The following is a 112,789-nucleotide window of genomic DNA, read 5'->3' on the forward strand; positions in this document are numbered from 1 at the left end:
CGATCTGGGCCAGTCGGGAGTGGTGGGCGCCGGGCCAGTACACCCGTTCGCACCCGGAGCAGCGGGCGAACACGTCGTAGGTGGCGCGGGTGCCCGCCTCCAGGTCCTCGCCTACCTCCTCCTTGGCGGCGCGCACCAGTTCGCCGTTGCACGCCGGGCAGCGGGTCCAGGGTCGCAGGGGCGGGGCGAAGCGCTCCAGTACCTCGCGCAGCTGCCCGGCGGGCCGCTGCTCGCGCACGTAGCCGCCCGCCCGCAGGCCGCTGCGGCTCAGCAGTCCTCGGTCGCGGGTGAGCAGCACCCTGTCCTCGGCGTTGGCCTGGCGGAACAGGGAGGGGTCGTCGCGGTCGTTGTCGTAGGCGGTGTCCAGACCCAGCAGGCGCAGGCGCCGGGCCAGGGTGCCCAGGTGCACGTCGAGCAGGAACCGCGGCTCGGCGAAGGGCAGGCGCTGCGGGTACTCCACGGGCATGACCTCCACGGCCTCGCCAGGGGCGGGGATGTGGGAGGCGGGGGTGACGCGGCCGTCGACGCGCAGCGCGCCGACCTCGGTCAGGGGTACGCCCAACGACTGGACGAGGTGTCCGAGGGTGGAGGTGGAGTCGACCTCCAGGCGCACGGTTCCGCTCCGGTGCCGTGACGGCAGGAAGAACCGCAGTTCGGGCGCGAAGCTCAGGTCCAGCATCGGTTCTCTTCCTTCCGGCGGGCCGTTCCCGCCCGCGGACCATGGGGTCGATCAGTCGCGGCGGGTACCCGGCGCGGCAGGTGCGCGGTTCAGCGCAGGAGCGGGCGGACCCGTTCGGCGGTGAAGCGCACGAAGCCCTCGGGGTCGGGCTCGTCGGCCGTGGGCTGCAACACCACGGTGTCGGCTCCGGCCTCGGCCATGTGCCGCACCGCCTCGGCGACGCGGTCGGCGTCTCCGGCCACGCCGGTCTGCGGCGTCAGGCCCTCGGCGCGCAGTTCGGCGGCCATGCGCCGGTCGGCGTCGGGGCCGGTGGCGGTGAGCAGGTAGACGGTCACGGGGTGGTGGCCGGGACGCCCCGCGGCCTCGCGCCCCTGGTCGACCAGCTGCCGTGCCCGTCGCACGCCGTCCACTCCCGCCGCGGCGTCCAGGATGGTGCCGTCGGCGGCCTGTCCGCTCAGGTGCAGGGTCCGCGGTCCGCGGGCACCGGCCAGTACGGGGGCGGGGGTGGTGGGCGGGTAGTCCAGGGCGACGTCGTCCAGGGTGACGTAGCGGCCCCGGGAGGTGACCCGCTCCCCGGCCAGCAGGGCGCGCAGGGCGTCCAGGTGTTCGCGCAGGAGGGTGAGCGGGGAGTCGGGGCGCGCGCCGACCTGGGCCATCCAGTCCTGCACGCCGTGGCCCACGCCGATGCGCACGCGGCCGGGGAAGAGCCGGTGCAGGGTGGCGGTCTCCATCGCGGTCAGGGCGACGTTGCGCAGGGGGACGGGGAGCAGGCCCACGCCCACGGTGAGGTTCTCGGTCCAGGCCAGGGCGGCGGAGGCGGCGGCCACGCCGCTCTCCAGGAAGCAGTCCTCCCACAGCCAGAGCTGGTCGAGTCCGGCCTCGTCGGCCGCGCGGGCCACGGAGCGCAGGCGCTCGGGGGGCAGTTGGGGGCGGAAGACGGCTCCGAGTTCGGTCATGGTGCCGTTCTACCGGGCGGGGTGGGCGGGGACAACGACTTTTGCCCCGCCCGGCCCGAGAGGCGGCGTGGTTGTGCCGCTCCCCTCGCGGAAGCGGGGTCGGCCCCGGGAAGGGTGGTCCTCATGCGCGCGGCAGCGCCATGGCGTTGGGGAAGGGGATCGCGCCCGAGGCCACGATGCGTTCGGCCAGCGGCTCCAGCCGCTCGGCCAGGTCCGCCACCCCCTGGGTCCCCAGAGCGGTCAGGGCGGGCTCGGCCAGGCGGTCGGTGTCGGCCTCGATCCGCTCGCGCTGCTCGCGGCCGGAGTCGGTCAGGGCGCCCCCGCCGGTGAGCCAGCCGCGGTCGCGCAGGCGCTGCGAGGCCTGGTCCCACTCCTGTTCGCTCCAGCCGCGGAACTCGCGCTGGCGTTCGGGGGAGCGGCCCAGGGCGACCGAGACGACGTTGGCCTCGCAGCCGTCGAGCCCGCTGCTCATCAGCGCGGCGATGTGCCCGTCGCCGCGGAACTCGCGCAGGGCGGTGGCGGCCCACCACAGCGCCAGGTGCGGCTGCTCGGGTACGGGCAGGGCGGCGTGGGCGGCGAAGAGGGTGCGGCCCGCCCGGGGGCAGGCGGAGACGGCCGCGACCGCGGCGTGCGCGGCCTCGGCGGTCTCGGGTGCCCCGGCCAGGTCGCCGAGGACGCGGCGCAGGGCCTGGTCGGCCCCCGCGGTGCGGGCGGCCAGGGCCTTCTGGGGGGAGGAGAGGGACCAGGCGTCGGGGATGGCGCGGGCGACCAGGCGCGGGGCGAAGTTGTGGAAGGCGGCGGTGACCACGTCCGCGGAGGCGGGGCCGAGCGCGGCGGAGCGGGAGGCGAAGTAGCCCATCCAGTAGCCCTTGAACCCGGCGTCGCGGTAGGCGGCCTCGGTTTCGGGGGCGAAGTAGACCAGGGCGTGGCAGGTCTCGATCAGTGGCCAGATCCGGTTCACGCCACGAATATACGCCTGCGCGGTCCGGGTGCTCCGCACGGCGGTGGGGATTTCGCCGCCGCGCCCCGTCGTCTCGGGGGGGCGGGTCCCCGCACCGGTGCGGTCCGGGGCGCGGCGCCGGTGCGAGGAGGCCCCGCAGGCGCCGCTCAGGACGAGAGGCGCAACAGGGCGCTGGAGCCCTCGCACCTCTCGAACGGACCTGAGGGCCGCCCCCGTCACACCAGCGAGGCCAGCAGCCCGGGCTCGGCGTGCGCCCGGATACCGACGATGCGGTCGTCCTCGACGGTGAACGCCAGTGCCGCGTAGGGGTGTCCCCCGCTCAGGCCCACGAGCCAGGCAAGGCCGTCCACGGACACCACGCGCGCGTCCTGGGCCAGGCGCGAGAAGGTGATGGCCTGCCCCGCCACCGCCTCGGCTCCGCTGGTGGCCGCGGGCACGCCCTTCAGCACGGCGAACTCGTCGGCGCTGACGACCACGTCGGGGGCCAGTACCGCCATGAGGCCCTCGAAGTCGCCGCCGCGCGCCGCGGCCAGGAACGCCTCCACCAGCCGGTGCCGACGGACCGGATCGGGCACGCCGTCCGCGTTCGCGCCGCGCACTCGGCGCCGTGCGCGGCTGGCCAGCTGCCGGGTGGCCGCCGGGGTGCGCTCCAGGATGGGCGCGATCTGGTCGAAGGGCATCGCGAACAGGTCGTGCAGCACGAACGCCAGCCGTTCGGCCGGGGTGAGCGTGTCCAGGACCACAAGCAGCGCCATCCCCACCGAGTCGGTCAGGAGCGCCTGCTGCTCGGGGCCGGCCTGCGGGAGGTCGTGGGAGGGCTCGGGCACGTCCTCGCCCACCGGGTCCTCGCGGCGCGAGGCGCGCGAACGCAGCATGTCCAGGCACACCCGGCCCACCACGGTGGTCAGCCATCCGGCCAGGTTGTCGATGTTGTGGGCGTCGGACCGGTTCAGCCGCAGCCACGTCTCCTGCACCGCGTCCTCGGCCTCGCCCGCCGATCCGAGCATCCGGTGGGCGATCGAGCGCAGCAGCGCGCGGTGCTCCTCGAAACGCGCGGCCCAGATTTCGTCCGTGTTCATCGGTCACATTCTCTCGTCGGTATCCGTCGTGGTTTGGACGCGTCGGGTTGGCGTCTAGGTGCGGCCCGCTGCAACTGATTTCGACGAGGAGATCCATGAACACCTGGAACGAACTGCGTTCACTGCTGCGCGGCCGTGTGCTGACCGACGGCGAGGAGGGCTTCGAGCTGGCCAGACGTCCCTGGAGCCTGTCCGTGGACCAGCCCGTGGCGGCGGTGGTGGAGGCCGCCGACGCCGACGACGTGGCCGCCCTGGTCCGCCACGCCCACCGGGAGGGCCTGGCGGTGGCCGCGCAACCCACCGGGCACGGCGCCTCCGGGGACGTCAAGGGCGCGGTGCTGCTGCGCACCGGCGCGCTGGACGAGGTGCGCGTGGACGCCGACCGCCGGGTGGCCCGCGTGGGCGCGGGCGTGCCCTGGGGGCGTGTGCAGGAGGCGGCGGCCGCGCACGGTCTGACCGGACTGCCGGGCAGTTCCCCGGTGGTCGGCGTGACCGGGTACACCCTGGGCGGGGGCCTGAGCTGGTTCGGCCGCCGCCACGGGTGGGCGGCCGACAGTGTCACCGCCCTGGAGGTGGTCGGCGCCCGTGGGGAGCGGGCACGGGTGACCGCGGAGTCCGACCCCGACCTGTTCTGGGCTCTGCGCGGCGGTGGGGGCGACTTCGCGGTGGTCACCGCCCTGGAGTTCGCCCTGTATCCCGCGCCGCGGCTGTACGGCGGGCGTATGGTGTGGTCCGCCGACCGGGCGGAGCGGGTGATGGAGGCCTACACCGAGGTCACCGCGCACGCGCCGCGTGAGCTGACGGTCTGGCTGAACCTGCACCACGTTCCGGGTCAGGAGCCGACGGTGTCGGTGGACGCGACCTTCCTGGGCGGGCCGGAGCGGGCCCGTGAGCTGCTGCGTCCGCTGGAGGCGGCCGGGAGGCCGCTGCGCGACGCCCGCGGGGTGCTGCCGCTGACCGAACTGGGGTCGGTCACCGCCGAGCCCACCGATCCCTCGCCGGGGCTGTCGCGCGCCGCGCTGCTGGCGGACCTGGGCCCGGAGGCGGTCGGGGCGCTGCTGGCCGAGCCGATCGCCCCGCTGCTGGGGGTGCAGGTCCGCCACCTGGGAGGCGCGTTCGCCGATGCCTCCGACACCCCCTTCGGGCCGGTGGACGAGCCTTACTACCTGTACGCGCTGGGGGTGCCGTTCACCCCGGAGATGGCCCCGGGGATCCGGGCGCGTCTGGAGGGTCTGGTGGCGTCGCTGGGTTCGGGCGTCAGCGGGCGCAAGCCGCTGACCTCGCTGGTGCCGGGGGAGTCGGTCTCCGACGTGTTCTCCCCGCGGGCGCTGGAGCGGCTGCGGAGGATCAAGGACGAGCGCGACCCGCTGGGTGTGGTGCGGTCCAACTACCCGGTGGCGGGCTGAGGCGGGCACGGTCCGGGCGGCACACGCGCGGACCGTGCCCGGTGCCTCAGCTCTCGCCGCGCCGCAGGAGGCGCTCGTGGCGCTGGCGGGCGGCCTGGGCCGAGCCCAGTCCGAGGCCGAAGGCGATCTCCTGCCAGGTCATGCCGCGTCCCTTGGACATCTGCAGCAGTCCGGCCTCCAGCTGGTCGAACTCGGCGCGCGCCCAGGGCACCAGGGTCAGGGCGGCGGTGAGGTCTTCCTGGTCCACGGCCGGAGCGTCGGGGTCGGGCTGGGCGCCGCCCGCGGCCAGGTCGGCGACGCGCCGCAGGGCGTCCAGGGGCGCCATGGGCATGCGCGTCTCGTCCCAGCGCGTGCGGTGCTCGCCGGTGGCGTGGCGTTCGGTGATGCGCAGCAGCGCCTCGTGGGTGCGCATGCGGCGGGCGCTTCGCGGGTCGGGTCGGGTGAAGGCGCTCTCGTGCTGTTCCTCGCTCATGCCTCCAGGATGGAGGCGCAAACCCTCCGTTGTCAACGGAGGGTTTTCAACAAATTGTTCACTCCGGGTTCTGGCCGTCCAGGAACTCCGCGAAGGTCACCTTGCCCACCGCCCGGTCGGGGGCCAGGTGGCCTCCCGCGCGGTAGGCGGCGAAGACGGCGCCCGGCAGGCGTACGGGCACCGTCCGCAGGTCCGTCCCCGCCCAGCGCTGGTAGGCCGCGGCCAGGTCGCGGAAGGACTCCACGCGCGGGCCGCCCATGTCCGCCACGCGCCCGGCCGGAGGGTGGTCGGCCAGGTGGGCCAGGCGGGAGGCGACCTCCTCGACCGCCACGGGCTGCACGTCCACGTCGGGGACGGGCATGAAGGGCAGGCGGGCCGCGCCCGCGCACAGCCTGCGCACCAGGTCGTGGAACTGGGTGGCGCGCAGCACCGTCCACCCCAGACCGGAGGCCGCCAGCGCGCTCTCCACGGTGTGCTTGGTCCTGTAGTAGCCCAGCGGAACCCGGTCCACGCCGACGATGGAGACGTAGACCAGGTGCGCCACGCCCGCCTCGCGGACCGCGCGGATCAGGTGGGTGGCCGCCTCGATGTCGCCGCCCGCGGGCGTGCTGGCGCAGTGCACGACGGTGTCCACGCCCTGGACCGCGTCGGCCAGCCCGGTGCCCCGGCGCAGGTCCACGGCGAAGGACGCGGGGTCCTCGGGGTCGGGGTGGCGGCTCAGGCTGCGCACCTGGTGCCCGGCCCGGCGCAGGCGTTCCACGACGGGCCGTCCCAGGGTGCCGGTGCCGCCGGTGACGAGGACTGTCTTCATGGGCGCTCCTTCGCTTCCGGGAGGACCCATGCTAGGTCTCGGGGGACCGGGCGCGCCGGTCCCCGGTGGGACGCCCCCGGGCGTGTCCGCGGCGGGGTGCGCCGCCGACCGCCCTGACCAGGGGGGCGGTGGTGTCTTCGGCGCCCGGTGTCCGGTTAGAGTGCTGGCGGCGTCGGCACAGCGGAGCGGCCGAGTGAGCGGTGAGGGAGTGGGCCCATGTCCGGGATCGCCGGGAGACTGACGGCAGCGGTCGGCGCGGAGCAGGTGGTCACCGACCCCGCTGTCCTTGAGGGCTACTCCCACGACGAGGCCGAGTGGGCTCCCCACGGCAGCCCGGCCGCCCTCGTGCGCCCCCGCCACACCCAGGACGTGGCGGCCGCGGTCGCCGTGTGCGCGGAACTGGGCGTCCCGGTGGTCGGGCGCGGAGCCGGGACGGGGCTGTCGGGGGCGGCCAACGCCGTGGACGGCTGGGTCGTGGTCTCCTTCGAGCGGATGAACCGTGTCCTGGAGGTCGACCCCGTACAGCAGACCGCCACCGTGCAACCGGGCGTGGTCAACAACGACCTGCGCGAGCGGGTGGCCCGGGACGGCCTGTGGTACCCGCCGGACCCGGCCTCCGCGCCCTGGTCGACCATCGGCGGCAACGTGGCCACCAACGCGGGCGGCCTGTGCTGCGTCAAGTACGGGGTCACCCGCGACTACGTGCTGGGCATGGAGGCGGTCGTGGGCTCGGGCGAGGTGGTGCGGCTGGGCCGGACCACCGCCAAGGGCGTGACCGGCTACGACCTGTGCGGGCTCATGGTGGGCTCGGAGGGGACGCTGGGCCTGGTCACCGAGGTGACCCTGCGGATGCGGCCGCTGCGCACCGGCACCGAGCACACCGTGGTGGGCTACTTCGACTCCCTGGTGGAGGCCGGCAGGGCCGTCGCGGCGGTCTCGGCGGCCGGGGTGGTGCCCTCGGCGATGGAGCTGATCGACCGGTTCTGCCTCCAGGCGGTGGACGAGTGGAAGAACATGGGCCTGTCCGCCGAGGGCGAGGTGCTGCTGCTGGCGCGCAGCGACCAGCCCGGGGCGGCGGGCGAAGAGGAGGCCGACCGCATCCTGGCGTGCTTCGAGGCCGAGGGCGCGGTCTACGCGGTGCGCTCCACCGACGAGGAGGAGGCCGAGGCCCTGTTCGAGGCCCGTCGCCTGGCCTACCCGGCGCTGGAGCGGCTCGGCCCGCTGCTGACCGAGGACATGTGCCTGCCCAAGGCGAAGGTGCCGCTGATGCTGGAGCGCATCGAGGCGATCGGCAGGCGCTTCGACACCCGCATCGGCAACATCGCGCACGCCGGTGACGGCAACCTGCACCCGCTGTTCATCGTCCCGGCCGGTGACGAGGACGCCAAGAAGCGCGCGCAGGAGGCCTTCGAGGTGATCGTGGACGAGGCGATCGCCCTGGGCGGCACGGTCACCGGCGAGCACGGCGTGGGCCTGCTGAAGATGCGCGGCGCCGCCCGGGAGATGGGCCCGCACGTGCTCGCCATGCACCGGGCCGTCAAGGACGCCCTGGACCCGCGGGGCATCTTCAACCCGGGCAAGGTCTTCGCCGCGTCCTAGCCCACGGGGGACCGACCGCGTGGGGCCGGGCGGGCTCCGGACGGCCGGGTGCGGGGGCGTGAGAAGGGTGGAACCGGTCGGGGAGCGGACGGCGTCTCAGTGGGCAGGAACCGCACCGCGCACGAGGAGACCCCCATGGAGACCACCACCGTCCTGGTTCTGGTGATCGCGGCCCTGGTGGTCGTCGGCGTGGTCGGAGCGGCGGTCGCGGGCTCGGCCGCCGAACGCCGCCGCTCCCGCGGCCTGGCCCTGTGGGCCTCGCGTGAGGGGTGGCGCTACGACCGCGAGCGGCCCGAGCTGGTCGACCGGTTCGAGGGCGTCCCCTTCCTGGAACGGCGGTCCAACGCCCGGGCCAGGCACGTGCTGTGCGCCGAACTGCGCGGCCGCCGGGTCCTGGCCTACGAGTACGGCTACGCCGCGCCCCATCCCCAGCAGCGCCACCGCACCGTCGCGCACGTGTACACCGTGGTGGCGGTGGCCCTGCCCGCCGGAGTGCCGCTGCTGCAGGTGGAGGAGGCGGGCGCCGGGTCCGGTGCGCCCCGGTCCCGTGTCGGCGGCGTCCGCGCATGGAGCGCGGGCGAGGCCGCCTTCGACGAGCGGTTCGCCGTGGTGACCGGTGACGGGGCCTTCGCCGCGACCGTTCTGGGGGATCCGGTGCGGGAGTGGCTGCTGTCGCGGGAGGGCGTGTGCCCGTTCCGCTTCGGCGGCCGGTACCTGGTGGCCTGGGAGCGCGGACCGCTGGAGACCGGCCGTGTCCGGGAGCGCGCCGACGCGGCGATCGGCCTGTTGGAGCGGGTTCCGGCCGGTGTCTGGGAGGGTGCACAGGACACCCTGGGGTAGGCGTCCCTCACTCCCCGGGAACGGTACCGGCGAACGCGGTGCGCAGGCGGCGCACCCCCTCGGTGATCTCGGCGGTCCCGGCCGCTCCGCCGTAACTGAGCCGCAGGTGCGGGGCGGTCGGCTCCGCCGGGAAGTAGGCCTGGCCCGCGGCCACCGCCACCCCGGCGCGCAGCGCCGCCGACACGAGCGCGGTCTCGTCGGTCTCACCGGGCAGCCGCAGCCACAGGTGGTGTCCGCCCGCGGGCAGGTGCGGCGCCGCCAGTTCCGGCAGTTCACGCGCCAGGGCCGCGGCCATGGCCGTGCGGCGCTCGCGCAGGCCCGCCGCCACCGCGCGCAGGTGGCGGCCCCACGCGGGCGAGCCGACCAGCTCCAGCACGGCCTCCTGCAGGGGGCGCGCCACGAAGAAGCTGTCCACCAGCTGGATCGCGCGCAGGCGCCGCGTCACCGGTCCCCGCGCGGCGATCGCACCCACGCGCAGGCTGGGCGAGGTCGCCTTGGTCAGCGACCGCACGTGCACCACGGTGCCGTCGGGGTCCTCGGCCGCCAGCGGGGGCGGCGGGGCGGCGGCGTCTGCGTGCGCCAGATGGCGGGCGAAGTCGTCCTCCACCACGAAAGCGCCCGCGGCGCGCGCGATCCGCACCACCTCGCCCCGCCGGGCGGGGGCCAGGACCGTTCCGGTGGGGTTGTGGAAGAGCGGCTGGCACACCAGCACCCGGGCGCCCGTGGCCGCGAACGCCTGCTCCAGCAGGTCGGTGCGGATCCCCTCGGCGTCGACCGGGACGGGGACGGGCCGCAGGCCCGCGGCACGCGCGATGGCCAGCAGACCGGGGTAGGTGGGCGACTCCACCAGAACGGGCGCCCCCGGGTGGGCCAGGGCGCGCAGCGCGGTGGTCAGCGCGCTCTGCCCGCCCGCGGTGACCAGCACGTCGGCCGCGCCGACGGAACCGCCGATCTGACGGGCGAACCAGCCGCGCAGCTCCTCCACTCCTTCCGCGGGCGGCCGCGCCCAGGCGCCCGGCCGCCGTCCCGCGCGGGCCAGTGCGGCGCCCATCGCCTGCTCGGGCTGGAGATCGGGGTGCAGGTAGCCGCCGTTGAACACGACGACTCCCAGGTCGGGCGGGGTCAGGGTGGCCAGCACCCCGGAGGCGTCCACGGTGCGCGGGACCGGTTCGCCGGAGGCCGCCGCCGTCTCGGCGCTCAGCGCGACCTCCTGCCAGGAGGTGTCGCCGACCGGGCGGGCGGGGGCGACCCTGCCCGCCCGGAAAGCCCCAGCGCCGGGGCGGGTGACCACCACGCCTTCGGCGACCAGCGCCGCGATGGCCCGCGACACGGTCACCGGGCTCACGCCGTAGCGCTCCACCAGTGCCCGGCTCGACGGCAGCTTTTCTCCGGGTGAGTAGCGGTGGACCTCCCTGCGCAGGAAAACGGTCAGTTCCCGCACACTGCTACGCTGTTTCATGAAGGTTAAAGATAGCGCTATCGCGCCTCGCGGAGTAGCGGTGCTCGGCGCGACACTGTGCGCCGCGCTCGGCGTCCTCGGATTCTCGTTCACCCTTCCGGCCACCGCGTGGGCACTGGAGGGCTTCGGGCCCTGGAGCGTGGCGGTGGTCCGGTGCGCGCTGGCCGCCGCGCTGGCGGGCTGCTGCCTCGCGGCGGTCCGCGCCCCGTTGCCCGACCGCGCCCACTGGCCGGGGATCGCCGTGGTCGCCCTGGGCTGCGTGGCGGCGTTCCCGCTGTTCAGCACGCTCGCACTCCAGGCATCCTCCACCTCCCACGCCGCGGTCGTGATCGGGCTGCTGCCGCTCACCACCGCCGTGTTCGCCCTGCGCCGCAGCCCGGTGCGCCCCTCGCGCCGGTTCTGGGCGGCCGCCGTGTGCGGCGCCGCGGCCGTCGTCGCGTTCGCGCTGGTGCGCGGCGGCGGAACACCCGGCCCGGCCGACCTGTACCTGCTGGCGGCCCTGGTGCTGTGCGCCGCCGGGTACGCCGAGGGCGGTCGGCTGGCCGCGGGCATGCCGGGCTGGCAGGTGATCGCCTGGGCGCTGGTCGCCGCCGCGCCGCTGACCGTGCCCGCCGCTCTGTGGGCGCTGGCCGCCGAGCCGGCGGACGCCGCGCCGCGCGCGCTCGCGGGCATGGCCTACCTCGCCGCGGTGTCGCAGTTCGGCGCGTTCGTGGTCTGGTACCGGGGGATGGGTGCGATGGGGGTCGCCCGGGCCAGCCAACTCCAGCTCGCCCAACCGCTGTTGACCCTGGTGTGGGCGGTGCTGCTGTTGGGAGAGCCCCTGGCTCCGGCCGCGCCCGCCACGGCCGTCGTCGTCCTCGTGTGCATCGCCGTCACCCAGAGATCGCGCGGCTGAGCACGCGGACGGGTGCCAGCCCGGCACGGCGTACGACCTGTGGGGGGCTTCGCCGGTTCGACTCCGCGCGGCCGGGTCCGGTTCGCGCGGCCGGTCCCCCGGACGTGGCGCGCGCCTCCCCGGCGGGCCGTGTGAGAGGACGGTCTGCGCGGGTAGGGGCGCCAACGCGGCACGCAGAGTGCCGGAAGAGTCCAGCTGAGGGGGTAGCCATGGCCGACACGCTCAACGGCCGTCGGGTCGCGATTCTGGCCGCGGACGGGGTCGAGCAGGTCGAACTCGTCACACCGCGCAAGGCGCTGAGCGAGGAGGGCGCCACCGTCGACCTGGTCTCGCTCAAGTCCGGGCGGATCCAGGCGATGAACGGCGACATCGAACCGGCGGACACCTTCGACGTGGACCGGGTGGTGTCCGAGGTGGGGGTGGACGACTACGACGCCCTGGTGGTCCCCGGCGGGACCGTCAACCCGGACAACCTGCGCTCGGACGAGAACGCGGTGGGGTTCGTGCGCGACTTCGTGGCCGCGGGCAAGCCCGTGGCCGCCATCTGCCACGGGCCGTGGATCCTGGTGGAGGCCGACGTGGTGCGGGGGCGCACGGTGACCTCCTACCCCAGCCTGCGCACCGACATCCGCAACGCGGGCGGGACCGTGGTGGAGGAGGAGGTGGTCACCGACCAGGGGATCACCACCAGCCGCAACCCCGACGACCTGCCCGCCTTCTGCGAGCGCATCGTCCGCGAGTTCGCGGCCACGTAGGCGGCCTCCCGCGAAGGCGGGAGAACGACGACGGGGCGGTGGGCGCCCGACCGGCGCCCACCGCCCCGTCGTCGTTCGGGCGCGGCTATCCCTCTTCGGGCTTCTCGGGGTGGCGGCGCAGGTGGACGATGGCCGCGATGAGCCCGCCCCACACCAGGATCATGGAAACGGCCATCATGACGATCGCGCTGGTGGTCATCAGCGGTCCCCTTCCTTGGTCGCGGCGTCCTCGGTGACGGCGTCCTCACGGGCCAGGGCGTCGGCGCGCTTCCAGGGGAAGAGCGAGACGACGATCCCGAAGACGATCGCCCCGATGGCCAGGCCCCATCCGGCGGCCAGCAGGAACCCGGTCGGGTAGCCCGCGTAGTTCTCGGTCAGCTCCGTGCGCAGGCTGTCCCACATCATGAAGCCGAGCAGGATCGGGGTGACCACGCCCAGGACGACCTTCCACCACAGGCCGAGCCTGATCGAGGAGATCGCGTTGGTGTGCTCCTGGAACATCGGCAGCCTGCGCGCGATCCAGCCGAAGACCACGATCATGACGAGCCCGGCCAGTGCGATGCCGTACTGGTTGATGAAGTGGTCGAACACGTCGAGGAAGTGCAGTCCCTCGGGTGTGGGGAAGAGCAGGATCGAGGCCAGCGCGGTGGCGCCGCCCACCAGCAGCACGGTCTGGACGCGGCCCAGGCCGGTGCGGTCCTGCACGGCGGAGATGATCACCTGGACGATGCTGATCAGCGAGGTCAGGCCCGCGATCACCAGGGAGCCGAAGAAGAGCACCCCGAACAGCGCGCCGCCGATGGGCAGGGTCGAGATGATCTGCGGGAAGGCGACGAAGGCCAGGCCGATGCCGTTGGCGGCGACGTCCTCGACCCCGGTGCCCGCGGCGGTGGCCATGAAGCCCAGGGCGGCGAACACGCCGATGCCCGCGAGCAGCTCGAAGGAGCTGTTGGCGAAGCCCGCCACCATCGCCGAGCCGGTCAGGTCGGCCTTGCGGCGCAGGTAGGAGGCGTAGGTGACCATGATGGCGAAGCCCACGGACAGGGAGAAGAAGATCTGCCCGTAGGCGGCGATCCAGACGCTGCCGTCGAGCATGGCGCCCCAGTCCGGCGTGAACAGGGCGTTCAGACCGGTCGCGGCCCCGTCCAGGGTGAGCGCCTGCACGACCAGGACCAGGAACAGCACCACCAGCAGCGGGATGAAGACCTTGTTGGCCTTCTCGATGCCGTTGCGCACGCCCATCGCCAGGATGAGCAGGACCACGGCCCACACGCCCACGAGCGGCCAGGCCACGCCCGCCACGTAGCCCGAGACCATGCCGGGCCCCTCGCTCATCTGGAGGAAGTCCTCGAAGAAGAACGCGTTGGGGTCGTCACCCCACTGCTGTCCGATGGAGAACCACGCGAACCGGGCGGCCCAGGCCACGATCACGGCGTAGTAGACCGCGATGACGAAGCAGATGGCCACCTGCCACCAGCCGATGGCCTCGGCGGGCCGGGTGATGCGCCGGTAGGACAGCGGCGCGGAGGAGCGGTAGCGGTGCCCGATGCTGTACTCCAGGATCAGCAGCGGGATACCGGCGGTGAGCAGGGCGATGAGGTAGGGCAGCATGAAGGCGCCGCCGCCGTTCTCGTAGGCGATGTAGGGGAATCGCCAGATGTTGCCCAGACCGATGGCGGAGCCGATCGCCGCCATCAGGAAGCCCGCGCGCGATCCCCACTGCTCGCGAGTCTGTTGGACCATGTTCAGGTCTCCTAAATCATCCCGTAGTTCGCGATCCGCACGGTAGCAGGAGTTGGCCTGGTCAGCATTGTGGGGCGGGGGGCCTGGCCGGGGTGTCGCCTCACGATGCTCCTTTCGTTTCCTTTTGTCCAGACTCGCACGATGGACGGAAAGGACAAGGGGCGCTTACCGGAAACCTTCAGCCGCCCTTGCCCGCGCGCGTGGCGGCCACCGCCGGGCGGGGCGCCCGTGCCGGGGGCCGACCGGTTTCCGGTGGTCGGGGGTCCGGGACCGCGAAGGCGCGGCCGGGGACCGCGAGTCGTGGCACGCGGACGCGCCCCGTTCCGGCGGACCCCGGCCGACCGTCCCGGGGTTCTACGCGCCGCGGTGGCGCGGGCGTGGGCGCAGGCGCGCGTTGGGCAGCTCCGGAGCGGGGAGGGGTGCTCCGTCGTCGGCCGCGACCGCGGCGAAGCGCCGCCCGCCCGCGTCGTCGGCGCCCTCCCGGTCGTCCTCCCAGGCGCGGCGGGCCCGCACGATCTCGTCGTGGTCGCGGCCGACGAAGTTCCACCACATGACCAGGTCCTCGGTGAAGGGCTCGCCGCCGATCACCAGCACGTGCGCGGTCTCCTCGGCCCGCAGTTCCACCTCCGTGCGCCCCTCGCCCGCGTAGAGCAGCGCACCGGCCTCGACGGTGTGGCCCAGGACCCGCACGGGCGCGTCCAGGGGCAGGACGCCGTGTTCGAAGGACGCCTCCAGGGGCAGTCGCACCCGGGCCCCGGGTTCCAGCACGACCTCGGCTCCCATGAGAGGGGTGTGCACGCGGGCGGGGGAGCGGCGGCCGTCCACCTCTCCGGCGATCACCGTGACCCTGGCCCCCGGCGCGTCGGTGCCGGGCAGGTCGAAGGAGGGCAGGTCGGCGTGGTGTTCGAAGCGGGCCGGTCCCCCGCGGTCGTCCTCGGGCAGGGCGATCCACAGCTGGGCGCCGTGCAGCAGCGGCGGAGCGTCGGCGGGGGAGCGCTCGGAGTGGGCGATGCCGTGTCCGGCGGTCATGAGGTTGAGCTGGCCGGGGCGGACCAGCTGGTCCGAGCCGAGGCCGTCCAGGTGGTGGACCGAGCCCCGGACCAGCCAGCTCACGGTCTGGAGGCCGATGTGGGGGTGCGGCGGCACCTGCATGCCGGGGCCGTCGGCGACGCCGGTGGGGCCGTAGACATCGGCGAAGCACCACGCGCCGACCATGCGGCGGTTCTTGCCGGGCAGGGCGCGGCGGACCAGCATGGCGCGCGGGCCGCCGAGCGGGACCTCGCGCGGTTCGAGGAGTTCGGTGTCGCCGGAGGCGGCGGTGTCGGCGGTGTCGGCGGTGTCGGCCTCCCCGCCGCAGACGCGCTCCTCGGCGGGGTGGGTGTCCAGGTTGCTCACCCTGCCGAAGGTAGCCGAGACGGGCCGGTCCCGGCGTATCCGTGGAGGTCGCAGGCCGCGACCGCGCGGCCCGGTGTTGGCGGACACCGCGTCGGGGTAGAAACAGAGGAGTGCGCAGGCAGTGGACCGCTGCCGGCGGGAGAAGCGCCCGCGGAAGCGTACACCAGCTATCGGGAGGCACCCCGTGGCCGTCGCCGAACGCTACGACCAGATCGCGGAGAACCACGGAGAAGTGGACCGCGTGGTCAGCACGTACCGCAGCCTCGTCGAGACCCCGTCGTTCCTGAGGGCGATCGGCCCCGTCCAGGGGAGCTCCGTCCTGGACTTCGGGTGCGGGACAGGCTCCTACACGCGGCTCCTGAGACGCCGGGGCGCGCACCCCGTGGTGGGCGTGGACATCTCCCCCGGCATGGTCGAGGCCGCGCGGCGGATCGAGGAACGACAGCCCCTGGGCCTGAGGTACGAGGTCCACGACATAGCCGACATGCCCAGCCTGGGCGCCTTCGACACGGTGGTGGCGGTCGCTGTCCTGCACTACGCGCGCGACCGGCGCATGCTCGACCGCATGGTGCTGCGGGCGAAGGAGAACCTGGCCCCGGGTGGGCGGATGCTGGCCTATGTCGGCAACCCCCGGCTCCCCTCCGGAACGGCGCAGATGAACGGGTTCATCATCGACATGCCCGAGCAGCCCGTCGACGGGGACCCCTGTCCGGTCACCATCCCCACGGTCCCGCCCACGGTCCTGCCGGCCCGCTACTGGAGCTGCGAGGCCATGGAGGACTCGCTGCGCGGCGCGGGGTTCGACCAGGTGCGCTGGGAGCCCGTCGCGGGCATCCCCCCGGGGGCGGGGGAACCGCTCAACCTCCTGCTCAGCGCGCGCGTCCCCGCCTAGGGCGACCGGCGGCCCGGGCACGGGCGGAGGCGGAGCCCGGGCGCGCCCGGGCTCTTCCGGGCGGTCTGCCAGGGACGGGTGCCGAAACGCTTCGCGTCGTGGCAGGTCCGGGGCCCCTCTGGTGCGCGGGGGTGTTTTTGCCGTAGGCTGGAAAGCGCTTTCACACGGAAAGGTGGTATCAATCCATGGGTGATCACGTGCTGGGTGTCGCCATGAACGGCGTCACCGGACGCATGGGGTACAGGCAGCACCTGACCCGCTCTGTCCTGGCCATCCGGGAGGCGGGCGGCGTACGCCTGCCCGACGGCTCCCGGATCATTCCCGAGCCCGTCCTGGTCGGACGCTCCGAGCACAAGCTGCGCGAGATCGCCGAACGCCACGGAATCGAGCGCTGGTCCACCGACCTGGACGGTGTGCTCTCCGACGACGACATCACGGTCTACTTCGACTCGCAGATCACACACGCCCGCGAGGCAGCCGTGCGCGCGGCCATCGCCGCGGGCAAGCACGTCTACGTCGAGAAGCCCACCGCCAGCACGCTCAGCGCCGCCCTGGAGCTGGCCAAACTGGCCCGCGACGCGGGCGTGCGCAACGGCGTGGTCCAGGACAAGCTCTTCCTGCCCGGCCTGCTCAAACTGCGCAGACTGGTCGAGAGCGGCTTCTTCGGCCGGATCCTGTCGGTGCGCGGCGAGTTCGGCTACTGGGTCTTCGAGGGCGACTGGCAGCCCGCCCAGCGCCCCAGCTGGAACTACCGCGCCGAGGAGGGCGGCGGCATGGTGCTGGACATGTTCCCGCACTGGCACTACATCCTGGAGCACCTGTTCGGCCCGGTGCGCGCGGTCACCGCCAAGGTGGCCACCCACATCCCGCGCCGCTGGGACGAGGAGGGGCAGCCCTACGAGGCCACGGCCGACGACTCCGCCTACGGCATCTTCGAGCTGGACGGCGGCGTCATCGCCCAGATCAACTCCTCCTGGAACGTGCGCGTGGCCCGCGACGAACTCGTGGAGTTCCAGGTCGACGGCACCCACGGCAGCGCCGTGGCGGGACTGCGCTCCTGCCGCGCCCAGCACCGCTCGGCCACGCCCAAGGCGGTCTGGAACCCCGACCTGGAGGACCTGGGGCGCTACCGCGAGCAGTGGGAGCCGGTGCCCGACAACACCGAGTTCCCCAACGGGTTCCGCGCCCAGTGGGAGGACTTCCTGCGCCACGTGGTCCTGGACACCCCCTTCCCGCACGACCTGCTCTCGGGCGCGCGCGGCCTCCAGATGGCCGAGGCCGGACTCCAGTCGGCGCGCACCGGCCGCACGATCGAACTGGACGAGGTCACCCTCGCATGAGCACACTCCTGCTACCCGCCGCCGACGGCACCGCCGCCCCCTACACCCTGAGCGGCACCCCCGTCGACGCCTCCCCCCTTCCCCCGCCCGCTCGCGCCGGGCCTACGCCGCGGCCCACGTGGTCGCCGACCCCCTGGCGGCCAACGCCCCCGGCGCCCCGGCCCGCCTGGACTGGGAGGCCACCCTGGCCTTCCGCCACCACCTGTGGGACCAGGGCCTGGGCGTGGCCGACGCCATGGACACCGCCCAGCGCGGCATGGGCCTGGACTGGGCGGCCACCGCCGAGCTGATCCGCAGGTCGGGTGCGGAGGCCGCCGCGCGCGGCGCCGCCCTGGCCTGCGGGGTGGGCACCGACCAGCTCGACCTTGCGCAGGCCGATCTGGAAAGCGTTATCACCGCGTACGGTGAACAGCTCGACGTCGTCCAGGGCGCCGGAGCCACCCCCATCCTCATGGCCTCGCGCGCCCTGGCCGCGGTCGCCTCGGGCCCCGAGGACTACGCCAAGGTCTACGCCGACCTGCTGGGCCGGGCCGACCAGCCCGTCATCCTGCACTGGCTGGGCACCGCCTTCGACCCGGCCCTGGCCGGGTACTGGGGCTTCGCCGACCCGGCCGAGGCGATCGAGCCGGTGGCGGCCCTGATCGCCGAGCACGCGGCGAAGGTGGACGGCATCAAGGTCTCCCTGCTCGACGCCTCGCTGGAGGTGCGGCTGCGGCGGCTGCTGCCCGAGGGCGTGCGCCTGTACACCGGCGACGACTTCAACTACCCCGACCTCGTCCTGGGCGACGAGCAGGGCCACTCCGACGCCCTGCTGGGCGTCTTCGCCGCCATCGCCCCGGCCGCCGCACGCGCGCTGGCCGCCCTGGACGAGGGCGACACCGCCCGGTACCGGGCCCTGATGGACCCCACGGTCCCCCTGGCCCGGCACCTGTTCGCCGAGCCCACCTTCTACTACAAGACCGGCGTGGCCTTCCTGGCCTGGCTCAACGGCCACCAGAAGGGCTTCCACATGGTGGGCGGGCTGCACAGCGCCCGCGACCTGCCCCACCTGGCCCAGGCGGTGCGCCTGGCCGACGCCGCCGGGGCCCTGACCGACCCCGACCTGGCCGCGGCACGCATGCGGGCGCTCCTCCAGGTGTCAGGAGTCGACCAGTGAGCACCATCCCCGAGGGCGCCGCGGCGCCCCTCACGCCGACGGCCGCGCCCGCGGCCACCGTCGCGGCGGTCGTACCCGGCGCGGTGGACGTGCCCTCCGGGCGGCCCGCCGCGGTGCCCACCCCCGAACCGGGCGACCCGCGCCTGGCGCGGCTCTCGCTCAACCAGGCCACCGTCAAGTACTGGAACCTGACCCAGGCCGTGGACGGCTGCCTGCGCGCCGGACTGCCCGCCATCGGGACCTGGCGCGAGCCGGTCGCCGAGATGGGCCTGGCCAAGGCCGCCGCCCTGCTGCGCCGGGCCGGGCTGCGCGTGTCCTCGCACTGCCGCGGCGGTTTCCTCACCGGCCCGGACCGGGCCGCGGCGCTGGAGGACAACCGGCACGCCGTCGACGAGGCCGCCGAACTCGGCGCGCCCTGCCTGGTCATGGTCGTGGGCGGGATGCCCGACGGCGAGCGCGACCTGGTCGGCGTCCGCGAACGGGTGGCGGACGGCATCGCCGAGCTGGCGCCCTACGCCCTGGAGCGGGGGGTACGGCTCGCGCTGGAGCCCCTGCACCCGATGTTCTGCGCCGACCGCGCCGTGCTCTCCACCCTGGGCCAGGCCCTGGACCTGGCCGAACGCTTCGACGCGGCCGCCGTCGGCGTGGTGGTGGACGCCTACCACGTGTGGTGGGACCCCCAGGTGTGGGAGCAGATCGCCCGCGCCGGGGCGGGCGGGCGCATCGCCTCCTTCCAGGCCTGCGACTGGGAGCTGCCCATCCCCGCCGACGCCCTGCTGGGGCGCGGCATGGTCGGCGACGGCCACGCCGACGTGCGCGCCCTGCGCCGCGCGGTGGACGCGGCCGGTTACGACGGCGACATCGAGGTGGAGATCTTCAACGAGCGGATCTGGTCGGCCGACGGCGACGACGTCATCGCCACCCTGGCCCGACGCCACGTCCAGCACGTCCTGTGAGGCCCCGGGGGCGCGCGTGCGCCCCCGGTCCCCCGAGCTCAAGGAGCGAACATGAACTTCGACGGAATCCTCTTCTTCCCCCTGACCCCCTTCGACGCCGAAGGAGGAGTGAACGAGGACGTGCTGGCCGAGCACGTCGCCTCGGGCGTGGAGCACGGCGCGGGCGGGGTGTTCGCGGCCTGCGGCACCGGTGAGGTGCACGCCCTGTCGGCCGCCGAGCACGCCGCGGTGGTGCGGCGGTCGGTGGAGGTCACCGCGGGCCGCGTGCCGGTGGTGGCCGGTGCGGGCGGCAGCGTGGGCACCGCCATCGAGCAGGCCCGCGCGGCCCGCGAACTGGGCGCGGACGCGATCCTGCTGCTGCCGCCCTACCTGGTGGGCGCGCCGCAGTCGGGGCTGGTGGACTACGTGCGCACCGTGGTCGCGGCCTCCGACGTCCCGGTCGTGGTCTACCAGCGCGGGTCGATGGTGTTCACCCCCCAGAGCGCGGCGGAGCTGGCCGCGATCCCGCAGGTGGTGGGGATCAAGGACGGGGTGGGCGACCTGGGCCGGATGCACCAGATCGTGATGGCGGTGCGCGACCTGCGCGGCGAGGAGTTCACCTTCTTCAACGGCCTGCCCACGGCGGAGCTGACCGTGGCGGCCTACCGGTCGGTGGGCGTGCCGCTGTACTCCTCGGCGGCGTTCGCGTTCGTGCCCGAGGTGGCCGACGCCTTCTACCGCGCCTTCCACTCCGGCGACGCGCTGGCCGACACCCTGATGCGCGAGTTCTTCGAGCCGCTGGTGCGGCTGCGCGACCGGACGCCGGGGTACGCGGTGTCGCTGGTCAAGGCGGGCGCGCGGCTGCGCGGGGTGGACATGGGCGGGGTGCGCGCGCCGTTCAGCGACCCCACCGCCGCGGAGGAGGCCGAGCTGGCCGAGCTGATCGAGACCGGCCTGTCCCTGGTCAAGGAGGGCTGAACGTGCGCGTCACCGAGGTCGGCGCCCGGGCCTTCCGGCTGCCGCTGCACCGGTCCTGGGACGGGGGCGTGGACCGCAACGACGTCGTGGTGGTGCGGGTGGCCACCGACTCCGGGCTGGTCGGCACGGGGTTCGCGTGGACCCCGCTGATCGGGGCCCGGGCGGTGGCCGCGCTGGTCAACGACGACCTGCGGCCCGCGCTGGTGGGCGCCGAGGCCCATCCGGCCCGGTGGGACGAGCTGCGCTGGCACCTGCGCGAGGCGGGCACCAGCGGGCTCTCCCTGATGGCATTGGCGGGGGTGGACATCGCCCTGTGGGACCTGCGCGCCCGCGCGGCGGAGTCGAGCCTGGTGGACCTGGTCGGTCGGCGCCGTGAGTCGGCACCGGCCTACGGCAGCGGGGTGAACCTGGACTACTCCCTGCCCGACCTGGTGGAACAGGTGCGCGGCTGGGTGGAGGCCGGGCACGTCGCCGCCAAGGTCAAGGTCGGCTCGCCCGATCCGGCCCGGGACGCCGAACGGGTGGGCGCGGTGCGCGAGGTGCTGGGCCCGGACCGGCTGCTGATGGTGGACGCCAACCAGCGCTGGGACGTGCCCGGGGCGGTCCGGGCGCTGGACGCGCTGGAGGAGTTCGGCCCCCACTTCGTGGAGGAGCCCCTCCCGGCCGAGGACCTGGAGGCGCACGCCCGTCTGCGCGAGCGCACGCGGGTGCCCTTCGCCGTGGGTGAGAACCTGCGCACGGCCGCCGAGTTCGAGCGGGCGGTGGAGCTGGGGGTGTGCGACGTCGCCCAGCCCAACGTGGTGCGGGTGGGCGGCATCACCCCGTTCCTGCGGATCGCGGAGTCGATGGCGCGCCGCGGCGTGCCGGTGGCTCCGCACCTGTTGCCCGAGCTGTCGGGACAGCTCGCGCTGTGCCTGCCCCGGGTGGCCATGGTCGAGGACATCGACCGGGCCTCCTTCGCCGCGCTGGGAGCGTTGGCCCGCCCCAGCGGGGTGGAGTTCGACCGGGGCCGGGTGCGCGCCGACACCGGCCACGGCCACGGCCTGGTGTTCGCCGACACGCTCACACCGGTCGCGGACGCTTCCCCCTAGCACCGGGTCGCGACCGGAAGAGGGCCGGGACGCCCCGTGGCGGTGGCGTCCCGGCCCTTCCGCGTCCTCCCCGGCGGGGCGGAGCGACGGGAAGGCCGCGGGGCGGGCCCGTGACGGGGCTCCGGCCTCGCGACCACCGGCGGGCGGTTGCGCGGCCTCCCGCTGTCGGGCGGCAGGGAAGGCACCAGAGTAGGAGTACTCAGGGGGACCGGGTGCGCGTACCGATGCAGGCGGGGCGGCCCGGTCCTAGGTTCGGGGCATGACCTCCCTCCTGGTGGGCCACGCCGCGGCGGCCCTGCACTTCGGTTTCCTCTCCTTCGTCGTGTTCGGCGGCGCGCTGGCCTGGCGCTGGCCCCGCATGTTCTGGGTGCACCTGGCGGTGGCCGCCTACGCGCTGGGCATCGTCATCGTCGACTGGCCGTGCTTCCTGACCGAGATCGAGAACTGGTCGCGGGCGCGCACCGGGCGGGCGGTGATGGAGAACGGCTTCATCGACTTCTACCTGACCGGGAACCTCTATCCGCCCGAGCACCTGCTCACCTCGCGCCTGGTCATGGGCGGTGTCGTGGCGCTCACCTGGGCGGTCGCGGGGTGGCTGGTCCTGCGCCGCCGCGCCCGGTCGCGGGGGCTGACCGCCGGGTCGCGGGTCCGGTCGGCGCGCCCGCGGCCCTCGCGGTAGGTTCTGGTGCGTCGGGCGCTCGCCGGGCCCGTCGCCCCCGGACGGGCCGGACGGTCGGAAGAACCCCCCTCGGAAGGCCGCCGCGGTCCGCCGTCCGGCAGGCCGACGGCACACCCAGCAAGGAGCCACGCGTTGAGCACCCCGCACGCCTTCCCCCTGGAGCCCGTTCCGATCCACGTGCCCGACGAGGTCCTGGAGGACCTGCGCGCCCGCCTCGCGGCGACCCGTGCGCCGCTGGACGAGGGAAACGAGGACTGGTCCTACGGCGTCCCCGACGACTACCTGCGTGAGCTGGTCGCCCACTGGCGGGACGGCTACGACTGGCGCCGGGCCGAGGCCGCCATCAACGCCCACGAGCACTACCGGGTGAGCGTCGCCGGTGTCCCGGTGCACTTCATGCGCGAGCCCGGCCGCGGCCCCCGGCCGGTTCCGCTGATCCTCACCCACGGCTGGCCGTGGACGTTCTGGCACTGGTCGAAGGTGGTCGGCCCGCTCGCGGACCCGGCCGCCTTCGGCGGCGACCCCGCCGACGCCTTCGACGTCATCGTGCCGTCCCTGCCCGGCTTCGGTTTCCCCGGCCCGCTCACCGGCTTTCCCGACGTCAACTTCTGGAAGGTCTCCGACCTCTGGCACACCCTGATGACCCGGACCCTGGGATACGAGAAGTACGCCGCCGGGGGCTGCGACATCGGCGGGATCGTCTCCAGCCAGCTCGGCCACAAGTACGCCGACGAGCTGTACGGCATCCACATCGGCTCCGGGCTGCCGCTCGACTTCTTCAACGGCCCCCGGGCCTGGGACTTCGCCCGGAACCGGCCCCTCACCGACGACCAGCCCGCCGACGTGCGCGCCCGGATCGTGGAGATGGACCACCGCTCGGCCTCCCACCTGGCCGTGCACATGCTCGACGGGGCCACCCTGGCCCACGGGCTGAGCGACTCGCCCGCCGGGCTGCTCGCCTGGCTGCTGGAGCGCTGGAGGTCCTGGAGCGACAACGGCGGCGACGTCGAGTCGGTCTTCACCAAGGACGACCTGCTCACCCACGCCACGATCTACTGGGCGAACAACTCCATCGCCACGTCGATGCGCTACTACGCCAACGCCAACCGCTACCCCTGGGCGCCCGCCCACGACCGCACCCCGGTCGTGCAGGCCCCGGTCGGCCTCACCCTGGTCACCCACGAGAACCCGCCCGGCGTCCACACCGCCGACGAGCGCGTCCGGGCGTTCAGGGAGGGCCCGCAGGGCGCCTGGTTCAACCACGTCAACGTCACCGCCCACGAGCGCGGCGGCCACTTCATCCCCTGGGAGAACCCCGACGCCTGGGTGGACGACCTGCGCCGCACCTTCCGCGGCCGCAGGCCCTGAACGACCCGGGCACGGCCGGGCCCGCCCGCGCCTCCCGGTGCCGCTGGCGGGGGACACCGCGGACACGGGGGCGGAGCCCTCGGCGTCGGGGAGGGCCCGCCGCCGGAGCGGCGGCCGGGGTCAGGCGAGTCCGGCGTCGTGGGCCAGCAGCGCGATCTGGGTGCGGTTGTCCATGCCGAGCTTGGCCAGGACGTTGGAGACGTGGGCCTTGACCGTGGCCACGCTCATGTACAGCTGCGCGGCGATCTCGGCGTTGGTGCGGCCCCGGGCCACGGCCAGGGCCACCTCGTGCTCGCGCGGGCTGAGCCGGGCCAGCGCCGTGCGGGCCCGCTCATGGGACCCGGCCTGGACGGCGGTGCGGTCCATCAGGCGCCGGGTGACGCTCGCGGACAGGATCGGCTCGCCCTCGGCCACCCGCAGGACCGCGTCCACGATCCGCGCGGGCGGGGTGTCCTTGAGCAGGAAGCCGCTGGCCCCGGCGCGCAGCGCGTAGAGGATGTTCTCGTCGGTGTCGAAGGTGGTCAGCACCACGACCTCGGGCGGGGGCGTGCGCGCCCGCAGCCTGCGGGTGGCGGTGATGCCGTCCACCCGGGGCATGCGCAGGTCCATCAGGACCACGTCGGGCCGGTGGGCGTCGGCCGCGGCCAGCACCTCGTCCCCGTCGCGGGCCTCGCCGACCACGGCGATGCCGTGTACCCCGTCGAGCATCATGGTCAGCCCGCCGCGGACGAGGGCGTCGTCGTCGACGATCAGGACGCGCGGCGCACGGTTCATGCCGGCCATGGTAGCCAGGCGTGCAGGTGGAAGCCCTCGGGTGTGCGCTCGTGGTCCAGCCGCCCCCCGGCCAGGCGCACCCGCTCGGTCAGTCCGACCAGCCCGGTTCCGCTGCCCGGCACCAGAAGGGGCCCCTCCCCGGACGGTGCGGCCCCGGCGGGCCCGGCCACGGGGTTGCGCAGGTCGATCACCAGGCCCTCGCCGGGTCCGCCCTCCACGCGCACCCGCACCGGCTGGCCGGACGCGTGCTTGCGGGCGTTGGTCAGGCCCTCCTGGACCAGGCGGTAGGCGGTGCGGCCGGTGGAGGCGGGCAGGAGACCGGGGTCGGCCACCGCGTCGCGCAGCTCCACGCGCTCCCCGGCCCCGCGCGCCTCCTCCACCAGGCGGGGGACGTCGGACAGGACCGGCTGCGGGCCCCCGCCCGCCTCGGGCTCCTCCTCGCGCAGCACGCCGATCACCTCGCGCAGCTCCTCCAGGGCCTGGTGGACCCCGGTGCGCACCACTCCGGCGGCGCGGGCGAGCTGCTCGGGCGGGGCGTCGGGCCGGTACTCCAGCGCCCCGGCGTAGGTGGCCAGCAGGGACAGCCGGTGGGCGAGCACGTCGTGCATCTCGCGGGCGATGCGGGTGCGCTCCAGCATGCGCGCCTCGGCCACCCGGCGGCCCTGCTCGGCCTCGGCCCGGCGGGCGCGCTCGCGCAGCGACATCACCAGCGCGCGGCGGGCCCGGGCCAGGGCGCCCCAGCCCACCAGAGCACCGGTGGCGACGGTGATCAGGGCCAGCCACCAGGCGTAGGAGATCTGGGTGCTGGGCTGGAACAGCCCCTGGACCGCGTGCGCGGCGACCGCGGCCGCGGCGACCGCGACGGCCAGCGGCAGGGGACGCCGGTGGGCGACCTGGAGCACGCCCAGCGCCGCCGCGGGGGTGGCGGCGGGGGAGAGGACGGCCAGGACGGCCGCGCCCAGCGCGCCGGTGACCGGCCACCGCAGCAGGACGGGGGAGAGCACGCAGACCACGAAGCCGACGCCCAGGTCCAGCTCCCGCGTCCAGGGGTCGGTGTGGCCCTCCCAGCGGGTCCAGACCGACGCCGCGACCTGGAGGCAGACCAGGACGACCACGGCGGCCAGGGCCCGCGGCGAGCTGCGGCGCGCGGGCCGGTTTTCGTCGTCGATCGGGCTCGGCACCAGGTCAGCGTAGCTCCGGGTGTCCCCGCCCCGACACCGACCAAAGTCGGATACGGCCTCGTCCGCGGTCGGCCCCGTTCGCGCCCCGGGACCGATGCGGCGGCGGTGCCGGGGAGGGGAGCGTGGGGCGTGGGACGTTCGGGGGCCGGCACCGCACCGGTGCGGCCCCGGCGTCCCGGCGGCGCGCTCCGGGGCCGGGACACCGGACCGGCTGGGAGCTCGCTTCCGAGGGGGCGCGGACGGACCTTCCGTCCCGCGGCCCGGGGCGAGGCCCGGCCCGCGCCGCACCACACGACGACGACGTTGGGAAAGACCATGGCCACCACAGAACCCGCCGCCCGCACCGCCTCAGCCGTCCCCCGGCGGCTGCTCACCGCGGCCGCCGCGGTGCTCGCTCCGCTGGCCCTGTGGGTCCTGGCCGTGCCGCTGACGGGCGTGGACCTGACCGCCTTCCCGGGCGGGCGGGCCCGGCCGGTGGGGCCGGGGGCCGTGGCCTTCGCGGGTCTGCTCAGCGCCGCGGCGGCCTGGGGGCTGCTCGCGGTGCTGGAGCGCACGGCGCGGCGGCCCCGGCGGGCGTGGACGGTCACCGCCTGCGTGGTGCTCGCGTTCTCCCTGGCCGGACCCCTCGCCAGCGGCGCCGCGCCGGTGGTCGTGCTGGTGCTGGAGGGGATGCACGTCCTGGTCGGGGCGGTGCTGATCCTGGGGCTGGGCCGCTCGGCCCGCGTCTGAGCCCGCGAAACCCCCGCACAGGGGAGGCGTTCGCGGAGCGTCCCCGCCCGGGCCGGGCCCGTCGCCGAAACGGCACGGGGCCCCGGACGGGGTGCGGCGTCATCCCGCGCGGCGGGCCCGCAGGACGGTGTCGCGGGTGTGGCGGGCGCCCTCGGGCGCGGGGGCGGGCCGTGCGCGGGTCTCGTCCACCAGCACGGTCCAGTCGTCGCCGAGGAGCCCGGCGACCTCGGCGGGCTGGTAGAAGTCGCGCGGGTCGGGTCCGTCGTGGTGCGGCGGCAGGTCGGCGAGGTCGTGGCCGACGAAGAGCAGGGTCCCGCCGGGGGCCACGGCGGCCAGCAGGCCGCGCAGCGCGGCGTGGTCCGCCCGGCGGGGCACCGGGAAGTAGTGGACGGACACCAGGTCGAACGAACCTCTGGGCGGCGGCACGGCGGTCAGGTCGGCGTGCGTCCACGCCACGCGGTCGGTGCCGGTGCCCGTGCGGGCGGCACGGCGCAGGGCGGTCCAGGAGATGTCGACGGCGGTGACCAGCCATCCCCGCCGGGCCAGCCAGAGCGCGTCGGCGCCCTCGCCGCTGATGCCCACGTCGAGGGCCTGCCCCGGCGGCAGGTCGGCGGCCTCGGCGACGAGCACCCCGTTGGGCTGGCCGCTGAACACCTGTTCGCGGCTGCCGTACATCTCTTCCCAGAACCGTGCGTCCATCGTCTTCTCCTCACTGGCGGGGCCGGGTGCGCCGAACGCGGCCGTCTCGGGCACCACACTGTTCCTCCAGGAGGAGAGATGACGAACTCCTTTGCGGAAACCGCAAGGAAGCAGACACGGTCAGACCGTGAACGACGGGTTCGACGCGGTCCTCAGCGCGGTCGGCCCCCGGCTGCGCGCGCTGAGGACCGCGCGGGCCCGGGGAAGCGCACCGCACACGCGGGGCGTACCGGAGCCGCCCGCGGGGCTCAGCGGGTGGGCGGCGCGGTGCTCTCGCGCTCGACGACCTCGCCGCGCACGGTGACCACGCGGGGCTGGTCGCTGGGATCGCCGTCCAGGGCGAGCACCGCGGCGCGTTCGCCCATCTCCTCCAGCGGCAGGCGCACCGTGGTCAGGGCGGGGGTGAGGTCGCGCAGGGTGGGGATGTCGTCGAACCCGGCCACGGACAGGTCGGTGGGCACCCGCAGGCCCAGGTCGCGCAGCGCGGCCATCGCCCCCGTGGCCATGACGTCGTTGACGGCGAACAGGCAGGTGGCGTCGGTGCCCACCGCCATCAGGCGGCGGGTGGACTCGTAGCCGCCGTCGCGGGTGAAGGCGCCGTGCACCACGTTGTGGTGGGCCAGTTCCAGCCCCGCGCCCGAGAGCGCGGAGTGGAACCCGTCCAGGCGTTCGCGGGCGGTCTGGAGGTCGGTGGGCCCGGCCAGGATGGCGAACTCCCGGTGCCCCTGGGCGATGAGGCGGCGGGCCAGGTCGGAGGCCCCCGTGTGGTTGTCGGGGGTGACCGTGTCCGCGGGCAGGCCCTCCTGGGACACGCACGCCACCCGCCCGCCCTGGCGGCGGAACATGCGGATCTCCTCGGACAGGCGCCGGTTGCTCTCCTCATCGGTGGAGCGCGAGCCGACCAGCACCACCGCGCGGGCCCGGTGCGCGCGCAGCGTGGCCAGGATGCGGCCCTCCTTCTGCGCGGAGCGGTTGGTGGTGCCCAGCACCAGGACCAGCCCCTGCTCCTCGGTGTGGCGGGTGACCCCGGCGGCGATCGAGGAGAAGTAGGGGTCGGAGATGTCGTGGACGAGCAGGCCGACCAGGGCGCTGCTGTTGCGGGCCAGGGTCTGGGCCGAGGCGTTGGCCAGGTAGCCGAGTTCGCGCGCGCTGGCGGTCACCTTGTCGCGCAGGCGCTGACTGACCTGGCGTGTGCTGCCGTTGATCACCCTGGACGCCGTGGCCAGGGATACCCCGGCGTGCTCGGCGACCTGTTCCAGCGTCACATAACCGGACTCCACGCCGCTCCCTCTCCTGCCTCGGCCCATGGGAAAACTCTTTCCTACCCTAGCGGAGCCCTCGACGAGCTCACGGACGCTCTGATGTCCCACGGGCCCCGTCTGCCACGGAACCGGACTCGGAGGCGGCCGACCGGCTCGCCCCGGTGCGCAGTTGCGTGCGCCAGGTCCGGGAGGGGGCCCAGCCCAGCGCAGTACGGGCCGCCTGGGAGGAGAAGACCGCGCGGCCGTCGGCCAGGGCGGCGGCCACCGGGGCGGTGCCGGGGTGGTGCAGGGGGAGCAGGGCGTCGACGGGCACCTCGGACAGCGGGTCGGGGGCCATGGCGTTGAACACCTGGCCGCCGCTGACCTTGGCGGGGTTCTCGATGACCAGCGCGAACAGCTCGGCGGCGTCGCGGGCGTCGACGTAGTTGAACAGGGAGGTGGCGGCCAGGGCGGGGTCGGCCAGCCGCTCGGCCATGGTGTGCCCGAGCTGGGTGGGCGCGCCCTCCCACTCCTCGGGGGCCACGACGTAGCCCGGGCGCACGCACGACAGGACGCAAGTGGCGGAGGTGCGGGCCAGGGCCCGCACGGTGTCCTCGATGATCGCCTTGCTCAGCCCGTAGGCGTGCCAGGGCGTGACCGGGTGGGCCTCGTCCAGCGGCAGGTAGCGGGGCGCCCAGGAGGGGGTGTTGTACCCGTAGACGGTGGGGCTGGAGGCGGCCACCGCCGAGTGGGCGCCGTGGGCGACGGCGGCGGAGAGCACCGCCCAGGCCAGGCCGGTGTTGACCTGGAGGGTCTCCACGTCGGGTCGGGCGAAGGGTACGGCGATCCCGGCCAGGTGGACGACGGCCTCGGGGCGGGCCCGGGTGAAGGCCGCCTCCAGCGCGGCCGGGTCCAGCAGGTCGGCGGTGACCGCGTCGACGCCCTCGGGCAGGTCGGCCGCGGCGGTGTCCACGGAGGTCACCTGGTGTCCGCGTGCGGCCAGGGCGGCCACGACGCTGCGGCCGAGCCGTCCGGAGCCGCCGGTGACGAGAACGCGCATGGGTGTTGTCTTCCTTCCCTCGCCCCCGGGTCCGGGGGGTTGTCCACAGGTCGTGCGGGGCACTGGTGCCGCCCCGCGCGGTGGGCCTAACGTTGATATCGGGGGGTCCCCGGGCCCGCCCGCTTTCGTGCTGCGCTCCCCGTGTCCGGGCCGCCCGGTCCCTCCGGGGCGGGCCCCGTTCAGGACCGACCGGACCCCGTCGGCTCGGCCCGCGGCCCCGCCTCGGTTGGGCCCTCCGCTCCGCCCCGTCGCGGAAACCCTTTCCCCGTCACCTTCCGGGCACCGGCCCCGGGGCGGCCGGCTCGCCAGCTGCCCCGGGGCCGGTGCGGCGTGAGGGGACAGCCCCCGAACGGGGCATAAGAGCAAGAAGCGGTCCGGTGGCCCTTCACGGTCACCGCACCGGGACGGATGCCGGGCTAGGGCAGGTCCCGGGCGGCCTCGGCCAGGGCCGCCAGCTCCCCGGCCCCGTCGGCGCGCCCGTCGCGCACCGCCACGCGCAGCCGCCGCTCCAGGCGCCCGCCCTCGGGCAGGGACAGCCGCGTGTCCCACGCCAGCGCGGGCCCCACCCCCGGGTAGTCCTCGGCCCGCAGGAACCACGGGTCGGTGTGCTCCCCGGGCTGGAGGAAGACCAGGGTCCACCCTCCGTCCGCACCCGCGTCTCCGCCCACGGTCGCGCCGCCGTCCCCGGCGCCACGGCCTCCGGCGCCCTCACCGCCGACCAGGGCCAGCCACTCCGCCCGCGAACCGTGCAGGGCCCCCTCTCCCTCCAGCCCGCCCGCGCCGACGACGGCGGGCGGGGCCGCGGCCACGGGCGCGCGCCAGAACAGACCCCCGTACCCGGCGCCGGGCCTGCCGTTGGTGGCAGGGCTGCCGATGCTCAGGTCGCGCCCCGAGGTGTTACGCAGCTGCGTGCGCACGTCCAGTACCCAGGTGCGCCCGTCCAGGCCCGCGGCCCGCACGGTGCGCTCCTCGCTCAGCATCTCGGCCCCGTCCGGGCCGGTCCACGACAGCGCCTCCACACGGCGGTCCTCGGCCAGCTCCAGCCAGGACACGTGCCGCTGACGGCCGTGGTTGTCCAGCAGCACCGACCCCCGGTCGCGGGTGAAGGTGCGTCCGCCCCAGAAGCTCACCCCCGACACGTCGGGCACGGCCACGCCCACCCCGAAGTGGTGCAGGTGGTCGGCGGGCCGCTCCTCGGTGACCGGCACCCCGGCGAGGGTGCGCACCGGGTGCAGGTAGGGGCGCGGCGACAGGGTCGGCTCGATGTCGGTCCCGTCCCTGAGGACGGCCAGGACGCGACCGTCCAGGGTCAACGTGTTCACGGCGTGGCCTTCGTGTCGGTCGCTCCCGCCCGGGCCGCGGGGGACCAGGCGGGGTCGAGTTCGGAGAACAGCGCCAGGTGCTCGGCGCTGCGGTGGATGAGGGCATCGATGCCGGGGACGATCCGGCGCACCCCCTCCTCGGTGCGGTACACGTGCTGCATGCCCGCGGGCAGCGCCACCGGGTCGGGCGCGGTGCGCACCGCTTCGAGCACGTGCATGAACGCCCGGGTGGCCTGGGGCGGCACCAGCAGCGGCTCTCCCCCGCGCACGTGCTCGACCAGGTTGGACAACAGGTGGGTGCGCGGGTGCGTGGTGGTGGCCGGGGGCCGGCCCGGCCGGTGCACGGTGACGCGGTCCAGCGTGTACTCGAACTCGATGCGCCCCAGGTCGCCGTGGACCACCAGGCGCGGCGGCAGGTGCTCGGGCGCGCACAGGGTCACCGCCAGGGTGATGGGCAGCCCGTCCGCGGTGCGCACGCGCACGCACGAGGTGTCGTCGGCCTCGATGGGGTGGGCGTGGAACATCTCCAGCTCCACCTCCCGCGGCGCCTCGGTCGCGGCTCCGGCCACGGCCAGCGCGGTGGCCAGGGCGTGGGCGAAGGGGTTGGTCAGCGCCCCGTCCACGACGTCGCGCCCCTGGAGGCGGCGGCGCCCCGCCCAGGGGGCGCGGTCGTAGTAGGCCGAGGTGCGCACCCACGTGCCCGCACCGCCGATGCCGCGCACGCGCCCCACCGCGCCCTCGCGCACCAGGGTGCGCACGGCCTCCACCGCGGCCGACCCCAGGCTCTGGAAGCCCACCTGACAGGCCAGCCCGGAGGCGTCCACGGCCGCGGTGAGCTCCTCGAACTCGGCCAGGGTCGCGGTGGTGGGCTTCTCCAGCAGCAGGTGGGAGCCGTGTTCCAGCGCGGTGCGGGCCAGGGGCAGGTGGGTGTGGATGGGCGTGGCCAGGACGGTGATCCGCGCGCCGGTGCTCTCGATCGCCTCACCCAGGTCGGCGTGGCAGGGCAGCGCGCCGTGCCCCTCCAGGTCGTCGTCCTCGGCGACGGGGCGCTGGTCGCACACGCCCACGAGCCGGACCAGGCCGCTCAGCGCCAGCTCGCGCAGGGAGCGCAGGTGGGCGCGGCCGTGGCCGTGGACCCCGGCCAGCAGCACGGGCACGGGTTCGCCCATCAGCTGCCCCCGAGCAGGTCGGCGACGCGGACCGGCGCCCCCGAGGCGATGGAGGCGTTGGCCGCCAGCCCGGTGAGCAGGGCGTTGCCGCCGTCGGAGTGGTCGGGGCGGATGCCGTCGTCCTCGCCGCCGAACAGCGAGTCGAGCATGAGCTGGTCGCCGCCGCCGTGGGTGCCCTCGCCCACCGCCACGGGGATCTCCTCGGGGGGCTGCCAGTGGCGGCGCAGCCACAGCCGGGCGCTGGTGTGCTCCTTGGGGGCGGGCATGCCGCGCACGGGCGTGGTCTCGTCCTGCTCGGGCGAGGTGTACTCGAACTCGGTCATGTCCAGCTCCAGGCGACCCCGGCTGCCGGTGATCGCGATCCGGTAGCCCTCCCAGGGCGCGTAGGCGACCAGGTGGTAGGTCAGGCGCGCACCGGTGTCGTAGCCGACCAGCACGGACATGTCGTCCTCGATGGTGATGCCGGGTCCGAAGACGTTGAGGTCGCGCCGGTAGCCGTCCTCGTGCTCGGCGTCCAGGTAGAGGGCCCTGAGGTCGGCGCTGTCGTCCATGTGCAGGGCGAAGGGGTCGCTCTGGGCGGCGTCCTCGCCGTGGCCGCGCTCGTAGTCGGCGGCCAGGCCGTGGCGGCGGCCGTTGTCGTCGCCGTAGAAGAACAGCCTCCCCGACGCGAACACGTCGGTGGGGCGGGCGCCGATCCACCAGTTGACCAGGTCGAAGTGGTGGCTGGCCTTGTGCACGAGCAGGCCGCCGGACTGGGTCTTGTCGCGGTGCCAGCGGCGGAAGTAGTCGGCGCCGTGGCGCAGGTCCAGCAGCCACTCGAAGTGCACCGACCCGACCTCGCCGATCACCCCGGAGGCGATGAGGTCGCGCAGCTGGCGGTGGACGGGGTTGTAGCGGTAGTTGAAGCCGACGGTCACCCGCCCCCCGGTGCGCGCCTGGGCCTCGTTGATACGCCGCAGCCCCACCAGGTCGGCGGTCATGGGCTTCTCGGTGATGGCGTCGAGCCCGGCGTCCAGGGCCGCGACGATGTAGTCGGCGTGGGTGCGGTCGACGGTGCAGACGATGACCTCGTCGACCCTCTCCTCCTTGAGCATGCGGACGAAGTCGTCGGGGGAGTAGGTCGGCACGGCGTCGAGCCCGGCGTCGGTGACGATGCGGTTGTGCACGGCCATGCGGGTGCTGTTGGTGTCGCAGAGGGCGACCAGACGTCCCCGGTCCCGGTGGGTTCCGGTCAGGGCCCGGGTGTACATCCGGGCGCGGGATCCGGTGCCGACGATCGCGTACCTGCGTGGGGTGGTGTGGTTCACACAGGGCATGGTAAACGCTTTCCCATCCAGTCGACAAGGGTGTCGACCAAGACGTGTCCGAGCGTCCGCACTCCCGTGACGCACGACGGAGAGTGGCGCATCCACTTCGAAGGGTGGGATTTTCCGGGCGAACGAGCGCGGAGGAGGAAAGCGCACGGCAAAATCCGCGCCCCCGGAGCCGCCGGAAGCGTAACGATATGGGGCTTGGATCACAGTTTTCGGGAAACCTGCCGTTGACACCCATGTAACCCGGTGCTAGAAACTGAACATCTTAGTACGTGGATAGCGCTTACCAGAACATGTTTTGGCAGTTCATCACGTGTTCTCGCCCACAGCGTACGCGTCTCCGAACGAGATTGGCAGTTTCCATGAATCCAGGACCGCACGCGCCCGCCAGCGCTCCGGCGGTGGCCCCACAGGAGGGTGGATCCCCGTGAGCGCCCTCCTGCAACGGCGGCCCGCCAAGGCCCCCGACGCCCCGGCCGGCGCCAAGCCGCGCCGCAAGGTCGGCAAGAGCCCGGCCCCTGGCAAGCGGCGGAACGAGAACCTCGCCGCCTACGGCTTCCTGGCCCCGTGGTTCGTCGGCCTGGTGCTCATCACCGCGGGCCCCCTCCTGGCCTCCCTGTACTTCTCCTTCACCGACTACAACCTCATCGGCGACTACGAGTGGGTCGGCCTGGAGAACTACCAGCGGATGTTCGACGACGAGCGCCTGCACAGCGCGCTCAGGGTCACGTTCGTCTACGTCTTCGTGTCGGTGCCGCTCCAGCTCGCCCTGGCCCTGGCCCTGGCGATGATCCTGGACCGCGGCGTACGGGGGCTTCCCCTGTACCGGTCGGTGTACTACCTGCCCTCCCTGCTCGGCGGCAGCGTGGCCATCGCCATCCTGTGGCGCCAGGTCTTCGGCGCGGAGGGCCTGATCAACCAGGTGCTCGCCTTCTTCGGCATCCAGGGCGAGGGCTGGGTCTCCCACCCCGACTACGCGCTGGGCACCCTGATCGTGCTCAACGTGTGGACCTTCGGCGCACCCATGGTGATCTTCCTGGCGGGTCTGCGCCAGATCCCCGCCATGTACTACGAGGCCGCCGCGGTGGACGGGGCGGGCCCCTTCCGCCGCTTCTGGAACATCACCGTGCCGATGCTCACCCCGATCATCTTCTTCAACATGGTGCTGCAGTTCATCAACGCCTTCCAGACCTTCACCCAGGCGTTCGTGGTCAGCGGCGGCACCGGCGGCCCCTCGGACTCCACGCTCTTCTACACGCTCTACCTCTACCTGCGCGGTTTCGGCTCCTTCGACATGGGCTACGCCTCGGCGATGGCCTGGCTGCTGCTGCTGATCATCGGCGGGTTCACCGCGGTGAACTTCATCGCCTCCAAGTACTGGGTCTTCTATGGCGACTAAGACGACGGCTCCCGTGACCTCGCAGAAGCGCACGCGGGCCGAACACACACGACGGCTGATCACGCACATCGGGCTCATCGCCTTCGGGCTGGTCATGCTCTACCCGCTGCTGTGGATGCTCTCCAGCTCGTTCAAGCCCACCGAGGAGATCTTCCGCGCCCCGGGCCTGATCCCCGAGACCTTCACTCCGGGCAACTACATCGAGGGGTGGAACGCCCTCCAGTTCCCCTTCCACCACTACCTGCTCAACTCGGCGATCGTGGTGGCCGGGGCGATCGTGGGCAACCTCATCGGCTGCTCGATGGCGGCCTACGCCTTCGCCCGGCTGGAGTTCCGCGGCAAGCGGCTGTTCTTCGCCGTCATGATGGCCACGATCATGCTGCCGATCCACGTCGTGATCGTGCCGCAGTACATCCTCTTCGCCGAGCTGGACTGGATCAACACCTTCCTGCCGCTGATCGTGCCCAAGCTGCTGGCCACGGACGGGTTCTTCATCTTCCTCATGGTGCAGTTCATCCGCGGACTGCCCCGCGACCTGGACGAGGCGGCGCGCATCGACGGCTGCGGCCACGTGCGCATCTTCTTCCAGATCATCATGCCGCTGTCCCTGCCGGCCCTGGCCACCAGCGCGATCTTCACCTTCATCTGGACCTGGAACGACTTCTTCAGCCAGCTGATCTTCCTCACCGACCCGTCGATGTACACCGTTCCCGTCGCCCTGCGCACCTTCGTCGACTCGACCTCGCAGACCTCCTGGGGTCCGTTGTTCGCCATGTCGATCGTCGCCCTGGGCCCCGTCTTCGGTTTCTTCCTCGCGGGTCAGCGATACCTCGTCAAGGGCATCGCCACCACCGGAATCAAGTAGCAAGGGAACCGAACACATGCACGCACACCCTGGCAACGGGCGCCCCCAGGCCCGTCGCCGCAGCCCTTTCCTCTCCGTGGCCGCGGGAGTGGGCGCCATCGTCATGGCGGCCACCGCCTGTGGCGGCTCCGAGCCCGACGACGGCACGGTCGAGCTGCGCTTCTCCTGGTGGGGCGCTGACGACCGCCACTCCACGACCCAGCAGGTCATCGACCTGTTCGAGGCCGAGAACCCGGGCATCACCATCGTCCCCGAGTACACCGACTGGGCCGGGTACTGGGACCGCCTGGCCACCAGCACCGCGGCCAACGACGCCCCCGACATCATCACGCAGGAGGAGCGCTACCTGCGCGAGTACGGCGACCGCGGCGCCCTGCTCGACCTCAACGAGGTCGATCTGGACCTGTCGGGGATCGACCCCCTGGTCGCCGAGAGCGGCGACCTGGACGGGCAGACCTTCGGTGTGGCCACCGGCGTGAACGCCTACGCGATCCTGGCCGACCCCCAGGCCTTCGAGGACGCGGGCGTGGAGATGCCCGACGACGAGACGTGGACCTGGGACGACTACATCGAGATCTCGGCCCAGATCAGCGAGGCCACCGACGGCGAGGTCGTGGGCACGCAGAGCATGTCCTACAACGAGACGGGCTTCCAGATCTTCGCCCGCCAGCGCGGGGAGAACCTCTACGCCGAGGACGGCTCCCTCGGCTTCTCCCAGGAGACGCTGGAGGAGTGGTTCTCCGTCACCGAGCAGCTGGTGGAGAACGGCGGCCAGCCCGGCGCTGCCGAGAGCGTGGAGATCGAGGCGGGCGGCCCCGACCAGTCGGTGCTCTCCACCAACAAGGGCGCGATGGCCCACTTCTGGACCAACCAGCTGGGCGGCATCTCGGCCTCCTCCGGCCGCGACATCGAACTGCTGCGCTACCCGGGTGAGAGCACCGAGGACCGTACCGGAATGTTCTTCAAGCCGGCCATGTTCTACTCCATCTCCGCGGGCACCGAGCACCCGGAGGAGGCGGCGCTGTTCGTGGACTTCCTGCTCAACAGCGAGGAGGCGGCCGAGCTGATCCTGGCCGACCGCGGTCTGCCCGCCAACGTGGACGTGCGGTCCCACATCATCGACTCGCTGCCCGAGGCCGACGCGCGCAGCGCGGTGTTCCTGTCCGAGATCGAGGGCACGATCGTGGACGGCAACCCGCCGCCGCCGATCGGCGCGGGGCAGGTCGTGGACATCACCAAGCGCGTCACCGAGGACCTGACCTTCGGCAACCTGACCCCGGCCGAGGCCGCGGAGCAGTTCATGTCGGAGGTCGAGGCGGCCACCGGCGAGGCCTGATCCGGGCCGCGTAACCGGCACCACCGCACGGGCGGGCCCGGCGGGAGGAGACCCTCCCGCCGGGCCCGCCCGCGTGTGCGGCCCGCCCGGTGGGGCGTTCCGGTGGCGTCCGTGCGCGGTCGCCCGCTCCTCAGGGTGAGGCGGTGACCGTCGGTTGCTCGGGGTCGGACTCCGGCGGCGCGGGGGCCGGGGGCACGGCGGTCTGGGCGACGAGGGCGCCCGCGACGATGACGGCGGCGCCGACGGCCTGCACGGGGGTGAGCGCCTCGCCCAGCAGCATCCAGGCCAGCACGATCGCGGTGACCACCTCCAGGTAGGCGACCGCTCCGGCGACCTGCGGGGACAGGCGCCGGACCGCCGAGATGCCGAGGAAGTAGGCGAGCGCGGTGCACACCAGGCCCAGCCACAGGGCGGCCGCCCAGCCGGGGAAGGAGAACCCGCCGAGCGCGACCGTGTCGGCGAGCATGTGCCAGGGCAGCGTCCAGGGCCGGGCCAGGACGCCCAGCAGTACCGCGGCGACCAGGGAGCCGAAGGCCACCACGGCCAGCGGGTGGGTGTCCTCGCCCATGCTGTCCGAGAGCAGGAAGAAGACGGCCTGCGCCGCGGCGGCGCCCAGCGCCAGCCCCACGCCGACCGCGTCCAGGCGCACGCCCGCCCACACCTCCAGCAGCAGACCGAGCCCGGCCACGGCCAGGACCACACCGACCACGGCGGCGGGGGAGACCCGGGTCCGGCGCACCACGCGCAGCCACAGCAGGACCAGGACCGGGCCGAGGAACTCGATGAGCAGGGCGATGCCCACGGGGATGCGCGCGATGGAGGCGAAGTACAGGGCCTGGACCCCGGCCATCGGGAAGACGCCGTAGGCCAGGACCAGCAGCGGGCGGCGGCGGGCGGTGCGCCAGTGGGCCAGGGCCACGGGCAACAGCAGCAGCGCCGCACCGGCCACGCGCAGCCAGGTGACGTGGAGGGAGTCCATCCCCGCGTCCAGCAGGGGGCGGGCGAAGACGCCCGATCCGCCGAAGGCGAGTGCCGAGGCGAGCGCGAAGGCCAGCCCCGAGCTCCGGTGGCGCGCGGGTGGGACGGACACGGCGGTGCTCCCGGGGGATGGTGGGGACATGGGACCGTTGACGAGCATACGGCCGGGGCCTGACGGAGGCTTCGGGCGGCGGGGTACCCCTGGTGGCGAACGCCGTGCGGGGGCGCGACCGGCAGCGGACACGGGAGGCGCTTCGGCCCGGGCTCCTTCGACTGTCGGCCGGCGCCGGGAGCGAACACGCGATCGCGCCTCCCGGCGCGGGCACGCACCGCGTGGGGATCGCGGCCCGCGCCGACCGCGTCCTCAGCTCCCGGTGCGCGGCCACGAACCGGGCGGGGACCGCGTTCCCTTGCGGGGCGGGGTAGCTGCGGGGCGTGCCGCCTCAGCCCTGGGCGGGGGTGAGGTCGATCTGGGCCCAGGCGACGTCGTGCCAGGCGTCGAACTTGCGGCCCACCCGGCGCATGACGCCCACGTCCTCGAAGCCCAGGGAGCGGTGCAGGCCCAGGCTGGCCTCGTTGGGCAGGGTCATGCACGCGACGGCGGTGCGCATGCCGCGTTCCGCCAGGCGGGGCAGCAGTTCCCGGTACAGGGCGCGGCCCGCGCCGGTGCGCCTGCGGCCCATGGCCAGGTAGACGCTGACCTCGCACGACCACCGGTAGGCGTCGCGGGCGCGGAAGGGCCCGCCGTAGGCGTAGCCGACGACCCCGTCGGCGTCCTCCAGCACGATCCAGGCGTGCCGCCGCTGGGCCGCGGCGATCCGCTCGGCCATCCGCTCGGCGGTGGGCGGCTCGTACTCGAAGGTGATCGCCGTGTCGGTGACATAGGGGGAGTAGATCGCCGCGCACGCCGGGGCGTCCGCGGGGGTCGCGTCGCGGACGGTGAGGGTCGGCATCGAAGTCATGTCGACCATGGTATTCAGTCGTGCTCCCTATAGTGAACGTCATGAGTGACACACTGGGAACGGCCCTGGCCTCGACCCTGCGTGAGCTGCGCCGGGCCCGCGGGCTGAGCGGAGGGGCGCTGGCCGAGCTGTCCGGTGTCTCCCGGGGCATGATCAGCCGGATCGAGAACGGCGAGGCCCAGCCCACCGCCTCCCTGCTGGGGCGGCTCGCCGCCGCGCTCGGCATCACCCTGTCGGAGCTGATCGCCCGGGCCGAGCGGGGCGACCGCCGCCTGGTCCGCGCGCGCGAGCAGCCCGTGTGGACCGACCCCGGGACGGGCTACCGGCGGCGCGCGGTCTCGCCCGCGTCCGGCGGCCCGATCGAACTGGTGGAGGTGGAGCTGCCGCCGGGGGCGCGGGTGGGCTTCCCCGCGCGGGCCTACGCCCTCACCCACCACCAGATCTGGGTGCTGGAGGGCACGCTCGCCTTCCGTGAGGGCGGTGTGGAGCACGTGCTGGAGCGGGGCGACTGCCTGCACCTGGGCCCGCCCGAGCCGTGCGAGTTCCACAACCCGACCGGTGCGGACTGCCGGTACCTGGTGGTCGTCTCCCGTCGCGGAACCTGAGGCCGCGGACGGACCCGGGCGGGCCTCGGGACCGGTGTCGCTGTCCGCCGGGGGAGGCCGTGCCGCGTTCGGGGTCGTCCCGGAGGAGGCGAAAGCCCGATCGGAGCAGGGGGTCGGGGTGCCGGGGGGGCACGGGCGCCCCCCGGCACCCCGACCCCGGGGCTCAGCCGTCCGCCCCGCCCTCGGAACCCGGGATGCGTCAGGCCCCCGGCTCAGGACACCAGCGCCCCGACGAACACCGCGCGCTGGTCGGCCAGCCAGGCCTGGCGGCGGTCCCAGCGCTCCCACCCGCCCGTCCGCTCCAGGTCGCGGGCGAACAGGCCGTCGCCGTTCTCGACCCGTTCGGCCACGAAGACGCGGGCGACGGCCGTGTACTCCTCGACCGTCCCCGGCAGGGCGCGGCGGTCCTCGGGGGAGAGCCCGTAGGCGTCGGCGAGGAGGCGCAGCCGGTGCGCGAGGTCGCTCCCCTCGTGCGGGGTCCCGGCGGCCGAGACCGGGTCGAGCGCGGGCACCAGGTAGTAGGCCAGTGCCGCCACGTCCCAGACGGGGCGGCCCGGCGCGGCCAGGTCGAAGTCGATCAGGGCCGTGGCCCGGCCGCGGCGGAAGACGATGTTCTCCAGACAGGGGTCGTTGTGGCACAGGATGGGACCGCCCTCGGGGTCGGCCATCCCGGTGGAGCCGGTGTTCCAGGCGGCCGAGGCGTCCACGGGCACGCGTGCGGCGGCGTCGTGGTAGCGGCGCAGCAGTTCGGCGCACGAGCGCAGGGTGTGCTCGGTGAACGCCCAGTCGGGGAACGGCGGGAGGGCGACGTCCCCCTCCACGAAGGTCAGCTCCTCCCGGCCGTCGTCGCGCAGCCGCAGCGGCACCGGAGCGCCCCTGAATCCGCTCTCGCCCAGGGCGCGCAGATGGGCGTGGATGGCGGGCGCGGCGGGTGTCGCGGTGCGCACGACGTGGCCGCCGTACCGGAACACCGTGGTCATCATGCCGCCGGCCAGCCGCTTCCCCCTGTTGTCGGTGCCGCTGTCGGTGTCGGTCGGATGGGTCATCGCTCTCCTCGGCGTCGAGGACCTGCGGCGGCGGGTCCACTTCGAAACTAGTGCCAGCGACCGTCCGAGGGGAGGCCGCGCCGCGTCACAGGTCGTCCCGGAGCAGGAAAGAGTCCGATCACAGCGGCGGAACCGGGACCGGACACGACCCCCGGGCCAGCGACTCGGCCCCGGCCACTCCGACCAGGGAGGCCGCCACGGCCGCGCGTACCGGCACCAGCGGCTCGGCGCCGTGCTCGACGGTGTCGCGAAAGCCCCGCAGCAGGCGCACCGTGCCCTCGGCCCCGCGTTCCACGGGCTCGCCGTCCAGCACCAGCGCGGGCGGGACGCGTTCCTCCTCGTGGGCGTCGCCGTCGGGGCGGGTCCACCCCTCGTGACGCACGCGCACCGACCAGGCGCGCTCCCCCCGCGCCCGCACCGATTCGGCCAGCCCGCGGGTGCCGCGCGCCGACACCCAGCTCCAGTGGCTGTCGGGTTCGCCCTGGAGGAAGCCGTTGCGGGTGACGGCCAGGGCGCCCGTGGACAGGCGCACCACCATGGTGGTGGCCTGGCGCGGCGCGGCCTCGTCCACGGTGAACGCGCTGACCTCCACCGGGTGCGCACCGGTGATCGCCAGGATCGGCGACAGGGAGTGGGTGCAGTAGGCGGTGGGGGCGATGCGCCCGCGCCAGTGGGCGGGGTCGCCGGTCAGCCCGGCGACGCCCTCGGGGGACATGCCGTGCAGGTAGTCGGCCTCGATGAGGCTGATCCGGCCCAGCTCACCCGCCCGGACTGCCTCGCGGACGAGCAGCACGTGCGGGTGGAGGGTGTAGTTCTCGGCCAGGGAGTAGGTCGCCGACGAGCGGTCGGCCGCCGCGACCAGCGCCCTCGCCTCGGCCTCGTCGGCGCACGCGGCGGTCTCGGAGAGCACGTGGACGCCGCGGTCCAGGAAGGCCAGGGCCAGGGGCGCGTGGGCGTCGAAGTCGTTGGCCAGGACCACCCCGTCCAGGTCCTGGTCGAGCAGGTCCCGCCAGCGGTCGGTGAGGGTCGCGCCGGGCAGCCGCTCGCGGGCGGCGGCGTGCGGGGCGGGGTCGCGGTCGCAGGCCGCCACCACGTCCATGCCCAGTCTGGCGGCCCACACCGCCAGGTGCAGGCCCATCCCCAGTCCCACCACTCCCACGCGCATAGGGAAATCATCGTCCCCCGGGCGGTCGCGGGGCAAAGGGATTACGCCGCACCCGCGGTCCGGGACGGGGGCCGCCGCATCGTGTGGCCCGCCGCCACCGGACGGGGGCCACACGGTGCGGGGCCGGAGCCCTGGTCAGCCGGTCAGGGCGTCGACGGTGGGGACGACCGTGCCGAACAGGTCGGCGATGGTGGTCAGGGCGGCGGCCTGGAGGGTGGCGGCGGGCAGGATGGTGCCGTCCGGAGCGGTGAGGGCGCGGGTGGCGGTGGTCTCGGCGACGACGCTGGGGCGGTAGCCGAGGTTGAAGGCGCCCTGTGCCGTGTAGTTGACGCACATGTGCGTCATGAAACCGGCCAGCACGTCGCGGCGGGCGGAGGCTGGCCGGCTGAGCGGCACGGAGAACTGGCTCTCCGGGCCACGGGGCCGTCGTCGCCCGTGTCGACCGCGCCGGGTACCAGCAGCGTGTCCACCTGTCCGCCGACGTCGTCGAAGGACACGTCGGTGAGCAGCCGCACGCCCGCCGACGTCCGCACCTCGCCGCGTGTGGGCCCGGCGAGGCGGACCCGGTAGTCGGCACGGCCCGGGGCCTCCCGGTTGGCCAGCGCGAAGACCTCGGCCGGGCCGGTCACGTCGAGGAGGTCGACGTCGGGGAAGGCCCCGATGACGACACGGTGCGGAAGGGACACGGGTCCATCCCCACCGCCGCCGACCATGACCGCGATGACGACCGGCTGTCACATCCGGACACCGGTGCGGTCCTGCGGCCGGGCCCGGCAGCGGCTCCCGCGGCCCGGCGCCGGGGCCCGCGAGGCGGGGCCCGCCCCGGGCGGCGTCACGTACGCGCAACGCGACGGAAACACGCGCCGCGCGGCGGCCGGGGACCCCTCCCGGTGACGACTCCGTGCGAGCACGCGCTGACCTGTGGCGACACCGGTCCCCCGGAGGGGGCGGCCGACCGTGGCCACGGAGGATTTATGTTTACATCGAGGTAATACACTCCTCACACAGCCACGATCCGCAGGCGTGAGGACCTCAGGGCCTCGGATCACCACCATGTGTTGCGCCAGCGTGCGCTTGTTCGAGGTTCCCGACACAACGGCGTGTGGGGTGCCCGTTCCACCCGTGCTGAAAGGAACGTTCACCCATGCCCTTCGCCGACGAGGCAGGCCGTGACCACCACCCCGGAGTCCGATCCGCCTACGAGCACGTCGTGCGCCGCAACCCCGACGAGCCGGAGTTCCAGCAGGCGGTGCTGGAGGTCCTGGACGACCTCTCCCCGGCCCTGACCCGGCACCCCGAGTACGCCGAACAGCGCATCCTGGAGCGCCTGTGCGAGCCCGAGCGCCAGGTGGTCTTCCGGGTGCCCTGGCGCGACGACCAGGGACGGGTGCACGTCAACCGGGGCTTCCGGGTGGAGTTCAACAGCGCGCTGGGCCCCTACAAGGGCGGGCTGCGCTTCCACCCCAGCGTCAACCTCGGCGTGATCAAGTTCCTGGGCTTCGAGCAGATCTTCAAGAACGCCCTGACCGGCATGAACATCGGCGGCGGCAAGGGCGGCAGCGACTTCGACCCCAAGGGCCGCTCCGAGGCGGAGATCGAGCGGTTCTGCCAGTCGTTCATGACCGAGCTGCACCGCCACCTGGGTGAGCACACCGACGTCCCGGCCGGGGACATCGGCGTGGGCGGCCGTGAGATCGGCTACCTGTTCGGCCAGTACCGGCGCCTGGCCAACCGCTGGGAGGCCGGGGTGATCACCGGCAAGGGCCTGGAGTGGGGCGGCTCGCGGGTGCGCACCGAGGCCACCGGGTACGGCAGCGTGCTCTTCACCCAGCGGATGCTGGAGCGCTCGGGCCGCGCCCTGGACGGCCAGCGCGTGGTGGTCTCCGGGTCGGGCAACGTGGCGATCTACTCGGTGGAGAAGGCCCAGCAGCTGGGCGCGAACGTGGTGGCCGTCTCCGACTCCGGCGGCTACGTGGTGGACGACAAGGGCCTGGACCTGGACCTGCTCAAGCAGGTCAAGGAGGTCGAGCGCGCCCGGATCAGCGTCTACGCCGAGCGTCGCGGCGGGGGCGCCCACTACGTCGAGGGCGGCAGCATCTGGGACGTGCCGTGCGACGTGGCGCTGCCCTCGGCCACCCAGAACGAGCTGGACGCCGACGCGGCGCGCACGCTGGTGCGCAACGGCGTCGTGGCGGTGGCGGAGGGCGCGAACATGCCCACCACGCCCGAGGCGGTCAAGGTGCTGCGCGAGGCCGGTGTGCTGTTCGCGCCGGGCAAGGCGGCCAACGCCGGCGGTGTGGCCACCAGCGTGCTGGAGATGCGCCAGAACGCGCGGCGCACGTCGTGGTCCTTCGAGCACGCCGAGGCCGAGCTGGCCGAGACGATGGCGGGCATCCACGACCGCTGCGAGGAGGCGGCCGAGCGCTACGGGGCGCCGGGCGACTACGTGCTGGGCGCCAACGTGGCCGGGTTCGAGCGGGTGGCGGGCGCGATGCTGGCCCAGGGCCTGATCTGACGGTGGGGCGGGGCCTCCCCGGAGGCCCCGCCCCGTCCGGTCCAGGGTGTCATCGACGATGGGGAGGAAACGGGCGTGTACGTCCATGAGACCGGCGACGCACACGCTCCTCCCGTCCTGCTGCTGCACGGCGGCGGCGTCGCGGGATGGATGTGGCGTCCGGTGCTGGAGCGGCTCGGGGGCGCGGCCCGCGCGATCGTCCCCGACCTTCCCGGCCACGGACGCAGCGCGGACGAGGCGTACCGCTCACACGAGGAGACCGCCCGGGCCGTGGCGGAGGTCCTGGAGGAACGCGCACCGCGCGGCGCGCTGGTCGCGGGGTTCTCCCTGGGGGCGCAGCTCACGACACTCCTGGCCGCCACACGGCCCGACCTCGTCACCGGAGCCGTCGTCGTCAGCGCCCAGGCCAAGCCCTTACGGTTCCCGGGTGCGACCCTGGGCCTGCTCGCCGCGACCGCGCCGCTCGCGCGACAGCGGTGGTTCGCCAGGCTCCAGGCGAAGGAGCTGTTCGTCCCGGGAGAACTCCTGGACGACTACCTCCGCGACAGCGCCCGCATGAGCCGTGCGACCCTTCTCGCCAGCGTCGGCGAGAACATCCGCTTCACCCTTCCCTCCGGCTGGTCGGGTTTCGAGGGCCCGGCGCTGGTGATGGTCGGGGAACGGGAGCGCGGACTGATGCGCGATTCCGCGCGCGGCATCCGTGACGCCCTCCCGGGCTGCCAGCTGGCCTCCGTGCCGGGATGCGGTCACGGCATACCCCTCCAGCGCCCGGACCTGTTCGCCCGTGTCCTGGCCGCCAGGGTGTGAGCGGCCCGTCCGGACGCGGCTCCGGGGCCGGGGCGCGCCCCGGCCCCGGAGCCGTCAGGCGGGGATACCCGGGCGCCGGGGCCCGGAGCCGGTCACGCGTTCGTCACCACAGGTGGTGGACCTGGGGCCGGACGAGCTCGTCGTAGACCTCGGCCACCCGGGCGCGGACCTCGGGGGCGAGCGGGGCCAGCTCGGCGGCGGAGGCGTTGCCGCGCGCCTGGTCGGCGTTGCGGGCGCCGGGGATGACCACGCTGACCCCCTCCTGGTCCAGGATCCAGCGCAGCGCGAACTGGGCCATCGTCACGCCCTCGGGCACCAGCGGGCGCAGGCGCTCCACCGCCTCCAGCCCGGTCGCGTAGTCGATGCCGGAGAAGGTCTCGCCCTTGTCGAAGGCCTGGCCCTCGCGGTTGAAGTTGCGGTGGTCGTCCTCGCCGAAGGCGGTGTCGGCGGTGAACCTGCCCGACAGCAGACCGCTGGCCAGGGGCACGCGGGCGATGATGCCGACCCCCGCCTCGCGGGCGGCGGGCAGCACCCTCTCCAGCGGCTTGTGGCGAAAGGCGTTGAGGATGATCTGCACCGTGGCCACATTGGGCCGGGCGATCGCGGTCAGGGCCTCGTCCACGGTCTCCACCGACACGCCGTAGGCGCGCATGCGGCCCTCGGCGACCATGGCGTCCAGGTCGTCGAAGACGGCGTCGGTGGCGATGACCCGCGAGGGCGGGCAGTGCAGCTGGACGAGGTCGATCGTGTCCACGCCCAGGTTCTGGCGGGAGCGATCGTTCCAGGCGCGGAAGTTGTCGGGGTTGTAGTTGTCGGGGGTCTGGTCGGCGCGGCGGCCCATCTTGGTGGCCACGGTGATGCCGGGGCGCTCCTTGAGCAGCTGGCCGACGAGCCGCTCGCTGCGGCCGTCGCCGTAGACGTCGGCGGTGTCGAAGAAGGTGACACCGGCGTCGGCGGCCGCGTGCAGGGCGGCCAGGGCGTCGGCCTCGCTGACCTCGCCCCAGGAGGCTCCGATCTGCCAGGCGCCGAAACCGATGACGCCCACGTTGTTGCCGGTGCGGCCGAGTACGCGTGTTTCCATGGGTGCGATCCTAGGCCCTTGGGAGTGTTCCCATCTGGGCGGACTCCCGCGATCCCGTTCCGCCCCCCCGGCGGTGGTTGACCCTGACCCGGGGTCAACCCCGCACCATGGCGGCATGACCACCAGGAGCGGTACGACCAAGGCAGCCGGATCCCACGAGCCGCACGGCGGACGGGGCGACGGTGAAGAGCGGGACAGGCGGGGTGAGGGGACGGTGCGGCGCCTCACGGTCCACCACGACGGTGTCACCATCCCGGTGACCCGGGGCGGCCGGGGACGGCCGCTGGTCCTGTGCCCCGGGCTGCACACGACACAGGCCGACCTGCGCGAGCTGACCGGGCTGCTGCGGCGCGACCACGACGTGGTGACCTTCGACCTCAGGGGCCACGGCCTCGCGTCCGCCGCCGACCGGTACTCCTTCGAGGCCTTCCTCGGTGATCTCGGCGCCGTGCTGGCGGAGCTGGAACGGCTCGACCTGCCCGAGGCGCCCCTGCTCGTGGGCTACTCCCTGGGCGCGGACCTGGCCGTGCACCACGCCTCCGAGCACCCCGGCGGCGTCGCCGGGCTCGTGCTCGTGGACGGGGCGGTCCCGGTGCCCGAACCGTTCGTCACCGAGGCGGACCTGCCGCTCTTCCGCGCGATGTGGCAGGAACAGGCGGCACGGCACGAGGCCGAGCGGGGAACCGCGCGTCAGGTGCTGCTCACCGCCCGGGAGGTCCTGGACCTGAACGTGGAGATCGACGCGGTCCGGTCCACGATCCTCGACCGCTACGACACGATCGACCTGCCCGTCAGCATGGTCGCGTCGACCGCGATGGCCGGTGACGGCGGCGGGGGGCACGCATCGCGGTTCAACCGGAACTGGCGTGCAGGCGTCGCCCGGCTCGCCCGCGAACAGCCGCGCATCGCCGTGCACCGGCTCGACGCCGACCACCAGCTCGTCTTCACCCACGCCCCGGAGATCGCCCGTGTCATCCGGGACACGCGGGGCCCGGCCGAGCGGATCGAACCCTCGCGCACACCCCGGCCAGGAGGATCGGTGCCATGTTGACCATCGGCGAACTGGCGTCGTACGCCGGGGTGACGGTGCGCGCGGTACGGCACTACCACGCCAAGGGGTTGCTGCCCGAGCCCGAGCGCGACCGCTCCGGCTACCGCAGGTACGGCGCCGACGCCGTGGTCGAGCTGATCAGGATCAGGACCCTCGCCGGGGCCGGAGTCCCGCTGGCGCGCGTGCGGGAGCTGCTACGGGCCGACGAGGAGGAGTTCGCCTCTGCGGTCGCCGACATCGACGCGCGGCTGCGCGCGGAGATCCGGCAGCGGCAGCGGCACCGCGAGCAGGTCGCCCGGCTCAGAGCGGGGGACGGCCTGGCGCTGCCGCCGGAGGTGGTCGACCACCTCGCCCGGCTGCGGGCGCTCGGGGTCCACGAGCGCATCGTCCGGGCCGAGCGCGAGGGCTGGATCCTGCTGGCCGCGCACTCATCCGAGCGGGTCGCGGAGTGGATGACGCGCAAGCGGGAGCAGATCGCCGACCCGCGGTTCGTCGACTTCTACCTCGCCCTAGGCCGGGCGCTCGGCCGGAGCGGCGACGACCCGCAGTTGGCCGGGCTGGCCGACGAACTGGCCGACTACCTCACGCAAATGGCGGAGGAACGGGGCGAGGGCTACATGGACGACACCGACGTCGAACCAGCGCTCGCCGAGCTGATGGACCGGCTGGCCTTCGACACCGTGCCCCCGGCCCGACGGCTCATCGAGCTGCTGCGGGAGCGGGGCTGGTCCGGCTGGACCAGGCTCGAACGCGTGGACCCCGCGCCGGACGCGGCGCACCGGAGGAGATGACACGGCAGGAGGGCACCGCGGTCACGGAGCTTCGGGACCGCCGGGGCCGGAGGCCAGCGGGTTCGACGGTGCCTGGTCCAGGGCCCACCGGGTTCGGGACCCCTCGGCTTCAAAAACCGCCGATCCGGAGCGCCCGGTAAGACCACGGTCGCGGGGCCGACGATCCGGAGTCCACCGTCCGAGGCCATCGGGCACGGGAGCCGTCGGTGACGGCGGCGACCCGGTGTCCTGCGCCTGTAACAGCGGTCACGCCCGGCGTTCACCGTGCCGCGACGGATCGTCCCCGGGCGTTCACACCGCGTTGCGCGCGGGCGGCTACCTTCGCTGCGTCAGCGTTCCCCCGGCAGAAAGGCACCCCCCGTGTCCCGCTTCGCCGCCCGACCCGTCCTCGCCCTGCTCGGCACGACCCTGCTGGCCCTGACCCCCGTCGTCGCCAACGCACCCGCAGCGTCCGCGGCCACCGCGCCCGAACGGGTGATCCTCTCGCCCACGGCCGATCCCGCCACCTCCCAGACCCTCGCCTGGCGCTCGGACGGATCGGGGTCGCCGGTCATGCAGATCGCCCCCGCCGCCGACCCCGGCCGGGTCACCACGGTCGAGGGCGCCGACACCGGTTCGGCCAGCGGCACCTTCCACGCCGCCACCGCCACCGGCCTGACCCCCGACACCGCCTACCGCTACCGCGTGGGCGACGGCACCGCCTTCAGCCCCTGGCGGACCTTCACCACCGCGGCCTCCGGCGCCGAACCCTTCACCTTCCTGTACTTCGGCGACGTCCAGAACGGCATCTCCACCGGCGGCGCCGCGGTGGTGCGGGCCGCCCTGGCCGCCGAACCCGACGCCGAGCTGGTCGTGCACTCCGGCGACCTGGTCGACTCGCCCAACAGCGAGTCACAGTGGACCGAGTGGTTCGACGCCTTCGGCCCCGAGGCCACCGGCACCGTCAACCACCTCGCCGCCCCCGGCAACCACGAGTACTCGCTGCTCTCCCTGAGCCGGTACTGGAACCCGCAGTTCCCGGGCGCGGGCAACGGGCCCACCAGTGGCCGCCACCTGCCCCAGACCGTCTACCACACCGACTACCAGGGCGTGCGCTTCGTCGTCCTCAACTCCAACTACCGCAACGCGGCGCCGCTGAGCGCCGACTCCTGGCTGGACACCCAGCAGCGCTGGCTGGAGGAGGCCCTGGCCACCAACCCCCACCCCTGGACGGTGGTCACCTTCCACCACCCGGTCTTCTCCAACAGCCCCAGCCGCGACAACGGCCCCCTGCGCGACTCCTGGCTCGACACCCTGGAGGAGCACGACGTGGACCTGGTCCTCCAGGGCCACGACCACTCCTACGGCCGTGGAAACCTGACCGCGAACCGCACCGACGACCCCGACGTGCAGACCGGCCCGGTCTACACCGTCGCGGTGACCGGCACCAAGATGTACGACGCCTCCGCCTCCAACTGGACCGGCAACGGCGCCGAGGTGCGCGTGCGGCTGACCGACACCTCCACCTTCCAGGCCGTGGAGGTGGACGGCGCCCGCCTGCGCTACACCGCCCGCACCGCCGACGGCGCGGTCGTGGACTCCTTCACCATCGACAAGAGCGACGGCAAGCGCGTGACCGACACGCTCTGAGCCGCGCCGTGGCGCCCCCGGCCCCTCTCCGGGGGCGCCGCGCGCCGGTGCGGCCGGGCACTGGGGTGAGGACCCGTCGTGGCGGGGAACGGCGTCGGTACGGCGGGCACCCGGAACGCCCTCGGAGCGGCCCTCAGCCGTCGAAGCCGGTCAGCGCGCCCCGGCCGTCGAACCTGGCCACCGACGCCCAGGCGATCTCCCAGCGGTTGCCCTCGGGGTCCGCGACGTACGCCGACCGTCCTCCCCAGGGACGCTCCACCGGTTCGGCCACGACCGTGGCACCGGCCCGCACCGCGGCCGCGAAGGCGCTGTCCACCTGCTCGGGGCCGTCCACGTTGCAGGCGAGTGTGATCCCCGACCAGCCGACGGGGCCGGGGGCGCCGTCCGCCGCCTCGGCGGCCAGCTCCTCTACGGGGTACAAGGCCAACAGGACGCCGCCCAGGAGGAAGGCCGACCAGCCGTCACCGCTGGCCGGGACCTCCTCCCAGCCCAGAGCCCTGTAGAACCGGCGGAGCCCGGGCAGGTCCCGGGCTCCCAGCGTCACGACGGACAAACGCGCGGGCAGGTCAGACATGCCCGGAGGCTACGCGTTCGGCGCCGGGGAGGGAAGGACCGGGCGGGCGGAGGTTCCGACCAGCCGCCTCGGCCCGAAGCGCTCCCGGTAGGCGGAGGGGCTGACCCCGGTGTGGGCGCGCACGCTCGCACGCAGGTTGGCGGTGCTGCCCAGGCCGCTGGCGCGGGCGACCGTCTCCAGTCCCATCCCGCCCGCCTCGATCAGGCGGCAGGCCAGCAGCACCCGCTCGGCGCGCAGCCAGGCCAGCGGGGTCGTGCCCAGCTCGGCCCGGAATCGGCGGTGCAGGGTCGCGGGGCCCGCGCTCCGGGGCGGAACGCGGAGCCCGTCAGGAAGGGGCTCGTACCGCGGTCGCTCCGCGCCTCAGGAGCCGTCCCGCAGCTCGGCCAGGCGCTCGCCGGTGAAGCGGATGTGGTCGAAGGTGACGGCGCATCCGTCGCCGGTGGGCGACTGGGCCTCGAACCCGATCCGGGCGGACGCGGCGTCGTCGACGGCGAAGAACCGGATCATCCGCCAGGCCGCGCCGTCCAGGGAGGCGTGGTAGGCGAAGGTCCGGCCGATCCGCGAGACGCGCAGCCACACCGTCCGGCCCTCGACGGTGAAGCCGTTGGCGTCGTCCGAGACGCCCCGGGTGACCACGGAGACGACCATGGGTTCGCGGTCGGGGGAGTACTCGAAGCAGAGCTTGCCCCAGTGGCGGTCATCGATCCACAGGAGCAGCACTCCGGCGTCGAAGGCCGACGCGAAGTCGACGGTGACACGCGCGCTGAACTGGAAGTCGCCTTCCGGGGGGACGCCGAGCAGGGTCTCGGCGTTGAGCGTGGCCGCGGCCTCGACCCGGGGATCCGTGTCCGGGGCGATGAAGATGTCGCTGCGGGCGGTCGCGGCGGCCGTCACCGCGCCGGTCTCCTCCTCGACCGCCCATGCTTCCTCGGAGGACGGGGAGAGGGCGAAGGGCAGTCCCGGTACGTTCCAGGCGAGGGTCATGACTGCTTCCTCCGGTGTCGTGGTGCCAGGGGGTGGACGGCCTCAGGCCCCGCCGGACGGCGGGGCGGGCCGGGGGTCTTTCGACAGCTGCCGCGGGGGAGCGGACCACGTAAGCCTAGAAGGGGCCGGGCGCGAAGGCCCACGCGGGCGCCGCCGACCGGCCCCTTCCGGGGTCAGGGTCGGGTCTTGGACAGGTCCTGGACGATGGTCCGTTCGGGGACGAAGCGGACGAGGCGTGCGTCGTCGTCGAAATCCTTCAGGTCGGCGGGCCAGGTGGACTCGTCGTCGCCGAGGTAGCGGCGGCGCTTGTGTCTGGAGCGTTCCTCGTCGTAGGGCACGACCTCGGCCTTACCGCGCATGATGACCTGGAGGAACTCCAGTTTCTCCAGGTCACAGGTGTCCACGACCAGCGCGACCCGGGGGTCCTTGGCCAGGAACCGCGACATCCGCGAGTAGGCGCCGGTGATCCACCACATTGCGCCCTCCTCCCACAGGAACCACACCGGACGCACCGTGGGCGCGCCGGAGGAGTCGGAGACGGCCACCCTGGCGACCAGGGGCCGGGCCAGAAAGGCGTCGACGTCGAAGGGGTGCTCGTGCTGACTGAGGGTGCCGGGGGTTTCGCTCACACCTTCAGGCTAGGGCCTGTTTGGTAAGTCAGAGCCATTCGTTGATGACCGCGATCTGGACGGTGGCCTCGTAGCGAAGCGCGAGCTTGTCATAGCGCGTGGCCACCGCCCGATTGCGTTTGAGCCGGTTGATCCCGCACTCCACCGCGTGACGGGCCCGATAGTCGGCCTTGTCGAAAGCGGGAGGACGTCCCCCGCGCCGTCCCTTGCGTTCGCGATTGCGAACCCGGTCGGCAGGCTCTGGGATCGTCGCCTTGATCTTGCGTGCGCGCAGGTAGGAGCGGATCTTCTTCGAGCTGTAGGCCTTATCGGCGCGCACCCGTACCGGCCGGGTGCGCGCCGGACCACTGCGCCCCCGCCCCACGACGCGGATACGGCCCATGACGGGCTCGAACTGGGGAGCGTCTCCACGCTGACCGGCGGTGATCACCACGGACACGGGCTTTTGAGCCTGTTCGCAGGCCAGATGGATTTTGGTGGTCCACCCGCCGCGTGAGCGTCCCAGGGCGTGGTCGGCGGGCTCATCCGTTCCGTGATCTTCTTGCTCCCCTTTTTCGCGGCCCCGGCGGCGTGCTGGTGGGCGCGCACGATGGTGGAGTCGACGTTGACCTGCCAGGTGATCAGGCCCGCCGCGTCGGCGATCGACTGCAAAGAGGCCAGGATCTGCGCCCAGGTGCCGTCCAGGCTCCAGCGGCGGAACAGGTCGTAGACCGTCTGCCAGGGGCCGTAGCGTTCGGGTAGATCGCGCCAGGGAGCGCCGACCCGCACCCGCCAGCGGATGCCGTTGATCAGGGTGCGCTTGCAGCGTTGGGGCGGGCGGCCCGTTGAGGAGGCGGGCAGCAGGGGTTCGAGTAGGGCCCACTGGGCGTCGGTGAGGTCACCGCGCCCGGGTCCGGGTAGGGTCGGCACGAAGCCTCCGGCGGACTTGTCTTCTTGGTCGTTGACCCGTCTACCGGAGGCTTCGTTCGTGTGCTGGGCGACATGCCCGTTGTTACTGCTTTGGTGCTTTCACCCGCTCCCGCGAGGGTTCCCAAACAGCCCCTAGGCGGCCCGGGACGGCGGGAGAAGGAGCTTTTCTGCGCTGTGGACAAACCGTCGCGGGGGCGTGCGGTGGCGTACCGGACGGGGCTGCGGTCCGCCAACGGCTGCGGCATGGGCCGGGGTTCGTCGAGACGAGGCGGGTGAGCTACCGCCTCTCAGGAGACCCGGCGCCCCTGTGGGTCGGCGGCACCACCGTGCGCGGTGGTGCCGCCCGCTCCCACGGTCGCACCCGGCCGATCGGAGCTGCCGCGACCGCGCTCGCCCCTGGCGGATCCGCCTCCGGGCCGGGGTCAGGGGTGAGGGGACCGCCGCAGCTTGGCCAGCTCCTCCTCGTCGAAGTCCTCGGAGAAGCTCGGGAGGGCCGAGGCGGCCCCGACCCCGGGTGAGGCCAGTTCGGGGTCGTCGTTCTGGAGGGCGAACGCGGGGGCCCAGCGGGCCGCGTGGTCCAGCGCGTCCACCACGGAGTGGAAGTACAGGTGCTGCCCGAAGCCGCCGTGGGCGATGTGCATGAAGAAGCTCGTGCCGTCGGCACCGCTGAACAGCTGGGCGTAGGAGGACGAGCAGGGACCGCCGTACTCGGCGAACGGACGCCGGTTGAACCCGGCGCGGGCGACGCAGTCCGTCCAGTCCTCCTCGACGGTCTGGGTGGCGCACGCTTCGTTGACGGGGTCGGGCCCCGGCGCCCACGCGCCGTCCCGGTAGTGCAGTGCGGTGGTGGTCATGGGGGCCATGCTCGCAGGTGGACCCGGTTCTCGGGCGGAGTCGGCGGTATTGGCCGGACCCGGGTGACGGCCCGGCCCGAAGAAGCCCGGTGTGCCCCGATCCGCCCCGCCGTGGAGGAGCCCTGACCCCCGCACCCCGGCCCGGAGCGGTCACACAAAACCCGGTGACGGTGGGGGAGCGGTCGGCCACAATGGCCCGATGGTCGACCGACACTTCTCCCAACCGGACCTGGCCGAGCTCTACGACTACTTCAACTCCTGGCGGTGCTCACCCCAGGACGACTTCTACCTCGACCTGGTCATGGACGCCCGCTCCGTCCTGGACGTGGGCTGCGGGACGGGCAAGCTCCAGCGGGTGGCGCGCGAGCGCGGCCACACCGGGCGCCTGGTCGGCCTCGACCCGGCCGACGCGATGCTGGAGGTCGGACGGCGCGACCGCGACGACGTCGAGTGGACCCTCGGCGACCTGGTCCACGGCCCCTACGGCGAGGAGGCGGGCGGCCCCTTCGAGGACGAGTTCGACCTGGTCGTCATGACCGGTCACGCCTTCCAGGTGTTCCTCGCCGACGACGAGGTGCGGGAGTTCCTGGCGGCGGTGCGCCGGGCCCTGACCGACGCCGGGCGGTTCGTGTTCGAGACCCGCAACCCGGCCGCGCGGGGCTGGGAGGCGTGGACCCCCGAGCGGGTGCGCACCGTGGACGGCCCCGGAGGGCGCCGGGCCACCTGCGTCCACCGGCTGGAGGGCGTGGAGGGCGACCTGGTCACCTTCACCTCCGACTACCGCGTCGAGGGCTGGGACGGGTCCCGGAGCAGCCGCAGCACGCTGCGCTTCCTGGACGCCGACGCCCTGAACGGCTTCCTGGCCGAGGCAGGATTCGACGTGAGCGCGCAGTACGGCTACTGGGACCGTAGCCCGCTCACCGACGCGAGCACGGAGATCATCACCTTCGCCCGTCCTCGGTGACCGGCGTCCGTCCCGGAAACCTGTGCCGCGCAGCCGTCACACCCGTGCGCCGGGCGGGATCGAGGGGGTGACGGACCCGAGGGCACCCGGCCGGGCGGGCCGGTGGCCGCCTCCCCGGTGGTTCTCCGACCCCGGCCGTGCCGGTCGCCCCCGTCCACCTTCCGCGACGGGCGACCGGCGCGGTCACCCGCGCGGGCCGAGGCTGGCCTGGAGCCCGTCCAGCAGGGCGTTGAGCCCGAACAGGAAGGTCTCCCACGCCTCCTGTTCCAGGTAGGGCTCATTCTGGTTCTCGTTGCTGAACGCCCCCTGCTCCGACAGCAGGGTCAGCACGGGGAAGCGCCGGTCGAAGTCCGGGGCGACCCGCTCCAGCTGCGCGGAACGCTCGTACCACCAGGCGTCCTCGGCCACACCCGTGACCTCCGGGGCGCGGCGCGACTCCGAGGCGATCTGCACGGGTCCGCGCACGAGGGTGAACAGGTTGCCGTAGGCGCTGCGGATCTGCGTGGGGCCCAGCCCGGCGCGGTGCAGCACCACGGCCAGCGACTCGAACAGCCGGTACTCGTTGGGGCCCAGTACCGGCCGGGCCTGGGAGACCTCCAGGGTCCAGGGGTGGCTCAGGTAGAAGTCCCACAGCCGGGTGGCCCAGGATGTCGTAGCCGTGCGCCAGTCTGGTTCGGCGTCGGCCTCGGCGGCGTCGGCCAGTTCCGCGAAGACGTGGTCGTACATCAGCTCCACGAGTTCGTTCTTGCTGGCCACGTAGGTGTAGAGCGACATGGCGGTGCGCCCCAGGCGCTGGCCCACCGCGCGCATGGACAGCGCCTGCATCCCCTCGGCGTCGGCGAGGGCGATGGCGGTCTCCACCACCAGGTCCACGCTGAGTTCGGGCTTGGGGCCGGGGGCCGTGCGGGCGCCGTCCCCGTCGCGGGACCTCCACAGCAGCTCCATGGTGCGACGGGCGTCACCCTGCCCGGCGTAGACCACCACTTGCATCTCCTTACGCCATAAACTAACGTTCTCCAGCCATCAGCTTACGCCATAAGGACTCCTGAGGAGCAGTGTGTCTTCCCACCCCACCACAGCGGACACCCACGACACCATCCAGGTCAGGGGCGCCCGGGAGAACAACCTCGCCGACGTCTCGGTGGACATCCCCAAACGGAGGCTGAGCGTCTTCACCGGCCTGTCCGGCTCGGGCAAGTCCTCCCTGGTCTTCGGAACGATCGCCGCCGAGTCCCAGCGCCTGATCAACGAAACGTATACGACGTTCGTCCAGTCGTTCATGCCCAGTCTGGGGCGGCCCGACGTGGACAGCCTGCGCAACCTCAGCGCGGCGATCATCGTCGACCAGGAGCGGATGGGCGCCAACTCCCGTTCCACCGTCGGCACGGCCACCGACGCCGCCGCCATGCTGCGGATCGTCTTCAGCAGGGTCGGCACCCCGCGCCTGGAGCCCTCCAGCGCCTTCAGCTTCAACAGCTCCGAGGGCATGTGCGGTGAGTGCGAGGGCCTGGGGCGCACCAACCAGATCGACGTGGACGAACTCGTCGACCGGGAGCTGTCCCTGAACGAGGGCGCTATCACCGTCCCCGGCTACGGGGTGGACAGCTGGTACTGGCAGGTGTTCGTCAACTCGGGCCTGCTGGACGCCGACAAGAAGGTGGCCGACTACACCGACCAGGAGCGGCACACGCTGCTGCACCTGCCCGTCACCAAGGTCAAGGCGGGTAGCAACTCCTTCTCCTACGAGGGGCTGGTCCCCAAGATCAGGCGCACCTACCTGGCCAAGGACCGCGAGAAGATGCAGACGGCCGTGCGCGCCTTCGCCGACCGCGCGGTGACCTTCTCCACCTGCCCCGAGTGCGGCGGCGCCCGCCTCAACGCCCGGGCCCGGGCGGTCAGGGTCGCCGGGCGCACCATCACCGAGTGCTCGGCCATGCAGGTGAACGAGCTGGCCGGGTTCGTGCGCTCCCTGGACGAGCCCTCGGTCAAGCCCCTGCTGGACAACCTCGGCCACACCCTGGAGTCCCTGGTGCAGGTGGGGCTGGGCTACCTGAGCCTGGACCGGGAGTCGGGCACGCTCTCGGGCGGCGAGGCGCAGCGGGTCAAGATGGTGCGCCACCTGGGCTCCAGCCTCAGCGACGTCACCTACGTCTTCGACGAGCCGACCACCGGCCTGCACCCGCACGACATCGAGCGGATGAACAACCTGCTGCTGAGCCTGCGCGACAAGGGCAACACGGTGCTGGTGGTCGAGCACAAGCCCGAGACGATCGCCATCGCCGACCACGTGGTGGACCTGGGGCCCGGCGCCGGGCCCTCGGGCGGACGCGTCACCTACACCGGTGACGTGGCCGGACTGCGGGCCTCGGGCACGCTCACCGGCGACCACCTGGACCACCGGGCCACCCTGCGCGAGCGGGTGCGCACGCCCCGGGGGCACATCTCCATCACCGGCGCGAACTCGCACAACCTCAAGAACGTCAGCGTGGACATCCCCACCGGGGTGCTCACGGTGGTCACCGGTGTGGCGGGTTCGGGCAAGAGCTCGCTCATCCACGGCGCCCTGCCCGGGCGCGAGGACGTGGTGGTGGTCGACCAGTCGGCGATCAAGGGGTCGCGGCGCTCCAACCCGGCCACCTACACCGGCCTGCTCGACCCGATCCGCACCGCCTTCGCCCGCGCCAACAACGTCAAGGCGTCGCTGTTCAGCGCCAACTCCGAGGGCGCCTGCCCCGAGTGCAAGGGCGCCGGGGTCGTCTACACCGACCTGGCGATGATGGCCGGGGTCTCCTCGCCGTGCGAGCACTGCGAGGGCAAGCGGTTCCGGGCCGAGGTGCTCACGCACAAGCTGCGCGGCAAGGACATCAGCGAGGTGCTGGCGATGTCGGTGGTGGAGGCGCGGGAGTTCTTCTCCGGCGGCAACGCCCGCACGATCCTGGACCGGCTGCACGACGTGGGCCTGGGCTACCTGGGCCTGGGCCAGCCGCTGACCACCCTGTCGGGCGGTGAGCGCCAGCGCCTGAAGCTGGCCATCAACATGGCCCGCGACGGGGCGGTGTACGTGATGGACGAGCCGACCACCGGCCTGCACCTGGCCGACGTGGACCGGCTGCTGGCACTGCTGGACCGGTTGGTGGACGACGGCAACACGGTGGTGGTGATCGAGCACCACCAGGCGGTGATGGCGCACGCCGACCACGTCATCGACCTGGGTCCGGGCGCCGGGCACGACGGCGGCCGGATCGTGTTCGAGGGCAGCCCCGCCCAGCTGGTGAAGGAGGGCGACACCCTCACCGCCCGCCACCTGCGGGCCTACCTGGAGCGCTGACCGACGTTCTCCGGGAGTGCCTGAGCGGCGGCGGGCACCCGCGTCGAAGGCCCTCGCACGCGACGGGGACAGCCGGGCGCTGTCCCCGCGTCCGTCCCGGTGCGGCCGGTGCCGGGACGGACGGGGCGGGGCCCTACGCTGAGCCGGTGAGCGAACCGATCATCGTGGCCCGTGGCGTGGACGTGGAACTGGGCGGCGTCCCGGTCCTGCGCGGAGTCGACCTCACGGTCGCGCCCGGGGAGGTGGTCGCGGTGCTCGGCGCCAACGGCGTCGGCAAGACCACCCTGCTGCGCTGCCTCGCGGGGCTCCAGCGGACCGCGGGCCAGGTCAGCGTGCTGGGCCGGCCCCCCGTGGACGAACCCGGGTTCTGGCGCGAGGTCGCCCTGGTCGGCGACGAACCCACCTGGTACCCGGGACTGACCGTGTGCGAGCACCTGGAGCTGATGCGGGCCGTGCACGGCCCCGGACGGCTGGAGGTGGCAGCGGCCGTGGAGCTGTTCGAGCTGTCCGGCTGCGCGGACCGGGCCCCGTCCTCGCTGTCGACCGGGCAGCGCCAGCGGCTGTCCCTGGCCATGGCACTGCTGCGGCCGAGCCGGTTGCTGCTGTTGGACGAACCCGAACGCGGGCTCGACGCCGTCTTCCGGGGACGGCTCGCGGAGCTGCTCGCCGAGTACGCCGCGGACGGCGGCACGGTGGTGATGGTGACCCACGACCCGCGGTTCGCCGAGGACGCCCGCCACGTCGCCCTGGAGGCCGCCGCGTGAACGGGACGGCGCGGACACAAGGGACGCGGACGGGAGCGACGCAGGTCCGGGCGTTCGTGCGGGCCCGGAACCGCCGGCACCGCAGCTGGTCCGACCGCTACGTCATCCTGCTGGCCCTGGGGCTGCTGGTGGTGACGGTGTCCCCGGTGATCGGCCGCGCTGTGGCGGCCGTGCCCGACGCGGTCGATCCGGCGCGTGCGGGCGCGGGCCTGGCTCTGGTCGCGCTGCTGCTGGCGGCCTCCCTGAGGCTGGCGCGCGCGGTCGGTCCGGTGGCGGTGTCGGCGGCGGACGCGGCGTGGCTGGTGCTCTCGCCGCTGCCGCGCCGCGGAGTGCTGGCCCCCGCCCTGCTGGTCCTGGCCGTGGTCGGCGCGGTGTTCGGCCTGGCGCTGCTGAGCGCGCTCGGCGCCCCCGACGCCCTGGCCCTCCGGCTGCTGGCGTCCGTGGTCCTGGCCGTGTCGTGGACGGTGGGCGGGGCGGCGACGGCCGTGCTGGCACAGGCGTCGCAGCCCTGGGACGACCGGCTGGCCGCGCTGCTCGTCGCCCTCGTCGTCGCGGCGGCCGCCGCGACGGTGATGGGCGCGGGCCCGGGTCGCGGGGTGCTCGTGGGCATCGCGTCGGCTCCCGTGTCGGCGTGGGGCGCGGCGGTGTGCGCTTCGGCCGGGGTGGCCGCCGCCCTGGTGTGGCGGGCCTGGCGGGCCCTGGCACGCATCCCGGCCCGCGCTGTCCTGGAGGCCTCGTCCAGGGCGGAACTCGCGGCGGGTGCGCTCCTGGTCATGGACCCGGGTTCGCTGTCCTGGATCGCCGAGGACGCGCACTGGCGCTCACGCGTGCTGCGCTCGCGGGCGTGGCCGTCGCGGCTGCGCGGTGCGGCGGCGGTGGCCTGGCTGGACTGGCGGCGGCTGGCGCGACGGCCGGGGATCCTGGCGCTGGTGGCGGCGGCGACCGTTCTGCCCGTGCTGGCCGCCCGTGCGGGCACCGGGGAGGCGGGCGCGCTGGTCGTCCTCGCCGTGGGCGCGCTGGCGGTCGCCGCCACGGGCACCGCGGGGGCGCGCCGGGACGCCGGGGACGCGGCGCTGGCGCGGTTGCTGGGCGCCGGTCCGCGCGCGCTCCTGGCGGCGCGGGCGGTGCTGCCCGCCCTGCTCGGTGGCCTGTGGCTGACCCTCGCGCTGGTCGGGCTGGACCTCGCGGGCTCCGGAGGGCTCCTGTGGCCGCTGGGGTTGCTGTGCGCCCCGGCACTGGCGGCGGGGGCGCTGCGGTTGGCGCGGCGCCGACCCGTCGAGCACACGATGCCCGTCGTGGACACGCCCCTGGGCCCGGTGCCGCTGGGACCGGTGGTGTGGGCGCTGACCGGCGCCGACATCGCCGTGCTCGGGTGCCTGCCCGCGCTCCCGGCGTTCGCCGCCGGGGTGACCGGGCCGCTGCTCGCGGCGCAGGCGGTGTGGGGCGCGGCGGTGCTGGCGGCCTACTGCGCCGCTCCGAGACGCGGGTAGGGGCGGGGAGGACCGCTACAGGATTCAGCGGTGGAACCGTGTCCTGATCCTCCTCGGCCCCTGCCGCACCTCGTCGGGCGCCGGATGGCGTGCGGGACGCCCACCGGTCCGCTGAGCCGGTGGGCGTCCATCCGGAGGGGAGCGGTTCCGATTCGGCCTGGACCGTGCCACCGTGCGCGGCCAGGTGCCGGGTCGTGAGGCCGTCATCGCCGGTGGACGGCTCCAGCCACGGGTCGGCCCGCGCGTAGCTGTCGACGCGGTCGAACCACAGCGTGACCGGACCGAACCGGCCGACCGCACCGATGCGCTCCGGGCAGCGCCGTCCGCGACGGTCTCGCTGTTCTCGACGGTGACCTCCGTTGCCAGCATGTCGCGGTAGAAGGCGACCTCCGTCCCGATGACACGATTGAGCGGCAGCGGGGTAAGCCGGACTGAGCACACGGGCGCACGGAATCCTCTGGAGGCCCTATGGCCCCCAGAGGCCCCGCCTCACCTGTTGCCCATGCCGCTACGTGTCCGGGAGGCTTTCGAGGCGGGCGATGGCGGTGGTGATGCCGTCCTCGGCGCGGACGCGCCCGGCGAGCGCGCGGGCCGCCGGAGCGTGCCGCGCCGCGTCCTGGATCGCCGTGGCCAGGCGCTCGGCGGTGAGGCGGCCCGTCAGCGGTGCGGGGGCGACGCCGCGGTGGTGCAGGCGGGCGGCCCAGAACGGCTGGTCGCCCAGGAACGGCCGGACGACCTGAGGCACGCCCGCGCGCAGGGCCGCCGCGACCGTACCGATACCGCCGTGATGCACGGCGACCGCGGCACGCGGCAGCAGCCAGTCGTGCGGGGCCTCCTCGATGACCATGATGTCGCCGCTCTCCGACGCTGTCCGCAGGGCGCCCCAACCGGTGGCCAGCACGGCGCGCCGACCCGCCAGCCGGACGGCTTCGCGGACCGTGGCGGCCAGCGCCTCGGGGTGGCCGCCCACCGAACTGCCGAAGCCGACGTACACGGGAGGCTCGCCCTCGTCCAGGAACCGGACCAGCCGTGCGGGCGGTGTCCACCCGCTGTCGGCGGGCAGTGTCCAGAACCCGATCGGGTGGGCGGCGGCGGGCCAGTCGGCGGGGCCGGGCAGCAGGTGAGGGCTCCACGCGTGCAGCACGCCGCCCTCCGCGACCAGGTCGGCCATGGCCCGGAGGCGGCCTGGAAGTTCCAGCGCCTCGGACCGCCAGGCCCGCACCGTGCCCCGATAGGACATCTCGACGGCGGAGGATGTCCGCCAGCTGGCCCGGTTGAGCGCGCGCGGCACGCCTATCGGGAGGATGGGGGAGGCGAAGGCGGACGTGGGCAGGTAGAGCGGCAGCAGCAGGCCGGCGACCGCCGGAACCCCCAGCGCCTCGGCGATGGACGGCCCGCCGAGGGACTTGGGGTGGTAGACGACCATGTCGGCCCGCCGGGCGACGAGCAGGGCCTGGTCGTCGAGGAGGCGGCGCAGCATCGGCTTGACCGACCGGGCGGCGGTGACGGCGGCGCGCACCCCCTGGCCCTGGACGGTGTCCTGTAGCGCGAGCATCGCGTCGTCGAGCGGCGCGAACTCCACGCGGTGCGCGGCGACGAGCGTTTCGAAGCGGCGCGGGGCGGCCAGCACCGGCCGGTGCCCGGCGGCGAGCAGCCCGCGGGCCAGGGCGAGGTACGGCTGGACGTCCCCCCGGCTGCCGACGGTGAGCAACAGCGGTCTCATCGCTGGTCCCCCAGTTCGTCCCACTCCTGCAGCAGGCGGGGGAAGCGGTCCATCATGAACGCGTACATGCCGCGCATGAGCTCCAGCCGCCGTCGGCGCGCCGGGTCGTCGCCCACCACCCGCAGGCCCTGCTCGGCCAGCGCGCGAAAGCCCTCGAACTCGGCCATCTTGGCTTGGAAGGCGCGGGCGAAGACGTCCTCGGCCAGCCGGTAGCGGTCGCGCCGCTCTCCCCGGACCCGGAACCGCTCGACCAGGCCCGCCTGTTCGAGCTGCCGCAGTGCGACGCTCATGCTGCTCTTGGCCACGGCCAGCTCCCCGGCCAGCTCCGGCGCGTCCGCACTGTCGGCCTCGGCGGTCAGCAGCCACCCCATCACCCGTCCCGAGGTGCGGCTCAACCCGAGCCGCTCGTAGAACAGCCCGGCGTCCTCAACGAACTGATCGATACTCATACCAAAAACCTATCGCTTTGTTCGGATCATTCCGAAAAAAGTAAACAAGGGAGGTGCGCCCCCGACCGACGCCGGGGTCGGGGCACATCGGAACGAAGACCCCACCAGGACATCCCGTCCTCTCGTCGGCCGGTTCCAGGGCGGTGAGCACCCGCTCCCGGGTGGCCTGCCAGGTTGGCCCGGACAGGAGGCGGGCCCGGGGGTCGCCCCACCGGTCGGCGCCACGGGCGAACACCTCCGCACCGCCCGCCCCAACCGGGCACATCGGCACCGTCACCGAACCGTCGCCCGGGTCAGGGCTCTACCGCCAGATCCCGGGGTGATCCTCCTCGACCACCGGTAGGGACGTGGAGCCGGGGCGGGGCCGTTCCGCTCGCGGTCGGCCGCTCAGGGCTCGGATTCCTCGCCGTCCGGCCCGGCCGGGAACGCCGCACCGGCCGACAGCAGTCTTCGCGCCAGCACACGGCAGCGTCCCGCCAGTTCCGGGGGGTCGAGCACCTCGAAGTCGTGGCCCAACAGGAGCACGTGCATGAGCACGAAGTCGAGGTCGTGGCCGCCGCTGACCAGCTCGCAGCGCCCGTCGCTCCGGTCTCGCACGACCGCCGCCGACGCGGGGATCCGCGCGCGCACCGTCTCGGCCGACGCGCGCACGAGGAAGCGCGCCTGACGGGGGTAGACCCGGCTGGCCACGCCCTCCTGCACGTACGCCGCCGCGTCGGGGGCCGCACGGGGGTGGAAGCGCCAGGTCCGCGCGACCACAGCGGTCATCCGGTCCACGCGGAAGCTGCGCCAGCCGTCGCGGTCGAGGTCGTAGGCGAGCAGGTACCAGCGCCGTTCGGAGGCGACCAGGCGGTGGGGCTCGACCCGCCGCCGTCGCACCCCGCTCCCGGACGGGTAGTCGAAACCGGCCTCGACCTCCTCGCGGCAGGTCCGGGCCAGCGTCATGAGCACATCGGGATCGACCGGCGCGCGGCCCGAGCCGAAGGACTCCACCGAACCGGAGAGCGCGCGCACCTCGTCGCGCAACCGGGTGGGCAGCACCCGGTCGAGCTTGGTCAGCGCCCGCAGTGCGGCGCCGCCCGCGCCCCCGTCCACACCGTCCGCTTCGCCCGCTCCGGCGAGCAGCGAGACCACGGTGGCGATCGCCTCCTCGTCGTCCAGCAGCAGCGGCGGCAGGTCCTTGCCCGGGCCGAGCCGGTAGCCGCCGCCGACCCCCTGGCTGGCGTGCACCGGATAGCCGAGCGCGCGCAGGCGGTCGACGTCGCGCCGCACCGTGCGCGGCGTGACCCCGAGCCGGTCGGCGAGTTCGGGGCCCGTCCAGACCCGGTGCCGCTGCAGCAGCCCGAGCAGCGTGAGCACCCGTTCCGTCGTACCGCGTTCGTCGCCGCCTGCCGTGTCCATGCGCTCCACCCTGCCAGAGATAGCGGACCGATCCTGTCCGCCAGTGGTGCCAGGGTGGCTGCATGGACACAACAGAACTCGACTGGAACCAGACCCTGCGCGAGCAGTGGGAGTTCCACTGGAACCACCACATCCGGCCCCGCTTGGAGGGCCTCACCGACGACGAGTACTTCTGGTCGCCGGTGCCGGACTGCTGGAGCGTGTGGCCGCGCGGCGGCTCGGCGGCGCCCATGCAGGCGGGTTCGGGGGACTTCACGATCGACTTCGCCTTTCCGGAGCCTGACCCCGCGCCCTTCACCACGATCGCCTGGCGGCTCGGCCACGTCATCGTCGGCGTGCTCGCCGTGCGCAACGCGTCGCACTTCGGCGCACCGGCGGCCTCGTACGAGACGTGGGAGTACGCCGGAAACGCGGCCGACGCGCTCGACCAGCTCCAGACGCAGGTCGGCGTGTGGCTCGCCGGGGTGCGGGGCCTGGACGCGGCCGCGCTGCGGACCCCGGTCGGCGACAAGGAGCCCTACCCCGAGGCGCCCATGGCGGACCTGGTGCTGCACATCCACCGCGAGCTGATCCATCACCTGTCCGAGGTCTGCCTGCTGCGCGACCTCTACCTGCACACGGCGGCAGCCGCGAACGGAGCGAACCGATGAGCCTCGACGTCCAGATCACCTTCGACGCGCACGAACCCCGGGCGCTGTCGTCCTTCTGGCGCGACGTGCTGGGCTACGTCCACCCCGGGCCGCCCGGGGCCGACCTGCCCGAGGGCGCCGACCCGCTGGCCGCCTGGGACGCCTTCCTGGAACAGGTGGGCGTGCCCGAGGACCAGCGCGACACGAGGTCGGCCATCGAGGACCCCGAGGGGCGCGGCCCGCGGCTGTTCTTCCAGCGGGTGCCGGAGGACAAGGTAGTCAAGAACCGCCTGCACCTCGACGTCCGCGTGGCGCCCGGGCTGCTGGGGGAGGAGCGGATGGCGGCGCTGGAGGCCGAGTGCGCGCGGCTCCTGGCGCTGGGGGCGACACGGGTGCGCCGCCACGAGCCCGAGCCGCCCGTGGAGACCGGCTTCATCGTGATGGCCGACCCCGAGGGCAACGAGTTCTGCCTGGACTGAGGCCCTGCGGCGTGGTCGTGGTGCCCGTGTCCCCGGGGACGCGGGCACCCTTGTGTGTCCCCGCGGTGCTATCCGCACGCCGCGTGGCGGCCCCGGAGCAGCCGCGGGCTTCGGGCCCCGGCGTGCCGCTCCCGGCGGAGGCGTCCCGCGGGGGACACGCGCCCTCGGGCCCCGACCTCATCCCGTACCCGGCGACGACGGACCCGGTCGCTGTCGGCGGGCGCCCAGGAGCCGGTCGAGGACCACCGCGACGCCCTCGTCGTCGTGTCCGGGCGCCACCTCGTCGCTCACCGTCTTGAGCTCGGGGTGCGCGTTGCCCATGGCCACCGCGTACCCGGCCCAGGTCAGCATCGGGGCGTCGTTCGGCATGTCACCGAAGGCGATGGTGTCCGCGCCGGACAGCCCGAGCAGACCGGCGGCGTGGGCCAGCCCGGTCGCCTTCGACAGTCCGAGCGGCAGGATCTCGATCTCGCCCGGTCCGGCCTTCGTCGTGGTCACCAAGTGCCCGGCGAGCCGCGACGCGATCTCGTGCAACCGGTCCCCGTCCAGTTCGGGGTGCTGAACGTAGAACTTGCGCACCGGTGCCGCCCACAGGTGACCGGTGTCCACGGGGACAGTCGGCAGACCGTCGAGCGGGTCGGGACGGTAGCCGGGACCGGCCAGGACGGCGCCCTCCAGACCGGCCCGGTCGGCGGCCAGCGACAGCGGTCCGGTCACCGCCTCGATCCCGGCGAGGGCCGACCGGGCCACAGCGCGGTCCAGGACATATGACGTGAGCTCGCGGTTCGCGTCAGCGTCGTACACCTGGCCGCCCTGACCGCAGACGGCCAGACCGGTGTAGCCCAACTCGACCAGCACCGGCCTGGTCCAGGCGACCGAGCGACCGGTGACGACGATGTGCCGACCGCCGCGCGCGGCCGCCGCCTCCAGCGCCGCCCGGGTGCGGGCACCGACCGTGCCGTCGGAGCGCAACAGGGTGCCGTCCAGGTCGGTGGCGATGAGCTTGTAGGGCAGCTCTGGCGGTGTGTCTCGCGACGGGCCCGGTGGCACGGCCGTCACCGCTGGTAGAGCTTGCTGAGCGTGCCGATGTCGGGAAGCCCGCCGGACAGGTCGGGGCGGTCCAGCGAGGCCATGGGGGTTTCCCAGACCTCCCTGGCCGGTGAGCGGTCCGGCGGCACCGGGGTGATCGGGGCCCAGCCACCGTCGTCGGAACGCAGACCCAGCCGGGCCGCGACGGTACGCACCGCCTGCCGGGCGGCCAGCGGCGCCAGGGTGAGCTTGGACGGGCTGGCCACGACGGCCCTGCCGTCGAGCAGCTCGGCCCCGAACTCGTGGGCCACGGTGCCGCTGCTCGGCAGCAGCCCGGACTTGACGGCCGGGTAACCCGAGACGGCTTCGACACGGGCCAGGATCGCCGCGTCGACGACCCTGCTCAGGGTCAGCAGCACCCGGCGGGCCCACCAACCCGCGAGCTGGCCGGGGTCCCGGCCACCGCTGTCGAACGACTGGAAGTCGGAGACCAGCCAGGTGGCCCGCCCGTCGTCGTCGGCCCGGCTCGCGAGGAACAATCCGTGCTCCTCACGTTCCGGGAACAGTACGCTGACCGCGGGCAGGCGGCCGCGCAGCACCAGCATGTACGCCCTACGGAGCTGGACCGTGTCGGGCAGCCCTGAGCGGGCCAGCAACCCGGGCGTGCCCGCGCCCGCCGCGAGGACCGCGCTCCGGGCGCGGACGACCGCTGTGCCGCCGTCCGGCTCGGTGATCCTGGCGCTGACGCCGTCGCCGGACCGTTCGACGCGCTCGACCGCGCCCGGCCGCCTCTCGATCCCGGCCGCGGCCGCCTGCACCCCCAGTCCACGCAGGATGTCACCGACGTTGTACGTGGGTTCGGCGCTGCCGAAGCAGGCGACGGGCGTCCCGGACAGCCACCCCGGGGTGGACCGCGGACGCACGGCGAGCCCCGACGCCCGCCAGTACCGTTCGGCTCGGAGCACCGCGTCCGGGTCGGAGAAGGCGATGGTGGAACCGGCTGTCACCGGCGGTATCCGCGTGAGCAGTTCCCGCCAGTGCTCGCGCGCGCTGCCCAGCAGGGCCGGCAGGCGCGGTTCGTCCGGGCCGTACGCGTAGCCACGGTGCAGATAACCGTGTGACTGCCCGGACTGGCCCGCTCCGTCCGCCAACGGCTCGACGAGCACCACGCGGGCGCCGCGGCGGGCCAGGCCCAGGGCTGTCAGCAGACCGGTCACGCCCGCCCCGGCCACCATCACGTCACCGTCGCGCACCGGTCACCCCCGTGCGGCTCGGACCGGGCGCCGATGACCGGTTCGACCGCGGCGACCAGTCCGGAGACCGGCGACATCCGCACCAGCCAGCGCTCGCCCGACACGGTCTCCAGCAGCACCGTCTCCTCGTCGAAGCGGATCGCGAAGCGCAGCGGACCGAGCCCGGCCAGCAGCAACCGGTCCCGGCTGTTGCTGGCCTTGGCCATCAGATCACCGCTGAGCAGGCTGACCCGTACCTCCGTGGCGAGGCCGACGACGACCTCCACGCCGTCAACAGGCATCTCCGGACGCTCCCATCACGGCCAGCGCGGCCAGTGTCGCCGAATCCTGGATGGCCCCCGCCGCCGCCAGTTCCCGCAGCTGCGACCAGGACAACCTGCGGACCTCCATACCGGCCTCGAACGCGTCCCGGTCGGACTCACCGACATCCGAGACGTCGGCCGTGAAGGCGTGGCACGAAGACGTCGCGAAGCCGCTGCTCTCCGCGAACGTGACGAGGTGCCGCAGGCCGGTCAGTTCCAGACCGGTCTCCTCGCGCACCTCGCGCCGGGCGGCCGCCTCGGGTGACTCGTCCCCGGCCAGAGCGCCCTGCGGGAACTCCAGGCTCCGCGCGCCGCCCATCGTGGGCCGCTCCAACTCGACGAGGACGTAGCGGCCCTCCTGACGCGGGGCGACCAGTACCGAATCGGGCCTGCGGACCACGAAGTACGGACGCAGCGCACCGTCCGCGGTCTCGTACTGCCGGTGCTCGACCGCGAACCACGGGTTCCGGTGCGCGGTGCTCTCACTGACCTGGCGCATGGCGGCCGGGCTCATCGAAGCGGGGACAGGTAGGCCGCCGCGAGCGGGCCCTCGCCCCGGCACAACCGGCTGTACCCGTCGTTCAGCGCGGCGACGGTGTCCGCCGCGCCGGTGTCGTCGGCCGCACGTCCGTCCACGGTGTCCACCGTGCGCAGCCCCAGCAGCGTCCCGGCGAGCACCACCCGCGCCGTGTACAGCTCGTCCTGCTCGACCGGCCGCTCCTCGACCTGGTGGCCGAGTCCGCGGGCGAGGTCCAGCACGATGCGCTTGGTGATCGAGTCGAGGATTCCGGAGTCCACCGACGGCGTGGTCACCCGCCCGTCCCGCACCAGCAGGATCGCGGCGCCGTCGGCCTCGGCGACGTGACCGCGTTCGTTGAGGAAGAAGACGTGCTCCACGCCCTGCTCGACACGCTCGCGCTCGAAGACGCGGAAGTCGAGGTAGGAGCCGCCCGTCTTGGCGTGCGCCCCGATCGGCCCGCCGAAGCGCCGGTGTCCGCTCACGGCCGCCCGGACCTTCGGCGGAGTGCTGGGGCGGAACGGAAACCCGCCGATGTAGGTTCCGCCCTCGCTGTTGGGCGCCAGCGCCGAACGCCCCTGCTTGGCGTAGAAGGTCGGACGCAGGTAGACGTCCGAGCCGCCCAGCTGGGCGGCCACCTCGGCGAGCGCGCCGAACACCTCCGCCCTGGTCATCGGCACCGGGATGTCGGCCACCCGCGCGGATCGGAAGAGCCGGTCGAGGTGCGCGTCGCCGGCCAGCATCTCGTGCCGCTGCTCACGGGCGTTCCAGAACGCCGTGATGCCCTCGAAGACGTTGGCGCCGCGCAGCGCCAACTCGTCCCAGACGTGGACTCTCGCGTCCTCCCAGGGCACGCATGCCCCGTTGAACCACATCACGCGGTCAGACATCTTTCCCCTCTCCCTCGATCGGTTGTCGCCCGGCCTCGTCGCCAGCGGTCGCACGGCGCCCGGTCACGGGCGCGCCGCGGTCCCGGTGCGGGGCATGGGAGGCACGTCCACCGGTCCGGACGCACCGTTGCCGCAGCCGACCCGCGAGGGCGACGAGGCTCGTCGGGCTGCGCAGGTCCGCGACTCCGATGCCCTCGAACCCGCTGTCCCGCAGAAGGGACAGCACGCGGGGGACCAGGTGCAGGCGCCCGCCGACCGTCAGGTAGGTACCGGCCATCGTCGGACCGGTCAGCTCGTTGGCCCCGGCGACCGCGTCCTTGAGCGCCTGCTCGGCCGCGCCTTCCGGCGCCAGCATCGGCCGGTCCACACCCGAACCGGTGACCGTGGCCGCGTCCGTCCGGCGAATGACGAAGCGGTGCGGACTCAGGACGGCGTTTCGGCCGTTGTCCGTCGAGAGCAGGAAGTCGCGAAGCTCCCATGGCTGGAGATCCGCGCTGACGTAGGCGGTGAGCCGGCCGTGTTCCTCGCGCACGTCCGCGTGGTGGACCGCGGGATGCTCCTGGAGGCGTTCGGTGAGGAAATCCAGATCCACCCAGACACCGTCGACCCCCACCCAGCGTGCGCCCGGCCGCCAGGGGTCGGTCGCCAACGACTCGGCCTCCCCGAAGGCGAGGTCGCCGGACGCCGCGGCATGGACCAGGATCGCCTCCGTCAACTTGACGAGTCCGGCGCTGTCCCGGTCGCCCACGACGGACGCGTCGATGGCCGAGTCGATGTGCAGCCGCCCCTCGACGAGATAGGCGCGAAGGTACAGATTGCAGGCGTCCCAGGAATCGTTCGACCTGCTGGTGGACACCCGCGAGTCCGCCAGCAGGGCACGCGGATCACCACCCGGCTCCGCCGGTACCGATTCGATGCCTTCGAGCGTGCAGCTGATCGACTCGGGGCCGGGCAGGAAGGCGCCCCGCTCGGCCTCGACGCGTCCCGCGCGCTCATGGAACTCCAGGACGTCGAAGCTCATGTGCCGACCGGCGACGAGGACCGCCTTCTGCAACCGCCGCAGTACCTCGGAGAACGACGGCCTTCCTCGGAGGTCGACGATCAGCGGCATGTCCCGGAAGAGCGAAGCGACCATGCCACGGGTGGTGGGGTGTTCCCGGAACGACCAGGTCAGGTTCAGCCCCAGCCGGTCCCGGTGGAACTGGATCGCCAGCGCGGTGTACGCGGCCGCGGTGAAGATCGACGCCGGGGCCGTGGCGAGCGTCCTCCGCAGGGTCGCCAGCGCCAGGCCCGCGGCGGGCGATTCGAGGTCCGCGCGCACCACGTCGGCTCCGGGCCGGCCGCGGCTCACGGGGAAGACCGTCACCGGAAAGTCCTGGAGCGCGTTTTCCCAGTGCCGCAGGGAGGACTCGACACGGGCCCGGCCGCTCTCCCGCTCGTGCCGGGCCTGGTCGACGGGCTGCGGCGCGTTCGCGCTCAGGCGGGCGGCTCGGTGCTGTGCCTGCGCGGCCAGCAGTTCGGTGAGATCGGTGACGAGGATCCAGGCCCCTCCCCGGTCGGCCACGATGTGGGGGACGACGAATACCAGGTCTCCCCGCGCGGTACGGCCGAACCGGATCGGGGGTTCGGACGCGACGTCGAAAGGGGTCTCGGTGAAGCGGCGCAGGGCGTCCTCGCCCTCGACGCGGGGAAACGCCACATGGACGCTCTCGTGCACGCTCTGCCGTGGCCGCCCGTCGCCGTCCGCGTCGAACCTGGTGCGCAGAACCTCGTGCCGAAGCAGTAAGGCACTCACCGCACCGCTCACCGCCTCGTCCGACAAACCGTCCGGCACGGCGACGACCCAGGAGAAGATCGGGAACAAACCGGGGTCGCCGGTCTGGTACGCCAACCACTCCAGTTGGCAGAGCCCCGACTGCAACGGGCCCGTGCGCCGCACTCCCTCGGAAAACCTCACCAGCTCTTCTCCCACTCGGGCTCCCCCCGGTCGCAACATGGACAGCTACCTCCTCCGAGACCCCAGGCCCGCCGCCCCGCTCAGACGAAGTACCGGGCCTGGAGGCGGAACAGCTCGGCGTAGAGCCCGTCGGCCCGGCTCAGCGTGTCGTGGGTACCGGTCTCCACGACCCGGCCACCGTCCATCACCACGATGAGGTCAGCCGCCCGGGCGGTCGTGAAGCGGTGCGTGACGAGCACGGTCACACCGCCCTCCTGACGGCTCAGGTCGGCGTACTGCTGGAACAGCCACTCCTCGGCACGCGCGTCCAAGCTCGCGGTGGGCTCGTCCATGATCCGCAGCAGCGGCGCCCGCCGCATCGACGCCCGGGCGTTGGCGACCGTCTGCCACTGGCCGCCGGACAGCCCCTCCCCGTCCCACGACCCGCGCCCGAGCCGGGTGTCCAGGCCCTCGGGCAACGAGGCGAGGAGCCTGTCCCCACCGGCCGTCCGCAGCGCCTGGAGGATCCGCTCCGGGTCGTCGCGGTCCTCCAGCCACCCCAGCCCGACCGCGTCCCGCAGGGACATCTCGATACGCACCGGGTCCTGGAAGGCCGCCGTGATCCGGGCGCGCCACTGGTCCGGGGCCAACCGCGCGAGATCGGTCCCGTCCACCAGGACGCGCCCCTGCCCCGGCCGGTAGAGGCCGCTGAGCATCTTGACCAGCGTCGACTTGCCCGCGCCGTTCTCGCCGACCAGCGCCACCACCGAGCCGGCCGGGAGTTCGAGGTCGATGTCGCTCAACGCGGGCTGATCGCGGTTCCAGTACTGGAAACCCAGACCCTCCACCCTGATGCCGCTCTCCAGGCGGGCGGGCACCGCCGCCGGAGCGGTCGGCACGAGGGCCGCACGCTCCGCGTCGCCGTCCCGCACCACGTCGAGGAACGCCCGGGACGCGCGGAGCGACTCCAGCGTCCAGAAGGACAGGTTCAGCAGGCTCTGCACCTGACCGGTGATCTGGCTGCTGACGGCGACGGCCGCGACGATGAGGCCGAGCGGGGCGTCGCCGACCAGCCCGGCCCGCACCATCAGGGCGACGGCGGTCGCGTACGCCAGCACGAAGAGCAGCCAGGCCAGTGCGACCGGAACCCGGGACAGTCCGTCGGTCCGGGCGATGTCGCGGCCCGCGGAGTCCCACTCCCGGCGGTGCCTGCGCCGCAGCTCGCCCGCCAGCCCGAAGAGACGGGTCTCGCGACCGGGCGCGGCCGCCGTGGCGAGCGTGAACAGGTGACCGGCCAGCCGGGTCCTGGGCGTGGCGCGCTCCTCGGCCCGGCCGCGCCTCCTGTCCGCCGCCCGGGTGGCCAGCACGGCGGGGAGGGCGAAGAGCGGCAGCAGGGCCAGGACGGGGACGACCGACGCCATCAGGGCGGCCGAGGCGACCAGGGCCAGCGCTGCTCCGGCCAACCACATCAGCCGGTCGAAGCCCGGGCCGATCTCGCCCCGCGCCCCGCGTACCACCGCCGCCCTGTCGGAGCGGCTCGAACGCTCGTGGACCTCCAGCGTCGGCGTCGTGCCGACCGCGTCGACGAACCGGCGGTCGACGTGGCTCTGGATCTGCTCCTGGAGCCGGAGGCGGGTGAAGTAACCGGCGATGAAGGTGCCCTGGGTGAGCATGATGAAGACCGCCACACACAGCGCGATCACCACCAGGCCGCTGGCCGAGCCTCCGCTCGCCGCCTCGCTGAACAGTCCGATCGCCACGGCGAGGCCGATTCCGGTGGCCTGTTCGAGAATCGCGATCGCCACCACGATCAGGGAGCGGAACCCGTCGACGCGGGGTCCGGTCGTGAGGACGAAGCGCAGGGCGCTGATCATGACGATGCCTCCTCGAAACGCTTCGCCTGCAGGCGGAACAGCTCGGCGTACCGGCCGTCGGCGCTGATCAGGTCCTCGTGTGTGCCGTCCTCGACGATGCGGCCCCGGTCGAGCACGACCACCCGCTCCGCCTTGCGCACGGTCGCGAACCGGTGGGAGATCGCGATGGTCGTGGCCCCCGCGGTGAGCTCGTGGAACGTGTCGTAGAGCCGGGCCTCGGCGCGGGCGTCCAGGCTCGCGGCCGGCTCGTCCATGATCAGCAGCCGGGCGCCGTGCCGCAGGCCGAACAGCGCCCGGGCGATGGCGATGCGCTGCCACTCGCCGCCCGACGCGTCGACCCCGCCCTCGTAGCCGCTGGACATCACCGTGTCCCAGCCCTTGGGGAGTCCCTCGACGAACTCCAGCAGTCCGGCCTGACGCGCCACTTCCCGCAGGCCCTCCTCGTCGTCGGCGTGGGCCAGGGAGCCGAAGGCGATGTTGTCCCGCACGGTCAGCTCGTAGCGGCCGAAGTCCTGGAAGACCGCGACCACCTGGCGCTGCCAGCTCCGGCGGTTGGCGTCCTCGATCGCGGTCGCTCCGACGCGCACGCGGCCCCCGCTGGGAGCGTCCAGGCCGGCGAGGAGCCGGGCCAGCGTCGTCTTTCCGGCCCCGTTGAGGCCCACGATGGCGAGCGACTGCCCCTCGGGGACGTCGAGGTCGATGCCGTGCAGCACCTCGTCGGCGGCTCCGCCGTAGCGGAAGCGCAGTCCCTCACAGGAGACGGTCGCGACCGGCTCCGTCCAGGAAGCGGTGCCGGGTGCGTCCGGCGGGTCCTCGGCCGGAAGGGCGAACGCCTCGGCGGCCGCCTTGGAGCCGAAGCTGGTGCGCAGGTCGTCCTCGTCCGCCCGGAGCACCTGGAGCAGGGCACGCAGGGCCAGGCCGCCCAGCGCCAGGTCGCCCACCGTCGTGCCTCCAGTGGCGGCCCGCTGCGCCAGGTAGTAGAAGACCGAGGCGACCGTGACGCCGGTGACCACGACGACCACGACGACGAACACGCGGTGCTCACGCCGTCGCCGCCAGACCTCGGTCATGTTCACGCGCCACTCGGAGTGGTAGGCGTCGCGGAAGAAGGCCGTGAGCCCGAAGAGGCGCACCTCCCGGGCCGCGTCCGGCGTGGTCGGCACGTCCCGCAGGTAGGACGTGCGGCGCAGCTTCTGAGTCTGGTTCACGGTCTCGATGACAGCGGTCCGGTAGTTGCGGACCAGCCGGAGGTGGAGCACCACGAAGACCGCGAAGACGATGAGGCCCAGCCCCCAGGTGACCTGGGTGAGCAGCGCCGCGGAGCCGACGGCGGTCACCCACAGCGAGGCCTTGGTCGACAGGCCGAAGACCGCTTCCCCCGGCGGCATGTCGATGGTCCCCTCGCCCCGCGCCCGCCCGAGCCTGCCCTGGTAGGACGGGTCCTCCAGGTGGCCGACGGTCGCCGGTTCCGAGGCGGCCGCCATCACGCGCTCGCTCAGTCGGCCGGTGACCCGGCGGCCCAGGGCCCGTCCCAGGGCCGTGCGCGCCGACTCGGCGACGTGGGTGAGGAGGAAGAGCACGGCGATGAGGGCGACCCAGCGGTAGCACTCCCGCGCCGCCGGGCTGTCCAGACCCTGGCCGGCGGCCGAGGTGAGCCCGTCCACCAGTGCGCCGACCCCGATGGTGATGCCGACCGGGGCCGCACCGGCGAGGACGGCCAGCGCCGTGGTCAGGGCGGCCGTGCCCGGTGCCACGGAGAAGGAGTACCGGACCAGGGCGGGAAGCACCCACCGCGTGGCCGGGGGCGGGAGACGGTCGGTGTCCGCGGTCACTCCCGCCCCCGGTCGTCGAGGTCGCGGGCGGTCGTGCCCCGTGTCTTGCTGCTCGGCATGCTTTCCTCCTGGACGGCTGGGGGTGCTTCCTTCGCGGCCGGTTCCGGTATCCCGGACCGGCGAGGCGACGTGTACCCGGATGGTGCTACTGGTGTTCGTCTCACCGTGACGCGGTGTCGTGGGCTAATACGCTGGAACGGACCACCCCTGTCCGTCCGGCTGAGCGGAAGCGGCCGCGTACTCCTGGCGGAGCCTGCGTTTGAGCACCTTGCCGGTGACACCGACCGGGACCGATCCGGCGTCCGTCGCCCGGAGGTCGGTCAGCGGTGGACGGCCCAGACCGTCGAGGGCCTCGTTGGCCCGTGCCAGCATTCCGTCGGTGTCGTGGCCGTCGCGGAGATGGACCAGCGCGATGGCGCACACCTCGCCCGCACGTTCGGCCGCCACCACCACGCAGTCGTCGATCTCGGGGAGACGGGCCAGCAGGATCTCCTCCGTGAGGACCGAATAGACCGTCCCGTCGGCGGTACGAATGGCGTCGACCGCCCGGTCGACGTGGTAGTACCGGTCCGCGTCATCACGGAAGACCAGGTCACCGGAGAGCCAGTAGCCGTTCAGCAGGCTGCGGTAGGTCCTGTCCGAGTCGTTCCAGTAGCCCGGTGTCACCGTCGGTCCCCTCACACCGAGCAGCCCGACCTCGCCCGCCGCGGCCTGCGTACCGTCCTGCCGCAGGACGGCGACCTCGGCGAAGGGCTGCGGGACTCCGATACAGCGATGTGGCGCCGCGACCCCGGGGATGGTGGTCATGCTCAGCACGCCGCCCCAGCCGAGCTCCGAGGAACCGAAGCCGTCGACGAACACCGAGCCGGGCACCGGATCGGCACCGACCCAGTGCCGACCCCGCTCGACCAGCCGGGCGACGTGTGCTCGGTGTGAGGCGTCACCGACGCTGACCCAACGCTCGACCAGGTCGAGACCGGCCGTGTCGGCCTCCCGCAGCGCCAGATCGGAGAGCGTCACCGGAAAGCCGACCACGATGGTCGCGCCGTGACGGCCCGCCGCGGCGGCCACCGCCCGGCCGCTGCGGTCGGACATGAGCACCAAGGGCACCCCGGAGAGCATGGCGAGCAGCGCATACCCGATCGCCGACCCGTGCGACTGGGGAAGGGCGGACAGGATCAGCGACCTCGGGTGGTCCCGGAACCGGGTCAGGTGCGCACGGATACCCGCCATCATCTGTGCGTGGGCCCAGATCACCGGCTTCGTTGTGCCGGTGGTGCCCGAGGTGTGACAGATCAGGACGGGGTCTTCGGGGGAGTGCCGGAACGGCGACGGCACCCGTGCGTCACCGGGTGGAACGGTCGCACCGATCGACGACACCCAGAAGCGGTCGGCCTCGGGGTCCAAGGCACCGGTGATCCGCGACAGCCTGACCTCGTCCGTCTGGAGGCCGACGGGCGCGGTCGCCCGGAGGTGGGCCAGAGCGAGGTCGGGGTCCATCTCACCGTTGACCAGCACGGCGATGGCCCCCAGGCGGCTGAGCGCCAGGTAGTGGACCAGGTCGTCGGCGCCGTCCCGGAAGTAGACCCCGACCCGGTCCCGGGGGCCGACTCCGCGTCCGGCGTACCAGGCGCTCCACGCGCCGACGAGGTCTGCCAGCTCAGCCAGGCTCAGCTGGTCGCGCAGGGCCCCGCGGGCGTCGCGGACGGGCAGCTCCGCGTGGAGGTACGGAGCATGGACGTCCGGGCTTACCCGCAACGCGGTCTCCAGGGCGTTGCCCCCGCCCACCGCCGGGTCGGCGGCGATGTCGTGGCGTACGCCGGACGGGACGAAGGTGGCCCCCACGGTGACGTCCTCACTGTTTGTCATCGGGCACTAGCTCGAGAAGTTGGTAGTCGACGCCCGGGACGAGGTCCTGGGAGGTGCGCAGAACCGTGATCCGGCGGCCTGCCCGAGCTGCCAGTCGGCGCAGCGAGTCGTGGTCGCCGAGATCACTGAAGCCGAGCAGCAGCCGGCCGGTGGCGGTCAGCCGCGAGCGCGCTCCGGAGAGGTAGCGCTCGTGCGCCCGGTAGCCGGGGTCGAAGACGGCCCGCCGCAGCTGTCCGCGTTCGTCGCGGTCCGGTCGCGTGGCCGACCCGGTGCCGGCGCTGGCGTCGATGAAGGGGGAGTTCCAGAAGATCAGGTCGAACCGCTTCTCCGTCCCGATCCCGTCGAACACGTCACCGCGGTACAACTCGATCCGGTCGGACAGCCCGTGCCGCGCGGCGTTGTAGGCGGTGTTCGTGACGGCCACGTCGTTGATGTCGGTGGCGACGACACTCCTGCAGCCCTTCGCCGCGGCCGTCACCGCGGTCACGCCCGCCCCGCAGCCCACCTCCAGGAACGATCCACCGACCGGGAACGGGATCGACTCGGTGAAGAACCCGGTCGAGACGCAGTGGGTCGGGGCGAAGACTCCCGGCAGCAGGTCCCAGTCCCGGCCGTGAAGCCGGAAGGTGGTCGGCTCGGTCACTCCGGCAAGGGTGCTGTTCACCAGCCAGGACCCCCGCACCACGGCACCCTTCGAGGGCCCGGGCCCGCCCGAGGCCGTCACGGTGTCCTCCCGTCCGTCGGTCCGGGTTCCGATCGCACCAGGTCCGCACGGGCGAAGGACTTCACGGGGACGGGGTCCATCTCGACCGTGAGGCCGAGGACCCACTCGGCGCTCCCCTCGGCCAGGAGCAGACGGGACAGCTCCAGGACCTCCGCGCGGGCGTCACCGGTCACGGCCACACAGCTCACCGGGCCGGTGAGACGGTAGTCGCGGGCGATGTGGCCGAGGACGGCGGTAGGCACCACCTGGTAGAAGAGGATCGGGCTCACCCGGCCCTGGTCGACGTGTTCGACGGACAGCTCCAGGCTGGCCGTGTCGAACCTCTGCGAGCCGAGGACGATCCCGACCCGGCCGTCGGAGCCTTCGAGGAGGTGTCCGGACCGCGGGTCGCCGAGGCATTCCCGGACGGCGGCGTACACCAGGGGGGCGAAGTCCGACGCGAAGAATCCGGCCAGTGGCGGCAGTCGCGGGCCCGCGTGGGCTCGCGCGCTGGCGACGAGCTCGAAGCCGGTCGATGACGTCGTCATGCTCCCACCAGGAGGATCGCGGAGTTGACGCCGCCCACCGAGGAATTGAGGCTCAACGCCGAGGTCACCTCCACTTCCTCCGGCACGCTGACGTGCCGGAGCGGGTGGCGTGTGTCCGGCCGGTGCAGGGCCGCGGTCGGCGGCAGCACCGAGGAGCGCATCGCCAGCAGCGTGATGACCGCCTCCAGGGCGCCGCTGGCCTCCAGAGCGTGGCCCGTCGTGCTCTTCGTCCCGCTGACGAACGTCTTCTTCGTGTGCGGGCCGAGCGCGGTGTGCAGGCCGGCGGCCTCGGCGGTGTCGTTGAGGGGGGTGCCCGTGCCGTGGGCGTTGACATAGGTGAGTTCGTCGGCGCCGATACCGGAGCGGTGGAGCGCCTGGGTGACCGCGGCGGCGACTCCGGTCCCTTCCGGATGGGGCTGCGCCGCGTGGTGGGCGTCGTCGGTCATGGCCCAGCCCGCCATGCGGGCCAGGGGCGGGGCTCCGCGCGCCCGAAGGCTCTCACCGGACTCCAGCAGTAGCATCGCACCTCCGTCGCCGAGCAGCACACCCTGACGGTCCTGGTCGAACGGGCGCAGCCGTCCGTCGGCGGCCAGCGCCCGCGCGGAGTCGAAGAGGCTGAACGCCTGCCGGTCGACCAGGAACGCTCCACCCGCGAGCACCGCCGAGCTGACACCGCTCCTGATCAGCTGCGCACCGTGGATGATCGCGTTCGCCGCGGCACAGCACGCGTTGACGAACGTGCGCCTCGGTCTTCCCAGACCGAGCCGGTCGGCCACCAGTCCGGTGAGTTCGGCGGGTGACTCCGGCTCGACAGAGGGCGCTCGCAGTTTGGTCGCCAGGACGATGGGAAGCGTCGCCGGGCTGGGCCAGCCGGCCATGTCGATCGCCTGGCTCGCGCAGGCGACCGCCACGTCGACCGTCCCCGGGGCGGATCCGGTGCCGTCCTTCTCCTGGTAGGTCGCCGCCTGATCGGTGCGGCACCGGGAGACGTCGAAGCGGGTGACCGGGCCGAACGCCGGCGTACCGGAGAAGACCCCGTCGACGAGGGCCTCCTGGCCGAAGCCGAAGGCGCTGAACACGCCGAAGCCGCTGACGTAGACCTCAGCGGTCATGCGTGCCCGTCCCCCAGGTCACGGTTGACGAGGGACACCAGGGCGCCGATGGAGTCGACTCCGGTCGTCTCGCCACTGATCTTGGCCACGACGCCGTGCCGCTCCTCCAACAGGTGCTGGATCCAGATCGCGGTGTAGGAGTCGATGACGAGCAGGGTGTCGTCGTCGACCACCTCCGGCAGGTCGACGCCCTCACAGTCCGCCAGGATGTCGCGGATCTCGTCCCTGCTGACCGCCTTCGCCCGGGGCTGTCGTTCTCTGCTGGTGGATCGCGGAGAGGAGCTGTGCTCGGTCACGGACGACCTTTCCGGTTGGTGTCGCGGGAAGTTTCTCTTGCAGGTAGTACCGCTTGGGGGCCTTCAGGGAGCTCAGCCGTTCCCGGCTCCAACCCGCGAGCTGGCGGTCCGTGAGCCCGTTACGGGCCGCCACATGAGCCTCGATCACGTCCTTGAACGTCACGACCGCGTGGGCGACGTCGGGGTGCTGTTGCAGCACCTGCTCGATCTCCAGCAGGTCGATCTTGATGCCGCCGATCGCGATCACGGAATCGGCGCGGCCCAGGACGCTGACCGAGCCGCTCGCCTCGTCGACCGTCGCGCGGTCGAAGGTCCGCAGCCAGCCGGCGGCGAACCGCGCCACGCCGTCGTCGACGAGGTAGGGCGTCTCGTCGAGCCGGACGTACAGCTCTCCGTCCGTCTCCCGGACGGTGATGCCGGGAGCGGGCCGACCGACGTGGGGAGCGGGGAAGCGGCCGGTGAGGTCGGCGGTGATGACGCCGACCTCCGTCATGCCGTACACCTGGCCCAGTCGGCATCCGCTGGCCAGCCGGAACCGCTCGGCCACGGCCGGGCCGGTCGTCATCCCCGCGCTGGTGGCGACGCGCAGTCGCGGCAGCCGGGGAAGCTCCGCCGTGCTTCCGAGCAGCTCGAAGTGCGTGGTCACTCCGAAGATCGCCGTGGGTTCGAGCGCCACCGCGGCCCGGGCGATCCCCCGGCCGTGCTGCGCGGAGGGTAGGAGGACCGGCATGCCCGTGGCCAGCCCGTACAGGATTCCGCCGATCAGGCCCCAGGTGTGGACCGGCGAGCACAGCAGGAGGAGCCGGTCGTCCCCGCCCGGCATGTCGTCGATGGCGGCGTACCGGTCGATCTCTTCGTTCAGCGACGCGGCCGACCGCCCCACCACCTTGGACTGCCCGGTCGACCCGGAGGTGAACTGTACGAGGCACACCTTCCCCGGAAGGGCGACCGCCCCGGTCAGCGGCACCACCTCCGGCTGGGACCGGCCGGTGAAGTGGGTCGTCCCGGTCGCGGCGCGCACGTGGAACGCCGGCGGGCACAGCCGTGTCAGGGAGGCGGACTCGGCCTCGGTCAGCCGGTGGTCCAGGAGCATCGCGCGGGCGTCCAGCTTCCAGATCGCCAGGAGCAGCGCGAACAAGGTGGCGTTGGGGGAGAGCTGCACCGCGACGCAGTCGCCCGGCCGGACACCGCTCGCCACCAGCAGGTCGAGGCACCGGTCGACCTCACGGTGCAGTGCCCGCCGGTCGATGGTCCCCGTTTCGTCGATCCACAGCGGATCGTCCGAGTCCACCCCGCACAAGCGGTCGCTCAGCTCCCGCGCGGACAGCACGGGTTCCGGTTCCGTATCCCCGTGCATCGTGAATCCCCCTGAGAGATCGACAATCCGCTGATGAAGTGGTGGTCGACGCCGACACCAACCCGTCCTCCGCCCGGACAGCTGGTTCGATTGGTCGGCTGAAGAGCCCAGTCGAAATCCAGCAATGCTTGGTCGGTGAAGCCCTCTTCGATAGACCTCGGCGGAGGGGCGCAGGATCGGAAACTACCCGATCGGATCTCTCCGCGACAACCTGTTTTATTGGCCTAAAGTGGCCGCGGACCCCGGAAACGGGGCAGGGTTCCGAGGAAGTCCGTGCTCCCGAAAGCCCTGCCTTTTGCGTTCCAGAAGCACCGCTGAACTGGCGGTTCACCGCCGGCGGGGCGTGACGCGACCGAGCCGGACTCCTGGGTGGTGATCGGGGCCCCGGGCCGGGAGGCGCTCTTTTGCGATCATGCGAACGCGTGTACCGTCAGGGCCGGAGATCTCGTACGCCGATGGGCTGTCAGCTCCGGAGGCCCCTGAGGAGGGGCAGCCACGCGGGGCCGTGCGTGTTCGGCGAACAGGGAATTGAACTGGTGTTATTCGAGATGGACGATATCGGGAAAGAGACCCGGAACGGGCTGGGTCGCTTACGCGACCTCGGGTTTTCCACGCGGCCGCAATATTGGTGACCCCGCCCGCCATGTTCGTGTGACCGGTCCGGGTATTGGTGGCGAATCCCCATCGGCCATGCCGGCCGTCCAAATCTCACTGGCCCTACAAGGAGGGTGTGTGCGCACGGCAGCACGACAACGCGGGATGTCCGTCGTCATTCCGGTCAAGGGCCGGGTACAGCTGTTGCGGGCCCAACTGGCCTCGCTCCGCTCCGCCATGGACCGCAGTCCCGAACCCGCGGAGGTCATCGTTGTCGACGACTCGGAACCGGCCGACGCCGCCAGTCACCGAGCGAACTGCCGTGAGTTCGGCGCCCGCTACGTGACCGGCCCTCGCCACGTCGGCGCGAAACGCAATCTGGGCGTCGAACAGGCCGCGTACGACCTGATCCTGTTCACGGACTCCGACTGCCGGGTGCCGCCGGACGTCTTCGAACGCCATGTCAAGACCCTGCGAAGCGCTGACGACTCCGTCGGGGGCGTCACGGGCCCCACCTTCGTGGAACAGGGCCGGGCGCCGGCGAACCGCGTCATGCGCTGGTCGAAGTTGATCAACGACGACCTGGAACGCCCGCGTCGATGCGCGAAGGTCACCTGGGCGACGGCCACGAACCTCGCCGTGCGCCGGGAGGTGTTCGAGGAGGTCGGCGGTTTCCCCTCCGAGAGCCTCGACCACGTGGGCGGTGAGGACTGCGACCTCGGCCTCAAGATGTCCGATGCCGGATACGCGATCGTGTGCGACCCCGAGGCGGTCGTCGTCCACGATCACGCCATCACGGACTCCCTCGCCACCGCGGGCCGCCGGCTCTACGGCTACGGTCGCTCCGAGCAGTGGGTGTGCAGTGTCCATCCCCGCCGCCGTCGGCTCGTGGTGAACGCCTTCACCGTCGGAGCGGCGGCCACCGCGGTCGGTATGGCGCTGGCGCCCCGCACCGGCGGGCGAAGCCTGCTGGCGGGGCCCGCGAGCCTCCTGGTCGTGGTGGGCCTGCGCGCCCGTCGGCTGCGCGATGACGACAGGTCCGCCAGCGGCTCCGCCGAACGCTTCGTGTGCGCGTCGGTCGACCTCATGTTCGACCTCGGCGGTTTCGTGGCGGCGCTCGAACTCCGCCGTCCGAGCATGTTGTTCACCGGCCTGGAACCGGCCGACGCCGACTGAGACCGGGAGCGCGGCCCGGCCGCCCGTCCCTTGGCCGGGAGGTGGACGGGGCCGCGCGAACACGCGACGGCCGGAGCACGGCGGTCCCTGGGTCCGCCATGGCCGGCTGTCGTTGTCCGGTGGCGTTTCACCGTGAAGACGGGGATGCGAATACATAATGATGACGAACGACGAAATGACCGCGATCATCGTCGAATGCACGGCCCTTCAGGCAATCGAGGGGCCCATCGGGTACGACACGAAAATATCCATCGACTCCTTCAGTTTCGTCTGGCTCCAGCATCTGCTTGAACAGCGCTTCGGATTCGACCTGGAGCAGCCCGGCCAGGACGTCCTGGAGACACTGGACTCGGCGCGTTCCGTGCACCGGTACCTCGCCGGGATCAGCCCGGACCACTTCGCCTCGGCGGACTGAGAAGAATCGTGGGACGAATCCGCCACCCCGACAACGCGCGCAAGGACGTTCCATGATGCGAAGGGAGAATCATGTGCGCTCAGATGACGCACCCGCATTCCATGCCACACCAGAATTCTCGGCGGCTTTCCGTCGCACGCAAGAACCGTTCGCGAGGGACAGCGGGCTCCACGGCGGCGGGGAGGAGCACCGGTGAGTGAGCAGCCCGCGGCCACCGCACTGAATTCCGAGTTCGAGACCGTGCTGCGCCGGTGCCTGGACGATCGGATCGCCCCGGAAACGCCGTTGCGGGAAGACAGCGACCTGACGGCTTTCGGTATGGACTCGCTCACCGTCGTCCGACTCCTGGTGACGATCGAGGACGTCTTCGGGGTGACGATTCCCGACGAGGAGCTCGCGTTCGAGATCTTCGCCTCGCCCGGCGCCCTGTGGACGGTTGTCTCCGGTCTCCTGGAGGAAGCCGAGTGAACCCTGAGCTGCTCCGGGACGTCGCGGAAAGAGTACGGCTGGTTCCTGACCGGCACCGGGTCTTCGATCAGGACACACCGACGGTTCTGAAGGTTTTCGGGATCGGTGCGCCGGTCCTGTCCGACCTGCTCGACCTCGGGCTCCCGCACCGTTCGTCGGGGGGCGAGCGGTACTTCGACAAGCTGGACCTGGAGAACGTCTCGCTCTCCCTGGGGCTGCCCTCGCCCCGCTACCTCGCGATGCGACGGTGGCCCGAGGTGCTCCGCGCCGTGGTGGAGCGCCGCCCGGTCCGCTACGACCTCGAAGTCGTCGCGGAATGCGATCCCGAAGCACCCGTCCATGTGTGTGACTTCCGCCTGCCCGCGGAAGTGCTGGCCCTGGGGACGGGGACGGACCCCGCTGTCCGCAGGCTCACGCTGAGCCGCGAGGTCGGGGCCACCGGCCGCCCCGGCGAGGCTCCTCGGGAACTGCGACGGATCCTCTCCGAGGTGTCCGGGTTCCGGTTCCACATCCTGCCCGAAGCCCTGTACGGCGACCTCGCCTTCGTCGCGGAGACCTCGCTCGCCGACTGCGAACTGGCCACCCGGTACCTCGCCCGGCGGGCGGCCGAAGAGGGTTGGGAGGCCCGGCGCAGCTTCGGACTGCTGCTGTCCAGCCCCTACTCACTGCCGCACTACTGGCCCGAGATCAAACTCGACGGGGTGTGGACCGCCTTCGACCCCCACCTGGTCAACAGCCTGGTCCGGTGGGGGGTGCTGGCGCCCTCCGCGGTCTCCAGCGCCCAGGTGCTGAACTCGGTCTTCTTCCGTGTCGCCGAGGACTGGATGCCCCTCGTCCAGGACGCGGGGCGCCCCGCGCGGGTGTCCGTGCTCACCCGGCGCCGAGCCCTGCCCGACGGCGCCGCGAGCACACGACCAGACGCTGAAGGGGACCGCCGATGACTGAGCTCGGGGGTGTCACCGCCGTCGTCAGCGCTGACGCGCGGGCTCGTTCCGGGGCACGCGCATGACGACTCTCCTCATCGACAACTACGACTCCTTCTCCTACAACCTGGCCCACTACCTGGGCGAGGTGACCGGAACCGAACCCACGGTCATCCGCAACGACGAGCCCGGGTGGCGGGTGGAGCACCTCGACGGTTTCGACAACGTCGTCATCTCCCCGGGTCCGGGGACACCGGGCGTCCCGGCCGACTTCGGCATCTGCCGGGACGTGATCGCGGCGGGCAGCGTCCCCCTGCTCGGTGTCTGTCTCGGGCACCAGGGCATCGCGATGCTCGGCGGCGGGTCGTTGGCGCTGGCCCCCGAACCCCGGCACGGCCGAAGGTCTCCGGTCCTCCACGACGGCGCGGGGTTGTTCGCCGGCATCCCGTCGCCGCAGGAGGTCGTGCGCTACCACTCGTGGGCGGTCGACCGCCTCTCGGACGATCTCGAAGCGCTCGCCTGGACGCCGGACGGGGTGCTGATGGCGCTGCGCCACCTCAGCCGCCCCCAGTGGGGGGTGCAGTTCCATCCAGAGTCCATCGCGACGGAGTACGGGCACCGCCTGCTGGCCAACTTCACGGAACTGAGCGCGGAATGGAACCTCCGGCACGGCAGGCGCGTGCGCGCTCGGCCGCCGTCGACGGCCCTCCCGAGCGCCCCGGAGGGCCGAGGGCGGGTGCGGTACCACCTGATGGTCGAGGAATTCCCCACGCCGTGCGACGCGGAACAGATCTACGAGGCGCTGTTCCTCGACCAGCCGTTCGCGTTCTGGCTGGACAGCAGTCGCCCCGATCCCCGGCTGGGGCGCTTTTCGATGATGGGGGCGGCCGACGGCCCCCTGTCGGAGGTGGTCACGGCCGACGTCGCCGACGGCACGGTCACCGTACGCTCGGGGCGGCACGCCCGGACGGAGGTCCGGCCGTTCCTGGACTGGCTGGACGACCGTCTGCGCGCCACCGAGGTCGTCGGCGGCGATGGGCTGCCGTTCGACTTCCGGGGTGGCTGGGTCGGCTACCTGGGTTACGAACTGAAGGCCCAGTGCGGCGCCCGCATGAGCCACCGCTCCGATACGCCGGACGCGTCGTTGCTGTTCGCGGACCGGTGTGTCGTCCTCGACCACAGCACCTCCAGGACCTACCTGCTCGCCGTGCACGAAGGGGACGGGGCGTCGGCCCGGAGCTGGCTCTCGGCCACCCAGGCCCGTATCCGGGCCCTTGCCGGTGCTCCCCGCACCTCGGCGGCGAAGCGGGAGCGGGCCACGGCGCCTGTGTCGCCGCGGCACGACCGCAGCGCCTACCTGGAACTCATCGAGTCCTGCCAGCGCGCCATCACCGCTGGCGAGAGCTACGAGGTGTGTCTGACCAACATGCTCGACGTGGAGTGCGCGCTGGACGTGTGGTCCGCCTACACCTCGCTGCGCCGGGACAACCCCGCTCCGTTCGCGGCGCTGCTGCGCCTGGGGGACCTGTCCGTCCTGAGCACCTCCCCGGAGCGCTTCCTGCGCGTCGACGCCGACCGGCGCGTGGAGGCCCGTCCGATCAAGGGCACCCGTCCACGGGGCCGCTCGGCCGAGGAGGACCGAAGGCTCCGGGAGGAGTTGGCCTCCTGCGAGAAGGACCAGTCCGAGAACCTCATGATCGTCGACCTGCTCCGCAACGACCTGGCCGAGGTCGCGACGACCGGTTCCGTGGCGGTTCCGGAGCTGTTCGTCGTTGAGACCTACGCGACCGTCCACCAGTTGACCAGCACCGTGACGGCCCGGCTGCGCCCTGACCGCAGTCCGGTCGACTGCGTCCGTGCCGCCTTCCCCGGCGGCTCGATGACCGGAGCGCCGAAGCTGCGCACCATGGAGATCATCGACCAGCTGGAAGGCCGGCCCCGCGGAGTCTACTCGGGTGCCATCGGGTACTTCTCGCTGTCCGGAAGCGTGGACCTGAACATCGCGATCCGCACCCTCGTGGCGCAGCCCGGTCGTGTCGGTTACGGGGTCGGTGGCGCGATCGTGGCGATGTCCGACCCGGCTGAGGAGTTCGAGGAGACCGCGGTCAAGGCCGCACCTCTGCTCTCGCTGCTCGGCACGCGTTTCCCGGAACGCGACACGCAGACGGCGACGAGCGGAGTCTGAGAAGGCACCGGGGAGGGTCCGCGCCGACCGCCGGGGCCCCTCCACGACGACGGCCGTGACCGACCCCGCTGCCGACGGCCCTCGTCCCCGCGCACGCGGAAGCCAGGCGGCGCGGGGACGAGTTCACCGGCGGGGGAGGAACGGCCCCGGGGCGCCGGGACCGCCGCGAACAGCGGTCGCAGTCAGCACCGGGCGCTCATCCCAGGGCCTCCCGCACCTTCGCGGGCCAACGCCCGGGGTCGGTCCCGTGCTGACAGAACAGCGCGTAGCTGATCCGTTCCAGGCCGATGCCCACACACGCCGAGTGCGCCGGCGAGCCGTCGGGCAGGCTGATCCGGAAGGGGCCGCCGAAGGTGGTCCCGTGCAGGTTGAACGAGCCCGCCGCGATGGTCCTGCCGGGTTCGACGGGGACTCTCAGCTCGTACTTCGTCTTGGTCAGGCGCTGGGCCAGAACCTGCTGCGGGCTGGTGTCGCTGCCGAAGAAGGGGTCGTTGGCCACCTCGACGTGCGCGGCGAGCGCGAGCTCGGCGGTCAGGTCGCAGACGGCGTCCAGGAACGCCTGACGCCGCTGGGCCACCGTCGCGGCGTCACCGAGGAAGACGATCTCACGGATGGTGAAGTCCCACAGCCGTTCCATCGAGCGGGCATAGGACGACTCGAAGCGGAAGGACTTGCCCCGCGAGGTGACCACCGCGTGGTCTTCCGGCAACGGCGCCCCTCGCAACTGGTGGTAGGTGTGGAAGCACATGGTCGGCGGCAGGCAGTACCCGGAGTGCGCCGAGTGCTCCTGCAGGTGCGCGGCGAGTCCGTCCGGGGTGGCCGCGTGGTCGGGCAGATCCGCGAGGAACGCGTCGTAGGTGTCGGTGTCCGCGTGCAGCCGACCGGCCGTGAACAGGTACTGCGGGAACGCCCCGAGGTAGCCGCCCGTGTGCAGTGACCGGGTGGATACCAGGGTGGGGTAGCGGTACTCGACAGCGCCGAACCCCATGGCGACGGCCCTCACCCGTCGGTCCACGGCCTGCAGCACCCCGGTCATGGTCTCGCCCAGGGCCACCAGTCCGGGACCCATGTCCTGTACGGTGCCCGCCGCTTCGAGCCGTTCGTAGGTGTCCGGCGTCGTGCGGTCGGAATGCGGAGAGGTCCACACGACTTCGCCCGTGCTCAGCCGCTGCGGTGCCACCTCGCGCCTGGTGATCAGGTTGATCTTGCGGGACAGCTCAGCCTGGTCCGCGTCGCCGACCGTGGTCACGTCCAGACCGATGATCTGGTCCTGGTCCGTGATCAGTTCGAACGTCTCGATGGCTTCGGAGGTGTAGTGGACACGGGACGCGAGTTCACCGCCCCGGGCGACCGGAACTGCGACTTCGAGGGGGATGCGATAGGCCGGCACGGCCCTCCTTCGGACGGGTCTGATACGGCGACGGGGGTCCCCCGGACCGGGCGCGGCGAGGTCCGTACAGGCCGCACCGGTGTGCCGGACCGAAGCCGTCACCGCCCGGAGCGGGCCCCTCGAAACGGTCGTTCCCCTCCCCGGCGGCGCGGCGACACTCGAACAGCTCGGTGGGGTAAAGGGTACTCGACCGGTCTGGTACGGGCTTCGCGGAGTTGGCGGTAACGGCGGTCCTGACGCCCCGGTCGGCCTGAGCACGCCCCCGCCGGCGGGACCCGTCCGAGGTGTCGGGCACGTGTCGGCCTCTTCGGCTCCCCGCGCTCCCGACGCGACGCCCTCCGACCAACCCGTTCCGGACCGGTCGCGCGGAACGCGCCCGTCCGTTCGTGGCGCGGGACGAGCCTTGTCCGGTGTCCCGCGGGGCACGACGCGGCCGGGGTGGCGCCGCGGCCCTGGGGCCCTGGCCCGGTACCCGGAGCGGACGGCACCGGCCGGTCCCGAGTGCGACGAGTGCGAGGTCGTGCGCGGCCGAAGGCAGGGACGGGCCCCGGGGCGGGTGGGTGGCGGTCCGGGGTCGGGTCAGGGACATCCCCGATAGCTTTCTGGCCGTGCGTGCTAGATTCTGGCCATGCGGTCAAAAAATGAACCAGGCGGACAGAAGCGGTCCTTCATCGAGGAGGCCCGCAGAGCGCAGATCACCGCGGCGGCGGTCGAGACCATCGCCGAGGTGGGCTACCCCAACGCCTCCCTGGCGCGGATCGCGCGCACGGCCGGGATCAGCAAGGGCGTGATCTCCTACCACTTCGCCGGAAAGGACGAGCTCATGGACCAGGTGGTGACCGACGTCTACACCGAGATCGCCGAGTCCCTCCTCCCCGGGATGCTGGAGCAGACCAACGGAGCCGACATGCTGCGCGCCCACGTGCGCGGCGTGGCCGAGTACGCGCTCTCCCACCCCGGGCGCATGGCCGCGCTGGGGGAGATCTTCACCCACGCGCGCAAGGCCGACGGCACCCCGCGCTACGGGGCGGCGGAGGCCGACGTCCTCTACGAGTCGCTGGAGGGCATGTACCGGTCCGGTCAGGAGAACGGCGAGTTCCGCGACTTCGACGTGCGGGTGATGGCGGTGACCCAGCAGACGGCGATCGACGCGATGTTCGCCTACTGGAGCGCCCACCCCGGCCACGACCTCATGGCGCACGCCCGCGAGCTGGGCGAACTGCTCGTGCGCGCCACCCGCGCAGACCGCCCCCCACCCCCGAACGACTGACGAGGACACCATGACGCAGCACGCCAGCCCACCCCTCCTCCCGGACCCCGCGCCGCCCGCGCGCGGGCGCCTGCACCACGTCGACAACCTGCGGGTCGCGCTGACCGTGCTGGTCGTCCTGCACCACGTCGCGCTCACCTACGGCAACATCCCGGTGTGGTTCTACCTCGAACCGGCCCAGGACCCCTCCGGCGGCCTTCTGGACCTGTTCGTCTTCCTCAACCAGACCTACTTCATGGGACTGTTCTTCCTGCTCGCGGGCTACTTCGTGCCGGGAGCGGCCGACCGCCGGGGCGGGCGCGGGCTGGTCCGCGAGCGCCTGGTGCGCCTGGGCGCGCCCTTCCTGCTGTTCGTGCTGCTGGTCCGCCCGTTCCTGGTGATCCCCAACTACGCGCCCGCCGTCGAGATGTTCGCGGCCGAGGGCGGCGAGCTGCCGTTCTGGCTGTTCCTGCTCGTGACCTACGACCCCGGGCCCATGTGGTTCGTCGAGGTCCTGCTGGTCATGACCCTGGCCTACGTGGCCGTGCGGAGCCTGCGCGATCGCCGCGCCCGGCAGACGGGCGCGGCGATCGCGCCCCCCGCGCGGCCCGCCGACACCGCTCCACTGCGCTGGGCGGTGCCCGTCGCGGCCCTCACCCTGGGCCTGGCCCTGGTCACCTTCGCCTGGCGTTACCTGGCCCCGGCCCCGTACTGGCCGATCGTGGGACTGCCCAGTCCCGGATTCCTGCCCCAGTACGTCACCCTGTTCGTCCTGGGCGTGCTGGCCTACCGGGGCAACTGGCTGGTCCGGCTGCCCGGCGCCGCCGGGTGGTGGGGCGCGGCCCTGGCCCTGACAGGCCTGGCGGCGGGAGCGGCGGTCACGGTCCTGCTGGGCGAGATCACTCCCGCGCCGGGCACCTGGCAGGCGCTGGCGCAGATCACGTCCGAGTCCGTCCTGGCCACGGGTGCGGTGCTCATGCTGCTGGTGGTCTTCCGGCGTTTCGCGAGCGGGAGCAACCGCCTCACGCGCTGGCTGTCCGACAACGCCTTCGCGGTGTACGTCCTGCACCCGCTGGTGCTGGTGGGACTGGGTGTGGCCCTGAGCGGTTGGGAGGCCAGCGCGCTCGTGAAGTTCCTCGGCATGGGAGCGCTCGCGGTTCCAGCTTGCTGGGCGCTGGCCACCGCCGTACGAGCGGTTCCCGGAGTCCGGCGGATCCTGTGAGGGACCGGCCGGGGCCCGTCTCCGGGAAATCCGGAGACGGGCCCCGGCCCGCGTGCGCGCCGGACTAGGGTCGGAGCGCGACCGACACGAAGGGACCGTGGTGACCAGCCAGAAGGAACGCATGCTCGCCGGTGAGCTCTACCAGGCGGACGACCCCGACATCCAGGCCGACCTCGTCCGGGCGGAGAGGCGCGCGGAGGCGTTCAACAACGCCTCCGTGGACGACCCGGACCGCCGAAAGCTCCTGGCCGACCTCGTGGGCGAGCTGGGCGAGGACGCCTGGGTCCGGCCCCCGCTGCGGGTGGACTACGGCTCCATGATCACCATCGGCGCGCGCACGTTCGTCAACTGCGGTGCGGTGATGCTGGACGTGGCCCCGATCAGCATCGGCGCGGACGTGCAGATCGGCCCCAACGTCCAGCTGCTCACCCCCACCCATCCCGTGGACCCCGAGCAGCGGCGCGACAAGTGGGAGGCGGCCGAGCCGATCACCATCGGCGACAACGTGTGGCTGGGCGGCGGGGTCATCGTCTGCCCGGGTGTGACGATCGGGGAGAACACCGTGGTGGGCGCCGGGGCGGTGGTCGTGCGCGACCTGCCCGCCAACGTGGTGGCCGTCGGCAACCCGGCCCGCGTGGTGCGCCACATCTGACCCGTCTCCGGCCTCGGGAAGAATTCCGGAGTGTCCTCAAGGGTCGTCGCGGCGCCGTACGCACCGCCCGGGAAACCCGCCCCCGTGTGCTGGCCGGGCACGGAGAACCGCCCCCCGGTGTGGCGCCACCGGGGGACGGGGTCTGTGGCGGCGGGAGCGGCCCCTTCCGGGGCGCCCGCCCGCAGGCGGGGGAAGGCTCCGTCCGGGCCTTCCCCCGCAACTCCTCTAGGACACCGCCTGTCCGGCGGAGATCCCCGCGGAGCCGTCGGCGGCGAACTGGGTCCGGTACAGCTCGGCGTAGCGGCCGCCCCGTGCCAGCAGTTCGGTGTGGGTGCCGCGCTCCACGATCCGTCCGGCCTCCACGACCAGGATGGCGTCGGCGGCGCGGACGGTGGAGAGCCGGTGGGCGATGACCAGCGCGGTCCGCCCCTCCAGCGCCTCGGCCAGGGCGGCCTGCACCGCGGCCTCGGAGGTGGAGTCCAGGGCCGAGGTGGCCTCGTCGAGGATGACCACCTCGGGGCCGGCCACCAGCAGGCGGGCGATGGTCAGGCGCTGGCGCTCACCGCCGGAGAAGCGGTACCCGCGCTCGCCGACCACCGTGTCCAGACCGTCGGGCAGGGCGGCGACGAGCTGGGCCAGGCGGGCGCGGCGAAGCGCGTCCCACAGCTCCTCCTCCGTGGCCCCGGGCCGGGCCAGCGACAGGTTGGCGCGCACGGTCTCGTGGAACAGGTGCCCGTCCTGGGTGACCATGCCCAGGGTGGCGCGCACGGAGGCGAAGGACAGGTCGCGCACGTCCACCCCCGCCAGACGCACCGCGCCCGAGTCCACGTCGTACAGGCGCGGGGCCAGCTGGGCGATGGTGGACTTGCCCGCGCCGGAGGAGCCCACCAGGGCGACCGTCTGCCCGGGTTCGATCCGGAAGGACACCCCGTGCAGGACCTCGCGCGGCTCGGCGGTGTCCAGGACGGCGACCTCCTCCAGGGAGGCCAGCGACACCCTGTCCGCGGAGGGGTAGGCGAAGGAGACGTCGTCGAACTCCACCGACACCGGACCGGCCGGGACCTCGCGGGCCTCCTCCCTCTCCTCCACCAGGGGCCGCAGGTCCAGGATCTCGAAGACGCGGCTGAAGCTGACCAGCGCGCTCATCACCTCCACCCGGGCGCTGGCCAGGGAGGTGAGCGGGGCGTACAGGCGGGTGAGGAGCATGCCCATGGACACCACCGTGCCCGCGTCCAGGCGGCCGGTCAGGGCGTAGAAGCCGCCCAGGCCGTAGACCAGGGCCAGGGCGAGCGCGGAGACCAGGGTCAGGGCGGTGAAGAAGACCTCCTGGACCATCGCGGTGCGCACACCGATGTCGCGGACCCGCCCGGCGCGGCGGGCGAACTCGGCCGACTCCTCCTCGGGGCGGCCGAAGAGTTTGACCAGGGTGGCGCCGGGAGCCGAGAAGCGCTCGGTCATCTGGGTGCCCATGGCCGCGTTGTGGACGGTGCGCTCGCGCTCGATCCTGGCCAGGCGCGCGCCCATGCGGCGGGCGGGCACCACGAACAGCGGCAGCAGCACGAGCGCGAGCAGGGTGATCTGCCAGGACAGGGCGAGCATGACGGCCAGGGCCAGGACCAGGGTGACCAGGTTGCTGAGCACCCCGGAGAGCACGTCGCTGAAGGCGCGCTGGGCTCCGATGACGTCGTTGTTGAGGCGGCTGACCAGGGCGCCGGTGCGGGTGCGGGTGAAGAAGGCGACCGGCATGCGCTGGACGTGGTCGTAGACGGTGGTGCGCAGGTCCAGGATGAGCCCCTCGCCGACCCGGGAGGAGAGCCAGCGCACCCCCAGCCCCAGGGCGGCTTCGAGGACCGCGACGGCGGCGATGAGCCCGGCCAGGAACAGCACGGGTTCCAGCGGGCCGCCTTCGGTGATGGCGGTGACGACCCGTCCGGCCAGGAGCGGGGAGGCCACGGTCAGGACGGCGGTGACCACGCTCAGGGCCACGAACCAGGCCAGCTGGCGCGCGTGGGGGCGGGCGAAGGAGGCGATCCGGCGCAGGACGGACAGGGAGAAGGGGCGCTGGTCCTCGCGGGCGTGCATGGCGTGGTACATGGAGTTCCACGCGGCCATTTCCATACTCATGGTCGTCCACCGGATCTGTCGGAGTTGATGCCTTGAACCGTAGAACCTCAATAAATGTTGAGGTCAAACCCCCGCCCGCCACCGCCCGGAGACCGCTGCGCGGGGAAGCGGGACACCCGCGGCCGACACCCGCGCACCGGATCCGGTGGCCGGATCCGCTCCCCGTACACCTCTTCTCCGGCCGCCGGCGCTCTGGTAGAACGGCCCGGTGGACCCCCAAGGACTCCTCGCGCTCCTCCTCCTGGCCCTCTTCTCGGTGTACTCGGTCCACTCCGGCTCCAAGGACCTGTCGGCGGCCCTGCGGGTCCGGCGCGACGCCCGGCTCCTGGACCGGACCGGCGTGCGCGTGCGGGGAGTCGTCACATCGGTGCACCCCCTTACCCGGAGTCCCCACGGCCACACCGTCACCGTGGCCTTCCGCGACGCCGAGGGCCGGGAGCGGGAGGCGGTCGACACCTCGGGGCTGGGCGGATACCTCGTCCGCGAGGGCACACCGGTCGAACTCCTGCACTCGGCCGACGACCCCCGGCTCGTCCGGGTGGAGAGCGCCGCCCTGCCCGGCTCGGCGTCCGAGCACTACCCGGTCCGCCTCGGAGGCCGCCCCGGCGGCGCGAAGGCGATCGCCGCCGCGGTCCTGACGATGCTCGCCGTGCCCGTCTTCACCGCGGTCGTCGTCACGTTCTCCCTGGCCGGCGGGGACGGCGGCGGTCTCCTGCGGTACCTGCCGTTCCTGTTCACCGTCGTCGGCCTCGTCATGCTCCTCTCCGCGACCGTGTCCGCGGTGCGCGACCGCGCGGGCGTCCGGGGCTACACCGGGGAGGCCGACGGGACCGTCACCGACTCCTGGCGGGCGGCCGGCAAGGCCACGGTGAACCGCCGCCGCGTGTACACCCACCCGTTCACCGTGCACTTCTCGGCCGGTGACGGGCGCGAGGTGCACCGCCGCTACCGCCGCTCCAGCACCTCCTACCGCCCCGTCACGGGGCAGAGCGCGCGGGTCAGGTACGACCCCGGGGCCCCGGCGCGCTTCTCCGTGCCCGAAGCCCACCGCTGGGGGTGCGGGCCCGGCGCGGTCATGGTCGTCGTCGGCCTGGGCTTCGTCATCATCGGAACGTTCGTCGGCCTCATGCTCCTGCTGTCGGGTTCCCTCTAGCCAGGCGCGTGGTTCCGTGAGCCGCCCCGAGCGGCGCGGCCGCCCGCCCGCCGACACCCGCTTTCCGGGTCGAACGGCGGGGGTGCGCCGGGCAGCGGGCCTCACACGCCCGTGACCACGGGCTCGGTGTTCCGACCGTGCTGTCGCGCGGTCTCCTCCCGGCGCGGCGCCGCGGTGTACACGCCCACGCAGGGGTCCTCGGGGGCCAGCAGCAGGGCGCGGCCGAGCGTGGCCCGGGTGTGGGCACAGGCGCGCGCCACCAGGGGCAGGGTGAGGGCGAACAGCACCCCGGTGAGCATGTGCGCCGCCGTGGTCGCCAGCACCGGGTGCTCGGGCACCAGGTAGGTGCCCACGTCGGTGTAGCCGGGGATGGTGTACAGCGACCAGCCCCACAGCGGTTGGAGCAGCCCGGCCAGGGCCCCCGCCCACCAGGTGGCGGTGAGGCAGAAGCCGACCACGGCCACGGGCGGGAGCACCAGCGCGTGCAGGGCGTCCAGCCAACTCTGCGGGCAGGTCAGCGGGGTCAGGGCCCGGCGCAGGGGACCGGTTCCGGGGGCGGGGGAGCGGTAGGGGCGGCGCGCCACCGGTCGGCGGCCCAGATCGGCCAGGCGGACGCGTTCGACGTGGGCGAACCCGCGTGCGGCGTACAGGGTGCCCGTCATCAGGAACAGGCCCGCCATGACGACGGCCGTGCCCGCCCCGGCGGCCAGGCCCGTCAGGACGACCACGAAGGCGATGAGGGCCGACGGAAGGCCCAGGAGGGTGTAGCGGGTGTCGGCCAGGAGCCGGGCGACGGGGTCGCGGGTCGTGTCCATGGCCCCGAAGTTACGCCCGGCCGCGCCCGGGGTCAGGGCGGTACGGGTGCGGACCGGGGGTGGTGCTGGCTCCACCCCGCGTTGGCGCCGCCGCGCCGGGGCCCTCGGTCACAGACCGCCCAGCAGGACGGCGGCCTCCAAGGTGACGGGTCCGAGGCTGATGCTTCCGTCGAAGACCCCCGCGAGCCACAGCCCGTGCCGCAGGACCAGGAAGCCGACGATGCCGATGATCCAGCCCAGGGCCTCCCGGGAACCGGATTCGACCTTGGCGCGCCAGCCCTCCATCCGGGGCCGCAGCCGCTCGCCGAAGGCGCGGTGGGCCAGGTAGAGCAGGATCGGCGGGAGCACCATGACGACGTTGTAGGCGGCCAGCAGCGGAACCCAGGCCGTGGCGGAGAGCCCGGCGGTGGTCATGATGCCGATGGCGCCGAAGTAGGGCAGCGCGGTGCCGCCCTCCAGCAGGCCGGTTGCCAGGCCCAGCGCGACCACCGCGCCGGTGCGCAGCGAGGCGGGCCTGCGCTGTCGGCGCGGTCCGCTCGGCATGAACAGCGCGTAGGCGAGCATGCCCCCGCCCAGCACCACCATCGCCCAGCCCAGGACGGGGCTGTCGGCGAGGTCGTCCAGGGCCTCGAACGCGAAGCCGAGGCCGAGCATGAGCGCGCAGCCCAGGGTGAAGTAGAAGGCGGCGACGGTGGCCAGGTAGACGAACAGGGGGCGGGCCACCGACCGCGCCCCGCTGAGTAACACGTACAGCGAGACCCCGATGGTGGCGGGGCTCAGGGTGTCCAGCAGCGCCAGTCCGGCGACCGGCAACAGCACTTCCAGGGACGGCATCGCGGTCGCCCTCCGCTCTCGATTTCATACGGCTGTGCTAAATAAAATAACACACATGTGCTAGAAAGGGGAGGTGCCCAAGATCGTCGACCACGAACAGCGCCGCCGGGAGCTGGCCGAGGCCCTGTGGCGGGTCATCGCCGACTCCGGCCCGGCCGCCGTGTCCATCCGCTCCGTCGCCGCCGAGGCGGGCTGGTCCCCCGGAGCCCTGCGCCACTACTTCCAGACGCGCGAGGACCTGCTCGTCTTCGCCATGAACCTGTCCGAGGAGCGCGTCACCGCGCGCGTCACGGCCCTGAACGGCACCCAGGACCCGAACACCCCGCTCCTGGACCGCATGGCCGAGTACGCCGAACAGCTCCTGCCCCTGGACGCGACCCGCCGCGCGGAGTACCGCGCCTGGGAGGCCGCCGGGCTCCTGGGGGAGTACGACCGCGACCGGGAACAGCACTGGAACAGCCAGCGCAGGCTCTACCGGCTCCTGGTCGCCGCCCTCACCGGGCAGCCGGTGGAGGACCCCTTCCAGCCCCACCCCGACCCGTGGGTCGAGGAGTGGTCCGGGTACCTGCACACCCAGGTGGACGGGCTCGCCCTCCAGCTGATGGTCACCCCGGGCATGAAGGGCCCCGAGGAGGCGCGGCGGGAGCTGCGCGCCTTCCTGGCCCGCACCGAGGAGGCCTGGCGGCACCACCAGGCCTCCTGATCGCTCGGCGTCCGGGGGGAGACGGGAGCACGGACGGCCGGGCGGTGTCACCTGGCGGAACCCTCCGGGGGGTCTTCGCCGCACACCCCGGCCGCGGGAGGGTCAACAGCCCCCTCCGCCGCCGTCACCACCTCCGCCGGACCCGCCGTCGCCGCCGCCCCGGTGGCCGCTGTCCGAGCGGCTGTCGCCGTAGCGGAAGTCGTCCACGATGGAGATGACGCAGACGACCAGCGGGACCACGCCGACGACACCGATGACCACCACCGCCAGAAGCACGTCCAGAACGCCCATGCCCGTATCCTCCCCGCGCACGGCGCGCGGCACCCCGGGCGCTCCGCCCGGGCGGAGCGTCAGACCAGCCAGCGGCCATCGCGCATCAGCTCGCGTCCGGACATCTCGTTCACCTCGCGCCAGGCCTGGACGCGGAGCGGCGTGATGCGGAACCAGAGGTAGGGGGCGGCCAGCGCGCGCGGGTCGAAGCCCGTCCTCCCGGCGAACCGGTCGCCCCGCTCCCGCGTCAGCGCGTCGATCCCGAGGACCTCGACCCGGCCGTCGATCATGGTCACGTCGCGGGTGCCGCCCAGCCCCAGCCGGACGGTCCGGGTGGCGGCCAGGTTCCTGCCGGTGGCGCTGTCGGCCGCGGTGGCCACCAGCAGCGACTCGCCGTCCCAGTCGAAGGACAGCGGCACCAGGTGGGGTACGCCGTCCTCCGAGGCGCTGGCCACCCAGACGTCGACGTCGCGGGCGAGCCGCTCCTCGGTGTCGCGGCGGCGCCGTGCGCCGGGGCGGGGCTCGGCGCCCGCCGGACGCGGCGCCGTCGTGGTCTCCTGGGCGTGAGAGCTGGTCACGGTCACTCCCCGTGGTCGTGGTTCGCGGTCGGCCCGGCGGGTTCGGCCGGGTGCGATCGCCGTGGTCCCAGCCTCCCCGGCCGGGGCGCGGACCGCCTCCGTGCCGGCCACGGAAACCACCACCCATATTGACTCCCTCTCCTGCCTGAAGGCTGGAGGTTCCGGAACCGCCTACCAGTGGTTCGAGGCCGGGGCCTCGTCACGGGTCGCCCCGTGGCCTTCCTGCTTCGTCGCCGGTCGCCCCGTCCGGGAGGACTCCCGTTGAGGTCTCACACCAGCTCCACAGGCAGATGCCGCCAGCCCGGCGGCCCTGAGGTTGTGCGCCGCGTTCACATCACGGTCGTGAGTTTGGCCAGGGTCAGGTGACCGTCGCGGTAGCGGAAGGCGGACCGGGTGTACTCCGCCGAGGCGCGGGACTTCTTCTTCGACGTGAACCGCGGATACTTCGCGAGGCGGTTGAAGAAATTGCGAAAGGCGGTGTGCAGGTGACGCAGCGTCTGCTGGAGCGGGACGCAGGAGACCTCGCTGAGGAAGGACAGCTCCTCCGTCTTCTTCCAGGCGGTGAGCATCGCCGAGGTCTGGGAGTAGCCCATCCGCTCCTGACGCTGCTGCCACGCTGCGCTGCGTTCGGCCAGGGCGCGGTTGTAGACCGGGCGCACGCACCCGAACGTGCGCGACAGCTCAGCCGCCTGCGCATCGGTCGGGTAGAAACGGTACTTGGACGCCCGCTTCACGCTCTTCCTGATCGTGGCCCACACCGTAGCGACCGCTCCGCGACCGCATGAGCCAAATCCAACAGAAAGCCACAGAAAGGAGAGGGCGTTTCCTCCCCGCCCTGAAGGACGGGGTGTCCACGCCCAACCAACAGATGAGTTCGGTGTCCAGTCCAGTGGTCTCGGCTCGGGAAGCCGAAGTACTCGCCCTGCTCGGAGAGCACCTCAGCAACGCGGAGATCGCCGCGCGCCTGGTCCTGTCGGTGCGCACCGTCGAGTCGCACGTCTCCTCGCTCCTGCGCAAACTGGCGCTGCCGGACCGGCGGGCGCTCGCCCGGCACGCGACCTCCTCCGCCCGCGCCGAGCGCGAGCGAACGGCGCCCGCCCTGCCCGCGCCGTTGACGTCGTTCGTCGGCCGGGTCCGCGAGCGCGGGGAACTGGCCGGGGCGGTGACGTCGCACCGGCTGGTGACCGTGGTCGGCCCGGGCGGGGTGGGCAAGACGCGCCTGGCGCTGGCCGTGGCGGCGGACGTGGCCGACGACTTCGCCGACGGGGTGTGGTTCGCCGACCTGGTCCCGGTCACCGAACCGGGCCGCGTGGGGGCCGCGGTCGCTGCGGCCGTGGGCGTGGGCGAGCAGCCCGGAAGCGGCGTCGACGACACGGTCCTGGCCGCGCTGGCGGACCGCCGGGCCCTGCTGGTGCTGGACAACTGCGAACACGTGCGCGACGGGGTGACGCCGTTCCTGGAGCGGCTGCTGGCCGCCTGCCCGCGGCTGCGGGTGCTCGTGACGAGCCGGGCCCGGCTGATGGTGCCGTTCGAGCGGGTCCTCCCGCTCCCGCCGCTGTCGCGGGACGGCGGGGAGGAGTCGGACGCGGTGGCCCTGTTCATGGACCGGGCGGCCGTGGGCGGCTGGCCTCAGGGGCCCGCCGCGAGCGAGGAGGTCGTGGCCGTCTGCGAACGGCTCGGCGGCATGGCGCTGGCCATCGAACTGGCGGCGGCGCGGTGCTCGACGCTGGGGCTGGACGGCCTCACCGCCGGGCTCTCCGACCAGCTGCGGGTCCTCACCGGCGGATCCCGGGCCGACGACAGGCACCGGTCGGTGCGGGCGGTGCTGGACTGGAGCCACGACCTGCTGGAGCCGCGGGACCAGGCCCTGCTGCGCCGGGTGTCGGTGTTCGTCGCGCCGTTCACCCCCGAGGCCGCCGCCGGGGTCGCCGGGTTCGCCCCTCTGGACCCGGCCTCGGTCGTCGACGGGCTCGGCAGGCTCGCCGAGCACAGCCTGCTCTCCGTGACACCGTCCGCGACCGGCACCCGCTACCACGCGCTGGAGACCATCCGCCAGTACGGGGCGGAGCGGCTCGCCGACACCGGCGAACTGACGCGCGTCCGCTCCCGCCACCTGGACTGGTGCCTGGCCGGTGCGGCCGACCTCACCGCGACCGCGGGCGCGGACTGGCGCGCCCGGTTCGACGCCGTGGCGGAGGACATGCGGGCCGCCCTCACCTGGGCCTGCGACCAGCCCGAACAGCGCGCGGACGCCCACCGTCTCGCCCGCGCCGTGGCCGAGCTGTCCTTCACCCGCACCCTGCTCGGCGAGGCCCAGCAGCGGTTCGAGCAGGCGGCGCGGCTCGCCGACACCGGAGACGTCGCCGACGCGCTGCGCCAGGCCGCCGCGGTGGCCGGATGCCGCGGCCTCGACGACGACATGTACCGCCTGCACCGCGCCGCCGCGCACGCCGCCCTCCGGGCCGGGGACACCGCGGGCGCGGGCCGCGACCTGGCGGCAGCCGCCACCGTCGCGTACCGCTTCTCCAGCTCGTTCACGCGGCTTCCCGCCGTGGAGGAGGTGAGGGACACGCTCGCGCGGGCGCGGGAGCTGTCCGGCGACGCCCCGGCCGCCCGGGCCGCCGTCGCGCTGGCCGAGGCGGCGGTGGTCGCGGACGCGTTCGGCGCGGTCCAGGGGGATCCGGACAACACCGCCGAGGAGACGGTCGAGAGCGCCGAACGGGCGGTCGCGCTCGCCCGTGGCGCGGGCGACCCGGTGGCCGAGTCCGCGGCCCTGGACGCGCTCTCGGGCGCCCAGAGCTGGGCCGGGAACGCCTTCGCCGGTGCGGCCGCCTCCCGGCGCAGGGTCGACATCCTGGCCTCGCGCCCGCCGACCCCCGCCAGCACGCACGAGCTGATGGACGCCCTGGCCATGGCCGCCGGGACCTCCCTCGGCGTGGGGCGGCTGCCGGAGGCCCGCCGGTGGGGCAGGCGGCTCGCCGACCACCCGCTGCTGGCCGAGGCGGGACACAGCGCCACGTCCTGGCTCCTGGTGGCGGACGCGTTCAGCGGCGACGTCGGCGGGGTGCTCACCGGCAGCACGAGGTTCCTCGACGCGTGGGAGCAGAACGGCCGACCGCGGACGCGCTCCCTGGGGCCCGCCGCCGCGTCGGTCGCGATGGTCCACGGCCTGCGCGGCGACCACGACGCACGGGCGGACTGGCTCGCGATCGTCGACCGGGCCGGGTCCGAGGCCGACCACCGACTGGGCTACGGCGCGGTCTTCGACACCATGGTCCTGCTCCACCACGGGGACGCGGAGTCGGCCCTGGAGCGCGTCGAACCGGAGCCGGACCGGGTGTGGAAGTGGGTGTGCTGGGTCTGGCTCCACTGGTACGTGGCGCTCAGGGCGGAGGCGGCGGTGCTCGCCGGGCACCCGAAGGCCCGGGAGCGGATCGCCTCCGCCCGGGCCGTGGTCACCGGCAACCCGGTCGCTGGGGCCCAGGTGGACCGTGCGGAGGCGCTGCTCGACGGCGACCCGGCGGGGCGGCTCGCCGCCGCCGCGGCGTTCGACGCGGCCGGTTGCCGCTACCAGGCGGCGCGCACGCTGGTGCTCGCCGGGGGCGAGCACACCGCCGCCGGCGGGGCCGCGCTCACCCGCCTCGGCCTCACGCCCGGCCGGTGAGCGCGCGGGAGCCGGGACCGGTGACCATGTGAACCCGGCGGCCGCGCCTCAGCTCACCGCACGCCTCACCAGCTCGGCGATGCGCGCCTCCGTCTCGTCCGTCACCTCGGTCAGGGCGAAACCGGTCGCCCACATCGTGCCCTCGTCCAGCCGGGCCAGGTCGCTGAACCCGAGCGTCGCGTAGCGCGTCCCGAACTTGGCCGCGCCCTGGAAGTGGCAGACGACCTTGCCGTCCAGCGCGTAGGCGGGCATCCCGTACCAGAGCTTCGGCGCGAGGGCCGGGGCGTTGGCCGTGACGACGGCGTGGACGCGCTCGGCCATGACCCGGTCCGAGTCCCGCATCTCGGCGATCTTGGCGAGCACGTCGCGCTCCGCCTCCGCCGCCTTCTCCGCGCGCGAGGCGCGGCGCGCCGCCTTCTTCTGCTCCCGGGCGTGGTCCTTCATCGCGGCCCGTTCCTCGGCCGAGAACCCCTCGTACGTGCCGGTGGCGGTGCTGGTCATGGTCACTCCCTCGGTTGTGGGCCGCGGTCGGCCCGGTGTGTGCGGCCGTGCCGGCCTCCGTGTCCACAGCCTCTCCCGGCGGGGGTGCGCGGCGCCTCCGTGCTGACCACGGAAACCACCACGGACCACGGGGTCGGTGACGGTCCCGCGCTCGCACGGCGTCGGGATCCCCTTCCGCCGCGCCTCCCCCGCACGGTGTTCCTCCGCCGCCGTGTTCCGATTGCCCCTTGCGCCCCTCTTGCCCCAGGGGTCCGTGTTCTTCGCTATGTCCAGTGGCCGATACTGGGGGGTGCCAGCGGCCGGAACCAACGGGGGAGATGCGTGTGACCACCAGCAGTGAGACGGCTTCGGGGCCCTGGACCGACCTGGTCTACAGGACCGCCGTCACCGATGACGTCCCCGCGCTCGTCGAGCTGGTCAACTCCTGCTACCGCGGCGACTCCTCCAAGCAGGGCTGGACCACGGAGGCCGACCTGCTCGACGGCCAGCGCGTGGACGCCGGGGGCATGGCCGAGCTGCTGGCGCGCACCAACACGATCGTGCTGGTCGCCGAGGCCGAGGGTCGGATCGTGGCCTGCTGCGAGCTCCAGCGCGGCGTCAACGGCGCCTACTTCGGCATGTTCTCGGTGCGGCCCGGCATCCAGGGCGGGGACCTGGGCAAGCGGGTCCTGGCCGAGGCCGAGGACACGGCGGTGCGCGAGTGGGGCTGCCGCCTGATGCGGATGAAGGTGCTCAAGCAGCGCCCGGAGCTGATCGCCTGGTACGAGCGCCGCGGCTACACCAACACCGGCAAGACCGAGCCCTTCCCCTACGGTGACGCGACTTTCGGTCTGCCCAAGCGCGCGGATCTGGCATTCGTCGAGCTCACCCGGGAACTGCCCGCCCCCTGACCGGGGCGCGGCCGGGCGGGGTCCGGCCGCGTCAACCCTGTTCGAGGTTGGCCGACATCCGCTCCAGCACGTCGACCGCGGTCCGGTACTCCTCGTCGCTGATCCCCCGCGAGATACGGCGGCGGGCCTCGTCCACCCTGGCGAAGAGGGCCTCGTGCGCGGCCTCTCCCGCCGCACTGAGGCTCAGGGAGACCAGGCCCTCCACCCAGCCGCGCCGGCGCAGCTCCTCCACCACCGGGGTGACGCTGTACTCGTCCTCGTCCAGGAACGCGGCGAGCCTGCGGTCCAGGTCGGCGATCGTGCCGGGGTCGGTGTGCAGGGAGTGGAGCACCTGCCAGTGGCGGCGCCCCAGCGACTCCGAGGCCAGGGTCCGGTCCAGGTCGTTCTCGATGAGCCGGTCCAGGTGCTTGAGCCAGTAGCCGATCGGCAGGTCGGACATGGTGCTCCTTCCAGCGGGGACTGCGCGGGCGTCCACTCTTCGAGACACGTCGAAGATAGATCGCCGCACGGCGCACCGCCAACGACCGGCGGCGGTGTCGGCGCGGGGTCCCCGGCGCGGCGGGCGGCGCTCGCCCGGGCCGGGGAGTACCCGTGGCGGGTCAGGCCCGGCACAGGATCGCGCCGCGCGGGACCACGAACACCCCGTCGGGGTCCCGGCTCCAGGCCGTCCAGCCCGCCGAGATGCGCTCCAGCTCCTCCCGGGTGGCGTGGCCCTCCGCGACCGCCTGGCGGCCCATGTCCGACTCCAGGATGCGCCGGGACCACATGCCGCCCCACCAGGCGCGGCGCTCGGGGGAGGAGTGGTTCCACACCTCGGCCACGTAGGTGACGTCCTCGAACCCGGCCTCGCGGGCCCAGGAGGCCATGCGCCGCCCCGCGTCGGGCTCGCCGCCGTTGGCGCGCGCGACGCGCTGGTACAGGTCCATCCACGCGTCCAGCTCGGGCAGGCGCGGGTACCAGTACATACCGGAGTAGTCGCTGTCGCAGGCGGCCACGACCCCGCCCGGCCTGGCCACGCGGCGCATCTCGGTCAGGGCCCGGACCGGGTCGGCCACGTGCTGGAGGACCTGGTGGGCGTGGACGACGTCGAAGGCGTCGTCGGGCAGGTCCAGGTCGTGGACGTCGCCGACCCGGAACTCGACGTTGTCGACCCCGGCCTCCCGCGCGCTGGCGCGGGCCAGTTCGACGGCCTCGGCCGAGGCGTCCACGGCGGTGACCCGCCCGGGGGCGACCCTGCGGGCGAGGTCGGCGGTGATGCTGCCCGGGCCGCAGCCCACGTCCAGCAGCGAGCGGCCGGGGACCATCCGGTCCAGGGCGTAGGCGGCGGAGTTCTCCGCGTCGCGCCAGCGGTAGGAGTCGGTGACCGTGGGGTGCTGGCCGTGGGTGTAGCGCGTCATCGGAACGCCCTCTCGTGGGTCGCAGGCGGGAGCGAACACCTGGGACCCTACACCGATATCTCTGTGAATGAGATTCAATTCTCGCTATATGAGACAAGAAATGGGGTGCCCGGTTCGGAAGGGGTTCCTCCCGGGGCCGCGGAGGCGGCCGACCACGGAACGGGCGAGAGGGGCGAAACTCCTGGGAAAAACCCCGCCCGGGCCGATGAGTTCCGCCGCCCGGACGCGTCATCACGGGTAGGGCGGACGCGCGCAGGGCCGCGCCGCACACCGAGAGGACCAGACCATGACACGGCTCAACAAGATCACCCCCTGCCTGTGGTTCGACACCCGCGCCGAGGAGGCGGCCCGGTTCTACGTGGACCTGTTCGACAACTCGCGCATCCTGCGGGTCCGGCACTTCGGCCCCGACGGGCCCCGGCCCGCCGACATGGTGCTGACCGTGGACTTCGAGATCGACGGCCAGCAGATCACCGCGCTCAACGGGGGCCCGGAGTTCACCTTCTCCGAGGCGGTCTCCCTCCAGGTGATCTGCGACGGCCAGGAGGAGTCCGACCACTACTGGGCGAAGCTCAGCGAGGGCGGCGAGGAGGGCCAGTGCGGCTGGCTCAAGGACCGCTTCGGCTTCTCCTGGCAGGTCTTCCCGGCCGAGCTGGACGACCTGCTGGCTGACCCCGACCCCGGCCGGGCCGGACGCGCCATGCAGGCCATGCTGAAGATGGGCCGGATCGACCTGCCCGAGATCCGGCGGGCCGCGGACGCGGCCTGACCCGCGGCGGCCGTCCGCGCCGGGAGACGGCGGCGCGGACGGCCGCGTCCGGTCTCAGGCCCGGGCGAGGGGCAGGTGGGCGAAGCCGACCGTCTCCCGGGTACCGCGCGGCCCGAAGTTCCGGTGCCGGTCCACCCCGGCCCGGACCTCGTCGGCGCCCCGGGGCCCGGACACGGCACCCCCGTGTCCGACAGGGCACGGGACTTCCCCGTCAGCGGCGGTTCGGGAGCAGCCGGGTATTTCCGGTGCGCCGACCCGGCGCCGGCGTCTAGACTGCCGCCCATGATGGCAGTCGCAGTCACGGAGTAGGCGGGCGTCCGCGCCCGCCGCGCGCCGCGCCCGGTCCTGGGAGGACGGGCGGGGCCCGCTTGGCGTACCGCGCGGGCGGAACGGCTTCCCTTCCGTTTCCCGGCCCGCCTCGACGCGGGTCCGACCCGATCGGCCATCAGACATGAACTCCTTCCGAACTCCCGACGCGCGCTCAGGCCGCCGGGAGCGCCCCACCGCTGCCCGCCGCTGGTGGGCGCTCGCGGCGGTGTCGATGCTCCAGTTCCTCATCGCCGTGGACGTCACGGTCGTCAACATCGCCCTGCCCTCCATCGGCGCCGACCTGGACGCCGGTCCGCAGGGCCTGACCTGGGTCGTCGCCGGTTACACGCTGGTCGGCGGCGGCCTGCTGCTGCTCGGCGGGCGCGTCTGCGACCTGCTGGGGCGGCGGCGCATGCTGCTCCTGGGCGCCGCCCTGTTCGGCGCGGCCTCGCTCGTCGCGGGCGCGGCGCCGGACCTGCCCTGGCTCCTGGCCGCCCGCTTCGGGCAGGGGGCCGGTGAGGCGCTGGCCTCACCGGCGGCGATGTCGCTGATCGCGATGCTCTTCCCCGACCCCCAGGAGCGCGCCAGGGCCCTCGGCGTCTGGGGTGCCATCTCCAGCTCCGGCTTGGTGGGCGGGGTGCTGCTGTCCGGCGTGATCACCGAGCTGCTGCACTGGCGGTGGATCTTCCTCGTCAACCTCCCCGTCGTCGCCGTGGTCCTGGTCGCGGTCCCGCTGCTGGTCGCGCCCGACCGCGTGCGCGGCGCGGCACCGGGGGGCCAGACCCCGGCCGCCGCGACCGGCACCGCCCGGCGCCGCCCCGACGTCCTGGGCGGGCTGCTGCTGACGGCCGGTCCCCTGGCCCTGGTGCACGGGGTGCTCCAGGCGGCGGAACACTCCTGGACGGAGCCGCGGGTGTACGTCCCCGTGCTCGCGGGCGCCGCGGCGATGGGGCTGTTCGTCCTGGTAGAGGCCAGGTCGCGCAACCCGCTGGTGCCGCTGTCCTTCTTCGCCGACCGCACCAGGCTGGTCGCCAACGGGGCGACGGTGCTGCTCAGCGCGGCGCTGTCGACCTCCTTCCTGCTGGTGACGCTCTACCTCCAGCACGTGCTGGGGATGAGCCCCATGCAGGCGGGGCTGGCGTACGTGCCGTTCTGCGGCGCGATCCTGCTCTCGGCGACCGTGGTCGGCCGGATCATCGGCGCCCTGGGCCTGTCCGGGGCGGCGGTCGCGGGCCTGCTGTCGGCCGCGGCCGGAACCGCCTGGCTGTCGCGGCTGCCGGTGGACGGCAGTCTGTGGACCGACGCCATGCCCGGCATGCTCCTGGTCGGCGTCGGCATGGGCGTCGGCCTGATCTCCCTGCAGAACGCCGCCCTGCACGGGGTGACCGAGGCCGACGCGGGGGTCGCCTCCGGCGTCCAGCGCTCGGTCGACCAGCTCGGCGGGGCCACCGGCATGGCCGTCCTCGTCGGCGCGGCCGTCGCCGCGGGCGCCTCCGGCGACGTCGCCGCCTCCGTCGAGGGCTACCGCACCGCCTTCTCGTGGGCGACCGTCGGCGTCCTGCTGGCCGCCGCCGGTGTGGCCCTGTCCGCCTGGCGGTCCGCCCGCGCCTGACCGGCGCCACCGCCCTTCCGGGGCCGCCGCGTGACAGGCGGCCCCGGAAGGGCGCACGGCAGCGGTCAGATGTGGCGGGCGCCGCCGGACCCGTCCGCGGGCCCGGGGCGGTCCACGTAGTGCAGGATCACGTCGCAGCTGTACTGGAACTCGTCCATGAGCCGCTGCGCCTCGATCAGGAGCACGCCGTAGGGCAGCCGGAGGTCGTCGAAGGGCGGGGAGTCCTGGCGTTCCTTGGCCCGGAGGAGGTCGTCGTGGCGCTCCCGGGCCTGCTCCGTGAGCCGGCACAGCCTCCGGGCCTGGGGGCCGAGCCGGTCCTGGTCCAACCCGCTGAGCTCGCGGGTGATCTCGGCGACCGAGCCGAGGAAGTCCCCGTAGAGGCGGAGGAAGTCCTGGTAGACGGAGCGCTCCTCGTCACGGCTCCACAGGTGGATGCTGCGTGCCAGGGAGCCCAGCTGGTGGGTGGTGCGCTCCAGGGCGTCGACGAGCTGCTGGTAGCCCTCGAAGGCGACGTGGTGGCGGTGTCTGCGCAGGAGTCTGGCCGGGTTGAGGTAGACGCTCTCCCAGGCGGTGTCCACCGCCGAACGCGTCTGCCGGACGGTCGACGCGAGCCGGTTGGCCCGCTGGCGCCAGCCCTCGGCCTCGTCCTCGGTCAGGTCTCCCCGTTCCATTCCGCGCCGGATGTCCCCGATCAGGTTGCACTCGGCGTGCGCGAGGGAGCGGATGGCGTACTCCGCGCTGCGGAAGCGCATGGGGGGCAGCACGAGGATGTTGACCGCGGTGCCGATGGCGCAGCCGATGAGCACCAGCAGCAGGATCTGGGCCAGGTCCACCAGGCGCCCGGTGTAGCCCTGGGAGGTCAGGAAGGTGGAGAAGGCGAAGAACGCGGCCGTGACCACCTGGGATCCCTGGCTGCCCAGGGGCCTCCACCGACCGATGATCAGGGCGATGAGCGTGACCACGACGAAGGTCAGCATGTCCGGGCCCGCGGCGAAGCCCAGGACGGCCTGCACCGTGATCCCGAGTGCCACCGCGCCCACGTAGCGCAGTGACTGGACCACCGACTGGTAGACGGTCACCTGCATCATCAGGACCGCGGTGAAGGGGGCGAAGGCCGGGGAGCTGGCCTGGATCAGGTGCTGGGCGACGAACCACGCCAACGAGGCGGCCAGGGCGCTCTTGCCGATGGACAGCGCCGTGTGCCGTTCGTGCCCGTCCGAGCCCACCGCACGGCTCACCCAGGCGCGTGCGCGGGCCACGGCTCCGTCCGTGCCCGACCTGTCCCGATCCGCCACTGGTTCCTCCCACCGGTGCCCTCGCCGACCGTCGTCACAGCCGCAGCTACCCGGGGTGAGGGGAAGCGAAGCGCGGGGAGGGGACGGGCGCGGGTCACTCAGCGGCGCAGGGCGCAGTCCCCGCAGTACCCCGCGCCCGGGACCCGGTAGTACAGGCAGCACGTGGTGCGCCGGAACACCCCCAGCCCCGAGGCGTCCACCCCCGTGTAACCGCCGGTCCCGGCCAGGGAGGGGCGCCCCAGCAGGTCCGCTGCCGCCTCCCCGGCCCGCGCGCGCACCGCGGGCCGGTCCGCGCCCAGGGCGCGCACGGCCCCGGCCAGGGCCGCGGCGGTGTTGCCCCGCAGCAGCCCCGGCGCCACGCTGCCCGCCCCGGCCAGTCCCCGTGCCGCACGGGCCAGGACGCCGAGGACCACCGTGCGCTCGACCCAGTCGGCCAGTTCCGCCGTCCCCCCGGTCACCGCCGCGGCCCCCTCCTGCGAGGTGCGCAGCACCACCGGCCCCTCCCGGCGCGGGTCCCAGTGGAACCGCGCCGCGTCCACCAGCACCCCGTGGCACAGTCCGGCCGCCAGCACCGGCGACAGCAGCCGCGTCGCCAGCCCCTGCTGGAACACCGACGCCGCCACCCGCCACTCCACCACCGCGTCCGGCCGCCCGGCCAACCGCGCCAGGTGGCCGCGCACCCGCTCCACCTCGCCCGCCAGGGCGCGGGGCTCCAGGGCCCCGCCGCCTCCCAGCGGCGACCACCCCGGTCCGGGAGGGACCGTCTCCACGGCGAACAGCGTGTTGACCCGGCCGACCTCCGCCAGGACCGGCCGCACCGCCGTCGTCCCTGCTCCGTCCACCCCGTACCCGCCCTTCCCCGTGTCCGCAAACGCCCGAGTGGTGCCAGCACCACCGGCACTCCACGTGCTGTTGGGTTCGTGCCCCCGGGCCGCCGAACCTAGATTGGTTGCGTGACCGGTCAGAGCACGCGCGCCAGAGCCAGGAACGGCGGGAGGGGAGGGTTCCTCACCGCCCTCTCCGCCCTGCCCCGCGTGGCCGAAGCCTACGGGTCCGGCTGGCGCGTGCGCGTGGTCGAGGTCCTGCACCTGATGACCTCGCTGGCCCTGGCCCTGTGCTACCTGGTGCCCGCGTTCATGCTGGTCGTCTCGGCCACCTGGGTCGGCTTCGCCGTCTCCGGCCCCTGGCTGCCCGAGGTGTCCCGGCTCGTCCCCGACCGGATGCTCTCGGACTCGCTCGCCTTCCTGGTCGGCCTCCCGGCCCTGGCGACCCTGCTGGCCCGCCTGTCCTGCCGGGTCCAGCGCAACCGGCTGGACAACGTGTTCGGGATCGTGGAGACCAGCCCGCCCGACCCCCTGGCCCACGACAAGCCGCTCGTGCGCACCTGGCGGTTCGTGTTCGGCCGCGACGCCTGGTCGGCGGTCGTCTACAGCACCGTCGCCGGGGTCCACGGCCTGCTGGCCGGGGGCGTGGTGGTGGCGCTGGTGGTGTGCGGCGGGGCGTCGGTCGTGGGCGCCCTGATGGGGATCGTGTTCGTGCTGGTGATGGGCTCTCCCGGCGACCTGGTCGGACCCCTGGTCCTGGTCGTGTTCGGGCCGCTGTGCGCCCTCGTCGGGCTGCGCCTGGCCCCCTACATGGTCGCCACCGAGGTCCTGCTGCACCGCAGGCTGCTGTTCGAGGCGCCCGAGGTGCGCATCCGCCGCCGCCTGCTGCACGTCCAGGACAGCCGCCTGCGCATGGTCGACGCCGCCGAGGCCGAGCGCCGCCGCATCGAACGCGACCTGCACGACGGCGCCCAGCAGCGCCTGCTCGCCCTGACCATGACCCTGACCCGGGCGCGCTCGCGCGTGGCCACCGACCCCGACACGGCCCTGGAGCTGATCACCGAGGCCCAGCGCGAGTCCCGGGAGGTCATGGACGAGCTGCGCCAGGTGGCGCGCGGACTCCACCCCCGGGTCCTGACCGACCACGGACTGGGCGCAGCCCTGCCCGTGGCCGCCGGACGCGCCCCGGTCCCCGTGCGGGTGGACGTCGAGTTGGAGGAGCGCCCCTCCCCGCGCGCCGAGGGAGTGGCCTACTACGTGGCCTGCGAGGCGCTGAACAACGTCGCCAAGCACTCCGGCGCCACCGGGGTCACCGTGGCCGCGGAGCGGGTGTCGCGCCCCGCCCGCAACGGCGGCGACCTGCTGCGGCTCACCGTCACCGACGACGGCTCCGGAGGGGCCGCCCCCCAGGCGGGCACGGGCCTGAACGGCCTGTGGGACCGCGTGGACGCGGTCGACGGCGTCCTGACCATCCACAGCCCGGCCGGTGAGGGCACCGTCCTGACCGCCGACATCCCTTGGGAGGCATGACCGTGTACACCGGTGCGAACCCCGTCCAGCCCGCGGAGAGAGGGCCCAGGGTGGTCATCGCCGAGGACTCGGTGCTGCTGCGCAGCGGGATGGCCCGCCTGCTGGAGGACGCGGGGGTGGAGATCGTCGCGCAGGTCGGCGACGCCGACGCCCTGATGCGGGCGGTCGAGGAGCACCCCGACGTGGACCTGTGCCTGGTCGACATCCGCATGCCGCCCACCTACTCCGAGGAGGGCATCCAGGCGGGTATCGCCATCCGCCAGAAGTATCCGGAGGTGGCGGTGCTGCTGCTGTCCCAGCACGTGGTCAGCCGCTACGCCGCCGACCTGCTCGGCAGCGGGGCCAGCAGGGTCGGCTACCTGCTCAAGGACCGGGTCGCCGACATCGACGAGTTCCTGTCGGTGCTGCGCCGCGTCGCCGGGGGAGGCGCCGCCATCGACCCGGAGGTGGTCTCGCAGCTGCTCAGCCGACGGCGGGACAACGCCCTGGCCCGGCTCACCCCGCGCGAGACCGAGGTGCTGGAGCTCATGGCGCAGGGGCTGAACAACGCGGGCGTGGCCTCGCGGCTGACCGTCACCGAACGCGCGGTGGAGAAGCACATCCGCTCGATCTTCACCAAGCTGGACCTGGGCCACGACGACCACGACCACCGCAGGGTGCAGGCCGTGCTGCGCTACCTGCGCGGCGCGGACCGGGACTGACCGCGGACACCAGAGGGGGCGCGAGCCCAACGAGGAAGGAAGAACAGTGACATTCAAGGCACGGGGCCTGTACGCCTCGTCGAGCAAGGAGCCGCGCGGGTTCCGCGTGGGCCCGTGGCTGCTCCTGGGCGCGGTGCTGGTGCTGGGCGTGGTGGTGGCGACCGCCGTCTCGGTCCTGGGCAACGTGGGCGTGGACCGCGGCACCCGCAGCGACGCCTACGACGCGCCCCAGGCCGTGGAGATCGAGAACGACACCGGCGGCGACGTCGTCCTCACCGGCGGCTCCGAGCGGGTGCAGGTGGACCGCACCCTGCGCGGAACCCCCCTCACCGAGCCGGAGGAGGACATCGAGGAGGACGACGGCGCCCTCCAGGTGGAGGCCGCGTGCCTGGGCGTGCCGTTCTTCGACGGCTGCCGGATCGACTACGAGGTCGCGGTCCCGGTGGGGACCGCGGTGACGGTGGAGACGGTCAACGGCCGGATCAGCGTGGAGAACGTCGACGGCGAGCTGGAACTGGGCAGCGTCAGCGGCGAGGTGCGGGTGGACGGCAACAGCGGCGACGTCACCGCCGAGTCCGTCAGCGGCACGATCGACGTGACCGGGGTGGAGGGTTCCGTGGTCGCGGAGACCACCAGCGGCCGGATCATCGCCGAGGGGACGGGCGAGCACCTCCAGGCCGCGAGCACCTCCGGTGACGTGGACGTGTCCGGGTTCGGCGCGCGCACGGTCGTGGCCGAGTCCACCAGCGGCGACGTGCGGGTGGGCGGGGGCTTCACCGAGGCCCAGGTCTCCACGGTCTCGGGGGGCATCGGGGTCGCCACCGACGACGCCTTCGACCTGATGAGCCTGGAGAGCGTCAGCGGCGGGATCGACGTGCGGGTGCCCGAGGGCGCCTACGAGGTCACCGGGGAGTCCGCGTCCGGGGAACGCCGCGTGGACGTGGACACCTCCCCGCAGGCGGAGGCCCGCATCCAGGCCGACACCGTCAGCGGCGCGCTCAGCGTCACGTCGGGTTAGACCGGTCCGCTCCGGCGCGCTCGAAGCGCAGTGCCGCCCAGTCCGAGTCGATCGGCACCTGGGCGGTACCGCGCCACCCCGAGTCCAGGAGCGGATCCCAGCCCCGGTCCGCGGCCAGGTCGGTGATGATGGTGCCGCCGCGCCGGGGGTAGCACACCCACAGGCGGGTGCCCGGCCCCACCGCCTCCAGGACGCGGGGCGCCTCCCGGCCCACGGTGCCCCGGTCCAGGGCGAACAGGTGCACGTCGTCGTAGTCGGCGCCCTCGATGGGGCCCAGGTCGATGTGGATGTCGGGGGGCGGTTCCAGCAGCCGCAGGTAGCGCTCGGGGGCGTTGAGGACGAGCAGCCGGTCGCCGGGGCGCACCCCGAGCCGCTGGGCGAGAGTGCCTGGGTTGTCCGACATATCCCCCTCCGTTCGTGGCCTGCGGGCGCCTCGCCCGTCTCCTGGCCACCGTACGGGCCGCGGCCTCGGAAACCGAGCACCTTCCCCGCCCGAACCCCGACGGGGCCCTGTTTTTTAGGATGCTCCCATGACAGATGAAAACGGCGTACTGCGCTGGGGCGTGCTCGGGACCGGCGGCATCGCCCACTCCTTCGCCGAGGCGCTCGGGTCCACCCCCGCGGCCCGGCTCACCGCGGTCGGCTCGCGCACCCCCGAGCGCGCCGAGGAGTTCGGCCGGGCCTGGGACGTCCCCGAACGCCACGGCAGCTACGAGGCCCTGGCCCAGAGCCCGAACGTGGACGCCGTGTACGTGGCCACCCCCCACCCCTGGCACCACCCCAACACCCTGACCTGCCTCAGAGCGGGCAAACACGTCCTAGTCGAGAAACCCATGGCGATGAACGCCCTCCAGGTCTCGCAGATGGCCGAGGCGGCCCGCGAGGGCGGCCTCTTCCTGATGGAGGCGATGTGGACGCGCTACCTGCCCGCCTCCCGCCTGGTCCGCGACCTGGTGGAGGACGGTGCGATCGGCGAGGTGCGCTGGCTCTCGGCCGAGTTCGGCTTCAACGCCCCCTACGACCCCGACCACCGCCTCTTCAACGCCGACCTGGGCGGCGGCGCCCTGCTCGACCTGGGCGTGTACCCGCTGGCCTTCGCCTCCCAGCACCTGGGCGAGCTGACCGTGGTGGGAGCCACCCGCCACCTGTCGCCCGACCGGATGGTGGACACCGCCACCACCGTGCTCGTGCGCGGCGAGAACGGGGGCACCGGCTCGCTGTCGTGCGCCTCGCAGACCACGCTGCCCAACCGGGGGGTGCTGGCCGGGACGAAGGGGCGGCTGGAGATCCCGAACTTCTGGATGGCCACCGACGTGGTGCTGCACCGCGACGGCCACGAGCCGGAGGCATTCTCCCGCCCCTTCCGCGCCAACGGCTACGAGTACGAGGCCGAGGAGGTCGCGCGGTGCGTGGCCGCCGGTGAGCTGGAGAGCCCCGACATGCCCTGGGCCGAGAGCCTGCGCCTGGCCCGGATCATGGACCAGATCCGCGACGTGGGCGGCCTGGTCTACAGCCCGGCCACGGTCAAGGCCGTGCCCCTGGCGTGATCCCGGCCGCTCCCTGCCTCTCCTTCCTGGGAGCGGTCCCACGCCCTGGTTCCCCGGCGCCCGCGGGAAGGTCCCCCGC

The 112,789-nt window shown here is 73.4% G+C and carries 107 protein-coding genes and 3 pseudogenes (2 of these 110 cut by a window edge); 47 read left to right on the forward strand and 63 right to left on the reverse strand.

Features of this window, described 5'->3' with window-relative positions:
• From EV372_RS24940 to EV372_RS24955, 4 genes are all read right to left on the reverse strand, one after another.
• Positions 1-679, reverse strand: partial view of a Mut7-C RNAse domain-containing protein gene (locus EV372_RS24940; protein WP_130398025.1) — the 5' portion only. The gene continues 47 nt to the left of window position 1, outside the view; only the first 679 of its 726 coding nucleotides appear in the window; the start codon lies at positions 677-679; its stop codon lies beyond the left edge, outside the window.
• A gap of 89 nt (positions 680-768) precedes the next feature.
• Positions 769-1,635: an LLM class flavin-dependent oxidoreductase gene (locus EV372_RS24945; RefSeq protein ID WP_130398026.1), complete on the reverse strand. Its 867-nt coding sequence runs from the start codon at positions 1,633-1,635 to the stop codon at positions 769-771.
• A 121-nt stretch (positions 1,636-1,756) separates the two neighbouring features.
• Positions 1,757-2,596 (reverse strand): SCO6745 family protein, encoded by an 840-nt coding sequence (locus tag EV372_RS24950; RefSeq protein ID WP_130398027.1) that lies wholly within the window; start codon positions 2,594-2,596, stop codon positions 1,757-1,759.
• 215 nt (positions 2,597-2,811) lie between these two features.
• Complete coding sequence (locus EV372_RS24955; protein ID WP_130398028.1) at positions 2,812-3,675, reverse strand: sigma-70 family RNA polymerase sigma factor; 864 nt, start codon at positions 3,673-3,675, stop codon at positions 2,812-2,814.
• 95 nt (positions 3,676-3,770) lie between these two features.
• Here EV372_RS24955 and EV372_RS24960 point away from each other — a divergent pair, with 95 nt between their 5' ends.
• Positions 3,771-5,081 (forward strand): FAD-binding oxidoreductase, encoded by a 1,311-nt coding sequence (locus EV372_RS24960; RefSeq protein ID WP_130398029.1) that lies wholly within the window; start codon positions 3,771-3,773, stop codon positions 5,079-5,081.
• A 46-nt stretch (positions 5,082-5,127) separates the two neighbouring features.
• Here the strand turns inward: EV372_RS24960 and EV372_RS24965 are convergent, their stop codons facing one another.
• On the reverse strand, positions 5,128-5,553 hold the full coding sequence (locus EV372_RS24965; RefSeq protein WP_130398030.1) for a DNA-binding protein: 426 nt from the start codon (positions 5,551-5,553) through the stop codon (positions 5,128-5,130).
• Positions 5,554-5,611: 58 nt separating this feature from the next.
• Entirely contained in the window at positions 5,612-6,364 is a 753-nt protein-coding gene (locus tag EV372_RS24970; RefSeq protein ID WP_130398031.1) for an SDR family oxidoreductase, read from the reverse strand.
• A 216-nt stretch (positions 6,365-6,580) separates the two neighbouring features.
• On the opposite strand from EV372_RS24970, the gene EV372_RS24975 reads away from it, so the two are divergent.
• Together EV372_RS24975 and EV372_RS24980 are read left to right on the forward strand one after the other, a co-directional pair.
• Positions 6,581-7,963, forward strand: coding sequence for an FAD-binding oxidoreductase (locus EV372_RS24975; RefSeq protein ID WP_013153041.1), 1,383 nt, complete (start codon positions 6,581-6,583; stop codon positions 7,961-7,963).
• A 135-nt stretch (positions 7,964-8,098) separates the two neighbouring features.
• Entirely contained in the window at positions 8,099-8,803 is a 705-nt protein-coding gene (locus EV372_RS24980) for a hypothetical protein (protein WP_130398032.1), read from the forward strand.
• Between the two features lie 7 nt (positions 8,804-8,810).
• On the opposite strand, the gene EV372_RS24985 is transcribed toward EV372_RS24980, so the two are convergent.
• Positions 8,811-10,262: an aminotransferase-like domain-containing protein gene (locus tag EV372_RS24985; protein WP_130398033.1), complete on the reverse strand. Its 1,452-nt coding sequence runs from the start codon at positions 10,260-10,262 to the stop codon at positions 8,811-8,813.
• 40 nt (positions 10,263-10,302) lie between these two features.
• Between EV372_RS24985 and EV372_RS24990 the strand changes: the two genes are divergently transcribed.
• Entirely contained in the window at positions 10,303-11,157 is an 855-nt protein-coding gene (locus EV372_RS24990; RefSeq protein ID WP_130398034.1) for a DMT family transporter, read from the forward strand.
• A 209-nt stretch (positions 11,158-11,366) separates the two neighbouring features.
• Positions 11,367-11,912: a type 1 glutamine amidotransferase domain-containing protein gene (locus EV372_RS24995; protein WP_130398035.1), complete on the forward strand. Its 546-nt coding sequence runs from the start codon at positions 11,367-11,369 to the stop codon at positions 11,910-11,912.
• Between the two features lie 85 nt (positions 11,913-11,997).
• Here EV372_RS24995 and EV372_RS25000 read toward each other — a convergent pair whose 3' ends face one another.
• From EV372_RS25000 to EV372_RS25010, 3 genes are all read right to left on the reverse strand, one after another.
• The gene (locus EV372_RS25000) at positions 11,998-12,111 is read right to left on the reverse strand and encodes a methionine/alanine import family NSS transporter small subunit (RefSeq protein WP_130398036.1); all 114 of its coding nucleotides are present in this window, start codon (positions 12,109-12,111) and stop codon (positions 11,998-12,000) included.
• Positions 12,111-13,655: a sodium-dependent transporter gene (locus EV372_RS25005; protein ID WP_130398037.1), complete on the reverse strand. Its 1,545-nt coding sequence runs from the start codon at positions 13,653-13,655 to the stop codon at positions 12,111-12,113. The genes EV372_RS25000 and EV372_RS25005 overlap by 1 nt, the downstream gene beginning before the upstream one ends.
• Positions 13,656-14,009: 354 nt before the next feature.
• Complete coding sequence (locus EV372_RS25010) at positions 14,010-15,050, reverse strand: pirin family protein (protein ID WP_130398038.1); 1,041 nt, start codon at positions 15,048-15,050, stop codon at positions 14,010-14,012.
• 184 nt (positions 15,051-15,234) lie between these two features.
• Here EV372_RS25010 and EV372_RS25015 point away from each other — a divergent pair, with 184 nt between their 5' ends.
• The 8 genes and pseudogenes from EV372_RS25015 to EV372_RS25050 all read left to right on the forward strand — a co-directional run bounded on the left by EV372_RS25015 (position 15,235) and on the right by EV372_RS25050 (position 23,489).
• A complete protein-coding gene (locus EV372_RS25015) occupies positions 15,235-15,942 on the forward strand; it encodes a class I SAM-dependent methyltransferase (RefSeq protein ID WP_130398039.1) in 708 nt (235 codons plus the stop codon).
• A gap of 185 nt (positions 15,943-16,127) precedes the next feature.
• Entirely contained in the window at positions 16,128-17,282 is a 1,155-nt protein-coding gene (locus EV372_RS25020; protein ID WP_130398040.1) for a Gfo/Idh/MocA family protein, read from the forward strand.
• Positions 17,279-18,438, forward strand: a pseudogene (locus EV372_RS25025) (dihydrodipicolinate synthase family protein). The gene EV372_RS25020 and the pseudogene EV372_RS25025 overlap by 4 nt, the downstream one beginning before the upstream one ends.
• Positions 18,435-19,394 carry a sugar phosphate isomerase/epimerase family protein gene (locus EV372_RS25030; protein ID WP_130398041.1) on the forward strand — a complete coding sequence of 320 codons (960 nt, stop codon included), beginning with the start codon at positions 18,435-18,437 and terminating at the stop codon, positions 19,392-19,394. The pseudogene EV372_RS25025 and the gene EV372_RS25030 overlap by 4 nt, the downstream one beginning before the upstream one ends.
• 51 nt (positions 19,395-19,445) lie before the next feature.
• Entirely contained in the window at positions 19,446-20,351 is a 906-nt protein-coding gene (locus tag EV372_RS25035; protein ID WP_130398042.1) for a 5-dehydro-4-deoxyglucarate dehydratase, read from the forward strand.
• 2 nt (positions 20,352-20,353) lie between these two features.
• Positions 20,354-21,442 carry a mandelate racemase/muconate lactonizing enzyme family protein gene (locus tag EV372_RS25040; RefSeq protein ID WP_130398043.1) on the forward strand — a complete coding sequence of 363 codons (1,089 nt, stop codon included), beginning with the start codon at positions 20,354-20,356 and terminating at the stop codon, positions 21,440-21,442.
• A gap of 259 nt (positions 21,443-21,701) precedes the next feature.
• A complete protein-coding gene (locus tag EV372_RS25045) occupies positions 21,702-22,121 on the forward strand; it encodes a DUF2784 domain-containing protein (protein WP_130398044.1) in 420 nt (139 codons plus the stop codon).
• A 132-nt stretch (positions 22,122-22,253) separates the two neighbouring features.
• On the forward strand, positions 22,254-23,489 hold the full coding sequence (locus EV372_RS25050) for an epoxide hydrolase (protein ID WP_130398045.1): 1,236 nt from the start codon (positions 22,254-22,256) through the stop codon (positions 23,487-23,489).
• A gap of 120 nt (positions 23,490-23,609) precedes the next feature.
• Here the strand turns inward: EV372_RS25050 and EV372_RS25055 are convergent, their stop codons facing one another.
• A complete protein-coding gene (locus EV372_RS25055; protein WP_130398046.1) occupies positions 23,610-24,272 on the reverse strand; it encodes a response regulator transcription factor in 663 nt (220 codons plus the stop codon).
• The gene (locus EV372_RS25060) at positions 24,260-25,444 is read right to left on the reverse strand and encodes a histidine kinase (RefSeq protein WP_130398047.1); all 1,185 of its coding nucleotides are present in this window, start codon (positions 25,442-25,444) and stop codon (positions 24,260-24,262) included. Before EV372_RS25060 ends, EV372_RS25055 begins: the two co-directional genes overlap by 13 nt.
• Before the next feature lie 315 nt (positions 25,445-25,759).
• On the opposite strand from EV372_RS25060, the gene EV372_RS25065 reads away from it, so the two are divergent.
• Entirely contained in the window at positions 25,760-26,173 is a 414-nt protein-coding gene (locus tag EV372_RS25065; RefSeq protein ID WP_130398048.1) for a DUF6069 family protein, read from the forward strand.
• A gap of 99 nt (positions 26,174-26,272) precedes the next feature.
• Here the strand turns inward: EV372_RS25065 and EV372_RS25070 are convergent, their stop codons facing one another.
• The 6 genes from EV372_RS25070 to EV372_RS25095 form a co-directional block, all read right to left on the reverse strand.
• The gene (locus EV372_RS25070) at positions 26,273-26,872 is read right to left on the reverse strand and encodes a class I SAM-dependent methyltransferase (protein ID WP_130399108.1); all 600 of its coding nucleotides are present in this window, start codon (positions 26,870-26,872) and stop codon (positions 26,273-26,275) included.
• A 248-nt stretch (positions 26,873-27,120) separates the two neighbouring features.
• Positions 27,121-28,152 carry a LacI family DNA-binding transcriptional regulator gene (locus EV372_RS25075; protein WP_013153062.1) on the reverse strand — a complete coding sequence of 344 codons (1,032 nt, stop codon included), beginning with the start codon at positions 28,150-28,152 and terminating at the stop codon, positions 27,121-27,123.
• Between the two features lie 67 nt (positions 28,153-28,219).
• A complete protein-coding gene (locus tag EV372_RS25080) occupies positions 28,220-29,173 on the reverse strand; it encodes an NAD-dependent epimerase/dehydratase family protein (RefSeq protein WP_130398049.1) in 954 nt (317 codons plus the stop codon).
• A gap of 416 nt (positions 29,174-29,589) precedes the next feature.
• The gene (locus tag EV372_RS25085; protein WP_130398050.1) at positions 29,590-30,495 is read right to left on the reverse strand and encodes a DUF6807 domain-containing protein; all 906 of its coding nucleotides are present in this window, start codon (positions 30,493-30,495) and stop codon (positions 29,590-29,592) included.
• Positions 30,492-31,664 (reverse strand): Gfo/Idh/MocA family protein, encoded by a 1,173-nt coding sequence (locus tag EV372_RS25090; protein ID WP_130398051.1) that lies wholly within the window; start codon positions 31,662-31,664, stop codon positions 30,492-30,494. Before EV372_RS25090 ends, EV372_RS25085 begins: the two co-directional genes overlap by 4 nt.
• Positions 31,664-32,971: a Gfo/Idh/MocA family protein gene (locus tag EV372_RS25095; protein ID WP_130398052.1), complete on the reverse strand. Its 1,308-nt coding sequence runs from the start codon at positions 32,969-32,971 to the stop codon at positions 31,664-31,666. Before EV372_RS25095 ends, EV372_RS25090 begins: the two co-directional genes overlap by 1 nt.
• Before the next feature lie 433 nt (positions 32,972-33,404).
• Between EV372_RS25095 and EV372_RS25100 the strand changes: the two genes are divergently transcribed.
• Genes EV372_RS25100 through EV372_RS25110 form a run of 3 tightly spaced genes read left to right on the forward strand, consistent with a single transcriptional unit; the run spans position 33,405 to position 36,577 of the window.
• Complete coding sequence (locus EV372_RS25100; protein WP_130398053.1) at positions 33,405-34,376, forward strand: carbohydrate ABC transporter permease; 972 nt, start codon at positions 33,405-33,407, stop codon at positions 34,374-34,376.
• Entirely contained in the window at positions 34,366-35,241 is an 876-nt protein-coding gene (locus EV372_RS25105) for a carbohydrate ABC transporter permease (RefSeq protein WP_130398054.1), read from the forward strand. Before EV372_RS25100 ends, EV372_RS25105 begins: the two co-directional genes overlap by 11 nt.
• A 16-nt stretch (positions 35,242-35,257) precedes the next feature.
• Positions 35,258-36,577, forward strand: coding sequence for an ABC transporter substrate-binding protein (locus EV372_RS25110; protein ID WP_130398055.1), 1,320 nt, complete (start codon positions 35,258-35,260; stop codon positions 36,575-36,577).
• Positions 36,578-36,707: 130 nt separating this feature from the next.
• Here EV372_RS25110 and EV372_RS25115 read toward each other — a convergent pair whose 3' ends face one another.
• Positions 36,708-37,667 carry an EamA family transporter gene (locus EV372_RS25115; RefSeq protein WP_197044314.1) on the reverse strand — a complete coding sequence of 320 codons (960 nt, stop codon included), beginning with the start codon at positions 37,665-37,667 and terminating at the stop codon, positions 36,708-36,710.
• Positions 37,668-37,998: 331 nt separating this feature from the next.
• The gene (locus tag EV372_RS25120; protein ID WP_130398057.1) at positions 37,999-38,526 is read right to left on the reverse strand and encodes a GNAT family N-acetyltransferase; all 528 of its coding nucleotides are present in this window, start codon (positions 38,524-38,526) and stop codon (positions 37,999-38,001) included.
• A gap of 32 nt (positions 38,527-38,558) precedes the next feature.
• Here EV372_RS25120 and EV372_RS25125 point away from each other — a divergent pair, with 32 nt between their 5' ends.
• A complete protein-coding gene (locus EV372_RS25125) occupies positions 38,559-39,122 on the forward strand; it encodes a helix-turn-helix domain-containing protein (RefSeq protein ID WP_130398058.1) in 564 nt (187 codons plus the stop codon).
• A 212-nt stretch (positions 39,123-39,334) separates the two neighbouring features.
• On the opposite strand, the gene EV372_RS25130 is transcribed toward EV372_RS25125, so the two are convergent.
• The 4 genes from EV372_RS25130 to EV372_RS25145 form a co-directional block, all read right to left on the reverse strand.
• Positions 39,335-40,168: a phosphotransferase gene (locus EV372_RS25130; protein WP_130398059.1), complete on the reverse strand. Its 834-nt coding sequence runs from the start codon at positions 40,166-40,168 to the stop codon at positions 39,335-39,337.
• A gap of 118 nt (positions 40,169-40,286) precedes the next feature.
• Positions 40,287-41,333 carry a Gfo/Idh/MocA family protein gene (locus EV372_RS25135; protein ID WP_130398060.1) on the reverse strand — a complete coding sequence of 349 codons (1,047 nt, stop codon included), beginning with the start codon at positions 41,331-41,333 and terminating at the stop codon, positions 40,287-40,289.
• Between the two features lie 135 nt (positions 41,334-41,468).
• Positions 41,469-41,669 carry a cysteine hydrolase family protein gene (locus EV372_RS25140; protein WP_253793449.1) on the reverse strand — a complete coding sequence of 67 codons (201 nt, stop codon included), beginning with the start codon at positions 41,667-41,669 and terminating at the stop codon, positions 41,469-41,471.
• A 5-nt stretch (positions 41,670-41,674) separates the two neighbouring features.
• Positions 41,675-42,019, reverse strand: a complete 345-nt coding sequence (locus EV372_RS25145; protein WP_253793450.1) for a DJ-1/PfpI family protein — start codon at positions 42,017-42,019, stop codon at positions 41,675-41,677.
• Between the two features lie 458 nt (positions 42,020-42,477).
• On the opposite strand from EV372_RS25145, the gene gdhA reads away from it, so the two are divergent.
• On the forward strand, positions 42,478-43,848 hold the full coding sequence (gene gdhA / locus EV372_RS25150) for an NADP-specific glutamate dehydrogenase (RefSeq protein ID WP_019607294.1): 1,371 nt from the start codon (positions 42,478-42,480) through the stop codon (positions 43,846-43,848).
• A 75-nt stretch (positions 43,849-43,923) separates the two neighbouring features.
• Positions 43,924-44,655 carry an alpha/beta fold hydrolase gene (locus tag EV372_RS25155; protein WP_130398061.1) on the forward strand — a complete coding sequence of 244 codons (732 nt, stop codon included), beginning with the start codon at positions 43,924-43,926 and terminating at the stop codon, positions 44,653-44,655.
• Positions 44,656-44,758: 103 nt separating this feature from the next.
• Here the strand turns inward: EV372_RS25155 and EV372_RS25160 are convergent, their stop codons facing one another.
• Positions 44,759-45,736: an aldo/keto reductase gene (locus tag EV372_RS25160; RefSeq protein WP_130398062.1), complete on the reverse strand. Its 978-nt coding sequence runs from the start codon at positions 45,734-45,736 to the stop codon at positions 44,759-44,761.
• Positions 45,737-45,851: 115 nt separating this feature from the next.
• Between EV372_RS25160 and EV372_RS25165 the strand changes: the two genes are divergently transcribed.
• From EV372_RS25165 to EV372_RS25175, 3 genes are all read left to right on the forward strand, one after another.
• The gene (locus EV372_RS25165) at positions 45,852-46,787 is read left to right on the forward strand and encodes an alpha/beta fold hydrolase (RefSeq protein WP_130398063.1); all 936 of its coding nucleotides are present in this window, start codon (positions 45,852-45,854) and stop codon (positions 46,785-46,787) included.
• Positions 46,781-47,578 (forward strand): MerR family transcriptional regulator, encoded by a 798-nt coding sequence (locus EV372_RS25170; protein WP_130398064.1) that lies wholly within the window; start codon positions 46,781-46,783, stop codon positions 47,576-47,578. Before EV372_RS25165 ends, EV372_RS25170 begins: the two co-directional genes overlap by 7 nt.
• Positions 47,579-47,938: 360 nt before the next feature.
• Positions 47,939-49,207 carry a purple acid phosphatase family protein gene (locus tag EV372_RS25175; RefSeq protein WP_130398065.1) on the forward strand — a complete coding sequence of 423 codons (1,269 nt, stop codon included), beginning with the start codon at positions 47,939-47,941 and terminating at the stop codon, positions 49,205-49,207.
• A gap of 133 nt (positions 49,208-49,340) precedes the next feature.
• Here EV372_RS25175 and EV372_RS25180 read toward each other — a convergent pair whose 3' ends face one another.
• The 6 genes and pseudogenes from EV372_RS25180 to EV372_RS25205 form a co-directional block, all read right to left on the reverse strand.
• Positions 49,341-49,781 (reverse strand): VOC family protein, encoded by a 441-nt coding sequence (locus EV372_RS25180; protein WP_130398066.1) that lies wholly within the window; start codon positions 49,779-49,781, stop codon positions 49,341-49,343.
• Positions 49,774-50,084, reverse strand: a pseudogene (locus tag EV372_RS25185) (helix-turn-helix domain-containing protein); the annotation flags it as partial. The pseudogene EV372_RS25185 and the gene EV372_RS25180, both read right to left, overlap by 8 nt.
• A gap of 57 nt (positions 50,085-50,141) precedes the next feature.
• Positions 50,142-50,765: a DUF1349 domain-containing protein gene (locus EV372_RS25190; RefSeq protein ID WP_130398067.1), complete on the reverse strand. Its 624-nt coding sequence runs from the start codon at positions 50,763-50,765 to the stop codon at positions 50,142-50,144.
• Between the two features lie 173 nt (positions 50,766-50,938).
• Positions 50,939-51,394, reverse strand: coding sequence for a pyridoxamine 5'-phosphate oxidase family protein (locus tag EV372_RS25195; RefSeq protein WP_130398068.1), 456 nt, complete (start codon positions 51,392-51,394; stop codon positions 50,939-50,941).
• 28 nt (positions 51,395-51,422) lie between these two features.
• A protein-coding gene (locus EV372_RS25200; RefSeq protein WP_486483996.1) for an IS5 family transposase occupies positions 51,423-52,303 on the reverse strand; the annotation gives its coding sequence in 2 pieces (ribosomal slippage) (positions 51,423-51,929 and positions 51,932-52,303; 879 coding nt in all).
• 422 nt (positions 52,304-52,725) lie between these two features.
• On the reverse strand, positions 52,726-53,157 hold the full coding sequence (locus EV372_RS25205) for a hypothetical protein (RefSeq protein WP_130398069.1): 432 nt from the start codon (positions 53,155-53,157) through the stop codon (positions 52,726-52,728).
• Between the two features lie 199 nt (positions 53,158-53,356).
• Between EV372_RS25205 and EV372_RS25210 the strand changes: the two genes are divergently transcribed.
• Positions 53,357-54,121 carry a class I SAM-dependent methyltransferase gene (locus tag EV372_RS25210; RefSeq protein WP_130398070.1) on the forward strand — a complete coding sequence of 255 codons (765 nt, stop codon included), beginning with the start codon at positions 53,357-53,359 and terminating at the stop codon, positions 54,119-54,121.
• 183 nt (positions 54,122-54,304) lie between these two features.
• Here the strand turns inward: EV372_RS25210 and EV372_RS25215 are convergent, their stop codons facing one another.
• Positions 54,305-55,105, reverse strand: a complete 801-nt coding sequence (locus EV372_RS25215) for a TetR/AcrR family transcriptional regulator (RefSeq protein WP_130399109.1) — start codon at positions 55,103-55,105, stop codon at positions 54,305-54,307.
• 73 nt (positions 55,106-55,178) lie between these two features.
• Here EV372_RS25215 and EV372_RS25220 point away from each other — a divergent pair, with 73 nt between their 5' ends.
• The 3 genes from EV372_RS25220 to EV372_RS25230 all read left to right on the forward strand — a co-directional run bounded on the left by EV372_RS25220 (position 55,179) and on the right by EV372_RS25230 (position 59,703).
• A complete protein-coding gene (locus EV372_RS25220) occupies positions 55,179-57,449 on the forward strand; it encodes an excinuclease ABC subunit UvrA (RefSeq protein ID WP_130398071.1) in 2,271 nt (756 codons plus the stop codon).
• Between the two features lie 146 nt (positions 57,450-57,595).
• Entirely contained in the window at positions 57,596-58,213 is a 618-nt protein-coding gene (locus tag EV372_RS25225) for an ABC transporter ATP-binding protein (protein WP_130398072.1), read from the forward strand.
• 56 nt (positions 58,214-58,269) lie between these two features.
• Positions 58,270-59,703 carry a DUF6297 family protein gene (locus tag EV372_RS25230; RefSeq protein WP_486484058.1) on the forward strand — a complete coding sequence of 478 codons (1,434 nt, stop codon included), beginning with the start codon at positions 58,270-58,272 and terminating at the stop codon, positions 59,701-59,703.
• Positions 59,704-60,211: 508 nt separating this feature from the next.
• On the opposite strand, the gene EV372_RS25235 is transcribed toward EV372_RS25230, so the two are convergent.
• From EV372_RS25235 to EV372_RS25245, 3 genes are all read right to left on the reverse strand, one after another.
• Positions 60,212-61,426, reverse strand: a complete 1,215-nt coding sequence (locus EV372_RS25235) for a glycosyltransferase (protein WP_130398074.1) — start codon at positions 61,424-61,426, stop codon at positions 60,212-60,214.
• The gene (locus tag EV372_RS25240; protein ID WP_130398075.1) at positions 61,423-61,875 is read right to left on the reverse strand and encodes a MarR family transcriptional regulator; all 453 of its coding nucleotides are present in this window, start codon (positions 61,873-61,875) and stop codon (positions 61,423-61,425) included. Before EV372_RS25240 ends, EV372_RS25235 begins: the two co-directional genes overlap by 4 nt.
• Before the next feature lie 387 nt (positions 61,876-62,262).
• Entirely contained in the window at positions 62,263-63,276 is a 1,014-nt protein-coding gene (locus tag EV372_RS25245; RefSeq protein ID WP_130398076.1) for a helix-turn-helix transcriptional regulator, read from the reverse strand.
• A 62-nt stretch (positions 63,277-63,338) separates the two neighbouring features.
• Between EV372_RS25245 and EV372_RS25250 the strand changes: the two genes are divergently transcribed.
• A complete protein-coding gene (locus EV372_RS25250; RefSeq protein ID WP_130398077.1) occupies positions 63,339-63,926 on the forward strand; it encodes a DinB family protein in 588 nt (195 codons plus the stop codon).
• Positions 63,923-64,384: a VOC family protein gene (locus tag EV372_RS25255; protein WP_130398078.1), complete on the forward strand. Its 462-nt coding sequence runs from the start codon at positions 63,923-63,925 to the stop codon at positions 64,382-64,384. The genes EV372_RS25250 and EV372_RS25255 overlap by 4 nt, the downstream gene beginning before the upstream one ends.
• Positions 64,385-64,561: 177 nt before the next feature.
• Here the strand turns inward: EV372_RS25255 and EV372_RS25260 are convergent, their stop codons facing one another.
• The 14 genes from EV372_RS25260 to EV372_RS25325 all read right to left on the reverse strand — a co-directional run bounded on the left by EV372_RS25260 (position 64,562) and on the right by EV372_RS25325 (position 79,902).
• A complete protein-coding gene (locus tag EV372_RS25260) occupies positions 64,562-65,434 on the reverse strand; it encodes an HAD family hydrolase (protein ID WP_130398079.1) in 873 nt (290 codons plus the stop codon).
• Between the two features lie 5 nt (positions 65,435-65,439).
• On the reverse strand, positions 65,440-66,666 hold the full coding sequence (locus EV372_RS25265; protein WP_130398080.1) for an NAD(P)/FAD-dependent oxidoreductase: 1,227 nt from the start codon (positions 66,664-66,666) through the stop codon (positions 65,440-65,442).
• The gene (locus tag EV372_RS25270) at positions 66,648-66,947 is read right to left on the reverse strand and encodes a hypothetical protein (protein ID WP_130398081.1); all 300 of its coding nucleotides are present in this window, start codon (positions 66,945-66,947) and stop codon (positions 66,648-66,650) included. Before EV372_RS25270 ends, EV372_RS25265 begins: the two co-directional genes overlap by 19 nt.
• Positions 66,937-67,467: an NUDIX hydrolase gene (locus EV372_RS25275; protein WP_165436033.1), complete on the reverse strand. Its 531-nt coding sequence runs from the start codon at positions 67,465-67,467 to the stop codon at positions 66,937-66,939. Before EV372_RS25275 ends, EV372_RS25270 begins: the two co-directional genes overlap by 11 nt.
• 11 nt (positions 67,468-67,478) lie before the next feature.
• Positions 67,479-68,375, reverse strand: a complete 897-nt coding sequence (locus tag EV372_RS25280; protein WP_130398083.1) for an aminotransferase class IV — start codon at positions 68,373-68,375, stop codon at positions 67,479-67,481.
• Positions 68,368-70,332 (reverse strand): condensation domain-containing protein, encoded by a 1,965-nt coding sequence (locus EV372_RS25285; RefSeq protein WP_165436034.1) that lies wholly within the window; start codon positions 70,330-70,332, stop codon positions 68,368-68,370. Before EV372_RS25285 ends, EV372_RS25280 begins: the two co-directional genes overlap by 8 nt.
• 80 nt (positions 70,333-70,412) lie before the next feature.
• Complete coding sequence (locus tag EV372_RS25290) at positions 70,413-72,185, reverse strand: ATP-binding cassette domain-containing protein (RefSeq protein ID WP_130398085.1); 1,773 nt, start codon at positions 72,183-72,185, stop codon at positions 70,413-70,415.
• Positions 72,182-74,017: an ABC transporter ATP-binding protein gene (locus EV372_RS25295; protein ID WP_130398086.1), complete on the reverse strand. Its 1,836-nt coding sequence runs from the start codon at positions 74,015-74,017 to the stop codon at positions 72,182-72,184. The genes EV372_RS25290 and EV372_RS25295 overlap by 4 nt, the downstream gene beginning before the upstream one ends.
• A 183-nt stretch (positions 74,018-74,200) precedes the next feature.
• Complete coding sequence (locus tag EV372_RS25300; RefSeq protein ID WP_130398087.1) at positions 74,201-75,886, reverse strand: class I adenylate-forming enzyme family protein; 1,686 nt, start codon at positions 75,884-75,886, stop codon at positions 74,201-74,203.
• On the reverse strand, positions 75,873-76,550 hold the full coding sequence (locus EV372_RS25305) for a methyltransferase (RefSeq protein WP_197044315.1): 678 nt from the start codon (positions 76,548-76,550) through the stop codon (positions 75,873-75,875). The genes EV372_RS25300 and EV372_RS25305 overlap by 14 nt, the downstream gene beginning before the upstream one ends.
• 56 nt (positions 76,551-76,606) lie before the next feature.
• On the reverse strand, positions 76,607-77,137 hold the full coding sequence (locus tag EV372_RS25310; RefSeq protein WP_130398088.1) for a beta-ketoacyl-[acyl-carrier-protein] synthase family protein: 531 nt from the start codon (positions 77,135-77,137) through the stop codon (positions 76,607-76,609).
• Entirely contained in the window at positions 77,134-78,249 is a 1,116-nt protein-coding gene (locus EV372_RS25315) for a beta-ketoacyl synthase N-terminal-like domain-containing protein (RefSeq protein ID WP_130398089.1), read from the reverse strand. Before EV372_RS25315 ends, EV372_RS25310 begins: the two co-directional genes overlap by 4 nt.
• The gene (locus EV372_RS29175; protein WP_165436035.1) at positions 78,246-78,422 is read right to left on the reverse strand and encodes a hypothetical protein; all 177 of its coding nucleotides are present in this window, start codon (positions 78,420-78,422) and stop codon (positions 78,246-78,248) included. The genes EV372_RS25315 and EV372_RS29175 overlap by 4 nt, the downstream gene beginning before the upstream one ends.
• Positions 78,423-78,441: 19 nt before the next feature.
• Positions 78,442-79,902, reverse strand: coding sequence for a long-chain fatty acid--CoA ligase (locus EV372_RS25325; protein ID WP_130398091.1), 1,461 nt, complete (start codon positions 79,900-79,902; stop codon positions 78,442-78,444).
• A 732-nt stretch (positions 79,903-80,634) separates the two neighbouring features.
• On the opposite strand from EV372_RS25325, the gene EV372_RS25330 reads away from it, so the two are divergent.
• From EV372_RS25330 to pabB, 5 genes are all read left to right on the forward strand, one after another.
• The gene (locus tag EV372_RS25330; RefSeq protein ID WP_165436036.1) at positions 80,635-81,672 is read left to right on the forward strand and encodes a glycosyltransferase; all 1,038 of its coding nucleotides are present in this window, start codon (positions 80,635-80,637) and stop codon (positions 81,670-81,672) included.
• Positions 81,673-81,832: 160 nt separating this feature from the next.
• On the forward strand, positions 81,833-82,087 hold the full coding sequence (locus tag EV372_RS25335) for a hypothetical protein (protein WP_130398093.1): 255 nt from the start codon (positions 81,833-81,835) through the stop codon (positions 82,085-82,087).
• Between the two features lie 192 nt (positions 82,088-82,279).
• On the forward strand, positions 82,280-82,555 hold the full coding sequence (locus EV372_RS25340; RefSeq protein WP_130398094.1) for a phosphopantetheine-binding protein: 276 nt from the start codon (positions 82,280-82,282) through the stop codon (positions 82,553-82,555).
• The gene (locus EV372_RS25345; RefSeq protein WP_130398095.1) at positions 82,552-83,496 is read left to right on the forward strand and encodes a hypothetical protein; all 945 of its coding nucleotides are present in this window, start codon (positions 82,552-82,554) and stop codon (positions 83,494-83,496) included. The genes EV372_RS25340 and EV372_RS25345 overlap by 4 nt, the downstream gene beginning before the upstream one ends.
• 64 nt (positions 83,497-83,560) lie before the next feature.
• Positions 83,561-85,663 (forward strand): aminodeoxychorismate synthase component I, encoded by a 2,103-nt coding sequence (gene pabB / locus EV372_RS25350; RefSeq protein WP_130398096.1) that lies wholly within the window; start codon positions 83,561-83,563, stop codon positions 85,661-85,663.
• A 196-nt stretch (positions 85,664-85,859) separates the two neighbouring features.
• Here pabB and EV372_RS25355 read toward each other — a convergent pair whose 3' ends face one another.
• Positions 85,860-87,053 (reverse strand): class-II aminoacyl-tRNA synthetase family protein, encoded by a 1,194-nt coding sequence (locus tag EV372_RS25355; RefSeq protein WP_130398097.1) that lies wholly within the window; start codon positions 87,051-87,053, stop codon positions 85,860-85,862.
• A 628-nt stretch (positions 87,054-87,681) separates the two neighbouring features.
• Here EV372_RS25355 and EV372_RS25360 point away from each other — a divergent pair.
• The 3 genes from EV372_RS25360 to EV372_RS25370 all read left to right on the forward strand — a co-directional run bounded on the left by EV372_RS25360 (position 87,682) and on the right by EV372_RS25370 (position 90,176).
• Positions 87,682-88,323 carry a TetR/AcrR family transcriptional regulator gene (locus EV372_RS25360; protein ID WP_130398098.1) on the forward strand — a complete coding sequence of 214 codons (642 nt, stop codon included), beginning with the start codon at positions 87,682-87,684 and terminating at the stop codon, positions 88,321-88,323.
• A gap of 10 nt (positions 88,324-88,333) precedes the next feature.
• Positions 88,334-89,524, forward strand: coding sequence for an acyltransferase family protein (locus EV372_RS25365; RefSeq protein WP_130398099.1), 1,191 nt, complete (start codon positions 88,334-88,336; stop codon positions 89,522-89,524).
• 121 nt (positions 89,525-89,645) lie between these two features.
• Entirely contained in the window at positions 89,646-90,176 is a 531-nt protein-coding gene (locus EV372_RS25370; protein WP_165436087.1) for a sugar O-acetyltransferase, read from the forward strand.
• A gap of 225 nt (positions 90,177-90,401) precedes the next feature.
• Here EV372_RS25370 and EV372_RS25375 read toward each other — a convergent pair whose 3' ends face one another.
• The gene (locus tag EV372_RS25375) at positions 90,402-92,300 is read right to left on the reverse strand and encodes an ABC transporter ATP-binding protein (protein WP_486484059.1); all 1,899 of its coding nucleotides are present in this window, start codon (positions 92,298-92,300) and stop codon (positions 90,402-90,404) included.
• A gap of 208 nt (positions 92,301-92,508) precedes the next feature.
• On the opposite strand from EV372_RS25375, the gene EV372_RS25380 reads away from it, so the two are divergent.
• Positions 92,509-93,453, forward strand: coding sequence for a DUF3592 domain-containing protein (locus EV372_RS25380; RefSeq protein ID WP_130398101.1), 945 nt, complete (start codon positions 92,509-92,511; stop codon positions 93,451-93,453).
• A gap of 101 nt (positions 93,454-93,554) precedes the next feature.
• Here the strand turns inward: EV372_RS25380 and EV372_RS25385 are convergent, their stop codons facing one another.
• A complete protein-coding gene (locus EV372_RS25385) occupies positions 93,555-94,268 on the reverse strand; it encodes a sensor domain-containing protein (RefSeq protein ID WP_130398102.1) in 714 nt (237 codons plus the stop codon).
• Between the two features lie 108 nt (positions 94,269-94,376).
• A complete protein-coding gene (locus tag EV372_RS25390) occupies positions 94,377-95,102 on the reverse strand; it encodes a GAP family protein (protein ID WP_130398103.1) in 726 nt (241 codons plus the stop codon).
• Positions 95,103-95,175: 73 nt separating this feature from the next.
• Here EV372_RS25390 and EV372_RS25395 point away from each other — a divergent pair, with 73 nt between their 5' ends.
• The gene (locus tag EV372_RS25395; RefSeq protein ID WP_130398104.1) at positions 95,176-95,805 is read left to right on the forward strand and encodes a TetR/AcrR family transcriptional regulator; all 630 of its coding nucleotides are present in this window, start codon (positions 95,176-95,178) and stop codon (positions 95,803-95,805) included.
• Positions 95,806-95,907: 102 nt separating this feature from the next.
• Here EV372_RS25395 and EV372_RS25400 read toward each other — a convergent pair whose 3' ends face one another.
• The 3 genes and pseudogenes from EV372_RS25400 to EV372_RS25410 all read right to left on the reverse strand — a co-directional run.
• Positions 95,908-96,096, reverse strand: a complete 189-nt coding sequence (locus tag EV372_RS25400) for a hypothetical protein (protein WP_130398105.1) — start codon at positions 96,094-96,096, stop codon at positions 95,908-95,910.
• A 59-nt stretch (positions 96,097-96,155) separates the two neighbouring features.
• Positions 96,156-96,653, reverse strand: coding sequence for a pyridoxamine 5'-phosphate oxidase family protein (locus EV372_RS25405; RefSeq protein ID WP_130398106.1), 498 nt, complete (start codon positions 96,651-96,653; stop codon positions 96,156-96,158).
• Positions 96,654-96,997: 344 nt separating this feature from the next.
• A pseudogene (locus EV372_RS25410) lies at positions 96,998-97,387 on the reverse strand (RNA-guided endonuclease InsQ/TnpB family protein); the annotation flags it as partial.
• Positions 97,388-97,521: 134 nt separating this feature from the next.
• Between EV372_RS25410 and EV372_RS25415 the strand changes: the two are divergent.
• The gene (locus tag EV372_RS25415; RefSeq protein ID WP_486484138.1) at positions 97,522-100,317 is read left to right on the forward strand and encodes an ATP-binding protein; all 2,796 of its coding nucleotides are present in this window, start codon (positions 97,522-97,524) and stop codon (positions 100,315-100,317) included.
• Between the two features lie 48 nt (positions 100,318-100,365).
• On the opposite strand, the gene EV372_RS25420 is transcribed toward EV372_RS25415, so the two are convergent.
• Complete coding sequence (locus tag EV372_RS25420) at positions 100,366-100,818, reverse strand: iron chaperone (RefSeq protein ID WP_130398108.1); 453 nt, start codon at positions 100,816-100,818, stop codon at positions 100,366-100,368.
• A gap of 317 nt (positions 100,819-101,135) precedes the next feature.
• Between EV372_RS25420 and EV372_RS25425 the strand changes: the two genes are divergently transcribed.
• A complete protein-coding gene (locus EV372_RS25425) occupies positions 101,136-101,708 on the forward strand; it encodes a GNAT family N-acetyltransferase (RefSeq protein WP_130398109.1) in 573 nt (190 codons plus the stop codon).
• A 31-nt stretch (positions 101,709-101,739) separates the two neighbouring features.
• Here the strand turns inward: EV372_RS25425 and EV372_RS25430 are convergent, their stop codons facing one another.
• Together EV372_RS25430 and EV372_RS25435 are read right to left on the reverse strand one after the other, a co-directional pair.
• Positions 101,740-102,147, reverse strand: coding sequence for a MarR family winged helix-turn-helix transcriptional regulator (locus tag EV372_RS25430; RefSeq protein WP_130398110.1), 408 nt, complete (start codon positions 102,145-102,147; stop codon positions 101,740-101,742).
• Positions 102,148-102,307: 160 nt separating this feature from the next.
• Positions 102,308-103,105, reverse strand: coding sequence for a methyltransferase domain-containing protein (locus tag EV372_RS25435; RefSeq protein ID WP_130398111.1), 798 nt, complete (start codon positions 103,103-103,105; stop codon positions 102,308-102,310).
• 286 nt (positions 103,106-103,391) lie between these two features.
• Here EV372_RS25435 and EV372_RS25440 point away from each other — a divergent pair, with 286 nt between their 5' ends.
• Together EV372_RS25440 and EV372_RS25450 are read left to right on the forward strand one after the other, a co-directional pair.
• Positions 103,392-103,874, forward strand: a complete 483-nt coding sequence (locus tag EV372_RS25440) for a VOC family protein (protein WP_130398112.1) — start codon at positions 103,392-103,394, stop codon at positions 103,872-103,874.
• A gap of 451 nt (positions 103,875-104,325) precedes the next feature.
• Entirely contained in the window at positions 104,326-105,795 is a 1,470-nt protein-coding gene (locus EV372_RS25450) for an MDR family MFS transporter (RefSeq protein ID WP_486484060.1), read from the forward strand.
• 65 nt (positions 105,796-105,860) lie between these two features.
• On the opposite strand, the gene EV372_RS25455 is transcribed toward EV372_RS25450, so the two are convergent.
• Positions 105,861-107,054 carry an FUSC family protein gene (locus EV372_RS25455; protein WP_486484061.1) on the reverse strand — a complete coding sequence of 398 codons (1,194 nt, stop codon included), beginning with the start codon at positions 107,052-107,054 and terminating at the stop codon, positions 105,861-105,863.
• 134 nt (positions 107,055-107,188) lie between these two features.
• On the reverse strand, positions 107,189-107,932 hold the full coding sequence (locus EV372_RS25460) for a (2Fe-2S)-binding protein (protein WP_253793502.1): 744 nt from the start codon (positions 107,930-107,932) through the stop codon (positions 107,189-107,191).
• A 192-nt stretch (positions 107,933-108,124) separates the two neighbouring features.
• Between EV372_RS25460 and EV372_RS25465 the strand changes: the two genes are divergently transcribed.
• From EV372_RS25465 to EV372_RS25475, 3 genes are read left to right on the forward strand one after another with little or no spacing between them, the layout of a single operon-like run.
• Positions 108,125-109,444, forward strand: coding sequence for a histidine kinase (locus tag EV372_RS25465; protein WP_130399115.1), 1,320 nt, complete (start codon positions 108,125-108,127; stop codon positions 109,442-109,444).
• On the forward strand, positions 109,441-110,145 hold the full coding sequence (locus EV372_RS25470; RefSeq protein ID WP_019607246.1) for a response regulator transcription factor: 705 nt from the start codon (positions 109,441-109,443) through the stop codon (positions 110,143-110,145). Before EV372_RS25465 ends, EV372_RS25470 begins: the two co-directional genes overlap by 4 nt.
• A 46-nt stretch (positions 110,146-110,191) precedes the next feature.
• Positions 110,192-111,163, forward strand: coding sequence for a DUF4097 family beta strand repeat-containing protein (locus EV372_RS25475; RefSeq protein WP_130398113.1), 972 nt, complete (start codon positions 110,192-110,194; stop codon positions 111,161-111,163).
• Here the strand turns inward: EV372_RS25475 and EV372_RS25480 are convergent.
• A complete protein-coding gene (locus tag EV372_RS25480) occupies positions 111,150-111,566 on the reverse strand; it encodes a hypothetical protein (protein WP_130398114.1) in 417 nt (138 codons plus the stop codon). The genes EV372_RS25475 and EV372_RS25480 overlap by 14 nt on opposite strands.
• 127 nt (positions 111,567-111,693) lie before the next feature.
• Between EV372_RS25480 and EV372_RS25485 the strand changes: the two genes are divergently transcribed.
• A complete protein-coding gene (locus EV372_RS25485) occupies positions 111,694-112,710 on the forward strand; it encodes a Gfo/Idh/MocA family protein (RefSeq protein WP_130398115.1) in 1,017 nt (338 codons plus the stop codon).
• Here EV372_RS25485 and EV372_RS25490 read toward each other — a convergent pair.
• Positions 112,688-112,789: the final stretch of a GNAT family N-acetyltransferase gene (locus EV372_RS25490; RefSeq protein ID WP_130398116.1), read on the reverse strand. Its footprint extends 816 nt past the window's final position; 102 of the gene's 918 nt are visible here — the last part of the coding sequence; its start codon lies off the right edge, out of view; the stop codon is at positions 112,688-112,690. The two genes, EV372_RS25485 and EV372_RS25490, sit on opposite strands and share 23 nt — an antisense overlap.

Source organism: Nocardiopsis sp. CNZ308, assembly GCF_004217075.1.

Excerpts from the sequence above, each read along its gene's own strand:
- EV372_RS25135 (WP_130398060.1), bottom strand. The coding sequence starts at position 41,333 with ATGCGCGTGGGAGTGGTGGGACTGGGGATGGGCCTGCACCTGGCGGTG.
- EV372_RS25400 (WP_130398105.1), bottom strand. The coding sequence starts at position 96,096 with ATGGGCGTTCTGGACGTGCTTCTGGCGGTGGTGGTCATCGGTGTCGTC.
- EV372_RS25070 (WP_130399108.1), bottom strand. The coding sequence starts at position 26,872 with ATGGACGCACGGTTCTGGGAAGAGATGTACGGCAGCCGCGAACAGGTG.
- EV372_RS24955 (WP_130398028.1), bottom strand. The coding sequence starts at position 3,675 with ATGAACACGGACGAAATCTGGGCCGCGCGTTTCGAGGAGCACCGCGCG.
- EV372_RS25205 (WP_130398069.1), bottom strand. The coding sequence starts at position 53,157 with ATGACCACCACCGCACTGCACTACCGGGACGGCGCGTGGGCGCCGGGG.
- EV372_RS25170 (WP_130398064.1), top strand. The coding sequence starts at position 46,781 with ATGTTGACCATCGGCGAACTGGCGTCGTACGCCGGGGTGACGGTGCGC.
- EV372_RS25035 (WP_130398042.1), top strand. The coding sequence starts at position 19,446 with ATGAACTTCGACGGAATCCTCTTCTTCCCCCTGACCCCCTTCGACGCC.
- EV372_RS25055 (WP_130398046.1), bottom strand. The coding sequence starts at position 24,272 with ATGGCCGGCATGAACCGTGCGCCGCGCGTCCTGATCGTCGACGACGAC.
- EV372_RS25325 (WP_130398091.1), bottom strand. The coding sequence starts at position 79,902 with ATGCACGGGGATACGGAACCGGAACCCGTGCTGTCCGCGCGGGAGCTG.
- EV372_RS25365 (WP_130398099.1), top strand. The coding sequence starts at position 88,334 with ATGACGCAGCACGCCAGCCCACCCCTCCTCCCGGACCCCGCGCCGCCC.
- EV372_RS24970 (WP_130398031.1), bottom strand. The coding sequence starts at position 6,364 with ATGAAGACAGTCCTCGTCACCGGCGGCACCGGCACCCTGGGACGGCCC.
- EV372_RS25470 (WP_019607246.1), top strand. The coding sequence starts at position 109,441 with ATGACCGTGTACACCGGTGCGAACCCCGTCCAGCCCGCGGAGAGAGGG.
- EV372_RS24980 (WP_130398032.1), top strand. The coding sequence starts at position 8,099 with ATGGAGACCACCACCGTCCTGGTTCTGGTGATCGCGGCCCTGGTGGTC.
- EV372_RS24985 (WP_130398033.1), bottom strand. The coding sequence starts at position 10,262 with ATGAAACAGCGTAGCAGTGTGCGGGAACTGACCGTTTTCCTGCGCAGG.
- EV372_RS25255 (WP_130398078.1), top strand. The coding sequence starts at position 63,923 with ATGAGCCTCGACGTCCAGATCACCTTCGACGCGCACGAACCCCGGGCG.
- EV372_RS25270 (WP_130398081.1), bottom strand. The coding sequence starts at position 66,947 with ATGCCTGTTGACGGCGTGGAGGTCGTCGTCGGCCTCGCCACGGAGGTA.
- EV372_RS25240 (WP_130398075.1), bottom strand. The coding sequence starts at position 61,875 with ATGAGTATCGATCAGTTCGTTGAGGACGCCGGGCTGTTCTACGAGCGG.
- EV372_RS25235 (WP_130398074.1), bottom strand. The coding sequence starts at position 61,426 with ATGAGACCGCTGTTGCTCACCGTCGGCAGCCGGGGGGACGTCCAGCCG.
- EV372_RS24945 (WP_130398026.1), bottom strand. The coding sequence starts at position 1,635 with ATGACCGAACTCGGAGCCGTCTTCCGCCCCCAACTGCCCCCCGAGCGC.
- pabB (WP_130398096.1), top strand. The coding sequence starts at position 83,561 with ATGACGACTCTCCTCATCGACAACTACGACTCCTTCTCCTACAACCTG.
- EV372_RS25415 (WP_486484138.1), top strand. The coding sequence starts at position 97,522 with ATGAGTTCGGTGTCCAGTCCAGTGGTCTCGGCTCGGGAAGCCGAAGTA.
- EV372_RS25335 (WP_130398093.1), top strand. The coding sequence starts at position 81,833 with ATGACGAACGACGAAATGACCGCGATCATCGTCGAATGCACGGCCCTT.
- EV372_RS25290 (WP_130398085.1), bottom strand. The coding sequence starts at position 72,185 with ATGATCAGCGCCCTGCGCTTCGTCCTCACGACCGGACCCCGCGTCGAC.
- EV372_RS25210 (WP_130398070.1), top strand. The coding sequence starts at position 53,357 with ATGGTCGACCGACACTTCTCCCAACCGGACCTGGCCGAGCTCTACGAC.
- EV372_RS25275 (WP_165436033.1), bottom strand. The coding sequence starts at position 67,467 with ATGCGCCAGGTCAGTGAGAGCACCGCGCACCGGAACCCGTGGTTCGCG.
- EV372_RS25020 (WP_130398040.1), top strand. The coding sequence starts at position 16,128 with ATGGGTGATCACGTGCTGGGTGTCGCCATGAACGGCGTCACCGGACGC.
- EV372_RS25310 (WP_130398088.1), bottom strand. The coding sequence starts at position 77,137 with ATGACGACGTCATCGACCGGCTTCGAGCTCGTCGCCAGCGCGCGAGCC.
- EV372_RS25065 (WP_130398048.1), top strand. The coding sequence starts at position 25,760 with ATGGCCACCACAGAACCCGCCGCCCGCACCGCCTCAGCCGTCCCCCGG.
- EV372_RS25090 (WP_130398051.1), bottom strand. The coding sequence starts at position 31,664 with ATGGGCGAACCCGTGCCCGTGCTGCTGGCCGGGGTCCACGGCCACGGC.
- EV372_RS25370 (WP_165436087.1), top strand. The coding sequence starts at position 89,646 with ATGCTCGCCGGTGAGCTCTACCAGGCGGACGACCCCGACATCCAGGCC.
- EV372_RS24975 (WP_013153041.1), top strand. The coding sequence starts at position 6,581 with ATGTCCGGGATCGCCGGGAGACTGACGGCAGCGGTCGGCGCGGAGCAG.
- EV372_RS25360 (WP_130398098.1), top strand. The coding sequence starts at position 87,682 with ATGCGGTCAAAAAATGAACCAGGCGGACAGAAGCGGTCCTTCATCGAG.
- EV372_RS25165 (WP_130398063.1), top strand. The coding sequence starts at position 45,852 with ATGACCACCAGGAGCGGTACGACCAAGGCAGCCGGATCCCACGAGCCG.
- EV372_RS25430 (WP_130398110.1), bottom strand. The coding sequence starts at position 102,147 with ATGTCCGACCTGCCGATCGGCTACTGGCTCAAGCACCTGGACCGGCTC.
- EV372_RS25250 (WP_130398077.1), top strand. The coding sequence starts at position 63,339 with ATGGACACAACAGAACTCGACTGGAACCAGACCCTGCGCGAGCAGTGG.
- EV372_RS25005 (WP_130398037.1), bottom strand. The coding sequence starts at position 13,655 with ATGGTCCAACAGACTCGCGAGCAGTGGGGATCGCGCGCGGGCTTCCTG.
- EV372_RS25105 (WP_130398054.1), top strand. The coding sequence starts at position 34,366 with ATGGCGACTAAGACGACGGCTCCCGTGACCTCGCAGAAGCGCACGCGG.
- EV372_RS25300 (WP_130398087.1), bottom strand. The coding sequence starts at position 75,886 with ATGACAAACAGTGAGGACGTCACCGTGGGGGCCACCTTCGTCCCGTCC.
- EV372_RS24960 (WP_130398029.1), top strand. The coding sequence starts at position 3,771 with ATGAACACCTGGAACGAACTGCGTTCACTGCTGCGCGGCCGTGTGCTG.
- EV372_RS25245 (WP_130398076.1), bottom strand. The coding sequence starts at position 63,276 with ATGGACACGGCAGGCGGCGACGAACGCGGTACGACGGAACGGGTGCTC.
- EV372_RS25120 (WP_130398057.1), bottom strand. The coding sequence starts at position 38,526 with ATGGTCGACATGACTTCGATGCCGACCCTCACCGTCCGCGACGCGACC.
- EV372_RS25485 (WP_130398115.1), top strand. The coding sequence starts at position 111,694 with ATGACAGATGAAAACGGCGTACTGCGCTGGGGCGTGCTCGGGACCGGC.
- EV372_RS25425 (WP_130398109.1), top strand. The coding sequence starts at position 101,136 with ATGCGTGTGACCACCAGCAGTGAGACGGCTTCGGGGCCCTGGACCGAC.
- EV372_RS25045 (WP_130398044.1), top strand. The coding sequence starts at position 21,702 with ATGACCTCCCTCCTGGTGGGCCACGCCGCGGCGGCCCTGCACTTCGGT.
- EV372_RS24995 (WP_130398035.1), top strand. The coding sequence starts at position 11,367 with ATGGCCGACACGCTCAACGGCCGTCGGGTCGCGATTCTGGCCGCGGAC.
- EV372_RS25000 (WP_130398036.1), bottom strand. The coding sequence starts at position 12,111 with ATGACCACCAGCGCGATCGTCATGATGGCCGTTTCCATGATCCTGGTG.
- EV372_RS24965 (WP_130398030.1), bottom strand. The coding sequence starts at position 5,553 with ATGAGCGAGGAACAGCACGAGAGCGCCTTCACCCGACCCGACCCGCGA.
- EV372_RS25385 (WP_130398102.1), bottom strand. The coding sequence starts at position 94,268 with ATGGACACGACCCGCGACCCCGTCGCCCGGCTCCTGGCCGACACCCGC.
- EV372_RS25130 (WP_130398059.1), bottom strand. The coding sequence starts at position 40,168 with ATGACCCATCCGACCGACACCGACAGCGGCACCGACAACAGGGGGAAG.
- EV372_RS25160 (WP_130398062.1), bottom strand. The coding sequence starts at position 45,736 with ATGGAAACACGCGTACTCGGCCGCACCGGCAACAACGTGGGCGTCATC.
- EV372_RS25450 (WP_486484060.1), top strand. The coding sequence starts at position 104,326 with ATGAACTCCTTCCGAACTCCCGACGCGCGCTCAGGCCGCCGGGAGCGC.
- EV372_RS25190 (WP_130398067.1), bottom strand. The coding sequence starts at position 50,765 with ATGACCCTCGCCTGGAACGTACCGGGACTGCCCTTCGCCCTCTCCCCG.
- EV372_RS25110 (WP_130398055.1), top strand. The coding sequence starts at position 35,258 with ATGCACGCACACCCTGGCAACGGGCGCCCCCAGGCCCGTCGCCGCAGC.
- EV372_RS25440 (WP_130398112.1), top strand. The coding sequence starts at position 103,392 with ATGACACGGCTCAACAAGATCACCCCCTGCCTGTGGTTCGACACCCGC.
- EV372_RS25375 (WP_486484059.1), bottom strand. The coding sequence starts at position 92,300 with ATGAGTATGGAAATGGCCGCGTGGAACTCCATGTACCACGCCATGCAC.
- EV372_RS25080 (WP_130398049.1), bottom strand. The coding sequence starts at position 29,173 with ATGCGCGTTCTCGTCACCGGCGGCTCCGGACGGCTCGGCCGCAGCGTC.
- EV372_RS25420 (WP_130398108.1), bottom strand. The coding sequence starts at position 100,818 with ATGACCAGCACCGCCACCGGCACGTACGAGGGGTTCTCGGCCGAGGAA.
- EV372_RS25180 (WP_130398066.1), bottom strand. The coding sequence starts at position 49,781 with ATGTCTGACCTGCCCGCGCGTTTGTCCGTCGTGACGCTGGGAGCCCGG.
- EV372_RS25390 (WP_130398103.1), bottom strand. The coding sequence starts at position 95,102 with ATGCCGTCCCTGGAAGTGCTGTTGCCGGTCGCCGGACTGGCGCTGCTG.
- EV372_RS25280 (WP_130398083.1), bottom strand. The coding sequence starts at position 68,375 with ATGTCTGACCGCGTGATGTGGTTCAACGGGGCATGCGTGCCCTGGGAG.
- EV372_RS25125 (WP_130398058.1), top strand. The coding sequence starts at position 38,559 with ATGAGTGACACACTGGGAACGGCCCTGGCCTCGACCCTGCGTGAGCTG.
- EV372_RS25480 (WP_130398114.1), bottom strand. The coding sequence starts at position 111,566 with ATGTCGGACAACCCAGGCACTCTCGCCCAGCGGCTCGGGGTGCGCCCC.
- gdhA (WP_019607294.1), top strand. The coding sequence starts at position 42,478 with ATGCCCTTCGCCGACGAGGCAGGCCGTGACCACCACCCCGGAGTCCGA.
- EV372_RS25140 (WP_253793449.1), bottom strand. The coding sequence starts at position 41,669 with ATGTGCGTCAACTACACGGCACAGGGCGCCTTCAACCTCGGCTACCGC.
- EV372_RS25315 (WP_130398089.1), bottom strand. The coding sequence starts at position 78,249 with ATGACCGCTGAGGTCTACGTCAGCGGCTTCGGCGTGTTCAGCGCCTTC.
- EV372_RS25435 (WP_130398111.1), bottom strand. The coding sequence starts at position 103,105 with ATGACGCGCTACACCCACGGCCAGCACCCCACGGTCACCGACTCCTAC.